The organism is Enterobacter cloacae complex sp. P27C (assembly GCF_014895705.1).
GTDB lineage: Bacteria > Pseudomonadota > Gammaproteobacteria > Enterobacterales > Enterobacteriaceae > Enterobacter > Enterobacter bugandensis.
Map to the genome: position 1 here is coordinate 113,200 of NZ_JADBQB010000005.1, position 115,343 is coordinate 228,542.

The 115,343-nt window shown below is 57.9% G+C and carries 103 protein-coding genes (2 of these 103 only partly in view); 59 read left to right on the plus strand and 44 right to left on the minus strand.

Going from position 1 to position 115,343, the window contains the following annotated elements; all coding sequences use genetic code 11:
• Positions 1-567, plus strand: the 3' portion of a protein-coding gene (locus tag IM291_RS11680) for a DeoR/GlpR family DNA-binding transcription regulator (RefSeq protein WP_192986912.1). The gene continues 189 nt to the left of window position 1, outside the view; the window shows 567 of its 756 coding nt (coding positions 190-756); the start codon falls outside the window, past its left edge; the stop codon is at positions 565-567.
• 57 nt (positions 568-624) lie between these two features.
• On the opposite strand, the gene IM291_RS11685 is transcribed toward IM291_RS11680, so the two are convergent.
• Together IM291_RS11685 and IM291_RS11690 are read right to left on the minus strand one after the other, a co-directional pair.
• The gene (locus IM291_RS11685) at positions 625-996 is read right to left on the minus strand and encodes a VOC family protein (protein WP_028013164.1); all 372 of its coding nucleotides are present in this window, start codon (positions 994-996) and stop codon (positions 625-627) included.
• 99 nt (positions 997-1,095) lie between these two features.
• Positions 1,096-1,539 (minus strand): PACE efflux transporter, encoded by a 444-nt coding sequence (locus IM291_RS11690; RefSeq protein ID WP_059357553.1) that lies wholly within the window; start codon positions 1,537-1,539, stop codon positions 1,096-1,098.
• 384 nt (positions 1,540-1,923) lie between these two features.
• Here IM291_RS11690 and IM291_RS11695 point away from each other — a divergent pair, with 384 nt between their 5' ends.
• A complete protein-coding gene (locus tag IM291_RS11695) occupies positions 1,924-2,961 on the plus strand; it encodes an aldo/keto reductase (protein WP_192971073.1) in 1,038 nt (345 codons plus the stop codon).
• Between the two features lie 141 nt (positions 2,962-3,102).
• Here the strand turns inward: IM291_RS11695 and IM291_RS11700 are convergent, their stop codons facing one another.
• Together IM291_RS11700 and IM291_RS11705 are read right to left on the minus strand one after the other, a co-directional pair.
• Positions 3,103-4,284, minus strand: coding sequence for an aldo/keto reductase (locus IM291_RS11700; protein WP_192971074.1), 1,182 nt, complete (start codon positions 4,282-4,284; stop codon positions 3,103-3,105).
• Between the two features lie 46 nt (positions 4,285-4,330).
• Positions 4,331-5,317, minus strand: coding sequence for an aldo/keto reductase (locus tag IM291_RS11705; RefSeq protein ID WP_192971075.1), 987 nt, complete (start codon positions 5,315-5,317; stop codon positions 4,331-4,333).
• A 212-nt stretch (positions 5,318-5,529) separates the two neighbouring features.
• Between IM291_RS11705 and IM291_RS11710 the strand changes: the two genes are divergently transcribed.
• Entirely contained in the window at positions 5,530-6,438 is a 909-nt protein-coding gene (locus IM291_RS11710; RefSeq protein ID WP_192986913.1) for a LysR family transcriptional regulator, read from the plus strand.
• A gap of 81 nt (positions 6,439-6,519) precedes the next feature.
• Here the strand turns inward: IM291_RS11710 and IM291_RS11715 are convergent, their stop codons facing one another.
• Positions 6,520-7,425, minus strand: a complete 906-nt coding sequence (locus IM291_RS11715) for a LysR family transcriptional regulator (RefSeq protein WP_192986914.1) — start codon at positions 7,423-7,425, stop codon at positions 6,520-6,522.
• A gap of 117 nt (positions 7,426-7,542) precedes the next feature.
• Between IM291_RS11715 and IM291_RS11720 the strand changes: the two genes are divergently transcribed.
• Positions 7,543-8,943 (plus strand): MFS transporter, encoded by a 1,401-nt coding sequence (locus IM291_RS11720; protein WP_192986916.1) that lies wholly within the window; start codon positions 7,543-7,545, stop codon positions 8,941-8,943.
• 39 nt (positions 8,944-8,982) lie between these two features.
• Here the strand turns inward: IM291_RS11720 and IM291_RS11725 are convergent, their stop codons facing one another.
• The 6 genes from IM291_RS11725 to IM291_RS11750 form a co-directional block, all read right to left on the minus strand.
• Positions 8,983-9,468 (minus strand): type VI secretion system tube protein TssD, encoded by a 486-nt coding sequence (locus IM291_RS11725; protein WP_048999579.1) that lies wholly within the window; start codon positions 9,466-9,468, stop codon positions 8,983-8,985.
• A 21-nt stretch (positions 9,469-9,489) separates the two neighbouring features.
• Positions 9,490-9,924: a hypothetical protein gene (locus tag IM291_RS11730; protein ID WP_192986918.1), complete on the minus strand. Its 435-nt coding sequence runs from the start codon at positions 9,922-9,924 to the stop codon at positions 9,490-9,492.
• Positions 9,902-10,294: a polymorphic toxin type 44 domain-containing protein gene (locus tag IM291_RS11735; RefSeq protein WP_032623152.1), complete on the minus strand. Its 393-nt coding sequence runs from the start codon at positions 10,292-10,294 to the stop codon at positions 9,902-9,904. The genes IM291_RS11730 and IM291_RS11735 overlap by 23 nt, the downstream gene beginning before the upstream one ends.
• A gap of 236 nt (positions 10,295-10,530) precedes the next feature.
• Positions 10,531-11,526 carry a DUF2891 domain-containing protein gene (locus IM291_RS11740; RefSeq protein WP_192986920.1) on the minus strand — a complete coding sequence of 332 codons (996 nt, stop codon included), beginning with the start codon at positions 11,524-11,526 and terminating at the stop codon, positions 10,531-10,533.
• 9 nt (positions 11,527-11,535) lie between these two features.
• Entirely contained in the window at positions 11,536-12,522 is a 987-nt protein-coding gene (locus IM291_RS11745; protein ID WP_041909955.1) for a DUF979 domain-containing protein, read from the minus strand.
• A complete protein-coding gene (locus tag IM291_RS11750; protein WP_192986922.1) occupies positions 12,519-13,241 on the minus strand; it encodes a DUF969 domain-containing protein in 723 nt (240 codons plus the stop codon). The genes IM291_RS11745 and IM291_RS11750 overlap by 4 nt, the downstream gene beginning before the upstream one ends.
• Before the next feature lie 199 nt (positions 13,242-13,440).
• On the opposite strand from IM291_RS11750, the gene IM291_RS11755 reads away from it, so the two are divergent.
• Positions 13,441-13,986: a winged helix DNA-binding protein gene (locus IM291_RS11755; protein ID WP_041909953.1), complete on the plus strand. Its 546-nt coding sequence runs from the start codon at positions 13,441-13,443 to the stop codon at positions 13,984-13,986.
• A 1-nt stretch (position 13,987) separates the two neighbouring features.
• On the opposite strand, the gene glgX is transcribed toward IM291_RS11755, so the two are convergent.
• Genes glgX through treZ form a run of 3 tightly spaced genes read right to left on the minus strand, consistent with a single transcriptional unit; the run spans position 13,988 to position 20,331 of the window.
• The gene (gene glgX, locus IM291_RS11760) at positions 13,988-16,063 is read right to left on the minus strand and encodes a glycogen debranching protein GlgX (protein WP_192986924.1); all 2,076 of its coding nucleotides are present in this window, start codon (positions 16,061-16,063) and stop codon (positions 13,988-13,990) included.
• 15 nt (positions 16,064-16,078) lie between these two features.
• The gene (gene treY / locus IM291_RS11765) at positions 16,079-18,547 is read right to left on the minus strand and encodes a malto-oligosyltrehalose synthase (protein ID WP_192986926.1); all 2,469 of its coding nucleotides are present in this window, start codon (positions 18,545-18,547) and stop codon (positions 16,079-16,081) included.
• A complete protein-coding gene (treZ, locus tag IM291_RS11770) occupies positions 18,544-20,331 on the minus strand; it encodes a malto-oligosyltrehalose trehalohydrolase (RefSeq protein WP_192986928.1) in 1,788 nt (595 codons plus the stop codon). The genes treY and treZ overlap by 4 nt, the downstream gene beginning before the upstream one ends.
• 132 nt (positions 20,332-20,463) lie before the next feature.
• Here treZ and IM291_RS11775 point away from each other — a divergent pair, with 132 nt between their 5' ends.
• From IM291_RS11775 to IM291_RS11790, 4 genes are all read left to right on the plus strand, one after another.
• On the plus strand, positions 20,464-20,991 hold the full coding sequence (locus IM291_RS11775) for an N-acetyltransferase (protein ID WP_041909946.1): 528 nt from the start codon (positions 20,464-20,466) through the stop codon (positions 20,989-20,991).
• Positions 20,992-21,077: 86 nt separating this feature from the next.
• Positions 21,078-21,821 carry a 5'-nucleotidase, lipoprotein e(P4) family gene (locus IM291_RS11780; protein WP_180216685.1) on the plus strand — a complete coding sequence of 248 codons (744 nt, stop codon included), beginning with the start codon at positions 21,078-21,080 and terminating at the stop codon, positions 21,819-21,821.
• Between the two features lie 141 nt (positions 21,822-21,962).
• Positions 21,963-22,949 carry an MBL fold metallo-hydrolase gene (locus tag IM291_RS11785; protein ID WP_192986930.1) on the plus strand — a complete coding sequence of 329 codons (987 nt, stop codon included), beginning with the start codon at positions 21,963-21,965 and terminating at the stop codon, positions 22,947-22,949.
• Between the two features lie 4 nt (positions 22,950-22,953).
• Positions 22,954-23,865, plus strand: coding sequence for a LysR family transcriptional regulator (locus IM291_RS11790; RefSeq protein WP_192986932.1), 912 nt, complete (start codon positions 22,954-22,956; stop codon positions 23,863-23,865).
• Here the strand turns inward: IM291_RS11790 and IM291_RS11795 are convergent.
• Positions 23,856-24,740, minus strand: a complete 885-nt coding sequence (locus tag IM291_RS11795; protein ID WP_192986933.1) for a LysR substrate-binding domain-containing protein — start codon at positions 24,738-24,740, stop codon at positions 23,856-23,858. The two genes, IM291_RS11790 and IM291_RS11795, sit on opposite strands and share 10 nt — an antisense overlap.
• A gap of 113 nt (positions 24,741-24,853) precedes the next feature.
• Between IM291_RS11795 and IM291_RS11800 the strand changes: the two genes are divergently transcribed.
• On the plus strand, positions 24,854-26,341 hold the full coding sequence (locus IM291_RS11800; protein WP_192986935.1) for a UbiD family decarboxylase: 1,488 nt from the start codon (positions 24,854-24,856) through the stop codon (positions 26,339-26,341).
• Between the two features lie 24 nt (positions 26,342-26,365).
• Here IM291_RS11800 and IM291_RS11805 read toward each other — a convergent pair whose 3' ends face one another.
• The 5 genes from IM291_RS11805 to opgC are packed head-to-tail and all read right to left on the minus strand — an operon-like array spanning position 26,366 to position 30,472.
• Positions 26,366-26,791, minus strand: coding sequence for an ATP-binding protein (locus IM291_RS11805; RefSeq protein ID WP_048999588.1), 426 nt, complete (start codon positions 26,789-26,791; stop codon positions 26,366-26,368).
• Entirely contained in the window at positions 26,792-27,130 is a 339-nt protein-coding gene (locus tag IM291_RS11810; protein ID WP_028013194.1) for an STAS domain-containing protein, read from the minus strand.
• A complete protein-coding gene (locus IM291_RS11815; RefSeq protein WP_028013195.1) occupies positions 27,120-28,334 on the minus strand; it encodes a PP2C family protein-serine/threonine phosphatase in 1,215 nt (404 codons plus the stop codon). The genes IM291_RS11810 and IM291_RS11815 overlap by 11 nt, the downstream gene beginning before the upstream one ends.
• 9 nt (positions 28,335-28,343) lie before the next feature.
• Positions 28,344-29,243: a hypothetical protein gene (locus IM291_RS11820; RefSeq protein WP_192986937.1), complete on the minus strand. Its 900-nt coding sequence runs from the start codon at positions 29,241-29,243 to the stop codon at positions 28,344-28,346.
• A gap of 11 nt (positions 29,244-29,254) precedes the next feature.
• Positions 29,255-30,472: an OpgC domain-containing protein gene (gene opgC / locus IM291_RS11825; protein ID WP_049137977.1), complete on the minus strand. Its 1,218-nt coding sequence runs from the start codon at positions 30,470-30,472 to the stop codon at positions 29,255-29,257.
• A 280-nt stretch (positions 30,473-30,752) separates the two neighbouring features.
• Between opgC and IM291_RS11830 the strand changes: the two genes are divergently transcribed.
• The 9 genes from IM291_RS11830 to IM291_RS11870 all read left to right on the plus strand — a co-directional run bounded on the left by IM291_RS11830 (position 30,753) and on the right by IM291_RS11870 (position 43,762).
• A complete protein-coding gene (locus tag IM291_RS11830; protein WP_192986939.1) occupies positions 30,753-32,570 on the plus strand; it encodes a glycosyltransferase in 1,818 nt (605 codons plus the stop codon).
• Complete coding sequence (locus IM291_RS11835) at positions 32,567-33,886, plus strand: DUF3131 domain-containing protein (RefSeq protein WP_063154121.1); 1,320 nt, start codon at positions 32,567-32,569, stop codon at positions 33,884-33,886. The genes IM291_RS11830 and IM291_RS11835 overlap by 4 nt, the downstream gene beginning before the upstream one ends.
• Positions 33,883-35,430, plus strand: coding sequence for a DUF3131 domain-containing protein (locus tag IM291_RS11840; protein WP_059357567.1), 1,548 nt, complete (start codon positions 33,883-33,885; stop codon positions 35,428-35,430). Before IM291_RS11835 ends, IM291_RS11840 begins: the two co-directional genes overlap by 4 nt.
• Positions 35,415-36,809 (plus strand): DUF3131 domain-containing protein, encoded by a 1,395-nt coding sequence (locus IM291_RS11845; protein WP_041909922.1) that lies wholly within the window; start codon positions 35,415-35,417, stop codon positions 36,807-36,809. The genes IM291_RS11840 and IM291_RS11845 overlap by 16 nt, the downstream gene beginning before the upstream one ends.
• Positions 36,806-37,231, plus strand: a complete 426-nt coding sequence (locus IM291_RS11850) for a hypothetical protein (RefSeq protein WP_028013202.1) — start codon at positions 36,806-36,808, stop codon at positions 37,229-37,231. The genes IM291_RS11845 and IM291_RS11850 overlap by 4 nt, the downstream gene beginning before the upstream one ends.
• Positions 37,232-37,242: 11 nt before the next feature.
• Positions 37,243-39,909 carry a PAS domain-containing hybrid sensor histidine kinase/response regulator gene (locus IM291_RS11855; RefSeq protein WP_192986941.1) on the plus strand — a complete coding sequence of 889 codons (2,667 nt, stop codon included), beginning with the start codon at positions 37,243-37,245 and terminating at the stop codon, positions 39,907-39,909.
• Positions 39,906-42,080 carry a glycoside hydrolase family 2 TIM barrel-domain containing protein gene (locus IM291_RS11860; protein WP_192986943.1) on the plus strand — a complete coding sequence of 725 codons (2,175 nt, stop codon included), beginning with the start codon at positions 39,906-39,908 and terminating at the stop codon, positions 42,078-42,080. Before IM291_RS11855 ends, IM291_RS11860 begins: the two co-directional genes overlap by 4 nt.
• Before the next feature lie 94 nt (positions 42,081-42,174).
• Positions 42,175-42,462: a VF530 family DNA-binding protein gene (locus tag IM291_RS11865; RefSeq protein ID WP_041909918.1), complete on the plus strand. Its 288-nt coding sequence runs from the start codon at positions 42,175-42,177 to the stop codon at positions 42,460-42,462.
• Between the two features lie 7 nt (positions 42,463-42,469).
• Positions 42,470-43,762 carry a glycoside hydrolase family 10 protein gene (locus tag IM291_RS11870; protein WP_028013206.1) on the plus strand — a complete coding sequence of 431 codons (1,293 nt, stop codon included), beginning with the start codon at positions 42,470-42,472 and terminating at the stop codon, positions 43,760-43,762.
• 40 nt (positions 43,763-43,802) lie between these two features.
• Here the strand turns inward: IM291_RS11870 and dsbG are convergent, their stop codons facing one another.
• The 14 genes from dsbG to IM291_RS11940 all read right to left on the minus strand — a co-directional run bounded on the left by dsbG (position 43,803) and on the right by IM291_RS11940 (position 59,923).
• On the minus strand, positions 43,803-44,561 hold the full coding sequence (gene dsbG, locus IM291_RS11875; protein ID WP_192986945.1) for a thiol:disulfide interchange protein DsbG: 759 nt from the start codon (positions 44,559-44,561) through the stop codon (positions 43,803-43,805).
• Between the two features lie 41 nt (positions 44,562-44,602).
• Positions 44,603-45,214, minus strand: coding sequence for a DsbA family protein (locus IM291_RS11880; RefSeq protein WP_192986947.1), 612 nt, complete (start codon positions 45,212-45,214; stop codon positions 44,603-44,605).
• A 6-nt stretch (positions 45,215-45,220) separates the two neighbouring features.
• Positions 45,221-47,245, minus strand: a complete 2,025-nt coding sequence (locus IM291_RS11885) for a protein-disulfide reductase DsbD (RefSeq protein WP_192986949.1) — start codon at positions 47,243-47,245, stop codon at positions 45,221-45,223.
• A gap of 48 nt (positions 47,246-47,293) precedes the next feature.
• Positions 47,294-47,662: a hypothetical protein gene (locus IM291_RS11890; protein WP_028013210.1), complete on the minus strand. Its 369-nt coding sequence runs from the start codon at positions 47,660-47,662 to the stop codon at positions 47,294-47,296.
• Positions 47,663-47,749: 87 nt separating this feature from the next.
• Positions 47,750-48,310, minus strand: a complete 561-nt coding sequence (locus IM291_RS11895) for an RNA polymerase sigma factor (protein ID WP_060571876.1) — start codon at positions 48,308-48,310, stop codon at positions 47,750-47,752.
• A 5-nt stretch (positions 48,311-48,315) separates the two neighbouring features.
• A complete protein-coding gene (locus tag IM291_RS11900; protein WP_192986951.1) occupies positions 48,316-48,735 on the minus strand; it encodes a hypothetical protein in 420 nt (139 codons plus the stop codon).
• 202 nt (positions 48,736-48,937) lie between these two features.
• Positions 48,938-50,488, minus strand: coding sequence for a methyl-accepting chemotaxis protein (locus tag IM291_RS11905; protein WP_192986953.1), 1,551 nt, complete (start codon positions 50,486-50,488; stop codon positions 48,938-48,940).
• A gap of 89 nt (positions 50,489-50,577) precedes the next feature.
• Positions 50,578-51,594: a LacI family DNA-binding transcriptional regulator gene (locus IM291_RS11910; RefSeq protein ID WP_059357579.1), complete on the minus strand. Its 1,017-nt coding sequence runs from the start codon at positions 51,592-51,594 to the stop codon at positions 50,578-50,580.
• A 28-nt stretch (positions 51,595-51,622) separates the two neighbouring features.
• Positions 51,623-53,029 carry a sucrose-6-phosphate hydrolase gene (locus IM291_RS11915; RefSeq protein ID WP_192986954.1) on the minus strand — a complete coding sequence of 469 codons (1,407 nt, stop codon included), beginning with the start codon at positions 53,027-53,029 and terminating at the stop codon, positions 51,623-51,625.
• Positions 53,029-54,399 (minus strand): sucrose-specific PTS transporter subunit IIBC, encoded by a 1,371-nt coding sequence (locus IM291_RS11920; protein ID WP_192986955.1) that lies wholly within the window; start codon positions 54,397-54,399, stop codon positions 53,029-53,031. Before IM291_RS11920 ends, IM291_RS11915 begins: the two co-directional genes overlap by 1 nt.
• Positions 54,400-54,465: 66 nt before the next feature.
• Positions 54,466-55,983, minus strand: a complete 1,518-nt coding sequence (locus tag IM291_RS11925; protein WP_028013217.1) for a carbohydrate porin — start codon at positions 55,981-55,983, stop codon at positions 54,466-54,468.
• A gap of 172 nt (positions 55,984-56,155) precedes the next feature.
• A complete protein-coding gene (locus tag IM291_RS11930) occupies positions 56,156-57,046 on the minus strand; it encodes an aminoimidazole riboside kinase (protein ID WP_048999615.1) in 891 nt (296 codons plus the stop codon).
• 88 nt (positions 57,047-57,134) lie between these two features.
• Positions 57,135-58,346, minus strand: coding sequence for a diguanylate phosphodiesterase (locus tag IM291_RS11935; RefSeq protein WP_192986956.1), 1,212 nt, complete (start codon positions 58,344-58,346; stop codon positions 57,135-57,137).
• Between the two features lie 95 nt (positions 58,347-58,441).
• Complete coding sequence (locus IM291_RS11940) at positions 58,442-59,923, minus strand: alpha/beta hydrolase (protein WP_192986957.1); 1,482 nt, start codon at positions 59,921-59,923, stop codon at positions 58,442-58,444.
• Positions 59,924-60,189: 266 nt separating this feature from the next.
• On the opposite strand from IM291_RS11940, the gene IM291_RS11945 reads away from it, so the two are divergent.
• Genes IM291_RS11945 through IM291_RS11975 form a run of 7 tightly spaced genes read left to right on the plus strand, consistent with a single transcriptional unit; the run spans position 60,190 to position 67,023 of the window.
• The gene (locus IM291_RS11945; protein WP_126345513.1) at positions 60,190-61,044 is read left to right on the plus strand and encodes a MurR/RpiR family transcriptional regulator; all 855 of its coding nucleotides are present in this window, start codon (positions 60,190-60,192) and stop codon (positions 61,042-61,044) included.
• A gap of 12 nt (positions 61,045-61,056) precedes the next feature.
• Complete coding sequence (gene ddpX / locus IM291_RS11950; protein WP_088205473.1) at positions 61,057-61,632, plus strand: D-alanyl-D-alanine dipeptidase; 576 nt, start codon at positions 61,057-61,059, stop codon at positions 61,630-61,632.
• Positions 61,633-61,646: 14 nt separating this feature from the next.
• The gene (locus tag IM291_RS11955; RefSeq protein WP_192986958.1) at positions 61,647-63,179 is read left to right on the plus strand and encodes an ABC transporter substrate-binding protein; all 1,533 of its coding nucleotides are present in this window, start codon (positions 61,647-61,649) and stop codon (positions 63,177-63,179) included.
• 23 nt (positions 63,180-63,202) lie between these two features.
• Entirely contained in the window at positions 63,203-64,225 is a 1,023-nt protein-coding gene (locus IM291_RS11960) for an ABC transporter permease (protein WP_041909885.1), read from the plus strand.
• Positions 64,222-65,115: a D,D-dipeptide ABC transporter permease gene (gene ddpC, locus IM291_RS11965; RefSeq protein WP_192986959.1), complete on the plus strand. Its 894-nt coding sequence runs from the start codon at positions 64,222-64,224 to the stop codon at positions 65,113-65,115. The genes IM291_RS11960 and ddpC overlap by 4 nt, the downstream gene beginning before the upstream one ends.
• Positions 65,115-66,101: an ABC transporter ATP-binding protein gene (locus tag IM291_RS11970; RefSeq protein WP_041909881.1), complete on the plus strand. Its 987-nt coding sequence runs from the start codon at positions 65,115-65,117 to the stop codon at positions 66,099-66,101. The genes ddpC and IM291_RS11970 overlap by 1 nt, the downstream gene beginning before the upstream one ends.
• Entirely contained in the window at positions 66,094-67,023 is a 930-nt protein-coding gene (locus IM291_RS11975; RefSeq protein WP_192971104.1) for an ABC transporter ATP-binding protein, read from the plus strand. The genes IM291_RS11970 and IM291_RS11975 overlap by 8 nt, the downstream gene beginning before the upstream one ends.
• On the opposite strand, the gene IM291_RS11980 is transcribed toward IM291_RS11975, so the two are convergent.
• The gene (locus tag IM291_RS11980) at positions 67,020-67,769 is read right to left on the minus strand and encodes an SDR family NAD(P)-dependent oxidoreductase (RefSeq protein WP_028013228.1); all 750 of its coding nucleotides are present in this window, start codon (positions 67,767-67,769) and stop codon (positions 67,020-67,022) included. The genes IM291_RS11975 and IM291_RS11980 overlap by 4 nt on opposite strands.
• A 112-nt stretch (positions 67,770-67,881) precedes the next feature.
• Between IM291_RS11980 and IM291_RS11985 the strand changes: the two genes are divergently transcribed.
• On the plus strand, positions 67,882-68,787 hold the full coding sequence (locus tag IM291_RS11985) for a LysR family transcriptional regulator (protein ID WP_047368602.1): 906 nt from the start codon (positions 67,882-67,884) through the stop codon (positions 68,785-68,787).
• Between the two features lie 23 nt (positions 68,788-68,810).
• On the opposite strand, the gene IM291_RS11990 is transcribed toward IM291_RS11985, so the two are convergent.
• Positions 68,811-69,239, minus strand: coding sequence for an OsmC family protein (locus IM291_RS11990; protein ID WP_028013230.1), 429 nt, complete (start codon positions 69,237-69,239; stop codon positions 68,811-68,813).
• 115 nt (positions 69,240-69,354) lie between these two features.
• On the opposite strand from IM291_RS11990, the gene IM291_RS11995 reads away from it, so the two are divergent.
• Entirely contained in the window at positions 69,355-70,314 is a 960-nt protein-coding gene (locus IM291_RS11995; RefSeq protein ID WP_192986961.1) for a hypothetical protein, read from the plus strand.
• A 7-nt stretch (positions 70,315-70,321) separates the two neighbouring features.
• On the opposite strand, the gene IM291_RS12000 is transcribed toward IM291_RS11995, so the two are convergent.
• The gene (locus tag IM291_RS12000; protein WP_047365094.1) at positions 70,322-71,197 is read right to left on the minus strand and encodes a LysR family transcriptional regulator; all 876 of its coding nucleotides are present in this window, start codon (positions 71,195-71,197) and stop codon (positions 70,322-70,324) included.
• 110 nt (positions 71,198-71,307) lie between these two features.
• On the opposite strand from IM291_RS12000, the gene IM291_RS12005 reads away from it, so the two are divergent.
• The 8 genes from IM291_RS12005 to adhP all read left to right on the plus strand — a co-directional run bounded on the left by IM291_RS12005 (position 71,308) and on the right by adhP (position 79,601).
• A complete protein-coding gene (locus IM291_RS12005; protein ID WP_192971107.1) occupies positions 71,308-72,159 on the plus strand; it encodes a Vmh family MBL fold metallo-hydrolase in 852 nt (283 codons plus the stop codon).
• Positions 72,160-72,391: 232 nt separating this feature from the next.
• Positions 72,392-72,607, plus strand: a complete 216-nt coding sequence (gene bdm / locus IM291_RS12010) for a biofilm-dependent modulation protein (RefSeq protein ID WP_028013234.1) — start codon at positions 72,392-72,394, stop codon at positions 72,605-72,607.
• Between the two features lie 95 nt (positions 72,608-72,702).
• The gene (gene sra, locus IM291_RS12015) at positions 72,703-72,840 is read left to right on the plus strand and encodes a stationary-phase-induced ribosome-associated protein (RefSeq protein ID WP_008501714.1); all 138 of its coding nucleotides are present in this window, start codon (positions 72,703-72,705) and stop codon (positions 72,838-72,840) included.
• Between the two features lie 176 nt (positions 72,841-73,016).
• Positions 73,017-74,714: an NAD-dependent malic enzyme gene (locus IM291_RS12020; RefSeq protein WP_028013235.1), complete on the plus strand. Its 1,698-nt coding sequence runs from the start codon at positions 73,017-73,019 to the stop codon at positions 74,712-74,714.
• Positions 74,715-74,961: 247 nt separating this feature from the next.
• Positions 74,962-75,654, plus strand: coding sequence for a hypothetical protein (locus IM291_RS12025; protein WP_192986963.1), 693 nt, complete (start codon positions 74,962-74,964; stop codon positions 75,652-75,654).
• 234 nt (positions 75,655-75,888) lie between these two features.
• Entirely contained in the window at positions 75,889-76,368 is a 480-nt protein-coding gene (locus IM291_RS12030) for a type VI secretion system tube protein TssD (RefSeq protein WP_192986965.1), read from the plus strand.
• Positions 76,369-76,681: 313 nt separating this feature from the next.
• Complete coding sequence (locus IM291_RS12035; RefSeq protein ID WP_192986968.1) at positions 76,682-78,394, plus strand: ABC-F family ATP-binding cassette domain-containing protein; 1,713 nt, start codon at positions 76,682-76,684, stop codon at positions 78,392-78,394.
• 196 nt (positions 78,395-78,590) lie between these two features.
• Positions 78,591-79,601: an alcohol dehydrogenase AdhP gene (gene adhP, locus IM291_RS12040; RefSeq protein WP_041909867.1), complete on the plus strand. Its 1,011-nt coding sequence runs from the start codon at positions 78,591-78,593 to the stop codon at positions 79,599-79,601.
• A 43-nt stretch (positions 79,602-79,644) separates the two neighbouring features.
• On the opposite strand, the gene IM291_RS12045 is transcribed toward adhP, so the two are convergent.
• Positions 79,645-80,151 carry an Rrf2 family transcriptional regulator gene (locus tag IM291_RS12045; RefSeq protein ID WP_028013240.1) on the minus strand — a complete coding sequence of 169 codons (507 nt, stop codon included), beginning with the start codon at positions 80,149-80,151 and terminating at the stop codon, positions 79,645-79,647.
• Positions 80,152-80,281: 130 nt separating this feature from the next.
• Between IM291_RS12045 and IM291_RS12050 the strand changes: the two genes are divergently transcribed.
• The 7 genes from IM291_RS12050 to IM291_RS12080 all read left to right on the plus strand — a co-directional run bounded on the left by IM291_RS12050 (position 80,282) and on the right by IM291_RS12080 (position 88,738).
• Positions 80,282-81,484 carry an NAD(P)/FAD-dependent oxidoreductase gene (locus IM291_RS12050; RefSeq protein ID WP_192986970.1) on the plus strand — a complete coding sequence of 401 codons (1,203 nt, stop codon included), beginning with the start codon at positions 80,282-80,284 and terminating at the stop codon, positions 81,482-81,484.
• Positions 81,485-81,623: 139 nt separating this feature from the next.
• Positions 81,624-83,243: a TIGR04028 family ABC transporter substrate-binding protein gene (locus IM291_RS12055; RefSeq protein WP_048999642.1), complete on the plus strand. Its 1,620-nt coding sequence runs from the start codon at positions 81,624-81,626 to the stop codon at positions 83,241-83,243.
• Between the two features lie 10 nt (positions 83,244-83,253).
• Positions 83,254-84,198, plus strand: a complete 945-nt coding sequence (locus IM291_RS12060; protein WP_126325953.1) for an ABC transporter permease — start codon at positions 83,254-83,256, stop codon at positions 84,196-84,198.
• Positions 84,195-85,046, plus strand: coding sequence for an ABC transporter permease (locus IM291_RS12065; RefSeq protein ID WP_192971113.1), 852 nt, complete (start codon positions 84,195-84,197; stop codon positions 85,044-85,046). Before IM291_RS12060 ends, IM291_RS12065 begins: the two co-directional genes overlap by 4 nt.
• Positions 85,043-86,650 (plus strand): ABC transporter ATP-binding protein, encoded by a 1,608-nt coding sequence (locus IM291_RS12070; protein ID WP_192986972.1) that lies wholly within the window; start codon positions 85,043-85,045, stop codon positions 86,648-86,650. Before IM291_RS12065 ends, IM291_RS12070 begins: the two co-directional genes overlap by 4 nt.
• Entirely contained in the window at positions 86,647-87,636 is a 990-nt protein-coding gene (locus IM291_RS12075) for a putative FMN-dependent luciferase-like monooxygenase (protein ID WP_192986974.1), read from the plus strand. Before IM291_RS12070 ends, IM291_RS12075 begins: the two co-directional genes overlap by 4 nt.
• 10 nt (positions 87,637-87,646) lie before the next feature.
• The gene (locus IM291_RS12080) at positions 87,647-88,738 is read left to right on the plus strand and encodes an alkylhydroperoxidase domain protein (protein ID WP_192986976.1); all 1,092 of its coding nucleotides are present in this window, start codon (positions 87,647-87,649) and stop codon (positions 88,736-88,738) included.
• A 6-nt stretch (positions 88,739-88,744) separates the two neighbouring features.
• On the opposite strand, the gene araJ is transcribed toward IM291_RS12080, so the two are convergent.
• Positions 88,745-89,920, minus strand: coding sequence for an MFS transporter AraJ (gene araJ, locus IM291_RS12085; protein WP_059357596.1), 1,176 nt, complete (start codon positions 89,918-89,920; stop codon positions 88,745-88,747).
• A gap of 164 nt (positions 89,921-90,084) precedes the next feature.
• On the opposite strand from araJ, the gene ppk2 reads away from it, so the two are divergent.
• The 3 genes from ppk2 (at position 90,085) to IM291_RS12100 (ending at position 91,517) form a co-directional block, all read left to right on the plus strand.
• On the plus strand, positions 90,085-90,903 hold the full coding sequence (gene ppk2 / locus IM291_RS12090; RefSeq protein WP_045260589.1) for a polyphosphate kinase 2: 819 nt from the start codon (positions 90,085-90,087) through the stop codon (positions 90,901-90,903).
• Between the two features lie 102 nt (positions 90,904-91,005).
• Positions 91,006-91,194, plus strand: coding sequence for a type II toxin-antitoxin system CcdA family antitoxin (locus tag IM291_RS12095; RefSeq protein ID WP_045260590.1), 189 nt, complete (start codon positions 91,006-91,008; stop codon positions 91,192-91,194).
• The gene (locus IM291_RS12100) at positions 91,194-91,517 is read left to right on the plus strand and encodes a CcdB family protein (protein ID WP_192986978.1); all 324 of its coding nucleotides are present in this window, start codon (positions 91,194-91,196) and stop codon (positions 91,515-91,517) included. The genes IM291_RS12095 and IM291_RS12100 overlap by 1 nt, the downstream gene beginning before the upstream one ends.
• Positions 91,518-91,565: 48 nt before the next feature.
• Here the strand turns inward: IM291_RS12100 and fdnI are convergent, their stop codons facing one another.
• From fdnI to fdnG, 3 genes are read right to left on the minus strand one after another with little or no spacing between them, the layout of a single operon-like run.
• Positions 91,566-92,222, minus strand: a complete 657-nt coding sequence (gene fdnI / locus IM291_RS12105) for a formate dehydrogenase-N subunit gamma (RefSeq protein ID WP_028013252.1) — start codon at positions 92,220-92,222, stop codon at positions 91,566-91,568.
• On the minus strand, positions 92,215-93,099 hold the full coding sequence (fdxH, locus tag IM291_RS12110; RefSeq protein ID WP_045260592.1) for a formate dehydrogenase subunit beta: 885 nt from the start codon (positions 93,097-93,099) through the stop codon (positions 92,215-92,217). The genes fdnI and fdxH overlap by 8 nt, the downstream gene beginning before the upstream one ends.
• Before the next feature lie 11 nt (positions 93,100-93,110).
• Positions 93,111-96,158, minus strand: coding sequence for a formate dehydrogenase-N subunit alpha (gene fdnG, locus IM291_RS12115; protein ID WP_164551975.1), 3,048 nt, complete (start codon positions 96,156-96,158; stop codon positions 93,111-93,113).
• A 221-nt stretch (positions 96,159-96,379) separates the two neighbouring features.
• Here fdnG and yddG point away from each other — a divergent pair, with 221 nt between their 5' ends.
• Together yddG and IM291_RS12125 are read left to right on the plus strand one after the other, a co-directional pair.
• Positions 96,380-97,258 carry an aromatic amino acid DMT transporter YddG gene (yddG, locus tag IM291_RS12120; protein WP_028013255.1) on the plus strand — a complete coding sequence of 293 codons (879 nt, stop codon included), beginning with the start codon at positions 96,380-96,382 and terminating at the stop codon, positions 97,256-97,258.
• A 476-nt stretch (positions 97,259-97,734) separates the two neighbouring features.
• Positions 97,735-98,844, plus strand: coding sequence for a porin OmpC (locus tag IM291_RS12125; RefSeq protein WP_028013256.1), 1,110 nt, complete (start codon positions 97,735-97,737; stop codon positions 98,842-98,844).
• 54 nt (positions 98,845-98,898) lie between these two features.
• On the opposite strand, the gene IM291_RS12130 is transcribed toward IM291_RS12125, so the two are convergent.
• Positions 98,899-99,843: a LysR substrate-binding domain-containing protein gene (locus tag IM291_RS12130; protein ID WP_192986980.1), complete on the minus strand. Its 945-nt coding sequence runs from the start codon at positions 99,841-99,843 to the stop codon at positions 98,899-98,901.
• A gap of 170 nt (positions 99,844-100,013) precedes the next feature.
• On the opposite strand from IM291_RS12130, the gene IM291_RS12135 reads away from it, so the two are divergent.
• The 7 genes from IM291_RS12135 to IM291_RS12165 are packed head-to-tail and all read left to right on the plus strand — an operon-like array spanning position 100,014 to position 106,464.
• On the plus strand, positions 100,014-100,964 hold the full coding sequence (locus IM291_RS12135) for a branched-chain amino acid ABC transporter permease (RefSeq protein ID WP_192986981.1): 951 nt from the start codon (positions 100,014-100,016) through the stop codon (positions 100,962-100,964).
• Positions 100,965-100,972: 8 nt separating this feature from the next.
• The gene (locus IM291_RS12140) at positions 100,973-102,079 is read left to right on the plus strand and encodes a branched-chain amino acid ABC transporter permease (protein ID WP_192986983.1); all 1,107 of its coding nucleotides are present in this window, start codon (positions 100,973-100,975) and stop codon (positions 102,077-102,079) included.
• On the plus strand, positions 102,076-102,843 hold the full coding sequence (locus IM291_RS12145) for an ABC transporter ATP-binding protein (protein WP_063437948.1): 768 nt from the start codon (positions 102,076-102,078) through the stop codon (positions 102,841-102,843). The genes IM291_RS12140 and IM291_RS12145 overlap by 4 nt, the downstream gene beginning before the upstream one ends.
• Positions 102,836-103,555: an ABC transporter ATP-binding protein gene (locus tag IM291_RS12150; protein ID WP_192986984.1), complete on the plus strand. Its 720-nt coding sequence runs from the start codon at positions 102,836-102,838 to the stop codon at positions 103,553-103,555. Before IM291_RS12145 ends, IM291_RS12150 begins: the two co-directional genes overlap by 8 nt.
• A 28-nt stretch (positions 103,556-103,583) precedes the next feature.
• Positions 103,584-104,741, plus strand: a complete 1,158-nt coding sequence (locus IM291_RS12155) for a branched-chain amino acid ABC transporter substrate-binding protein (RefSeq protein ID WP_041909827.1) — start codon at positions 103,584-103,586, stop codon at positions 104,739-104,741.
• Between the two features lie 17 nt (positions 104,742-104,758).
• Positions 104,759-105,241: an L-2-amino-thiazoline-4-carboxylic acid hydrolase gene (locus tag IM291_RS12160; protein ID WP_048999756.1), complete on the plus strand. Its 483-nt coding sequence runs from the start codon at positions 104,759-104,761 to the stop codon at positions 105,239-105,241.
• Positions 105,238-106,464 carry a Zn-dependent hydrolase gene (locus tag IM291_RS12165; RefSeq protein WP_192971123.1) on the plus strand — a complete coding sequence of 409 codons (1,227 nt, stop codon included), beginning with the start codon at positions 105,238-105,240 and terminating at the stop codon, positions 106,462-106,464. The genes IM291_RS12160 and IM291_RS12165 overlap by 4 nt, the downstream gene beginning before the upstream one ends.
• Positions 106,465-106,530: 66 nt before the next feature.
• Here the strand turns inward: IM291_RS12165 and IM291_RS12170 are convergent, their stop codons facing one another.
• Positions 106,531-108,018, minus strand: a complete 1,488-nt coding sequence (locus IM291_RS12170; RefSeq protein ID WP_192986986.1) for an MFS transporter — start codon at positions 108,016-108,018, stop codon at positions 106,531-106,533.
• A gap of 117 nt (positions 108,019-108,135) precedes the next feature.
• On the opposite strand from IM291_RS12170, the gene IM291_RS12175 reads away from it, so the two are divergent.
• From IM291_RS12175 to narH, 4 genes are all read left to right on the plus strand, one after another.
• Positions 108,136-108,711 carry a TetR family transcriptional regulator gene (locus IM291_RS12175; RefSeq protein WP_059357609.1) on the plus strand — a complete coding sequence of 192 codons (576 nt, stop codon included), beginning with the start codon at positions 108,136-108,138 and terminating at the stop codon, positions 108,709-108,711.
• A gap of 209 nt (positions 108,712-108,920) precedes the next feature.
• On the plus strand, positions 108,921-110,306 hold the full coding sequence (locus IM291_RS12180; protein ID WP_192986988.1) for a NarK family nitrate/nitrite MFS transporter: 1,386 nt from the start codon (positions 108,921-108,923) through the stop codon (positions 110,304-110,306).
• 67 nt (positions 110,307-110,373) lie between these two features.
• The gene (locus IM291_RS12185) at positions 110,374-114,114 is read left to right on the plus strand and encodes a nitrate reductase subunit alpha (RefSeq protein WP_192986990.1); all 3,741 of its coding nucleotides are present in this window, start codon (positions 110,374-110,376) and stop codon (positions 114,112-114,114) included.
• Positions 114,111-115,343 carry the 5' portion of a nitrate reductase subunit beta gene (gene narH / locus IM291_RS12190; RefSeq protein ID WP_008501747.1) on the plus strand. The gene runs 312 nt beyond the window's last position, so only the first 1,233 of its 1,545 coding nucleotides appear in the window; it begins with the start codon at positions 114,111-114,113; its stop codon lies off the right edge, out of view. Before IM291_RS12185 ends, narH begins: the two co-directional genes overlap by 4 nt.

Below are 115,343 nucleotides of genomic sequence, written 5' to 3' on the forward strand. Positions count from 1 at the left end.
GTGCCTTTCGCGGAACGACAGTCCGTTAAAATGGATGCCAAAAGAAAGGTGGCGCAGAAGGGGGCGCAGCTGATTTCTTCGGGCCAGGTGGTGATCGTTGACGGCGGAACGACCACCTCAGAACTGATCGCCTTTTTACCGCATGACCTGCGTATTACCGTGGTGACGCACAGTCCGAGCATTGCCCTGGGGCTTGTTAATCATCCTTTTATTGAGGTGATTCTGATCGGCGGCCGTTTATATAAACACTCGATTGTCGCCGTCGGCGCGGCGGCCATCGAAGGTATCGAAAACATTCATGCGGATCTGTTCTTTATGGGCGTGACCGGTATCCATCCGGAAGCAGGGCTGACGACCGGAGATTTCGAAGAGGCGTGCATCAAACGTGCATTTTCCGGCAGAGCCGCCGAGACGGTTGTCCTGGCGTCGCCGGAAAAAATAAATACGGCGTCATCATTTGTTATTGGCGATGTGGCGCTGGCGAATACGATTGTCGTCGAAGGCGATACCGACCGCGACTGGGTCAATGCGGTATCGGAAAAAGGGGTATCGGTCGTATTGGCCTGAGCGTGAGCCAGCCAGAAAACTGGCTGGCGCGGGTACTCGCAAGCGAGTGAAATTAAGTTATCTTTCTTCGGGGGCATGGCATACCGCTTCGATATTATGACCATCAGGCGCAATGACAAATGCGGCATAGTAATTTTTACCGTAGGAGCGTAATCCCGGTGCGCCATTGTCGCGTCCGCCTGCGCGCAGCGCGGCATGGTAAAAGTCATCAACCTGCTGGCGTGTCGTGGCCACAAAGGCCAGATGAAGCGGAGCGGGTTTATCATTCGACTGAAAAAGGCAAAGAGAAACATCGCCGGAACTCATTTCGACGCCATAGTCAGGAGAGCCTTCATCGACGAGTTCGACACCGAGCGGTTGAAGCGACATGAGGAAGAAGGTTTTACTTTTCTCATAATCGCTGACGCCGAATTTTACATGATCAAACATAATGGACTCCTCAAAAGTGATGGTGAAATGAGAAGTATAGAAAGAGAGTGGAGTCCAACACGATCAAGGGGTTGCGAATGTGACCGATATCAATACTCGCTACACAGCAGACCGTTTACTCCCTACGAATGTCCAACGCAGATAATCATAGAGCCAGTTAAAAAGCATCGTGTATGGCAGGAAAAACAGTACAAGGCCAATCTCAACAAAAAATGCCTCCGCGATCGTTAAATTCAGCATGAACATGGCCACAGGGATTAAGGAGATGATAAGGCCCGTTTCAAACCCAACTGCATGGATGGCGCGAACGAGAAACGTTCGTTGAAACTGATGTTTTTTCTGAAGGGCGTCAAAGAACTTATTGAAGACAAAATTCCAGACCGTTGCGGTAAGCGCAGATATCACCGACAACGAACCCGACTGGAGTACCGAAACGTTCATCAGCCACGCAAGAGACAGAGCGATGATAACGTTGGCCGTCACTTCAAAAATGACAGCGTGGAAAATCCTTTCTTTGAAGCTTTTATTGAGTTCGATTTCCATAAGTCTACAGCAGCGGTGGTCAAAGCCAGGAGTATATCAAACGTCTTTTAACATTGGATAAACGTAGAGGTTGGGATTTCACAAGCTATCAATGAACCGGGGCCAATTCACGACCGTAGAAAGGCAGATTTTGACTGGCATTACGTTGGTGCGCATAATGTATATTATGTTAAATAAGAATGTTGCTGTGCCTCGGGAGGTATCCCTCCTCAGTCTTGAGGATTCACCGTTGGCCACGCAGTTTGTATGTAAAACCCACTGACGATTACGCCTATCTGTGAAAAAAACTCACAACACCATTCGATGGCGCATGCTGGTTCCCTTCATGTCAGTGCAATACCCTGTCACATACAGAATTGCTGGCAATAAAAGAAGGAACACAGAATGGAGTATGTGAATCTGGGTCGTAGCGGTTTGAAAGTCTCCCGTCTTTGTCTCGGTTGTATGAGCTATGGTGAACCTGAACGCTTGCCTCAACCCTGGTCCCTGGATGAAAAGGCGTCACGTCCGCTCATTCGTCAGGCGCTTGAAGCGGGCATTAATTTTTTTGATACCGCGAATATCTACTCGGGCGGAAGTTCTGAAGAGATCACTGGAAAAGCGCTGAGAGAAATGGCCAGACGCGATGAGATCGTTGTGGCGACAAAGACCTTCTTTCCGTGGCGCAACTCACCCAATACCGGGTTTCTTTCCCGCAAGGCCATTTTTCATTCTATTGACGATAGCCTGATGCGCTTAGGCATGGATTACGTGGATCTCTTTCAGATTCACCGCTTTGACCACTCCACGCCTGTTGAAGAGACCATGGAGGCTCTGCATGACCTCGTTAAATCAGGAAAAGTACGTTACATCGGCGCATCATCTATGGAAGCCTGGCGCTTTGCAAAAATGCAGCATACGGCAGAGCGTAACGGCTGGACCCGATTTATTACGATGCAACCGCAATACAACCTGCTTTACCGGGAAGAAGAGCGCGAGATGCTGCCCCTGTGTGAAGACCAGGGCGTTGGTGTGATCCCCTGGAGTCCGATGGCACGAGGCAGGCTCACGCGCGACTGGAGTGTCACGTCCCGACGAACGCAAAACGATGCCTTTGCGTTAAAAATGTATGAGAACGCAGCCCTTCTGGATAAGCCCGTTATTGATGTTGTTGCCAGCATTGCTGAAAAGCACCATGTGCCAAGAGCCCATGTTGCAATTGCCTGGTTGCTATCAAAAACGGTCATCACAGCACCGATCATCGGCGCGACGAAACCAGAACATCTTTCCACGGCTATTAGCGCGCTGGACTTTTCACTTAGCGATGCCGAAATCATGGAACTCGAGGCACGCTATCTGCCGCACCCCGTCGACGGGATCATTCCCCCGCTTCCGGATACGCCACCTTCACTCACGCCGCCTTCAGCAATACAGGACTGTTAATGCCCTACCCTGGCCCGGCGTTGGTTCGGGCCCGCTGTTGGTGACAATGAACAACTCGTGATGTCAGGGTCGGATCGCCAAACCGGGAGACTTTACCTACAGTCTCCCTGTGACAGTAAGTATAAAGGTGGCCATCACCGTTTAACTTTTATCAAACTGACTTTCGGTAAACGGATCTGCGCGACCGCCCTGCAATGGGATCCTGGCAAGCGCTGCATCGATTTCGCGTAACTCGCTGTCCGTCAACCGGACTTGCGGTGCACCGCTATTTTCTATCAGGTGCGGATATTGCGTCGTACCCGGGATGGGGACAATCCATGGCCGTTGTGCCATCACCCAGGCCAGCGCGAACTGAACCGGAGTGGTGTTTTTGCGGCGGGCCCACGACTGCGCAAATTCAAGCAGTACCATGTTTTTGGCCAGGGCATCGGGCTGGAAGCGTGGCAGATTATGCCGCCGATCTGTGCTGTCGAACCGCTGATCTGGATTGACTGCCCCGGCAAGGAAACTCCTGGCGGTCGGGCAGTAAGGTACAAAGCCGATACCCAGCTCTTCGAGCGTTGGAAATATCCGCGTCTCCGGTTCACGCCACCACATGGCGTACTCACTCTGTACTGCAGTCACAGGGAGTACCGCATGTGCGCGGCGGATTGTCCTGGCACTCGCTTCCGACAATCCCCAGTGTTTCACTTTACCCTCCTGTATCAACGCCTTCACGGTTTCCGCCACATCCTCGATCGGCACATTCGGATCGGGGCGATGCTGATAAAGAAGATCGATGTGCTCCGTTTTCAGACGCTTTAGCGAGCCCTCTACGGCACGGCGAATATGGTCAGGATGGCTGTTAAGGGAGGTTGGCTTCCCCTCCTCCACGCCGAAACCGAACTTAGTGGCAATCACCACACGATCGCGAACGGGGGCCAGTGCTTCCCCGACAAATTCTTCACTGAGATGGGGACCATACACCTCGGCAGTATCAAAGAACGTAATCCCTTGTTCGAAGGCGGCCCGGATGAGCGACACCATGGCTTTGCGATCGCGCGGACCACCGCCGTAATACCCCACCATAGGCAGACACCCCAGTCCCATGCTGGAAACCTCCAGCGAGCCGAGTTTACGCGTGGTTAAGATCTCCTTCTCGACGGGAACAGCATCCGAAGGGGCGTTCGACGAGTCCTGACCAGCCGGGTTCGCCATCACTGCACCGCTCCTGCCAAGGGTGGTAGCGGCCAACGCCAGACCGGCGCCGGCGATCAGAAAATTGCGACGATCCCGGGAAGCGGGTACGGAAGCAGAATGCTGGTCATGCATCATCTTGCTCATAAACTGGAACTCCCTATAGCGAAGAAAGGATTCATTAATTTGGTCATTACCAGGCATAAGCCTGGGGCGCTTCTCCCCCGGGTCCGGGCCAGATTTCGTCGAGACAGCTCATGGTGTCGTCTGATAGCGTGATTGTCGTTGCGTGAAGCGCCTGCTGGAGTTGTTCGACCGTACGAGGCCCGATAAGTGGAGCAGTAACGACAGGATTCTGCAGGAGCCAGGCAAGCGCCACATCGGAAGGGGTTTCGCCGAGGTCCTCACATAATCCTTCGTAGGCTTCCAGCTGCGGACGATACTGTTCGATTAGACGGGCAAACGCGGGCCTTGCACGGCGCCCGCTTGCCATCTTTTTCAGTACGCCGCCAAGCAACCCTCCGGCAAGTGGACTCCAGGGAATCAGTCCCAGGCCAAAATGACGGCATGCGGGAATGACCTCAAGCTCAACGGTTCGGGCAGTCAGATTGTAGAGACTTTGCTCAGCAACCAGGCCCAGGGAATGACGGGCCGTGGCAACTGACTGCGCCGTCGCAATGTCCCAGCCTGCGAAATTGCTGCTACCGATATAAAGCACTTTTCCCTGCTGAACAAGGAGTTCCATGGCCTGCCAGACCTCTTCCCATGGTGTATAACGATCGATGTGATGCATCTGATAGACGTCAATATGGTCGGTCTTAAGCCGTCGCAAACTGTCCTCGCAGGCCTTGCGAATATGGTAAGCAGAAAGACGGCGATCGTTCGGACCCGGTCCCATAGGCTGATAGGCTTTCGTCGCCAGAACGATACGGTCACGGCGGCCACCCTGCTGGAGCCAGCGACCAATAATCTCTTCAGACAGCCCCGAACCTTGCTGGATATCGGGTGATTGTTCGGTGCCATACACGTCTGCTGTATCAATGAAATTGATACCCGCCTCAAGCGCTTCATCCAGAATGCGGGCGCTGGTTTTCTCGTCGGTGACGTCACCAAAATTCATGGTTCCGAGACAAAGGCGGCTGACTTTCAGGCCGGTGCGGCCAAGATGCGTATAGTTCATACACGGCTCCGTTAGGTGAATGTTCCGCCCTGACCGACGGCCAGAGCGCATAATTTTCAAGAATAACGAAGCACAATATGTTCAGTGAGAGGCGATGGGTGGATGGACTTGTGAAAAAAATTCAGCAACGGATTAGCCGTGGTCGGTCTATGGTGTATATCATTTCCCTATCAACGCATTCGGGCCTTAACGCACAATGAAAACGATTCTGTATGCAAATAAGCAGAGCTGATGTCGCCGATCTCATTTATTTCATGGCTATTGCACGTCATCGCAGTTTCAGCCGTGCGGCGATTGAATTAGGTGTCAGTGCATCAGCGCTTAGTCATGCCCTGAAGGGACTGGAAACCCGGCTCGGGGTTCGCCTGCTTAATCGCACGACCAAGAGCGTTACCCCTACGGCTGCAGGTGAAGAACTGGTTCAGTCTGTCCTTCAGCCTTTCGACAAGATAGAAAGCGCGCTTGAATCGCTTAACCGGTATCGTAATACGCCTACCGGGCGTATCCGCATCAATGCAGCCGTTGAAGCGGCCAATCTTTTGCTTGCACCGGTTATGCCCGCGTTTATGGATCGCTATCCCGATATTGAAATCGATATTGTGGCCAGTAACCGTATGGTTGACGTCACTGATGCGGGCTTCGATGCCGGTATCCGCTATGGTGGCACCGTCCCGGAAGACATGGTTGCCCGGCGTTTATCTGCCGATATTCGCTGGGTTATCGCCGCATCCCCCGACTACCTTGAACGCTACGGAACGCCTGAACATCCTGATGATTTATTACACCATCGCTGTATAAGCAATCGTCTCGGCGACGATCGGATTTATCGCTGGGAGCTTGAGCGAGACGGCGAAACGTACCAAATCACTGTGCCTGGCTCAGTGACGGTCAACCAGGCTGAAACGGGTCTTGTGGCCGTATTAGGCGGGGCCGGCCTGATGTATTTTCCGGAGCCTCTTGTTGCACCCTATGTGAAGGATGGACGGCTCCGCCTGGTGCTTACGGAATGGTCCCCGCTCGAGGAAGGTTTTTATATCTATTATTCAAGCCGCCGGCAACTGCCGACCGGGCTTCGCCTTCTGATTGAGTTCATACAGGAGGCCAGGCCACTGGGGTTGTGAAATAGCGCTTCCATACGGGACAATAGGATGCGGTATCGACGCGCTTCATTCTCTCCGTGCTGAAAAAAGTGGCCTGAGCCGTCAGCGTACAGCGCGGCACACCTCCAGCACCTTTTCCCTGAGCCAGCGATGCGCCGGGTCCTTTTCCATGCGCGGATGCCACATCTGTGACACCGTAATGCTCCGGGTTTTAAACGGCAGTTCAAAGACGTGCACGCGCTCGGTCATCGGCTGATTGAGCAGATAGAGCGCCGGCACCATGGCAACGAGATCGGAGACCAGCGCCACCGATAACGCCGTCGGAAACCCTGGCACCACGCTGGCAATTTTGCGCTTCATCCCGCGTTCCGCCAGCGCCTCATCGACAAATCCGTGTAACGAGCCGTCGGGCGAGGCCACCACGTGCCCCCAGGCGACATAATCCTCCAGGCTGACTGACGACAGCGAGGCCAGCGGATGTCCCTGGCGCACCGCGCCAACAAACCGATCCTGAAAGAGCCGTTGCAGACGAATTTCAGGCCCCATATTGCTCTGCACGCCGATCTCCAGGTCAACCAGCCCCTCACGCAGATAGCGCGACGTTTTCTCAGGTTTCGGCGAAAAGCGAATGCAGACGTCGGGCGCCACCGCCGCCACTGCGGCAATGAGCAGTGGCCCAAACGCCACCACAAAGCCGTCGTTGGCTCGGATAGTGAACAGGCGCTCCATACGCTCAACATTCAGCGTTTCCGTGGAGGGTTGCAGTACCGCCCTTGCCTCATGCACAGCGTTTCTGGCCCGGTCCCGGGTGGCTTCGGCCCAGGGCGTCAGCACCATCTGCCGACCGGCCCGCACCAGGATAGAATCGCCTGTCACCTCCCGCAGTCTGCTCAGGGTGCGGCTCATGGCGGAGGTGCTCAGGTTTAAGCGCCGCGCCGCGCCAGCCACGCTGGCTTCGGCCAGCAGAACGTCGAGCGCAACCAGAAGGTTAAAGTCAGGATCGGACACGATGGCTCCTCAGATAAGGCGTTATATGCAACGATAAAGTGCAAGCGCTGCGTCTTCCGCCCTGTATACCCCATGATTATAGTTTCGTCATTACTATTCTTATGCGGAGTAACGACGATGACGCTCTTTTCAAACCAGCCCGGCGATGAAGGCTTACCCGGTCATGAACGCGCCCGGGTGATGGCCGCCGTCATGACCACCACGCTGATGGGCGTCTTTGACGGCACCATGATCAACATCGCGCTGCCCTCCATGGCAAGGGCGATGCAGGTCCCCGCGAACGTTGCGGTGTGGTTTGCCAACGGTTATCTACTATCGGCGGCAATGACGCTGGCCATCTTCGCGGCGCTGGCGGCGCGCGTGGGCTTTCGACCGGTTTTTCTTGCCGGGCTTGCCACCTTTACGCTCACCTCGCTCGGCTGCGCGCTGGCGAACACGCCCGACATGCTGATCGGGATGCGTATTCTGCAGGGAATCGGCGGCGCGGCTACCCTGAGTATCGCCCCGGCGATCCTGCGTTCCGTTTTTCCGGGGCGACTGCTTGGGCGCATTCTGGGGCTGCACGCCCTGCTTATCGCCGCCAGCACGGCAATTGCCCCCGTGCTGGGCGGGACGATACTGGACGCGCTGAGCTGGCAGTGGCTGTTCGCCATTAACCTTGTTCCGGGCAGTATTGCCCTGTTGCTGGCATGGCGGGCATTGCCGCGCCAGTCGGACGTTGACCGCTCCCCCTTTGATGCGCCGGGCGCCGCGCTCTCCGCCGTGCTGTTAGGTTCTGCAATCATGCTGGCCGACAGCCTTCAGCACATAACGCAAGGCATTAACCCGGCAGCCGCTGGCTGGGGTCTTCTCACGCTGGTCAGCGCTATCGCCTTCGTCTGGCGTATTCGGCGCGCGCGCAGTCCCATACTGCCGCCCGTTATGTTCAGAAACGGACGCTTCACCCTCGCCGCCCTGACCTCGCTGGCCTCGTTTGTCAGCCAGGGCATCACCTTTGTCGCGCTGCCGTTCCTGTTTCAGAGCGTGTATGGCTTCAGCCCGGTGGTTTCGGCGCTGCTGTTCACCCCGTGGCCAATGGGCATCGTGCTGATCGCACCGCATGCGGGGCGCTGGGCAGATACCCTTTCCGCGCCGCTGATCTCGACTATCGGCCTGATGATTTTTGTCGGTGGGCTGGTCCTGCTGGCGACATTGCCGGAAAACCCGTCCGTATGGAATATCTGCCTGCGCAGTCTGGTTTGCGGGATTGGGTTTGGCTGCTTCCAGAGCCCCAATAACCGGGAGATGCTCGCTAACGTGGCGCGGGAATATGCCAGCTATGCCTCAGGGGTGTTGTCTATTGTCAGGACGTTCGGGCAATGTCTGGGGGCCGCCGCGGTGGGGGTGCTACTTGCGACGACCGGATCAGACCACGATCGGGCCGTGCATCTGGCACTGTGGATCGCCGTCATCGCCTCAACAGGATCGGTTTTGTTTAGCCTGAGCAGGCTGCGCCCTGGGGTGCGGGCATCAGCGTAACGCTGTGCAGCGCCTCTCGGCGCTGCTTGTTTATAACAACTACGCTGTAGGACGTTCGTTCCACGCATCAGTGTACTGTATATTTCCGTCCAGAATTTTCCATGTGATTTTTGCATATCGTAAAGATACATTTTCCATGTGACCAGTACCGGGACAATCTCTTGTATCATGCATTATTGGAGTTATTGAAATGACTTTCACGCCTTCCATCAGGATGTTGAAGTATTCCACTTCCTGACCAGCATCATTGATGTGATAGAACTTTAATTCGGCACTTTGAAGCGTCTGACCTGTAGCCACTGCTTTGTATAGATAGGGTGAAGATGAGTCAATTGCCTTTGTTAAACTGAAGGCTGAATGTTGCCTTGTACCTGTAAGTTTACCTGTTGCCTCATCTGTTGGAATGCTCAGGTTATGGATCAGATCTCTAAGCTCTATGCTTCCTTCACGGTTTGCAACATCAGAACCACCACGGATCATTGCTCCGCCATCGTCTTTCAAAAAGAGGTGTACTGGTACAGCCATTTTTAAAACTCCTTATGTTAATTAATTTCTTATTCCATTGGCTATGAGATTAATTACAGGCATGATCGCTACACCATCGGCATAGAACAGTTCAGAATTAGTGAATGAATAAACCTTGCCCGTGATTTTTACATTTACCGTGTTCCCATAAGCTGAAGCTGTGACATTGCTTGTATCGGCTTCCAGGAAGGGTGATCGTTCTTCAAGGGCTTTCATAATGTTCCCGCTGTTGTCTTTATCTAAATAGAAGCGGTAAACATCCGACACCGTAGCGTCTCCATCATCATACTTAGTTATGTACAGTGTGACGGTATCAGAGAGTTTCTGTTTGCTGACAAAGCTATCGTGAGGAGATGCATTAAAATAGTATTGATATGTCAGAAACCCACAAACAACGAGCAACAGAATCGTTGTGAGTAAGCAATGGAGCCGTTTAATAACCGTATTTCTTTGCATATTCTATACCTTGCCTTATCCAAAACTGATCGTGTGGATCATCCCCATAAGGCGGTTTTTGATACCAGTGCCCCCATTTCTTTTTGGAGGTTTTAGCTCTTTCCTGCGCCCATCCAGCACCCATCAATAGCGTTTCTGATGGTATCCCGGCAGCATAGCCAGCCGAACCATAATTGAAGTTCCCAAAATTTGCTAACTCCGGGTGTCCTTGCTTGTAATCCCACGGTCCCTTATTTCTTACTTTTTGATAAAACCAAAGATAGGTTGTAGGGATAGCCATGTTTCTGCTCATACCATGCGCTCTTGCAATCCTCATGTTTGCCAACACAAGAGCGATTCCTTCTTTGGGTAACAAAGGTATAACAGCCATATTAACCACCTATTTCATGTGGGTATATGGCCGCATATCGTACACCTTTGCGATGGTAAAAAAGATATCTGTTTACAGAGAAATGACGGAAAAATATCCGACTAAGGTATTAACCGCATTAAAAATCAAAAAAATTAAGGCGGCGCTACGCTTGCGCGGGCCTACAGGAATTGTGCATTTCACAATGTAGGGCAAATAAGCGCAGCGCCACCCGGCAGGAAAGACGGCGTATTTGTTTATTCCAGCGCCAGTAGCGCAAAGCTCGCCAGCCAGTGCCCGCCGCTGTAGTGGCTGCCCACCACGTGCCCGACGCTTGCCGCCAGGTGTTTTGCCACGGCATCACGCAAGGCCTGCTGGGCCGGGTGGTTTACCGGAAGCGCCCTGGCAATATGCTTCATACACCAGGCGCGGCTGAGGTTTAACCCATCCAGATGGACAATTTTCGGGTCGGTACGGTCGCTCACTTCCGCCGGGTTCATCAGCGCCGCAATGGAGCCGATATCCGGCAGAAACGCGTCAAACCAGGCCGGGAAATTCTCTGCGACCTTGCTCATCAGCAGCGCTTCCGTCAGCGCACCAGAGATGTACTCATCGCCACCCGGCTCGTAATGGGCCGGGTAGCGCGTGTCGGCGAGATAAAACCGCTCCGCCGCCGTCACAATCGCCTGCTCAAGCGCGCTATCTTCCACGGATCGGGCGTAATCCAGCCCCAGCGCGAGGGCAAACGCCGTGTTGTAGTGCGTTCCGACGCGGATCGGATAAGTGAGCTTGCTGAGGTAATCCACCAGCCGGTTGCGAATATCCTGGGTGAGCGGCTCCAGCGTCTGGTACCAGCCTGTGGCCTGCGGCAGCGAAGATTGTTTCAGCTCCTGGGCCAGCGCCAGCAGCCATCCGTAGCCATACGGCCGCTCAAACGAGGCGCGGAACGGCGCGGTGAAATAGGCCAGCTCCTTCGCCACGTTCTCGTCGGTCAGGTGCTCGTCGAAAAGCGCGACGATGTCATTCCGACACGGTAGATCAGGATAGAGGCGCACGCAGCGCAGCAGCAGCCAGTAGCCGTGCACCGCCGAGTGCCAGTCGAAACAGCCGTAGAAAATCGGGTGCAGCTCGCGAGGCGGCAGAACGTCACCGTCATCATTCAGCAGATGCATGATGTGGTTCGGGTATTCCTGGCGCAAATAGGTTAAAGGCATGCGGGCAAACGCGTCAGCCTGATGTTGCGTCAATTCCATAACAGCTCCTTAGCGAAACACGAGGAAATACATGAGGAACACGTTCACCACCAGCAGGGTTAACGCGGTCGGGATCTGGATCTTGATCACCTGATATTTGTCTTTCAGCTCCAGCAGCGCGGCGGGAACGATATTGAAGTTCGCGGCCATTGGCGTCATCAGCGTGCCGCAGTAGCCCGCGTACATGCCGATCGCCAGCAGCGGCGCCGGGTTGCCGTGATGCACGTTGATCAGGAACGGCAAGGCGATCCCCGCGCTCAGCACCGGGAAGGCCGCAAAGGCGTTACCCATGATCATGGTAAACAGCGCCATCCCCACGCAGTAAATGACCACCAGCATGAAGCGGCTGTCCGGGTTCACGAACAGGCTCACCACCTTCTGCACCGAATCACCGGTATTGGCCGCCACGAACACGCCGCCGAGCATGGCCAGCATCTGCGGCAGGATCACCGCCCAGCCGATGGTATCGACAAGACGACGTGACTGGCGAATGGCGTGCAGCGGCGTGCCTTTGGTCAGCCACCAGCCGGTGAGGATCGCCGCGACGCAGGCCACGCACAGCGCCGCCAGAGTGAGCTGTTTCTGGTCGAGAAGGTAAACACCGCCAATCGACACCCCCTTCAGGAACAGCGTCCCGATTACCGTCACTACCGGGATCATCAGCGCGGGCAGGAACAGCCAGTTTTTAAGGCGGTTTGACGAGGCAATGCGCTCCTCGTCGGAGGCCATTTTATAGTGGCCTTTCCCGACCAGGCCAAAACCCGCCAGCAGCGCGATAGCGATAACGCAACCGCCAACGATCCGGTACGCCAGCGATTTGCCCAGCTCCTGAACCATCAGGTCACCGAACAGGAAGATACCGCCGAATAAAAACCAGAACAGCGCGGTGGTAAAACGCTTCGGATTAGCGCGGTCGCGCAGGGTCATGACAACCAGCAGCATCACAACAAAGCCGATCAGGTAATACACGCGGTTAATGGTGATAAGCGTCATCATTCCGCGGCCCCCTGCGTACCCTGCTCTGCACGCCAGGCCATGACGTCGCGGCGGATACTGGCATCCAGGCGCAGCAGGCGCGTCATATGAATAATCAATGCCGCAATGGCGGTGGGAATGGCCCACAGGCCGATATGCAGCGGCTCGATCCCTTCGATCCCGTTTTCCTTCAGAAACGCGTCAATCAGCAGCACCGCACCGAAGGCGATAAAGATATCTTCCCCAAAGAAGACCGCGATGTTGTCGCACGCCGCGGCATGGGCCTTGATTTTGTCGCGAATGTGCTGCGGCAGTTCGCCGTATTCGTTCAGCGCTGCCCCTTCGGCCATCGGGGCCAGCAGCGGGCGTACCGTCTGGGCATGGCCGCCCAGCGACATCAGCCCCAGCGCGGCGGTGCCTTCACGCGCCACGAAGTAGAGCATCAGAATACGCGCCGAGGTGGCGCTGGCGATCTTCGCCACCCAGGCCTGGGCGCGCTCTTTAAGCCCGTAATATTCCAGCAGACCAATTACCGGCAGGATCAGAATGAAGGTCGCCAGCGATCGGCTATTGACGAACTTCTCGCCAAAGGTCTCCAGCAGCATCCCGAAATCCATCCCGACCAGCAGGCCCGTCGCCAGACCCGCCACCACGACGACCAGCAGCGGGTTGAAGCGCAGTGCAAAACCAATGACCACGATCGGTATCCCGATCAGCGGCAACAGCGTAGTACCGTCCATAACGTTTACCCTATCGAAAGTGAGCGTTGCGCGCCGACGGCTATTTTTTTAATTTGCGGCGAGCGATGTTGTGTTTTTCGCCAGGCTTCACAAAACCTGCGCTAAAAAGCTATATCTGAACCTCAAAAACATGTAAACAAATTATCAATAAAATGTTCTTATTTTATCGACGAGTTTACATTTCTGGCTAAGGAACGTTATGACCTCGAAAAAGAGTGCTTCACCCGATTGCAACGATATCAACGATGGCCGGATCGTCTCCTCCCGCCATCTGGTGTCGGAGCGCTGCGCGGAACTGTCAGAGCTGGAGTACGCGCTGATCATGACCGGCAACGCGTTTAACAAGTGGATGGTGCGCTGCATGGCCGCAGCCGGAGAGCCGGATATGGGCGCTTTTGACGTCTCGCTGCTGCATCACGTGAACCACCGCGACCGTAAGAAAAAGCTGGCCGATATCTGCTTTGTTCTCAACGTGGAAGATACGCATGTAGTGACCTATGCCCTGAAAAAGCTGGTTAAAGCGGGCTACGTGACGAGCGAGAAAGCGGGTAAAGAGCTCTTTTTCTCCACCACGGAGGAAGGGAAAGCGTTGTGCATGAAGTACCGGGACGTGCGCGAAGCGTGTCTGATCGCCATTCATGCGGAGAGCGGCATTTCCGGGAAATCCATCGGCGAAACCGCGCAGCTGCTACGCGCGATCTCCTCCCTGTATGACACCGCCGCCCGCGCGGCGGCATCACTCTGAATTACGGACGTCTGAACAGGGTAATGCTGCGTCCGGCCAGTTCGTACTCTACGGTTTCGGTGAACGCTGTTCCGGCGGCAGCGTCATCCGCCGTAGACAGCTCCAGCACCCATCCCCCTTCGCCAAACTGCGGGATCTGGAACGGCACGGTGCCTTCAAACGGATTGAACAGCATCAGCACGTCGTGCCAGATGCCGTCCTCCTGCTGAAGATCCGGCCTGCTGATGGAGACCCCGAGCGTTGAGCCTTCATCCCACTGCTCGGCCTGCTGCGGACCGCCTCCGGCATTGAACCAGCGGATCTCCAGCCCGTCGCGCCAGCTCTCACGACGCAGCAGCGGCTGCTGCGCGCGCAGGGCAATGAGCCGGCGGGTGAACTCGCGCAGCGCCGCGTCGTTTTCGGACAGCCCCTTCCAGTCGATCCATGAGATCTCGCTGTCCTGGCAGTAGCCGTTGTTGTTGCCCTTCTGCGTACGGCCAAACTCGTCCCCCGCCAGCAGCATCGGCGTACCGTGGGAGAAAAGCAGCGTGGTCAGGAAATTACGCTTCTGCCGTTCGCGGGTGGTGATAATGTCCGGGTTCTCCGTCGGCCCTTCTTCGCCATAGTTGTACGACCGGTTATCGTTATGCCCGTCGTTATTGTCCTCGCCGTTGTCGGCGTTGTGCTTCTCGTTGTACGACACCAGGTCATTCAGCGTAAAGCCGTCATGGGCGGTGATAAAGTTGACGCTGGCCCACGGGCGACGCCCGCGCAGGTCGTACAGATCCCCGGAGCCCAGCAGACGCGCGGCAAAATCCGTCGAGACGTTGTCCCCCTTCCAGTACTCGCGCACGGTATCGCGGTATTTGTCGTTCCACTCTCCCCAGCCTGGCGGGAAGCCACCGACCTGATAACCGCCGGGGCCAATATCCCAGGGCTCGCCAATTAGCTTGAGCTTAGAGAGCACCGGATCCTGGGTAACGGCGTCGAAAAAGCCCCCGCGCGGATCGAACCCCTCAGGCTCGCGGCCCAGAATCGTCCCCAGGTCGAAACGAAAACCGTCAATGTGCATGGATTCGGCCCAGTAACGCAAGGAATCCATCACCATCTGCAGCACGCGCGGGTGCGAGGTATTCACCGTGTTCCCCGTCCCGGTGTCGTTGATGTAATACCGGTGCTGGTCCGGCAGCGTGCGGTAGTAGCTGTAGTTATCAATGCCCTTGAATGAAAGCGTTGGCCCCAGCTCGTTACCTTCCGCCGTGTGGTTGTAGACCACGTCCAGAATCACCTCGATGCCCGCGTCATGATAGGCGCGCACCATGTCGCGAAAGCCCTGGATCCCCGCCGGGCCATAGTAGCGCGACGCCGGAGCAAAAAAGCCGAGCGTGTTATAGCCCCAGAAGTTCTTAAGGCCACGGTCGAGCAGATGCTGGTCGTCCGGGAACCAGTGAACGGGCAGCAGCTCCACCGAGGTAATGCCGAGGCTTTTGATGTAGTCGACCGAGGCTTTGTGTCCCATCCCCTCGAACGTCCCGCGCAGCTCGGGCGGGATGGCCGGGTTCATCTGGGTAAAGCCCTTCACGTGGCTCTCATAGACGACGGTATGCGGCCAGGGCACGTTTGGCCGGTTGTTGTCCTGCCAGTCGAAAGCGTTCGGGTCGATAACCTTGCATTTCGGCGTGAACGGCGCGCTGTCCCGCGTATCGAAGCTAAGATCCAGTTCGTCATGCCCCAGCTCATAGCCGAAATGGGCGTCGTTCCAGTCGATATCGCCCACCAGTTCACGGGCATACGGGTCAATAAGCAGCTTATGCGGGTTAAAGCGGTGACCGTTTTCCGGATCGTAGGGGCCGTAGACGCGATAGCCGTACAGCGCACCGGGTTTCAGGTCAGGCACATAGCCGTGCCAGACCTCATGGGTATACTCCGGCAGCTCCAGCCGGGCGATTTCTGTTTTCCCGGTCGGGTCAAACAGACAGAGCTCCACCCGCTCCGCGTGCGCGGAGAACAGCGCGAAGTTAACGCCCTTCCCGTCATAATTCGCACCCAACTGCTGGCCATGACCGGCCCGAATTTCAAACGTAATTTCCTTTGCCATTTTCGTTCTCCACGATTATTCGCAGGTAAGCAGAACCAGTACACATCCCTTTTCTGACGTTAAATCCAGAGTCTCTTGCAGAATGCGGCTTTCACCGTTGAACAGATCCCGATAGCGCTTCCCGGCCAGTTCGTCGGGTATCGCTACCGTGGTATTGACCCACAGCTGATGATTATCGGTGATGCCAAAAACCAGACGCGGCACGGCAACGATCAGCGCCTCCTCGTCTTTAACGCGCGCATAGACAATCAGGTTCTCCTCGCGCTCACCGGAAACCTTGAGCGGCAGCCAGTCGCCGTAGCGGAAAAGCGCGTCGTAATGCGGTCGAAGCCGCAGCAGCGTGGCGGTGACAAACTGCTTTACCCTGCCGTCCCGCCAGCACGCCGGGTGTTCAAACACTGAAGCATCCGCCGCGCTGAGGTTTTGCACCAGCGCGTTGAAGTCCGGCTCCCGCCGGTTATCCGGGTCGACGAGGCTAAAGTTGAGCGCCTCGCTGCCCTGATAGATATCCGGCACGCCGGGCGCCGTCAGCTTGATGACCGTCTGGCTGAGGCTGTTCATCAGCCCGGCGCGAATAAAGGGCTGCATCGCCTCGCTGAAATCGTGCAGGAACGGGGCGTTATCCGTGGAAAGCAGATGCCGCGCATAGCTCAGCACCACGCTCTCATAGCTCTCGTTGCTGTCGATCCAGTCGGTGCGCTGCTTCGCCTCGCGAAGCGCTTTCTCAAGGAAGCCGAGGAAACGCGTCTCCAGCGATGCAAGCCCTTCGGCATCGTCAGGCGACAGCGTGGCGGGCCAGACGCCCGCCAGCGCCTGATAGATCATCCAGGTATCGGCGGCGTTCGGCGCGGTGCCGTCGTTGAGAAAACGCACCTGGGTCTGGTTCATCTGCCGCCAGCGGGCGAGATTTTCTCCCCAGCGTTCCGGCGCCTCCGTCAGGGTGTAGAGCCGCGCCCGGGCGTCTTCTCCGCGCTTGGTATCGTGCGTGGAGGTGCCGAGCAGCGCGTCGGGCTGACGGGCGAGACGAATGCGCATCTCCTGGTGAAAGCGGGATAACGAGAACGCGCGCGGCGTCGGGTCAGCGCCCACTTCATTGAGCGCAAGCTCAAGGTTCAGACGGAAAAACAGCGTATCTTCCACCGACTTCGCCATCAGCGGCCCGGTCAGCTGCTGGAAGCGGGTTCTGAAAAGCGCGGCGCAGTCGCGGCAATCTTCCGGCAGATCGCCGGTAAGAATACGCACAATCAGGCTCAGGGCTGCTTCGGACGTCTCCACGCTGGCGACTACGCGGTTAAGTAGCGCCACGTCAGGCGGGGTTAATCCCTCGCGAGTGCCGTAGGTGCGGTACACCGGAAAGGCGATAAGCAACTCGCGCAGCGCGTGGCGGATCTCCTCGCGCGGCAGCGCAACGTCATTGCGGCGGGCCAGATCGTCCGCAAGGTTTAGCAGCGTGGTGAACTCGCCCTCAAAATTACGATCGGTCATCAGACCCTTGGCATCGCGCAGTTCGGCGTGGCGATCGACCGTGACGCCCAGCGTCTCGTCGTGGATTGTCTCCAGGCGCGAGAGATTATCGTCGTCGACCAGCACCTCTGCCAGCGAGGCGATAAACTCGTAGCCGGTGGTGCCGGAAACCGGCCAGTCGGTGGGGAGCTGCTCTCCCTTCGCGAGAATTTTTTCGACCGTGATGTAACAGTCAGGTCCGGCTGCCTGCCGCAGCTTCTGCAAATAACCCAGCGGATCGGCCAGGCCGTCAATATGGTCAATGCGCAGGCCGTCAACCACGCCCGCGTGAACCAGCTCAAGAATGAGACGGTGCGTATCGTCGAAGACCGCCTCGTCTTCAACCCGTACGCCTACAAGACCGGTGATCTCGAAGAAGCGCCGCCATGAGAGCTGCTTCGGCGCTTCCCGCCAGGACATCAGCCGCCAGCTCTGCGCCTCATGCAGTTCGGCGATGCTTTTATCCTCGCTGTACGTGCCCGGATTAAGCGGGTACGCCGTGTCGTAATAGACCAGAGAGGCTTTATTTGTGACAGGGTCACGTTTTAACGTAATGGCACCCTTCTCCAGCTCCGCCTCAAAGGTGTCGCCGAGAAATGGCAGCGTAAGCGGGCGCGACGCGTCGATATCGAAATAGCGGAAATAGCGGCTCTGCTGGCCGTATTCAATCACGTCCCGCCACCAGGCGTTTTCCAGCGAGGTGGACATATGGTTCGGGACAATATCCAGAATCAGCCCCATGCCAGCCTGCCTGAGCGCCGCGGCCATGCGGTCAAACCCTTCCCGACCGCCAATCGCGGGGTCAATTTCATTCGGGTTGGTCACGTCATAGCCGTGGGTGGAACCCGTTGTAGCGGTAAACACGGGCGAGGCGTAGAGGTGGCTGATGCCGAGGTCTTTCAGATACGGCACCAGCTCGACAGCGCGGTCAAACGTCATGCCGTTGCGGAACTGAATACGGTACGTGGCGGAAGGGATCATAACGATGCGTCTCCATCAGCAAAGCGAACGACAATACTGTTCGGCGGCAAAACCTCGTTTACCTCCGGCCAGGCGAAGCGCGTCTCCCCTGCAAGCGCGGGCACGTCGACAGGCTTATGGCCGATATTGAGCGCCAGAGAGAGCGTCCCGGACGGGAAGCGCCAGCTCACCGCCACCATGCCGGGCGCGGTCTCGATCGCCTTGCCTTCAACGATGCCGCCCTGATGCAGAAGCGGAACGATATAGCGATGGCGCAACGTCAGCAGGTGGCGGGTGAAGCGCAGCCACGTTTTCCCTTCGTCGGTAGCAATCTTATGCCAGTCGAGCTTTGAGCGAACGAAGGTGTTAACGTCGTTCGGGTCCGGGACGGCTTCATCGTGCCCGGCGTGGCCGGTAAACTCTTTCGCGCGCCCTTCCCGCACCGCTTTTGCCAGGTCGCCGTGAAAATCGGTGAAGAACAGGAACGGATGCGTTTCACCGAACTCCTCGCCCATAAACAGCAGCGGGATATGGGGAGAAAGCAGCAGCGCGGCAAGCAGCACCCGCGTCCTGTCGGCCCCCGCGAGGGTGATGAGCCGCTCCCCCTGGGCGCGATTCCCGGTCTGATCGTGGTTCTGAATGAAATCGACGAAGAACTGCGGCGGCTGGGTGCGGCACTCCACCCCGCGAGATTCCCCGGTTTGCAGCGAAATCTCGCCCTGGTAGACAAACCCTTCCGCCAGCGCACGGGCGAACTTTTTCTCCGGCTCACACGCAAAATCCTGGTAGTAGGCGTGCGTTTCGCCGGTGGCAAACACGTGGGCAGCATTGTGGAAGTCATCATTCCACTCGGCGGTGAACAGCGGCGTGTTGCCCTGTTCATCGCGCGGATGCAGGAAAATCACGTTGCGGCTGTCTTCCGTGGTCAGGTGAACGTGACGGTGCGGGATCGCCTCGCGGATCTTCGCGGCAATCTCTTCCAGAATGTGCGTCCCGGAGCTGTCTTTAATCTGGTCGATGGCATCAAAGCGCAGGCCGTCCAGACGGTACTCCGTCAGCCAGTAGAGCGGTGCGTCGGTGATGTACTGCCTCACCGGCTCGCGCTCGTAAGCGATGCCGTTGCCCCACGGCGTCATTCGATCCGCATCAAAAAACGCGGGCGACAGCAGAGGGAGATAATTCCCCTCCGGGCCGAAGTGGTTGAGCACGATATCCAGCACCACGGAAAGCCCGAGCCCGTGCGCGGCGTCGATAAACGCGTGAAACTCCTCCGGCGTGCCGTAGGCAGCGTGCGGGGCATACAGCAGCACGCCGTCGTAGCCCCAGCCGCGGGTTCCTCCAAACTGGGAAACGGGCATCACTTCAAGCTGGGTGATACCGAGCTCCGCCAGATAGGGCAGCTTGTCGATGGCCGCCCGGAAGGTGCCCTCCGGGGTAAAGGTGCCGACGTGCAGCTCATAAATGACCGTCTCTTCCCACGGCCGCCCTGCCCAGTCCCGGTTAACCGGCTGATAGCGTCGGGGATTGATAACAACCGATGGCCCGTTAACGTCGCCCTTTTGCGCGCGCGATGCCGGGTCGGGTACCGTCATGCCGTCCTGCAGGACAAACTGATACTCTGCACCGTGCGTGACGCCAGAAACGTCTGCCTGAAACCAGCCGTTGCCGGTTGCCGTCATCGGCACGTCGGTGGCGGCCAGACGTAGCGTAAGTTCTTTCTGTCCTTCTGCCCAGACGCGAAAACGTACCACGTCATCGGAAATAAACTCAGCACCCCACTGCTTTTGAAATGTCCTGAATTCCATTCATTGTCCTCGAATGACCCACATTTTACGCGGAACGAAGTACAAGCTTAGTTCAGGATCTCAAGTGCGTGAGCTCAGCGGATTTAACCGCGTCGTCTATTCTTTATGAAATAACTCACTATCGGGAATACTATGCAGATTCGAAAAGGATTAAATACGGACCTCGTCCGTCTTGAATGTTGTGACTTTTCTTTCACCATTAGCCACATTGCGCGAGAGCCGTTTATCCATTGTGATTTGCATATCGAAGCCGTCGCCGAGCCCTGGATAAAAACCTACGAACTCGACATCCAAACCCTTGAAAACCATTGCGTTAATCCGGACGCCATATTTCTTGTTGCGGAAACCGATGACGGTGAATTAGCCGGATTTATTACCGCGTCAATCGGCTGGAATAAATTTATTTCAGTGGATTATATTGCCGTTGATCGCACCAGACGCAGAACCGGCGCCGCGCAAAAATTAATGGCTGCCGCGCACGTGTGGGCCCGCAGCGTAAACGCGCCGGGATTACGGCTTGAAACACAAAATGTGAACGTCTCTGCCTGTCTGTTTTACCGTAACTACGGGTTCACCCTGGGCGGGTACGATCGTTATCTCTACAACGCCTTACCGGAAAAAGACGAGGTCGCCCTGTTCTGGTATTACATGCTGGTGTAGCGCCGCAGCCTTCATATTTCTGTCATTGAACTTCATTACGCTTTCGGGATTTTAACCACGGTGTTGAGGAAAGAAGTGTGAATTCAATGGCTAAGGCATTACTGCTGGCATTACCCGTTTTGAGTGCAGCGGCGACGGCCGCTGAGCGCGAGCTGTGTGAACCCAAAGCGTACGAAATGGCGCTGCGCTATCAGCAGAAATCGGCAGAGATTCTGGCCCTTCAGCTGCAGACGTATCGGTTTGCCACCGAGCGTTTCAACGAAAAATTAAAAGATCTGAAAACACCTGAAAATTACGCCGTGGTGATGGACCTGGATGAAACGGTGCTGGATAACACCCCTCTGCTGGTGCGCGACATGGCGCAGTGTCACGACTATACGAAATGGGATACCTGGAGCGACTGGGAAAAACAGGGAAAACCCGGCTTAATTCCGGGAGCGAAGGCGTTTCTTGACCATGTGAATCAAAGCAAGGTCCGCATCTATTATGTTTCGGACCGTATGCAGGAAAACAAAGCCGACACGCTGAAGACGTTAAACGCTCTCGGCCTGCCGCAGGTATCTGACGAAAGCGTGCTGCTGGATACGGTCAGCAAGGAAGAGCGCCGTCAGAGCATCCTCAAAAAGCAGCAGATCGTGATGCTGTTCGGCGACAGCCTGCCGGACTTCGCCGTACAGTTCAAAAACAAAAAACCGAGCGAGCAGCAGCGTGAGCTGGTTGAAGCCAGCGCCGAACACTTCGGCAACGACTGGATTGTGCTGCCTAATGCCGCTTATGGTGCCTGGTCCAGGGCCACGCTGGATAGCTGGAACGCACCGCTAAAAAAATAACGCTTTACGGGCCGGGAAAGGCTTCACCACCACCCGGCTGTTGCGCTGTGCTATTTATCTCGTTTATAGGTCCTATCATTTCTGAGCAGGTTCTTATAATTTTACGGAGCAGTAAGATGAGCACTTTCAAAGGAGACTCGTATGCTTACCGTGAAAAAACTTGCTCTTTCCACGCTGATTTCCAGTTCATTGCTGTTCTACCCTGCACTGCAGGCCTCGGCAGAAACGCCGCAGCACGTCGTTAAACAACCGGCGGGCGGTTACAGCGTGCAGGTCGGTGACGTTCTGGTAACGTCGTTTACGGACGGGACCGTTGCGCAAGATCTGCATAAGCTACTGCGCCGGACAACGCCGCAAAACATTGATGCACTGCTCGCGAAAAACTTTCAGACCAACCCGGCGGAAGTGTCCATCAACGCCTTCCTGATTGCGATGCCCGGACACAAAATCCTGGTGGATACCGGTTCCGGCCAGCTCTTTGGCCCCGGCAACGGCGGACGTCTGATTGAAAGCCTCGCCACCCAGGGAATCAAACCCGAGGACATTACTGAAGTCTTGCTGACCCACGCCCATTCCGACCACGCGGGCGGCCTGGTGAAAGACGGCAAGGTGGTGTTCAGCAACGCGCGCGTTTTCGTTGGCAAACCGGACATCGACTTTTTCTTTAACGACGACAATCAGAAGAAAACCGGCTACGGCAAGAACTACTTCGATGTCGCACAGAAGACCTTAAAACCCTATCTTGACGCGGGTAAAGTGGTGCCGTTTAGCGGCACATCGGAGATTCTTCCGGGGCTGACCGGCACGGTTCATCCCGGACACACGCCGGGTTCAGCCTCCTACACGCTGACAAGTAAAGGCGAGAAGATCACCTTTGTCGGCGACATCATTCACGCAGCGGCGGTCCAGTTCCCGCAGCCTGCGGTGACCATCACCTACGATGAAGATGAGAACAAAGCGGCAAACGTACGCGAGCATGCGTTCGCTGACTTTGTGAAAAATAAAGACCTTATTGCCGCGCCCCATCTGCCTTTCCCGGGCATCGGCTATGTGACGAAAGGTGAGAAAAGCGGCTATGCCTGGGTCCCTGTCACCTATACCAACCGGGACGCCAGCGGCGCGAAGTAGAGTGATGTCGCGTATATCTGACATGGACATCGACCTGCTCCTGGCGCTGGACGCCCTGCTTCAGGACAGGAACATCACTCATGCGGCCGCGCGGCTGGGCATCAGCCAGCCCGCGCTCTCTGCCCGTCTCGCGCGTATGCGCACGCTGTTTGGCGAACCGCTGTTTATTCCCTCCCCACATGGACGTGGGGTGTTACCCACACCGAGAGCGGAGGCGTTGAGGCCACAGGTTGAAAGCGTGCTACGCGGCATCCGCGCGATGTTTGCCCCCACCGCGTTTGAGGCGCAAACCAGCAGCCGGACATTTGTTATCGCGCTGCATGAAAACCCGGCGCTGATGCTCGGCACCGCGCTGCTTAACCAGGTGAGTACCGATGCCCCCGGCATCCGCCTGCGCTTCGCCCTGCCGGAGATGGTAGACCTGCCGCAGCAGCTGGAAAACGGTGATGTGGATATCTACATCGGCGTGAGCGCGGGCGCCCATGACGGATGGGTGAGGCGCAAACTTCTCGACGACGCGTTTGCCACCGCCCAGCGCAAAGCTCATCCGCGTGGAACAGGTTCGTTAGATTTGGAAAGCTACTGCGCGCTTTCCCATCTGGTGGTGTCGTCGGCGGGAGATCCCTTTACCGGATTTGTCGACCAAACCCTCGCCGGGCTGGGCTATCAGCGACACGTTGCCATGTCCACCCAGAGCTACGCTATGGCGCCTGCGCTGGTTGCCGGTACCGACCTGGTATGTACCCTGCCGGAACGGATGCTGAAGCAGTTTGCCAGCACGCTGGATATTTTCCCACCGCCGCTTCCGCTCCAGCCGATTACCATCAACATGTACTGGCACCCGAAAAACAGCCAGGATCCGGCGAACGCCTGGCTGCGCGGGCAGCTGCTGCGGGCCGCCGGACGTCAGGTGTGATCGAGCGTGACCAGAAACTTTTTAAGCACTTCTGAACGAATAATCCGGTGGCAAACCAGGGTGAGTTCGCTCTCCCGCAGCCGGTCGAGGATGTCCACGTAGACGACATTCTCAACGCTCACTGCCTTTGCCGACGCGGGCAGCAGCGCCAGCCCAAATCCGGCCGCAACAAGGCTTATCACCGTGGGCACGTCGGTCGCATTTTGCACCACGTCCGGCTGAAAGCCCGCCCCGCTGCAGGCGTCATAGAAGTACTGCTCCAGCCCCATTCCCTCCGGATCGCGCAGCGAGATCCATTTTTCGTCTTTCACCGACGAAAGCGTCAGCGCGGACGATCCGGCGAGCGGATGCTGACGAGAGAGCGCCAGCACCGTTTTCTCCGAGGTGAACGGCCGGCTTTGCAGATCGTCAGGCAGCGACGGCAGCGGCGCGCGGATGATGGCCACGTCCAGCTGGTTGCTCTGTACGGCGACGTAGAGCGTCTGCACATTTCCCGTCATCAGGGACATGGTAATGGCCGGCCAGCGGCTGTGCATCTGGCGCAGCGCGGCGGGTAGCCTGCCGTCAAACATCGCACTCGACACGCACCCCAGGTTTAACTCCCCCTGCTCGCCCCGTGCCGTTTGTCTGGCATCCAGCACCGCCTGCTCGGTCAACGAGATGGCAAGCCGGGCTTTGACCAGAAACGCTTCGCCCGCGGGCGTCAGGGTTAAGCGGCGGTTCGCCCGGCTGAAAAGCGTGACGCCTAAACGTTCTTCCAGCGCCTTTATCTGCTGGCTCAGCGCCGGTTGGGCGATGTTCAGACGCTCGGCGGCCCGGTGCATGTGGAGCTCTTCGGCTACGACAATGAAGTGGCGCATCTGACGAAACTGCACGAGACGCCTCCCTGTATTGATATAAATTTACTTATCAATTTAACAGAAATGATGAAATTGATGCTATTGGTCTTTGCCATAAAAATGGATGTATTCAACCGAGGGAGGAAAATATGGAAAACCAAGTCAACGATCTCCGCAGCGCCATCGCCTTACTGCGGCGCCACAAAGGCCAGTATATTGAAACCGATCATCCGGTCGATCCCAACGCGGAACTGGCGGGTGTCTACCGCCATATCGGCGCAGGCGGCACGGTAAAACGTCCGACCCGCACGGGTCCGGCCATGATGTTCAATAGCGTTAAGGGCTATCCGGGCTCCCGCATTCTGGTGGGCATGCACGCCAGCCGCGAGCGCGCGGCGCTGCTGTTAGGCTGTGAACCGTCTGAACTGGCAAAACACGTTGGCCATGCGGTGAAAAAGCCGGTCGCACCGGTTGTCGTTCCGGCCTCGCAGGCCCCCTGCCAGGAACAGGTCTTCTACGCTGACGATCCTGACTTCGATCTTCGCAAATTGCTTCCGGCACCGACCAATACGCCAATTGATGCCGGTCCGTTTTTCTGCCTGGGGCTGGTGCTGGCAAGCGATCCGGAAGACAGCTCGCTGACGGATGTCACCATTCACCGCCTCTGCGTGCAGGAGCGCGACGAGCTTTCCATGTTCCTTGCCGCCGGGCGACATATCGAAGTCTTCCGTAAAAAAGCGGAGGATGCCGGAAAACCGCTGCCGGTGACGATCAACATGGGTCTCGACCCCGCCATCTATATCGGCGCATGCTTTGAGGCCCCTACCACGCCGTTTGGCTACAACGAGCTGGGCGTCGCCGGGGCGCTGCGCCAGCAGCCGGTCGAGCTGGTGCAGGGCGTGGCGGTCAAAGAGAAAGCCATCGCACGGGCGGAAATCATCATCGAAGGCGAACTGCTTCCGGGCGTGCGCGTAAGAGAGGATCAGCATACCAACACTGGCCACGCGATGCCGGAGTTCCCGGGCTACTGCGGTGAGGCGAATCCCTCCCTGCCGGTGATCAAAGTGAAAGCCGTGACCATGCGCAACCACGCAATCCTGCAGACGCTGGTGGGACCGGGGGAAGAACATACCACGCTGGCCGGACTGCCGACCGAGGCCAGCATCCGTAATGCCGTTGAAGAGGCAATCCCGGGCTTCCTGCAAAACGTCTATGCCCATACCGCAGGCGGCGGTAAGTTCCTCGGCATATTGCAGGTGAAAAAACGCCAGCCGTCAGACGAAGGACGCCAGGGCCAGGCGGCGCTCATCGCCTTAGCCACCTATTCGGAGCTGAAAAACATTATTCTTGTCGACGAAGATGTGGATATTTTCGACAGCGACGACATCCTGTGGGCGATGACGACGCGCATGCAGGGCGATATGAGCATCACCAATATTCCGGGGATCCGCGGCCACCAGCTGGATCCGTCCCAGTCGCCGGATTACAGCACCTCGATTCGCGGCAACGGCATTTCCTGCAAGACGATCTTCGACTGCACGGTGCCGTGGGCGCTGAAGGACCGCTTCGAGCGCGCGCCGTTTATGGAAGTGGATCCACGTCCGTGGGCGCCGGAGCTGTTTGCCGATAAGAAATAAATTCACGCGCGTATGGCCCGCAGATCATACGCGTATTTTCTTTTCAAGCGTGGCGATATTTTTACCCGCCACGCGTTCAACAGTGAAACGATCGACGCTCAGCAATATGAGCATCAGCCCCCTGCCGCTCTCGAGCAGCGGCGACATTTCGCAGAAACGGTCTCGCCGGGCGATCTCAAGACGCTCCTGCGGGAACGCGTCACCCGCGTCGGTAAAAACAAGGCAGACGTCATTGCCGCGGATGGCGAACTGTACGCTAAAGACGCTCGAATTATCCTCATGAAGCGCGTAGCGGATGATATTCGTTGCCACTTCACAAACGGCGAGATCGAAGGCGAAACGCCACTCGTCATCGACGGGAAGCGCGCTCAGCCTGTCTCTCAGCCAGTCGGACAGCGGCGTCAGGGACGCGATCGCCGCCGGAAATTCAGCATGCTCTGGCCTCTGCATCTACTGCCCCAGCTGTGCAAGCGCGCTATGTTTATCCGGATAGATACGGAAGATGCGATCCATTCGGGTCAGGGTGAACATGTTCATGATCCCGGGGTTCAGAGAGCACAGCGCCATGTCGCCTTTTCCGTTCATCAGCTTAAACAACGACACCAGCATCCCCAGCCCGCTGCTGTCGATGAAATCCACTTTGCTAAAGTCGACGATTAAGGCTTTACGATCGCTGCCGATTTCCTCCGTCACGGACGCTTTAAACGTCGCAGCAACGGAGGCGTCCAGCCGTCGGACCGCGGGCGTGAGAATGTTGGCATGCGGTAATCGTTCGGTGTTAATTATCATTCTGTTCTCCCTGACGCTCAATCACGAGCAGTGACACGTCATCGGTTAAGGCGATCGGTTCATCACGGTTTGCATTGCGCCAGCCGGTCAGGTGGTCACCGAACCGCGGCAGAAGCTGGTCAACGGGGAGCCGGGCATGCTCATGAAGCCAGCGTTCGAGACGTTGCGGGCCAAACTGCTCGCCGCTGACGTTCTCACACTCGGTAATACCGTCACTGAATAAGCATAAGCGATCCCCTGGATGGAGGGTAAACGCGACGTCTTCCCAGCTCAGATCCGGGATTAGCCCGACCGGCGGTCCGCCATCACCCACGGACGTGACGGCGCTGTCCGCATTCACAATGAAGGGAGTAGGATGCCCGGCCTGGCACAGCCACCCTTCACCAGTCTCTGGATCGATCACGCCGTAAATGAGCGTGAAATAACTGGTGATGTCGCTCTCTTCACTGCAAAAGCGGCTGTTCAACATCCTGACAACCTCCGCAGGTGACTGAATCCCCCCCTCTTCGGTAAACAGAAAGCGATCCACCACCCGGCCATGTAAAAACTGGCGAGCCACCGCGAGGGACATCATCGCGGCCCCCACGCCGTGACCCGATACATCAACGCAATAGAATCCCAGATGTGAATCCAGAGGGAAAATATTGAACACATCGCCCGAAACCCAGGCTGACGGCAGGAAAAGCCAGTCGGAGAAGTAGTCGCCATAGCGTAAGCGGCGTGAAGGCAGCACCGAGTGCTGGACGCGCGCAGCCAGTTCCAGATCTTTTTCAATCTGATGCAACGCTTCACTCAGGCGCTTGTTGTGCGCCGCGAGGGTCGCCTCCAGCGTCAGGATACGGACCCCGGCATGAAGCCGCGCCCGCAGTTCAGCCTGCTCAACGGGCTTACTCAAAAAATCATCCGCTCCGGCATCAAACCCCTGCGTCACGTCCCCGGCATTCTCGCGGGCCGTCAACAGGATGATATACACGTAGCGGCCAAACTGACGGTTGCGGATGGTCTGACACAGCGTCAGTCCGTCCATTTCCGGCATTTCCCAGTCGCTTATCACCATGCTGACCGGCTGGCTGGACAAGATTTCCAGCGCGTCGACACCATTTTCCGCCTCGCTCACGATATATCCCCACTGGGTGAGCATTCGGGAGAGTAACCGACGATAAATCAGCGAATCTTCAACGATTAACACGTGCAGCGCCGACATACATCCCTCCTAAAGCGGTAAGAACCAGATGAGGCTCACGGTCCCTTCCCTGAATTTTGCATTCCCGTTGCCGTGCCCCGGATAGCGCGTTCCCGCATAGTTCGCGTACTGGATGGAGAACGAACCCGGCGTATAGCCGGCATAACCGAAGCTGTAGCTGTAATCGCCGTTCCAGGGCTGCTGCTGGCTGCTGTCAGGGAACCAGAATGCCGTCGCGCGAACGAAGAAATGTTGTTTGAAGGTGTAGCCACAGCCGCCGAGCATGACGTTTTTATTTTTGCGGATGTCATCGCTGCTGAGGTCGTAGTAGCGCGGTACCCAGCTGTACCCGACCTGGCAAATGATGGAATCCCCTTTATTAATCAGGAGTGTGTTTTCAACCGGTTTCGGTAGCGAAAACTTATAAGCCAGCGTGAAGGCGCCCTGTTCGAAATAGGTGTGTCGTCGGCTGCCCGATGTCCAGAAATGGTTATCGCCGTAGTTGCTGTAAACCAGACTCACGGTGTTGGCGTGCCAGTCATCGTAGCCGAAGCTGTAGCGAAAATCGGCGGTGTAGCGGCTGGTGTCTCTGACCGGCAGTCGGGACGTAATGTTGGCAAACCAGAAGCTGTAGGGGGAATACTGAAGGCTGAGATTCAGCGTCTGGTTAATCTTTTTCTTTTCCGTGGCGGTGTCTGAACTGTTAGGAATGCTCATCCACTGCTCTTTCAGTCCCGAGCTAAAGCTAAGCGCACCTGAGAATTTCTTGTCGTTACCCGAGAACAGGCGCCCCCAACGGCTGGTAAAAACGCCTGCCTGAACGGGTTCACCGTTCTTATCGCGCAGGGTTTCTTTATCACTGCTTTGCGCCGCCTCCGCGGCGGATATCGCGGCGAGCAGCACGCCCGCCAGAAGCCATTTTTCGCGCATAACCGCCATCCTTAGTTAGGTATCCAGCGTGCGCCGACGTCGTATTTTGCCATCAGCCACAAAATACCCAGTGCCGCCGCATGCACTAACGTGTTCTCTATCCAGGCGTGACGCCATAAATCGAAGGTAATGAACTGACTCACCAGCAGCACCACGTAAACATGCAAAATAAAGGTATAGAGCGAGTGCTGCCCTAGCGGGATGAGGAACCATCCCAGCAGGCGGTTGAGCGGCGTCCAGCAATACGTCAGCACCAGGTAGACGGTGACCATCAGGGCGATATCGTTCAATACCCGCACCGGGCCCAGCCCATTCTTCGCCGCCCAGGTGTGATAAAACGAATTGAAGCTGTCAGGCGGGATGACGTGCATCAGCAGCGCGGGCGGCATAAACGGGTTGGTATGGTTCTGGGCAACAAATCCCAGCACCAGTGACACCATGACCAGCGCCACCACCACCCCTTTGCCCGGGGGCGTCCGGGCGAACGAGAGCAGTTCGGCTTTATACCAGCCGCTGGCCATGCCCAGCACAAAGATGAACTGCCAGGCGAGCAGCGGGAAGGCAAATTCGAATTCCGACGGCGTCAGCCGAAGCGGCCACCGCTGCCACAGGCTGTACACCAGCAGCGACAGCCCTAACAGCCACCAGACTTTTCCTTTCTGCAGCATCCCTAAAAATAGCGGGCTGAGTAGCAGCAAAAAGATATACAGTCCGAGAATTTGCGTCTGGTGGGGGCCGATCTGCAAATAGAGAATAATGTTGAACCAGGTCTCTTTAATTTGCGGCGTCACAGGATAAAGCGACCAGCTTTGACCCGAAAAGCGGTCGGTAAAATGGGTGACCTCGAAAACGTTAATATGTGGGATATAGGCCAGCAGAATAAACGACACTATGATAATGATATTTACGCGATATATTTTCCATGCCCTGAGATAAAGTCCCCAGGAAACCGTAAGCAAAACCACTTTTTGCAGACGCGCGCGATTCAGCATTCCCAGCATAAACCCGGAGAGAATGACAAAGCCTTCTGCACCTGTTGTTAACCCAAAACGCTCCCAAGAGAATATATTAAATATCGACATCACCTCCGTATGCGCCACGACCATCATGACGAGGGCAATGCCGCGCATAAAGTCAATTCTCAGGTCACGGGCACCTGCAACGACATACCTCCATGTCATTGATTTAGCGTCATCTTCTTGCGAAATAGACGGCGCAGCATGGCTCATAGGGTGTCCTTTGCCTGAAAACGAAAATTAAGGTCTAAATAAAGTAGATAGTCTAAAGGAATAGTAACTGCAATTTATCACCGGCAGATGAAACATATTAAGCAGAATTAAATCCAAATTAACCACCACTTCATATTAATAAAAACGACGCTGGACACTTTTATTCGGCGTTCTACACTTATCTTAAATCTTGTTTACTCGCTATTTTCTTTCGCTTTTGGGCAACTGTCTGCGCAGCAGAATGGGTCTGCATTTTCACGGAATCAGGAACGCCGGAACTATGGATTTTTATTTTTCCCGTTTTGAACATCGTCGTCCTCCGGAACCGTTAACAACACCGCGTTGGGTCATGATGACCTGGCAGGTATTAGCGGTCGCGGCACTTATTCTGGGTGCAAATTATATTTACTGGCGCTGGACCGCCTCCCTGAATACTGACGCACTATGGTATGCCATACCGCTGGTCCTCGCCGAAACGCTGGCGTGGATAGGGACCGTGCTGTTTACCATCAATTTATGGAAAGAACAGGATCCCCCCCAGTGTCCGCCCCCCGGCGAAATCAACGAATGCCTGTTTCCGGAAGAGGCCGTAGAACCTCGTCCTGTTAAAGTGGATTTGTTCATTGCCACCTACTCGGAAGACACCGAGCTGGTCAGGCTGTCCATTCGCGACGCCCTGAAGATGGCCTACCCGTACCCGATTGACTACCGGATCCACGTGCTTGATGACGGCCGCCGCCCGGAGATGAAAGCCGTCTGCGACGAGGAAGGCGTTAACTATATCAGCCGCCAGACCAACATCGGCTTTAAGGCCGGCAACCTGCGCAACGGTCTTGAGCAAACCGACGGTGATTTCATAGTTATCTGCGACGCCGATACCCGCGTATTTCCCACCCTTCTCAGCCATACGCTGGGCTATTTTCGCGATCCGGACGTGGCCTGGGTGCAGACGCCGCAGTGGTTCTTCGACCTTCCGGAAGGAGAAAACCTTTCACGCTGGGGCCAGCGAAAAGCCGGAAAAGTGGGCTATGGTCTGGGCTGGCTGATTCAAAAGTGTGTTGGCCCGGTCACCGTAGGCCGCGACCCGTTTTTTAACGATCCGCGCATGTTCTATGACGTGATCCTGCGGCGGCGCAACTGGGCGAACGCGGCTTTCTGCTGCGGCGCGGCCTCCATCCACCGGCGCGAGGCGGTCATGCAGGCCGCGCTGAGAAGCTACGTCTGGTCCGTCGAAGAGGAGATCCATCGCCACACCCGCGACATCCGCGATGAAGATACCCGCGAAGCGCTGCAGGAGGCGATGCGCCCGCACGTGGCGTTTGACACCGAGCTCACCCCCTACAAATTTCACGTCTCCGAAGATATTTACACCTCGGTGCTGCTGCACGGTGACGCCGCGCGACGCTGGCGCTCGGTCATGCATCCGCGGGTGGAGTCGAAGATGCTCTCTCCTCAGGATATGCTGACCTGGATGATCCAGCGCTTTAAATACGCCGCCGGCTCGCTGGATATTTTGTTCCATGACAATATCTTCAGCCGTCGCCGCTTCCGGCTTTCCCTCCCCCAGACGCTGATGTATGCCACCACCTTCTGGTCTTACATGGCCTGCGTGTGGAACACGGTATTTTTAATTTCGCCCATTATCTATCTGTTCACCGGCATTCCGCCGGTATCCGCATGGTCGACGCCGTTCTATCTCCACTTTCTCCCCTTTTTTATCTTCTCTGAACTGGCGTTTATGTTCGGGACATGGGGGATCTCGGCCTGGGACGGCAGGGCCTCTTACCTCTCCTTCTTTTCCATGAACCTGCGCGCGCTCAATACCGTGCTGCGGGGCGAGCAGATCAAATTTCACGTCACGCCAAAAGAGCGGCAGACGGGCCGTTTTCTCTACCTGGTGAAGCCGCAGATTGCCATTGTGGTGCTGACCCTCGCAGGGCTTATCTGGGGCGGTATTCAGGTGGCGCGTGGACAGGTGGACGACCCCTCCGGCTACGTCATCAATATTTTCTGGGGAGGGGTGAACATCGCCGCCATGCTGCCGCTGATTTTCGCGGCCATGTGGACGCCCGCCGAAGAGGATGAGGTCACCCAATGAGGATACGTGATGCCCTGCTGCCCGCGCGCAGCTACCTCACCATTTTGCTCGGGTTCCTGCTCGGCTTTGCCATTGTGGTCTGGGTGGAGAAACAGATGCCCACGCGCGTGGAAAGCAGCGGCGGCATCGCGCTCAGCAAAGACTTCCCGCCGCTGCCTGCGAAACGCGCCCTGACCTATGACGAAGCCATCTGGGCGCGGGTCGCCTGGCAATACTATGTGAATAATACCCAGCCAAACGGGCTGGCGAATGCCAGCGACGGTGAACCCTGGCTGAGCCTCTGGAGCGTGGGAAGCTACCTGTTGGCGACCGCTGCCGCAGAGCAGCTCAACATTATTTCCGCCGATGAGTTCGACGAGAGGATCGGTACGGCCCTGTTCGCGCTGGGGCAGCTGCCGCTCAACGAGCGAGGCCTCCCAGCTGCGTATTACCATGCCGACACCCTGAAAATCCTCGGCAAACCCGACGCCTCGGCAATTGGGCTGAGCCGCCTGCTGACGGCGCTTCAGACCCTCCTGTGGCGCTATCCTCAGCACGCGGCGGCTATCCATGATCTCTTCAGCCTCTGGAACACCGGCGCTCTGATTGAACATAACGTCCAAAGCCAGGCGGCCGTGCCGCTCCATCACTGGACGCTGACCGATGACGAACAGCGGGACAGCTTTGGCTACCGTCTCTATGCCAGCCATACGCTGCGCCTGATTGACAGCACGGCAGGCCTCGCGGTGACCAACCCGCCTGAAGGGCAAAAGATGATCGATCTGGACGGCGTGATGGTGCCGGATGAAGGGCTACGCACGCCCTGGGGCAAGCAAACCTCCCTGATCAGTCTCCCCTACCTGTTAACCGGCCTTGAGCTGGGCTTTGACGCGCAGAGCGCTGAGATTGCGTGGCGGATTATGCAGATCCAGCAGCGACGTCATAGCCTGCGCAGCCCAAAACCCCCTGTCAGCACGGATTACGCCGAACCGGCGCCGGATTACGTCAACGATCTGCCGAACAGGCAGCCGGTACAGGCGCGCAACCTGCGCGACGAGGTGCCGGAGAAAGTGGCGATAACCTCCACCCGCACCGCGTTTGCCTGGTATGCCCTGTTCCGCAACAGCTGGAGCGAAGCGCTGCGCCAGCAGGTTCTGCCGCTTCAGGTACCGGGTAAAGGCTGGCAGCGCGGGTTAAATCTCAACAACAGCGTCAATGCCGTCGTGGACGCCGATACCAATGCCATTGTGCTGGAAAGTCTGTCTTACATCGCGCATGGTCAGATGCTCTGTCTGGCCTGCCTCTACACTTCCCCCTCAGCAGGAGCAACGCCATGAAGCCACGATCCCCGATCCTTTTCCACCTGCTCACGGGAATAACGATCTGCTGGCTGGCGTTATCGACCGTGCGTGCGGACACCGAGCTTCCTGCATCAGGTTACTCCCCGCGCAGCGGCGAGCTGACGGCCCGAGAGATGACCATCGCGAAAAACGCCTGGCAGTATTTCGTCACCAACTATCAGCCCACGACGGGCCTGGTGAATGCGGTCAACAAATTTCCCTCCACCACCATGTGGGACAGCGCCTCCTATCTGGCCGCCCTGACGGCGGCGCGGGAGCTCGGGATCATTGATAAAGCGGAATTTGACCGCCGGATGCTGAAATTTCTCGCCACGTTAAACACCCTGGTACTGTTCCGCAACGAGCTGCCCAACAAGGCCTATAACACCATCAGCGCCCAGAAGGTGGACTACACCAACAAGCCCGGCGAAATTGGCTTCTCGGCGCTGGATATCGGGCGAATGCTGGTCTGGCTGAAAATCGTCAAAGAGCGCTATCCGGAATACGGCAACAGCATTGATAACGTGGTGCTCGGCTGGGATTTCAGCCACGCGATCGACCCCTGCGGCACGCTGTACGGGGCCTATCTCGAGAACGGCCAGCCGAAGTACGTTCAGGAAGGTCGGCTGGGCTATGAAGAGTACGGCGCGGCCGGGTTCCAGCTTTGGGGGTTTAATACCTGTAAAGCCAGCCGTCCGCAGCCTTATGAGCTGGCCGAAATCTACTGCGTGCTGGTCCCGTACGATACGCGCGACCCGCGCAACACGTCGCAGCATAACTACGTGGTGACGGAATCCTACCTGCTCTACGGGCTGGAGTTCGGCTTTGATAAACCGACCGACCGGGATAACGCCCCACGCGACTACTCCCTGACGTGGATGAAAAACTTTGCTGACCGCGTTTATCAGGCTCAGGAGAACCGCTATACCATTACCGGCGTCCTCACCGCGCGCTCCGAGCACCAGCTCGATAAGGCCCCTTACTTCGTCTATGACACCGTCTTCAGCGACGGATACAACTGGAACACCATTACCGATAAAGGCCAGTTCGTCCCCAACGCTGCCGCGATATCGCTGAAGGCGGCGCTGGGCATGTGGGTGCTGTGGAACTCCCCCTATACCGACCGCCTGCTGAATACCATTGAGAATGCCAACGAAGAGGGAAAAGGCTACTACGAAGGGCTGTATGAAAATGGTGACGGCCCGATCAAAGAGTTCACCGCGAACAATAACGGCATCATGCTGGAAGCCCTGCTGTTCAAGAAAGAGGGAAAACTGCTGGCCTTCAACACCGACAACCCAAAGAGCAAGGATTTTGCCCCGTCGCTGTGGGATCGCAAGCTGCTCGATCAGTTTGAAGAGAACAACGCGCTGCGCAGCCGTCCGTTCCTTAGCAGCACACCGGCCGTAAAAAGCTGGTGCGACCGGACCGGCGTCACGCAGCGAACCAAACCCGCCTGTCAGGCCTGTCAGTGCGCGTCATGCAGCGTGGACGAGCCCGTTAAACTGCCTCCGGTGACTGCGCAATGCTTAAAACCTTAGCCAGAGGGCTCGCGGGATTACTCCTTGCAGGCGGGGTCATCTTTGCCCTGTTTGGCCATCAGGGCGCAGGCTGGCGCTGGCTAATCCACGGCGGCTGGCACTCCAGCGCGCGTATCGCCGCCCTGACGCCGGAAGAGCAGACGTGGGCGACGATCGCCTGGCGCTATTTCGTCAATAATACCCAGCCGCAAACGGGCCTGGTCAACGGGAGCGACAAACAGCCTCGCGTCACGCTCTGGCAAATGGGCGATACGCTTATCGCCCTGCTGGCGGCAAAAGAGCTGGGGCTGATTGAGGACGCCGAGTATGACGCTCGCTTAACCCGTCTCATGGGCACCCTTAACCGCCTGATGCTGACCGATGCCCGAACGCCGGGTCGACTCTATTCCAGCCAGACGGCGACGCCAGTCGACTTTAGCGGCAAGCCCAGCAAAAACGGCTGGTCCGCGCGCGACATGGCGCGTCTGATGCTCGCCCTGCGCCTTACCGCAGAGCGGGAGCCGCAGTACAGCGAATACCTGGATAAAATTATCCTGCGCTGGAATTTCTGCCCGGTCATCGATAGCGAAGGCGAGCTATGGTCCTCTTCCCTGCAAAACGGTCAGCCGGTCGTGCGGGAGGAACTGCGGCTGGGCGAAAGTGAATATGCCGCGACGGCGTTTCAGCTGTGGGGATTTTCCCCGGATAAAGCGTTTACGCCCCCGGCGCACCACGTCATCATCGCCCAGCGGCGTCTGGCCGTCGATGCCCGCGATCCGCGCACCACGTGGCAGCCCTCTCTGATTACCACCCTTCCCTATATGCTGCCGGGCCTGGAGTTTGGCTGGGAGCCAGAAGGCGTTGCGGCCGATCTGCAACAGCGTCTGCGCAAGCAGGCCGAAAACGTCTGGCTGAGCCAGAAGACCCGCTGGGAGACCGACAAAATCCTGACGGCCAGGGCAGATTTCACGCTCTCTCAGGCGCCCTGGCATATCCAGGATACCGTCTGGGGAAATGGCTATGCCTGGAACTCTGTCGGAGACGATGGCCGGGACTACACCCGTTTCGCGCAGGTATCGACCAAAGCGGTTTTTGCCCTGTGGGCCCTGTGGGACACCCCGTACACGGACGTGCTGATGACGGTCACCAAACACCTTAACGATCCGCAGAAAGGCTGGTATGAAGGCCGTCAGGAAGCCACGGGCGATACCAACGCTGCCTTAACCCTCTCGACCAACGCCACGGTGCTGGAAGCCCTCTTCTTTAAACACAACGCCGGGCCTCTGTTTGACGTGCGTCGGTCGAAGAAAGAGAGCTACTTCTCACGCCGTCTGGCGGAGCAATACACGCCCATCGGACACTGTCTGCCGGGCGAAAGCACCCTAAGGAGGACGCCGTGAAGTTCTATCGCGATCTGTTTGAATCCAGTCTGAACCGCGTCTTTCCGAATAATGAAAAAACCGCGTTTTTTCAGACGTTCTATGACGCCTTCGTCCATATGTCACCCGAAACCGAGGCGCATTTTTCTCGTCTGCCGGATCGGGAGGGCCAGCAGACCCTGTTTAAAAGCTTCTTCGCCATGCTTGCGGTCGACGGCGCCCTGATCGTCCCTGATTTTCTCGAGCGCCTGGCGCGGGAGCAAAGCGACGACGGCCTCCACCTTCCCCCGCGTTTTTTTGCCCTTTGGCGCGAAGCGATGTTGAACGCGGTGAGCCTGCGCGATCCGCAGTGCGACGATGAGATCCTCACCGCCTGGGCCATGGCGATCGCGCCCGGGCTGGAATACCTTCGCCGACAGGCAGAACTGCACTACCGCGCGTAGGGGGAATCACGATGAGTTCATTCACGTACGATCTTAACGCGCTGCCGGCCGCCGTCATGATTTATGACCGCGAGGAACGCCTGCAGGCCTGGAATCACAACGTTGCCCTTTTTTATCCGGTCATAACCCCGTGGCTAACGGTGGGAACCACTCTTGAAGCGCTGGCGGAACGCTTTATCGACGCCGTTTACAACGTCGATCCCGGCCTGCGCCAGACGCTGCGCGAGTCGATCGTGCGCAACTGTCGGCAGGATAAACACTGCGAGGTGCGCCAGGCGGGCCAGCGGCGGATCTTCGTCCAGCATCAGCGGCTTGCGGACGGCGGTATTGTCAGCCTGCACAGCGATGTTACGGAGCTGGATGAAGCACAGCGCGCGCGCCACCAGCTGCATGACGACTTTCTGCTGACGGCGGAATCCATTCATATCGGGATTTGGGACTGGCAGGTTTCCGGCGACACACTCCAGGTCAACGATACCCTGCTTGCCATGCTGGGCCAGTCGCGCACACAGTGGCGATATCCGGTGCGTTTTCTCCTCAATCAGGTCCACGAGGACGATCGCGCAGCGCTACGCAAGGCGCTGCACGCTTCGAAGCAGGATCATCGTCCGGTCTTTGAATGTGAAATTCGCGTGCATCACCCTACCGAAGGACTGCGCTGGATGCTGCTGTCCGGCCAGGTGGTTACGCTCTCCATTGAGGGAAACGCAGAGCGCGTTATTGGCACGCTGCAGGATATTACGCGGCGCAAAGAGGCTGAAATTCAGGCGTTCGCCTCGGCCATTGAGGCACAAAAAGCCAATGAGGCAAAAAGCGCGTTCCTGGCGAATATGAGCCATGAAATTCGTACCCCTATGAACGGCATTATTGGCATGACCCAGCTGTGCCTGGATACGTCTCTGAGCGCCGATCAGCGCGACTATCTGACCCTGGTGATGAGCTCTGCCCAGTCTCTGCTGCATATCATCAACGATATTCTCGACTTTTCCCGAATTGAAGCCGGCAAAGTGGAGCTGGAGTCGGAACCCGTACCTGTCCGCCCCTTTATTCAGTCGCTCATTCGCCCGCACATGCCGGGGGCGAGCGAAAAAGGCATTGAGCTGCTGGTTGATATTGCGCCCGACGTTCCCGACGTGCTGCTGGTTGACGGCGCGCGGCTGCGCCAAATCCTGACCAATCTGCTGGGCAACGCGCTGAAATTTACCCATCAGGGAGAAGTTATCCTGGTTGTTGAGCCCGGCGATAGCGCGAATCGATGGCGTTTTCGCGTGCGCGACAGCGGCATTGGCATACCGGCAGATAAGCAGAAGGCCATTTTTGAAGCCTTCAGCCAGGCGGATAACTCAACCACCCGCCGCTATGGCGGTACGGGGCTCGGGCTAACCATCTCGGCAAGACTGGTTGCGGCCATGGGGGGCGAATTAACGGTCTCCAGCGAGCCGGGAAAAGGCAGCGAATTTTCGTTCTCGCTGCCCCTGGCGGCGCAGATCCTTGCGCCCGGAGAGCGCCCACATAGCCAGCGCTTTAACGGTGAACCCGTACTGGTGGTTGATGATAACGCGACCAACCTGCGGCTGCTGGCCGCGATGCTCAGCCAGATGGGACTGAAACCCACCTGCGTTAACAACGCCAGCGAGGCCATTGACCGGGTTAGAACGGGAACGGCGTGGCCCCTGATCCTGCTGGACGCGCAGATGCCGGATATGGACGGCGTGTCTCTGGCCCTTGAGCTTTCGGTTCTGCCACAGGTTGCTGAAAGCCATATCATCATGCTGAGCTCCATGAGCCGACATTTTGATATCAATATGCTGAAGCGGATCGGAATCAAGAACTATCTGCATAAGCCTATCGCCCAGGATGAATTACATCAGGCGATTGCCGCCGCGTTTGAACGTTCGCCAGCACCCGTGGGTGAAAGCACGCCCGCGCCTGTCGCCTCGCCTGCAGCCACGGGACTGCGGATCCTGCTGGCTGAAGATAATATGGTCAACCAGAAGGTCGCCGCGCGCCTGCTCGAGCGGCTCGGCCATAGCTGTCAGATCGTCGACAATGGCGTCGCGCTGCTGGAACGCTGGCGCGCGGATGCGTGGGACGTTTTACTGATCGACCTTCAGATGCCAGAGATGGACGGTGAGACCGCCATTCGCCTGCTTCGTGAAGAAGAGCAGTCCCGGCCCGGACCGCCTCAACCCACCGTCGCCATGACCGCACACGCCATGCAGGGGGATAAAGAGCGCTGCCTGAACATGGGGTTCGACGGCTATATTGCCAAACCCATCAGCCAGGAGCGTCTCGCTGAAGAGATTGCCCGCGTGCTCCAGTACCACGAAGACGCCTCCGGTTTTCCGGATGAAGCACGCCTGCTGAAGCAGTGCGCTGACGATCCCCCCCTGGTACAGGAGCTGCTGGCCCTGTTTGGCGAAGGGCTAAATGAAGCAATCAAAACCATTACCCAGGCGATCGACAGCAACGACCGCGAGGCGCTGCGACGCGCGGCCCACAAGCTGCGCGGAGAAGCCGTCACCCTGGACTTCAGCACGCTCGCACAGCAGCTGCAGGTGCTGGAAAGCGACGCGCATACGCTGGATGGGCGCCAGCTTGCGGCCCTGAAAGAAAATCTTCGCCAGGAATCGCTGCGCCTGATGGCGTGGCTCAACGCGCGCGGGGTAAACAAATGAACGCTCGCAACTGCACGCTGCTCGTTGCCCTGTTGACCACCCACGCGGTGGCGAATTCTGCGCCGGTCAGCTGGTCTCTGGCCGGAGAATGGCAGGTTCAGGATGCCAATGACAGCGCACATCCTGCCGCATCAGGCTGGCATCCGCTTCAGGTTCCTGCCAACTGGTACAGCGCCGGGTACGATCATCAGGGTGCGCTGTGGTACAAGCACGCCTTTACCCTGCCCGTGCAGCCCCCCGACGTGATGAGTACCCTGGTGTTTGACGGCGTCGATTACCTGGCAGAGGTGACCCTGAACGGCCAGCCGCTGGGCAAGCATGAGGGCTACTTTCAGCGCTTTTCGCTGGACGCCAGCCCGGCGTTACAACGTCACAATCGGCTCATCGTCAGGGTAGACAGCCCCTACGAAGATCCGCACAAGATCTGGCCGTTGCATAAAACGGTCATGAAGGGGGTTCTGAATCAGCATGACACGCGTCCCGGTGGCGCCTGGTCGCCGGAAGGACAGGACGCTAACTCGGGCGGCATCTGGGCACCGGTCCGGCTGCACCTTAGCCGGGGCGCCACCCTTGATGAGACCATCCTGCGGCCCGACTGGTCACAGGGGCTGACTCGCCCGACGCTAAAAGCGGAGATTCGCTATCGCGCGCTCGATCAGGGCCCGGCGACCGTGCGGCTCACCGCCACGCCCGCCAACTTCAGCGGCAGGCCCTATCAGGCTGACTTTCCGGTTACTCTCGAAAGCGGTGCCCATTCCGTGCAGGTGACGCTGCCCATGCCGAAGGCAAAGCTGTGGTGGCCGATCGGCACGGGGAAACCCCACCTGTATACCGTTCGCGTGGCGTTGCGAGATGCAAACGGCTTAATGGACACGGCGGTAACCCGCACCGGGCTGCGCAAAATAGTCGAGCAGCCCGACAATAAGGGCTGGCTCATAAACGACAGGCGCCTTTTTATTAAGGGCAGCAATTACATCGGTTCCCCCTGGCTCGGCACCATGACGCGGAAAAAATACCGACGCGACCTTCGTCTGGTGGAAGCCATGAACGCCAACGCCATACGCGTGCACGGACACGTTGCCGGACGTGCGTTGTATGACGTGGCCGATGAGATGGGCATGATGATCTGGCAGGATGTTCCGCTGCAGTGGGGCTACAACAACAGTGCGGCTTTCACGGAAAATGCGGTTCGACAGACGCGGGAGATGATCGAACAGTTTGGCAATTCCCCCGCCATCATCGTCTGGGGCGGGCATAACGAACCGCCGTGGAACTCGCCGTGGATGGAAAAACGCTTCCCGGACTGGAATAAAGATCTGAATCGCGAGCTCACGCAAAAGGTGGCGGATACGCTTGCCGAAGATACCTCCCGCATCGTGCACCGCTTCTCCGCCGTTGAGGAGCATTACTGGGCGGGCTGGTACTTCGGCACCGTGCGCGACCTGCTTGCCCCAGCCAAAACGGGGATCATTACCGAGTTCGGCGCGCAGGCGCTTCCCCGCCTGTCAACGCTAAAAACCATCATCCCGGCGGCGTCGCTCTGGCCAAAAACGACTGCCGCCGACGATCCCGGCTGGACCGTCTGGAAATACCATAATTTTCAGCCCTTCCAGACCTTTAAGTTCGCCGGTATTTCGCGCGGGAAGAATATTCAGGCGATGATACGCAATACCCAGGCGTACCAGTCTCAGCTGGTGGCCACGGCGGCCGAAAGCTATCGCCGACAGCGATACCAGCCGGTGACGGCCCTGTTCCACTTTATGTTTGTGGAAACCTGGCCCTCCATCAACTGGGGCGTAGTGGACTACCTTCGTAAACCTAAAGCCGGGTTTTACGCGCTCAAGCGCGCGTATCAGCCTGTTTTGCCGTCTATCGAACCGGTCACCGCGCAGTGGCAATCCGGCGCGGCGGCGACCGTGCGCCTCTGGGCCATCAACGACACCTGGAAACCGTGCAGCGAATGCCGCCTGACCTGGCGTATCACGCAGCGCGACAAGGTGCTGGCTAAAGGCACAACGACGATGACGATCGCAGCAGACTCGGGAACGATGGTCAAAACGCTGACGGCTACGCCCGTGGGCCAGGACGACGTGTCGATTCGGTTTACGATTGAAAACAGCGCGGGAAAAATTGTCGGTGAAAATCAGCGCACGGAGTCCGTCATAAAGTGAGCGAGGGGAAAAGGAAAATTGCCGCTTCCCCTGCTTTCTTGTACCCTTTCAGCGTTTACCCCAATCCCCAAAAAATCGAGACATCCGGACGCCTATGACTGCACATATTTCCAAAGATCCTTTACATGGCGTAACGCTGGAGATGATGGTCAACGCCCTGGTGGCGAAGTATGGCTGGAGCGAATTGGGCGACCGCATCAAAATTAACTGTTTCAGAAAAGATCCCAGCGTTAAATCGAGCCTGAAATTCCTGCGCCGCACCCCGTGGGCGCGCGCGGAAGTTGAAGCCCTGTATCTGGACTCCCTCAACGATGAGGAAAGCGCAGAACAGGCGGCGCCCGCCTTTAATCCCTGGGCTAACAGTCGGATTATCAAGAGCTAATACGCAAATGACGCGACACGTAAAACGGATCGGTGCGCTGGCTGCCTGCGCGCTTTTACTTGTAAGCTGCTCCTCAAAACCACCTAAATCACTGGTTACCCCTCTTCCCACCGCCAGCAAACCGACGCAGCAGGCAAACGAGCCGATGCGCGGGGTCTGGCTGGCGACCGTCTCTCGTCTCGACTGGCCGCCGGTGGCCTCGGTGAACGGCCGCAGCGCCGACCAGCGCATCACCATGCAAAAGCAGGCGCTGATCGGCAAGCTCGACAACCTTAAGCGCCTCGGGATTAACACCGTATTTTTCCAGGTGAAGCCGGACAGCACCGCGCTCTGGTCATCAAAAATTCTACCGTGGTCAGATATGCTGACGGGCAACATCGGCGAATATCCGGGTTACGACCCGCTGCAGTTTATGCTGGATGAAGCGCACAAGCGCGGCATGAAGGTTCATGCCTGGTTCAACCCTTACCGCGTGTCGACCAATACTAAGCCCTCAACCATCGCCGCCCTGAACCGGACTTCATATCTGACCCCGTCCAGCGTTTATGTTCAGCACCCGGAATGGGTACGCGTCTCCGGCGATCGTTTTGTTCTCGACCCGGGCATTCCCGAAGTGCGCGACTGGATAACCAAAGTGGTGACCGAAGTGGTGGCGAACTACCCGGTAGACGGCGTGCAGTTTGATGATTACTTTTACGCTGAATCGCCGGGATCCGCGCTCAACGACGCGCAAACCTGGCGGCAGTACGGCCAGGGATTTGCCTCAAAAGCCGACTGGCGCAGACACAACACACAGCAGCTGATCGTGCAGGTGTCCCGCGCGATCAAGCAGACCAGGCCCAACGTGGAGTTTGGCGTCAGCCCGGCGGGCGTGTGGCGGAACCGCTCCTTTGACCCGGCGGGTTCGGACACGCGCGGCGCCGCGGCCTACGATGAATCCTACGCCGATACGCGTCAGTGGGTGCAGCAGGGCCTGCTGGACTACATTGCCCCGCAGATATACTGGCCCTTCTCCCGGGACGCCGCGCGCTACGACGTGCTGACCAAATGGTGGGCCGACGTCGTCAAGCCGACCCACACCCGCCTGTATATCGGCATTGCGTTCTACAAGGTGGGCGAACCGTCGAAGAATGAGCCGGACTGGACGGTACAGGGCGGCGTGCCGGAGCTGAAAAAACAGCTCGACCTTAACGATTCGCTGCCCAACGTGAACGGCACCATCCTGTTCCGGGAAGATTACCTGAACCAGCCGCAGACCCAGCAGGCGGTGAACTACCTCAAAGGACGCTGGGGTAGCTAAGTGACTATCAGGCAGAAACACCCCGTTTCTGCCTGATTTCTTAAGGCTTCGGCCCGAACATTGCCTCAAGCTGCTGCGCGTCCGGCATGCCGACCACCTGCTGCAGTTCGTTTTCCGCATTCAGATAGTAAATGGCCGGCGTGGCGTTTGCGCCCAGGCTGTCCATCAGCGCCTGATGTTTTTGCAGGATCGCTACCGTTTCGCGGGAAGCCTCGCCTTCAGGCTTGGGTAATTTTTTACCGCCGGAGAGCTCATACTCGCGCCAGGCCGAAACCGGATCTTTCGCATTCAGGATCGCAGAGGCGTTGCGCCCGCTGTTGGGGTTAAGAAACGCCACCAGCAGCGTGTTGAGCTGAACCTTGCCCGCCTTCACCCACGGCTGCGCTTCAGCCCAGAACTGCTTGCAGTACGGGCAGAACGGATCGGCGAAGACGAAGACCTTACGCGGGGCGTTATCTGCCCCTTCCTTCAGGGGATGCGCCGCGTTGAGGTTCTTCCACATCTCGCGCCCCATCGGAGCGTAGATCTCTTTCTGAAAATAGCCTTCGCTGAGGTTTTTTCCTTTTTCATCGTACAGATAGCCCGAGATGACGTGCTTGCCGTCCGGCGTTAAAAACAGCGTCACGCCCATGTCCTGATATTGCCCCAGCCAGGCCGGTGCGCCGCCGGGGGCATCCAGTTTCTTAATGATTTTGATCTGCTGCTGCTCGCTGAACTGCTTCACCACATCCGGTATGGCATCAGCGGCCTGGGTCAGCCCTGAGGTCGCCAGCGCCGAAAGTAACAGTAATTTTTTCATTTCCCTCTCCGGTTTGTCGGGGGCATTCCGCCCCCTTCAGGTTAGCGGTTTTTCAGTGCGTCACTGACCATTTCGTCGAACTGTTCAAAAGGAACCCAGCCGGGCAGTAGCCCTTCGCCGATAAGCGTGGCGGGCGTGCCCTGAATTCCCATTTTTTCCGCGACGATCAGGCTGCGTTTGATCGACACCATGCTCTCATCATCCGGCGCGGTGACGCTCACCCCCGCCCGCTTTTGCGCCTCCTGAATGGTGGCGTCATCGTGATATCCCTTTTTTGCCATCAGGGTATGGTTAAATTTCATAAACTGCTCGGGATGCGCGCGCCAGACGGTTAACGCATCGCGCGCGGCGGTCAGCGAACTTTCCGAGCGGAAAGGTAAAAACTTAAAGACCACCGCCACATCAGGGTGTTTTTCGACGATCTTCTCCAGGTAAGGATCGAATTTCTTACAGTACGGGCAGTTATAGTCGGTAAACACCACCAGGGTAAGCTTTGGGTTTTTCGCGCCAATACGCGGCGAATCCGGATCGTTAAACAGGAAATCAGCGATCATCTTCTGCGCGCGCTGTTCCTGGTCCGGCGTCAGCGGCTGGGCTGCCATGACCTGAGCCGAGGCCAGCAGGAGCATAAGCGTAATAAGGAATTTTTTCATAATGCATCAGCCTTTTGCGTTGTTCAGGGTGGTGACCAGGGTGCGCTTGTCCAGCAGCGGCGAGAGGATCTCTCCGTCAGGCGTGCTGGGGCCATAGACCTCATTAAAGGGAATGGCGTAGCGGTTTCGCTTCGCGAGAAACTCCGCGATAAGCGCGGAGGGCTGGCTCCAGTCTCCGCGCAGGGCCACCACGTCCGGCTGGCTCAGCGCGGCAATAACGTCCGGCTGACGCAGTACCCGGTGCTCGTTAACTTTGCAGGTCACGCACCAGTCCGCCGAGATATCCACAAACACCCGTTTCCCCTGCGCCAGCGCCTGCTCAATGGCCTCCTCGCTGAGCGGCTGCCACGGGATGGTCTGTGCGACGCTTTGCGTGGTGGCGTCAGACGGTGAGTTGAGCAACCCGCGCAGCTGATACCCGCCGAACACCGACAGCGCGATGACCACGACCCAGAATAACGGCGAGGAGGTTTGCCCCTTCTTCGCAAACAGCGCCAGCGCGATAACGATCAGCACCAGCATCACGACCTGGCTGACCGCCTCGCCCAGATGCAGGCTCAGCAGCGTAACCAGCCAGAGGCTGGAGGCCAGCATCATCAGGCCCAGGATCGTTTTGAGCGTGTTCATCCAGCGGCCGGGTTTTGGCAGCAGCATGGCCGTTTTCGGCACCAGGGCGACAAACAGCCACGGCAGGCTCATGCCCACGCCCAGCATCAGGAAGATAAGCCACAGGGCGTGCAGCGGCGCGCCAAGGGCAAAGGCAACCGCCGTGCCGAGGAACGGCGCGGAGCACGGCGTGGCAAGCAGCGTGGCGAACATCCCTTCGCAGAAGCTGCCGCCAAGCCCTGTGCCCCCTGCCATTGCCAGCCGCCCGGCGGCAGCAGAAGGGAGCAGCATCTCAAACGCCCCAAACAGGTTCAGCGCAAAGAGGAAGGTGACGGCGACCATCAGGCCGATAAACCACGGGTTCTGGAACTGAATGCCCCACCCCAGCGACGCTCCGGTCAGCTTAAGCGCGGTCACCATCGCGGCCAGCAGCGCAAAGGAGGTGAGGATCCCGGCGCTGGTGGCCAGGAAGCGCAGCCTGATGGCGCGCCTGTCCGATCCCGCCTGCAGGATGCTGTTAAGCTTCATGCCCATTACCGGCATCACGCAGGGCATCAGGTTCAGGATCAATCCGCCCAGCAGGGCAAAAAGCACCATTTTACCCGTTCCTTCAGGCGCGGAAGGCTCTGCGGGCGTTGCCCCAACGGTCATGGTGGTTTGCTGCGCGTAACCGCCATTGGTCAGCACAAACGACAGCCTCTTGCCTTCCAGCGAGGCGGGTTTATCGCCCCATTCGTCGGTCACGGGTACCGTCACACGAAGCGAGTTGCCGTCGTGCTTAATGGCCGGCTCGCCGGGCAGAATGTTCCCCTCCAGCGGGTCAAAGTAGATCCCCGGATTGTCCCACTTCCCGTCCGTGGTGCCGGTAATCACCAGCTTGTCGCCGGATAGCCATGCGGAAAGATCCGTGGATACGCCAGACGTGCCCGGAACGGCGCGCATCGCTTGCTCGAAGGCGGCCTGGAAGCTCTCATCCACCGGCTGGGTAAAATCGAGATGCAGCGGGTAGTCCGTCAGCAGGCAGACGTTGCTGCAGGTGGAGAGCGTGAGCGTTCCATTGAGCGCGTCGCTCTTCACCACGTCGAGAACGATCGGAATCGTGACCTTATCGTGATACCCCTGCGTGGTCATGCCGGAGATATCGAAGCGCGAAGGAACCGGCCAGGACCAGCTGTCCGTTACGCCTTCCGGCCAGCTGATTTTTGGCGCGACGCCACCCTCGCCCGGCGATCGCCAGTAGGTTTTCCAGCCGGGCTTTAGCTCAACGGTGAGCAGGCCTTTAACGTGCGTTTGTTCCCTTTCCGCCTGAAAGCGGATGCGGGCGTGATCGTTTTGTGGGGAGACCAGCCAGCCGGTGTCTGCCGCATGGGCAATGCCGATGCAGGACAGCCACAGGAGGACGAATCCCCTGAAGAGATTAACCATGTATTACTCCGTGAACAGTGAAAAATTATCGTGTGGTGACGATGATTTTCATTCACGGAAAACGCAGTTTTTAAGGTGTATTCGGGGAGGCGGTGCCTGAACCGGCTGTTCCGCGGGAGCGAATGCCCGCCCTTGCGTCAGCAGCTGTAACAGCGCGAAGAAGATAATGATAGCCGGCAGCGCGCCGTCGAAGAACAGCGGCTGGGCACAAAGAAGCGACTGGGCGCCCAGCTGGCAGGGCGATGGCCCGGACTGCTCGGTGCTGCTTTGGGTTGGGGCATCTGCACTCAGTGAAATCTGCGGATCCAGTCCCTGTAAAAAATGGTTGAGCATCACCGCACGCTGCACGAGGCAAATCGCCATCGCGAGACAGGTGATGATCAGAAGCCATTTTCCGAGGAGCTGACGGTTGCGCATAATATTCCAGAGTAACAAGATGCCCCGATCATAAACGATAGTGATGAATCTACAAGTGCCGGAAGTGTAAGGTTTTGTCTGTCGCCGCTATTCACCCGTCAGCGCGTCGTAGATATCCCGCAGCCGCGTGCGCAGAAACAGCACCGCCTTGTGCTTGCGGGATAGAAGCGCCTGCTCGCTGGCCCCCGTCTCCTCTGCCAGCATTTTAATGCTGTAGCCGTGCAGCTCGGTCTTTTCAAACACTTCGCGCTGCGGTGGCGACAGTTCAGACAGCGCCTGCCCCAGCTCTTCCCACAGCAGCGTTTTGAGATACTCCTCCTCCGGCGTTTGCGGTACGCCGAACAGGGTTTCGGCCAGCTCGTCCTCGGGAAAACCCTCTTCGTCTTCGCCCGTAAAATAGCCGGAGAGCGGCACCTCGCGCTTTTTACGCGCCCGGTCTGTCATCTCGTTACGCGCCGCGCGGAACAGCCAGGCCGCGACGTTTTCGACCGGCTGCTCCACTTTCATCAGCTGATACGTCACTTCCTGCAAAATGTCGTCGGCATCATCGCGAACGGACGTCCGTCCGCGAATGAAGGCTTTCAGCCGGGCGCGGCAGGCATTGAGCGCCGACATCAGCATGGATCCGCCCGCCTCCCCGGCTTTCATTTCGCTCACTCGGCTTCCGGGGTTTTGGGCGCGGCGTCATCGCGCTTATCGTCACGATGGCCGTGCCAGCCGCAGTGACCGCGACCGTGACGACCAAAGCCTTCGCGACGCTGCTGAATAAACGCCTCGCGCTGCTCGGGCGTCATGTTCATCCAGCGCTCGTGCATCCGCCGGTGCGCGCCAAACATCCCCGGGCGGAAACCTAATCCGCCAAACAGAATGCGGCTCAGCACCAGAATGCCCAGCGCCTGCCAGAATCCGATGGCCTTCACGCCCAGGATCGCCGGGAGCAAGGCGTTCCACAGGGACATCACCAGCAGGCCGAGCACGATGAAAATCACCGCGCCGATGATTAAGCCCTTACCCATACGGTGGCGACCGAATCCGCGCCCGTGACCTCTGCCGTGCATTTCAAAACCTCTCATGGTGTTTACCTCGTTTACAGTAACTGATTATGGCTTGTGATGAGGTAGACGGATGAGGGAGGGAAATATTGCTGGGGTGAATGAAATAATTACTCTGGCCGCACATTCGCGGTTAGTGCCCGGCGGCGCGCTGACGCTTGCACGGGCCTACAGGTTTCGTAGGCCGGGTAAGCGTCAGCGCCACCCGGCACGTGTCAAAGACTTACGCCTGCGCCGGCAACCTAAAACTCGAAATACTCCGCGAAAGCTGCTGCGCCTGCTCTTCCAGCGAGGCCGCTGCCGCCGCGGACTGCTGCACCAGCGCGGCATTCTGCTGGGTCACACCATCCATCTCGGTTACCGCCTGCCCGACCTGGCCGATCCCGCGGCTCTGCTCTTCGGAGGCGACGGAGATCTGCTCCATCAGCGTATTCACCTTATTCACCGACGAAATAATCGAATCAATCACCTCGCCCGAGCGGCTCACCAGCTCCGCACCGTTTTTCACGCTGGAAACCGACTGCGCGATCAGGCTTTCGATATCTTTAGCCGCCACCGCGCTTTTCTGCGCAAGAGTGCGCACTTCGCTGGCCACCACTGCAAAACCGCGGCCCTGCGTACCGGCGCGCGCCGCTTCAACCGCCGCGTTAAGTGCCAGAATGTTGGTCTGGAAGGCGATGCTGTTGATCACGCTGGTAATGTCTTCGATGCGCTTCGAGTTCGCCGCGATGGTGTTCATCGTGTCGATGACTTCGCGGGTCACCGCTTCCCCGGTGTGGGCATTGTTCACCGCGTCCTGCACCAGTTTTCCGGCCTGATAGACATTATCGGTATTGTTCGCCACCGTCGCGCTCAGCTCCTCCATGCTCGCCGCCGTCTGGGTCAACGCGGAAGCCTGCTGCTCGGTACGCGAAGCCAGATCGATATTCCCGGCGGCAATCTCCTGCGCCGCGTGCGTCACGGTATGGCTCGCATCGCGCACCTGGGCGATGGTCGCCAGCAGTGCCTGACGCATCTGCTCCATCGAGCCCATCAGGTGGTCGATTTCGTTGCTTGAACTCCCCTTCACTGGCACCGGAATGTCCAGCTTGCCCGCCGCAATCTGGCTGCAGTGCTCGCGCGCCAGGTTGACCGGGGCAAAGACAAAGCGCTTCATGAAGATGCTGACTGCAACGATCACCACCACAAACAGGCAGGCAATAACAGCAATCATCACCAGACCGGAGACGAAATTGCTGCTCGCATCCTCGTTCAGGCTTTTAGCGTATTTCTGGTGGACCGAAAGCACCTGGTCGAGCACGATTTCGTACTGACGATCGAGACGGGAAACTTCTGGGATCAGCGCGTCAAATTTGGCGACATCGTGCGCCGCAGCGGCATCGATCAGCGGCGCCAGTCCCTGGTTGCGATAGTTTTGCCAGGCGTCCTGATAGGCACTCACCATCGGTGCTTCATCCGTCAGACGCGGCGAAGCCATAAACGCCGCAAAGGCATTGTCCGCTTTGGTCAGCGCCTCTTTCACTGCGGCAAGCTTTGCAGACTCGTCCGCCGCGTTGCCCGCTTCCACCATCTTCACGTACTCCATCACCCGCACGCGCAGCGTACGGCTGTGGTTGATGGGGTCAATAATCGACAGTACCACCTGGATCTCTTTGTTGACGTTATCCAGCGAGTTATTACTTTTAATGATGAGGCCAACGCTCGTCACGGTGCTGACGATAAAGAACAAAAGCAGCGAGAACAGGACAATCAGGGACGACTTTTTCAACGACATAAACCAATACCTCAAGGAGAATTATTCCTTATGGTTATCGGCGCTTCCAAAACTTAAATTAATTAAAGTTATTGATGTATCGAACGACGCTATACCCCTGACTTATAGCGCCGCTGCAGGGTGGCATCCAGCTTGCGCTGCAATGGCTGCGGCGTCTCCCCTTCGATCAATTTGCCAATCAGATCAAAGCAGTGCCACGCCAGCTGGCGGTTGTCCTGCCGAATGGTATCCACCGGGATCGTCAGTGAATCGTAGAGATAGTGATCGTCAAAGCTGGCTAATCTGATATCGCTTTGCAACAGGTTATGCTGGCCCATATAGCGCAGCACCCCTTCCAGCAGCCCGCAGGCGGCGGTGAAAAGCGCTTTTGGCGGACGCCCCAGGCGGGCGCAGAGTTCGGCAAACATCTCGTACCCGGAGCTCGGGTGATAGTTACCGTGAATGATCCACTCGGGGCGCAGCTCCACGCCGGCCTCTCGCAGACCTTGCTTAAAACCGTCCAGACGGTCGCGCGTCGGAGACAGGCGCGGCTGGCCGCCGAGGAAGTAGAATTCATTCGGATGCTGGCGCGCAATGTCTGCTACCAGCGCCGCTGTCGGGGAAATGGAGTCGGTGATCACCAGCGGCAGCGCGCTGTCGTTCATGTGCCGGTCAAAAAGCACCACGGGCAGCTGCTCGCTGAGCTTCAGGTAGTCCGCATCGTTCAGCATGCTGGAGGCCACAATCAGCCCGTCCACCTGACGCGCTACCATATTGTTCACCACCACCGTCTCCTGCCCCGGATTTTCATCGCTGCAGGAGATAAGCAGCTGAACGCCGGCCTCGCGGCACAGCGTCTCCAGCTCGTGAGAAAAGACGGCGAAACCGTAGTTGGTGATCTCAGGAACGACAAGACCAATGGTGTGGCTGCGGTTATCGCGCAGCGAGCGAGCGTGAATGCTGGGCTGATAGTGGTGCTCTTTTGCAATCGCCAGCACGCGCTCGCGCGTCTCTTCCGCCACGCGAAGCTCTTTGCTGCGCCCGTTCAGGACGAGGCTGGCGGTGGCTTTTGACACACCCGCCAGCTCCGCGATGTCTTTTATGGTGACGCGTTTTGTTTTTCTCACAACGACTTAGATCCGGCTGCCAAAACCCTCATTCTATCATGCAGGCGCGCAGCGACCAGTAGCGTAATGTGATGTCGGACGCACCTTCGAATCGCACCCGGGCCGGATGGTCAGGAAAATAGCGGCTGCTCATCACCCCTTCACCGTGGTTGATGAAAATTTCAACGCTGGAGCGGTCGCACAGAACGCGTAAATGACGAACCTCTCCCTGCCAGTAGCGGGTCAATGTTTCACCGGTTTTCAGGCTCGCGCGTTCAAGGCGTAAACCCTGCTCATCGACCGTGAGGCGCAGCGCGCCTGCGAAATCGCCATTCACCTGCGATGCGCCCAGCTCAAACTCCAGGCGCGTCGCGTCCAGTTCCGGCGCCTCGCTGGCGCGCCCCTGCCAGCGCTGCTCATCTTCACGCAGCGCCGCCAGCTCGCGCGCCGGAGTCTGCCAGAGCCTGCCGTCGCGGAAGCGGAGTTCACGCGGGCAGGTCATCTGGTGCATCCAGCCGTGCGTCCGCGTCGGCTGAAGCATCTCTTCCCCGTCCGGTACGCCCATCCAGCCGATCAGAATACGTCGCCCGTCCTCCGCCAGCGTCGTTTGCGGGGCGTAGAATTCAAAGCCCGCGTCCAGCTCGTGAAGCTCGCCGTGATCGAATGCGGCGCTGGCATAGTCAAACGCCCCGCTCATCCAGGTGGCCGGATAGGTATTGAGGTAGCGATGCGGCTCGCGCGCCAGCCCCTGCGGGCAGCAGATCAGGACGTGCGTTCCGTCGAGGGCGAACAGGTCCGGGCACTCCCACATATACCCCGCTTCCGTCAGGCCGTTGACGCCGTGACCAGCGATCTCCCCGCAGGCCGTCCAGGCGTGCAAATCGGCTGATTTAAACAGCAGCACCTTCCCGCGCTTTTGCACATCCTGCGCGCCGAGAACCATGTACCACTCCCCGTCGTGCTGCCACACCTTCGGGTCACGCACGTGGCCGGTGTAGCCTTCCGGCAGCGCCAGCACCGGCCCCAGCTTCGTAAAGGTTCCGTCTGGCTGCTCCACGGCGAGGCACTGCCAGGCGGTGCGGCTGCCGTCATCAAACTTAACGTTGCCGGTGTAGCACAGCGTGAGAACGCCGTGGTTGTCCACGGCGCTACCGGAGTAGCAGCCGTTGCGGTCATACTCTTCGTCGGGCATCAGCGCCAGCGGCTCATGCTGCCAGTGCACCAGGTCCGCAGAGCTCCAGTGCCCCCAGCATTTAAAGCGATGCTCGCAGTCCAGCGGGTTCCACTGATAAAACAGGTGGTAGCGTCCGGCAAACCAAATAAACCCGTTCGGGTCGTTCATCAGACCCGTCACCGGCGCGGGGTGCCACTGCGGGTAGTGGCTATCAGCCTGCGCGCGAGGCTGCCCTTTCATAACGGCCTGCAGGATCGCAGGCCAGCGGGAAAGTTGCGTCATTATTCAGAGTCCGTTTTATATTTCAGCAGCAGCGAGACGGTAAACGCCACGCCGAAGGCAATCACCATGCCGATAATATAGTTAAGGAGCGAGCTGGCCTGCACGATAGCCATGCCCGGAATAGCGGTCAGCCCGACGGCGGTCATGTAGACATGCACGGAGACCACCCAGGCCCCGCCCGCCGCGCCGCCGATCAGCGCCGCGATAAACGGCTTCACGAAGCGCAGGTTGATACCAAAAATGGCCGCTTCGGTAATGCCCAGCAGCGCAGAAAACGCCGACGGTAAGGTAATAGCTTTGATTTTCACGTCTTTGGTTTTGAACCACACCGCCAGACAGGCGCCGCCCTGCGCCACGTTCGCCATGGCCCAGATCGGCAGCAGGAAGTTCACGCCAATGGACGGGTTACCCAGTAGCCCGGCTTCAATCGCGTGGAAGCTGTGGTGAATACCGGTGATCACAATCACCGAGTACAGTCCACCAAACAGCAGCCCGGCCAGCCAGCCCGCGTGTTCAATCAGCGTGCTCAGAATAAAGGAGATGCCGTCGCCCAGCGCGCGCCCTGCCGGGCCGATAATCAGCAAGGCGATGAAGCCAGAGATAACGACGGTGAGGAACGGCGTCAAAATAAGATCCAGCGCGTCCGGGATAGCGCGGCGCAGGTTTTTCTCGACGATGCTCATAAACCAGACGGCCAGCAGCACCGGGAATACCGTGCCCTGGTAGCCAATCATCGCGATCTCAAGGCCGAAGAAGTTCATGGTGTGGAAGCCGGAGGCCACGCCCCAGGCGTTGGTCAGCGCCGGGTGGGTCAGAATGCCGCCCAGTGTCGCGCCCAGATACGGGTTCCCGCCAAATTCCCGCGCCGCGGTAAAGCCGATCAGGATTGGCAGAATGATAAACGCCGCCGAGCTGCACATGTCCAGCATGATGTAGAGGGCGTTATCCGCATTGACCCAGCCGTAGGTTTTCACCATGCCGAGCAGGCCCATCAGCAGGCCGGACGCCACAATGGCGGGAATGATCGGGACAAAGATATTGGAAAGCAAACGCGCAATGCGCTGGAACGGGTTCAGCTTGCGCGCCGCGATATCCGCCGCTTCAGACTTGCTGGACTCGCTAATCCCCGCCGCCTGAATAAACGCGGCGTAGACCTTATTCACCACGCCCGTGCCGAAAATGACCTGCATCTGCCCGGCGTTATGAAAACAGCCCTTCACGCCCTCGACCTTGCCAATCGCCTGCCGATCGGCAAGCGCGTCGTCGACCAGCACCAGACGAAGACGCGTAGCGCAGTGCGCAGCGCTGGCGATATTTTCCTTGCCGCCCAGCAGCGGAATAAGCTCGCGGGCGATTTGATTAACATCCATAGATACCTCTGCCTGACTTCTTTTTATGATGTGCGAAACGCCCTCGCCGGGCGGGAGCGTGATGGGTTAAAACCAGGTTTCCATCTGGACCCCAAAGTTCCATTCCCCGCCAGCGTTGAAGCCGCTGCTGCCAAAGGCATCATCGCTGGCGTAATTATCCAGTTTGCTGCTCCAGTCCATCCAGGTGGCAAACAGGCGCAGCTCCGGGCGGCTGAAGAAATCGCCGATTTTGCTCGCTTTTAAGGTTGGCGCAAAGGTCAGCTTGTAGAAACTGCCGTTCACGGCGTTACGGTCCTTATAGCCTTCCGGATGTAAATCCATGTACTGATAGCTTCCCTCAAACGCCAGCGCGAAGTTCTGGGTCACCTCTTTAATCAGGCGGGTGTTGAGCGTCACCCACTCATAGCTGTCGCCCTTGACGTAGCGATCTTTGCTGCTCTGCGCCAGCACGGCAGGCGCGATACTCCAGCCACCGCCAACAGGCGTGACACCGTAACTTGCGAAGCGCCAGGTATCGGCATCAGACAGCAGCGCCCCGTCGGAACCGATGCTCTTAACTTCTGCGCCCAGGCCGTGACCGTACAGCAGCGCCGTTTTGGCACTCCCTTCCCGCAGGCCGTAGAAACTCTCGTTGTGCAACCCCACCAGGGCATGAACGCCGTTATTGGCCGCGTCGGTTTTGATGAGATCGCCGTTAGCGTCTTTACGGTCGTCGTTATCCTTCGCCCGCAGGCCGCTCACCATCACCTGCAGCGGGCCGGCGAAGTGGTTCATGCTGAGGATGTAGTTCTGAACGTTATTGTCGGTCTGCTCCACGCTGCCGAAGTTGCGGCCGTAGATCGAGAAGTTGCTGCGCAGCGAGTCGTTCCACTTCACGTCGTAGACACCGCCGCCGGTACCGGCCAGGAATACCACGTCGGAATCCAGCCAGTGAATATCAAAGTTGTCGCGGTCGAAGCGTTTACCCGCCCAAAACGTGCTGCCCTTCAGCGCGCCGGTAAAATCAGGCAGGTTACCCAGCTCCGCAAAGGCCTGGCGAATATTGAGATCGCTGGTATCGGCTGACCAGTCGTTATAGGTTCGCTGACCGTCGGCCAGCATCGCCTTGAAGCGCGTGGTCGCCCCGTTATCCAGGGTTTGCTTGTGCTCCAGGTTCAGCTCGACGTAGGTGTCGGCTTCGTTACCCAGACGCCCTACCGCACCGCCGGTTTCCCCGGCTGGCGTCAGGTACGGGCCGCTTTTGCTGCTGGAGGCCGCGTCGTTCATCAGCAGGCCGGAACGTGCGTAGCCGTGGAACTCAAATCCGCTGCTCTGATCCGCTTTTTTCTCCAGCGCGGCGGTACGCTGCGCCACCGCCTGGGTTGTGGTTTGCGTCTGCTGCTGGGCGGCGACCAGCTGCTGCGTTTTTTGTTCGGCTTCGGTGGCGCGTTTTTCGGCGACCTGCGCACGCGCTTCAGCAGCCTGAAGGCGCTGCTCCATCGCGGCAAGGCGCGCTTCGATACTTGTCATATCCGTCTGGGCAAAAACAGAGGTACTGCCGGCCAGCATGCCTATCATCACGGCAAGTCTGCGTTTTTTATACATTTTGTCGCATCCCTAAAAGTATTAATCGAACGTGCTAAATTGCTAAACCGGTTTAGGCTGCTGATACTAAACCCCGGAATTTTGGATCGGCAATCTTTTTTGCTAAACCGATTTAGTAAGTGTGATCGAGGCGACAATTCAGGCCGCCGGACGGCGGCCAGTGAAGGAAGGATTACAGGTCGTGCTGCCAGGGCAACGCGGTCATCGCCCCCTTTGCCGTGGTGGCTAACGCGCCACAGCGCTGGGCTAAGGCGATTGCCGGGACCAGATCCTGACCAGCGGCCAGCCCGTAGAGCAGCCCGGCGACGAAGGCATCGCCCGCGCCAGTGGTATCGACACATTGCACAGGGGTAGCCGGATAGTGTTTCACCGCGCCCTGATCCCAGGCGATAACGCCGTCTTTTCCCTGGGTGACCAGCACCAGGCGCGCCGGGCAGCGCTGCATCAGCGTGTTCAGACCTTCTCGTACATCCGCATCGCCGGTTAAAAATGCCAGTTCCTCAACGGAGAGCTTGACCACGTCGGCGCTTTGCAGGGCCTGTTCCAGGCAGCGACGCAGCGCGTTCTCATCCGGCCAGAGATCCGGGCGAATATTGGGGTCGAAGCTCACGTTACCGCCCGCCTTCCGGATGGCGTCCATCGCCTGAAAGGTCGCCGAGCGGCTCGGCTCTGCGCTTAGCGCGATGGAACAGACGTGCAGCCACTCGCCCGCGCTGAAGGTCGGGAGGTCGGCGGGTTCAAGAAACAGATCGGCGCTCGGGCGCACCATAAAGGTAAACGAGCGCTCGCCGAGGTCGTCGAGATCGACCACTACCGTAGAGGTGCGGTGGGCCGGGTCAAGGCGCATATGCTTCACGTCGACCCGCTCGTCAGCGAGCGTTTTCGCCATAAAGCGCCCGAAAGGATCGTCGCCAACCCTGCCGATAAAGGCGCTCTGGCCGCCCAGTCGGGCAATGCCGACCGCGACGTTCGCCGGCGCACCGCCGGGACACTGCAGTAATCGACCTTCTCCATCGGGCAGTAAATCCACTACCGCGTCGCCAAGTACCCAGATTTTTTTCATGTGATCCTCAAAGCTAAACAATATTAAACCGATTTAGCTATTTAAGCACAGGCCGGACAAAGGGGAAATAACGGGAGGGAAAATTGGCTTAACGCACCAGATGCGGCCAGTGGATATCGCCGACGCCATTGAGCTGCGGACGGGCAAACAGGAATCCCTGAAAGCGGCGGATCCCGGCGGATTCGAGCCAGCACCACTCCTCTATTTTCTCGATCCCTTCGGCCACCAGGGTAATTTCAAGATCGGAGCAGCAGCTGATGATGGAGCGCACAATCGCCTGCTTCGGGCCGCTGAGGTGGATATCGCTGATGATTTCGCGATCGATTTTGATTTTATCCGGCTGGAAGCGGGTCAGCAGCGAAAGACCGGCATAGCCCGAGCCAAAATCATCGATCGCCAGGCCTACCCCCTCACCGCGAAGCCGCTTGATGGCGCTGTTAAACTGGTTGAACCCGGAGATCATCTCGTTTTCAGTAACTTCAATGACCACCTGCTCCGGCTGAAGGCCATGCTTTTTAATCTCATCGACCAGAAATTCCACCGCGCCAGGGACATTCACCAGCGACATGGGCAGCAGGTTTACCGCGATTTTATGGCTTCCAATGCCCAGCTTTTCCGCCAGCGCGAAGGCATAGGCTTTCGTCTGGAGATCGACTTCATAGATTTTCGCCGGGTCCAGGGAGCTGAAGAAATGTTCCGGGCTGCCGCCGTCATTGCTACGGATAAGCGCCTCAAGGGAGCTGATTTTCCCTTCCGAGGGCTCGACAATTGGCTGCAGCGCAAACTGGCAGGTTTGCCCGGCAATCAGGCCCAGATGTTCGCCAAAGGGTAGCGCTTCGGTCGAGAGCGTCCATTTGTCCGAGGTGTAACGCGTCCCCGACGGGGCCGGACGTTTACCGGTTATAAAGGTCTGAATAAATTTGAACACCCGATCGTCGGAGGTCAAATAGCTGTCCAGCTTGCTGTAGCGCAGCACCGACTGCAGCACCTCTTTCGGCGACTGCGTCTGCAGATCGAACAGCAGCATCCCGACGTTTTCGAAGCGTCTGCGCGGACCGTAATCCCGCATCAGTTCCACCACCCCACTGTGCCGCTTGTCCTCACGGATGGTGTGGAACAGTTTGACCACACTCTCTTCCGACCCTTCGAGGATCTGCAGAACGTCATTCCCTTTTGCCAGGAGGACGCCGGTAATATCCAGTTTTGTGTTGCGGCCTCTGGCGCGCTCCACCAGCTCCCGCAGTTCTGTGGACGGGCGGGATAAATTCAACTGGCTTCGGTAGATCAGCGTCGTCAGCACAAAAAGGGGTTCCAATGATGATGAGAGGTGCCTTGAAACTACTATGTAACATACTTAATCAATGCGACCTAACATATTCACGCCACAAGGGAACATTACTTTTCCCCATCGCCAATCCTGCTGTCGATCCTCTCCTGCATATAGTCGTAAAACGGGTTCGAGGTGACCCGCATCAGCGCCTCTTTTCCGACGCTCAACACGGACGTTTCTCCCCACAGCGCAATTGTCCCCAGGCTTATCCCGTAGCGGTTTTTCACCCCAGGCTCACGGCCATAGAGATCGTCATCCGGCGGGAACGGCACGGCGATATGCGACAAGGAATAGACATCCTGCGGCCAGGTCTGCACAAGCGGCACAACCGTCTCCCGCGTGCTGCCTGCTAGCGTTGTTTTCGCCACCGTCGAGAAACTGTGTGCGTCCGCATTGGTAATAATCGTGACACCGTAACGTCTCTGCGCAACCGGCAGCAGCGCCGAGGTTGCCGTCCAAGACGACGGCTTGAACAGCGGACGGAAGCTGGCCGCCTGGTTGATATCAAACACCACCAGCTCGCTGCCGTTTGCCGGAAGCTGGTCAAACAGGCCGGTCACCACCGCGCGGGTGCTGACCGTAGAATCCATGACCGACTGGAATGCAAGTACCGGGGGCAAATTCACCAGCCTGTTCTCCCGCGCCTCACGGCCAATCTGCTCCTGCAGGGCCTTCGTCAGCAGCCACGACTGGCGGGCGGCGTTCACCGGGAACGAGTTGTATTTATACGGATTATATTCCGGGGAGATATTCAGCCACGCCGCTTTGGCAAACGCCGGCAGCAGCGCTGGTAGCCCCGCAAAACCGGCAAACCGCGCAAAGGCCGTCACGCCGATCATTGGTGAGAGCAGGATTACCTGCTGTGGTCGACGAAGCGCAGAGGAATACAGCGCATCGAGAGCATATTTCATCGCCAGCGCCCCGCCGTTGGAGTACCCCACCAGATGCAGCGGCACGTTATTCCCCGTCAGGCGCGTGGCTTCCCGCACGGCAAGACGCGTCGCCGCGAGCCACATCTCCCAGTCAACGTCGGTTAGCGCGCCGGGCGCGGTGCCGTGTCCGGGCAGGCGCGGAACCACGGCCACGAAACCATGCTGTTGATAATTTTCGGCAAGGTGCCTGACGCTGTAAGGCGAGTCAGTCAGTCCGTGCAGCAATACCACCGCGCCACGGGGTTTTCCTGCTGGCATCAGCACAAACGAACGGTTGGCATCGGGCGTGAACTGTCCCGGCCAAACCAGGCTCTGGCGATAATAGCGGTTTAGCGGCGTTTGTTCCTCGCCCGCTGTTTTCGCCGTCACCGCCCTATCAAGCTCGGCGAAAATGGCGTTTTCCCGGGCAACATACCCGGCAAAGTTGGTGTTATCGAGTTCACGCACGGACATCTCGTCCGCCCGCCAGGTGTGCCAGAGGTGCAGGTCCGGCCCCTGCTGCGAGAGATAGACCCGCACCGCCAACAGGACGACCAGGACGATCCCCACGACCATCCCTGTTTTCTTTGCAAGCGCCGCCAGGCGCACGCTGATTCGCCAGGGCAAATTCGCCATGCCGGGATCCCTTTTATGTTCACTGTCCTTTTATCTTATCAAAAATGTGAACGGACTGACGTATTCATCAAATTCATACCTGCCGCGTCAGCCGCTGCACCAAAAGTGAACTACGCTGCACAAATGTTGATCATTGGTTAACTAAATATTGCGTGAAATTAACAGCACGGCGGGTTTTTACCTCACCGTGAACATGGCACGCGTCGTGCATTGTTAACCCGGTAACACAAATCCAGCTTTTGACAGCCAGTTAACAGCGAGGCGGTATGACGACGAAACCCGAGATGTTGAGCCGTATCGAAGCGACGTTCAGCCAGCTCACTCCCAGCGAAAAGCGGGTCGGGAGCTGGCTGCTGGCGCACGCCGCACAAATCCCGTTTGAAACCGCGGAGAGCGTCGGTCTGGCGAGCGGGACCAGCGGGATCACCGTCGGACGCTTCCTGCGCAAGCTGGGGTATCGCAACCTGGAAGATGTCAAAAAGAGCCTGCGCGATCCGTATCAGCCCTGGGGCATGAACGAGCGGCTGGACTCCTGGCAGCAGCAGCGTCCCCTGCCCAACCGCCTTCAGCATGCCCTGTCGCTGGAGGTGGACGCCATTACGCAGGTGTATCAGCTGGCGCAAACGGACGCCTTCCGTCAGGTGGTGCACAACCTGGCCCACGCCGACGCGGTGTTTGTGCTGGGGATCCAGTCCACGCGCGGGATCGCCAACGCCTTCTTCAGCCATCTCGAGTACCTTCGCCCGCGCGTGAGCTATTCCGAAGGCGCGTCCGGCAGTTGGGTGGAATCCCTCAACTCCGGGTTTTCGCACCCTTACGTTGTGCTGACCGATACGCGCACCTACTCCACGATGGCCCGCCAGTACTGCCGCGTGGCGAGCGAAAAAGGGATCCCGCTGGCCTTAATCACCGACATCTGGTGCCCGTGGGCACGAGATTACCCGATGGATTTACTGCAGGTGAAAACCGATACCGGTCATTTCTGGGATTCGCTTGCCCCCGTGAGCTGTCTGTTCAACCTGCTGCTGTCGGGCGTGGTGGAAGTGCTGGGTGATACGCTCCCGGCGCGTCTGGCGGTAAACCGACAATTACAACAAGAGTTTGGTCAATTCGAACGCTAAAGGAGCGGAGCTATGCCCGATGAGAGTGAACTGATTAACGTGGCGAAGACGTTTCCCTCGCTGCATATCGATCTGAAGTACGCCACCGCCGACAACATCACCGGCAGGCCGATCTATCAGGAGGCGCTGTGCCTGCTGCATACCGACGCCGCCACCGCGCTGGCAAAAGCCATCAGCATTGCCGCCCTGGCCGGGCTGAAGCTGGTGGTGTATGACGCCTACCGGCCGCAGCAGGCGCAGGCCCAGCTGTGGGACGCCTGCCCGAACCCGGAGTATGTGGTCGATGTGGCAATTGGCTCCAATCACAGCCGCGGTACGGCCATCGACGTCACCCTGATGGACGAGCATAACAGCGTGCTGGATATGGGCGCCGGCTTTGACGAAATGCATGACCGTTCGCATCCCTATCACCCTTCCGTACCCCCGCACGCCCAGCGCAACCGTCTGCTGCTGAATGCCATCATGTTCGGCGGCGGTTTTGTGGGGATTAGCAGCGAATGGTGGCACTTCGAACTGCCGAACGCCGCCAGCTACCCGCTGCTTGAAGACCGTTTTGCCTGTTTTCCCCTGACGCACACCTCTCTTTAACCTGGAGCACTGCCATGAAAACATCGCTTCTCACGACTCTGATTGCCGCCACGCTGGCGTTGAGCGCCCCGCTGGCGCTGGCCGCCGTCCCGAAAGACATGCTGGCGATCGGTAAAGCCGCCGACCCGCAAACGCTCGACCCTGCCATCACCATCGATAACAACGACTGGACCGTCACCTATCCGTCCTACCAGCGACTGGTCAAGTACAAGCCCGGCTCTACCGAGGTGGAGGGCGATCTGTCGACGGGCTGGAAGGCGTCCGACGACCAGAAAGAGTGGACCTTTACCCTGGCGGATAACGCCAAATTCTCCGACGGCACGCCGGTCACCGCCGAAGCGGTCAAACTCTCCTTTGAGCGCCTGCTCAAGCTCGGCCAGGGGCCGTCTGAAGCCTTTCCGAAAGATCTGAAAATTGATGCCGTCGATGACCACACGGTGAAATTCACCCTCAGCCAGCCGTTCGCGCCTTTCCTCTACACGCTGGCAAACGACGGGGCGTCCATCATTAACCCGGCGGTGCTGAAGGCCAATGCCGCGGACGACGCGCGCGGTTTTCTGGCGCAAAACACCGCCGGTTCCGGGCCGTTTATGCTGAAGAGCTGGCAGAAAGGCCAGCAGTTGATCCTGGTGCCGAACCCTCACTGGTCGGGCGACAAGCCGCACTTTAAGCGCGTCTCGGTTAAAATTATCGGTGAAAGCGCCTCGCGCCGACTGCAGCTTTCCCGCGGCGATCTGGACATTGCCGACTCCCTGCCGGTCGATCAGCTTGCGGCCCTGAAGCAGGAAGGCAAAGTCGCCGTCGCGGAATATCCCTCCCTGCGCGTGACCTATCTCTATCTCAACAACAGCAAAGCGCCGCTCAATCAGGTGGATTTACGCCGGGCCATCTCCTGGGCGACGGACTATCAGGGAATGGTAAAAGGTATTCTGAGCGGCAACGGCAAGCAGATGCGCGGCCCGATCCCGGAAGGCATGTGGGGCTTTGACGCCGCGGCAATGCAGTACAGCTTCGACGAGGCCAAAGCCAAAGCGGCGCTGGAGAAGGTCAAAGACAAACCCGCCAGCCTGACCTTCCTTTACTCGGACAACGATCCGAACTGGGAGCCTATCGCCCTCTCCACTCAGGCGAGCCTTGGCAAGATCGGCATTAACGTCAAGCTGGAGAAACTGGCCAATGCCACCATGCGCGACCGCGTCGGAAAAGGCGATTACGACATTGCCATCGGCAACTGGAGCCCGGACTTTGCCGACCCATACATGTTCATGAACTACTGGTTCGAATCGGACAAAAAAGGGCTGCCGGGCAACCGATCGTTCTATGAGAACAAAGAGGTGGATTCGCTGCTGCAGGCCGCGCTGAAAACCACCGACCAGGCGGAACGCACCAAAGATTACCAGCAGGCGCAAAAGGTGGTGATTGACGAAGCGGCCTACGTCTATCTGTTCCAGAAGAACTACCAGTTGGCGATGAACAAAGAGGTCAAAGGCTTCACCTTTAATCCGATGCTCGAGCAGGTGTTCAACATCGCCACCATGAGTAAATAACGGTTCTCGCCGGGGGAAAACGTATGACGTTCTGGAGCATCGTGCGCCAGCGCTGCTGGGGGTTACTCCTGGTGGTGGCCGGTGTCTGTATTATTACCTTTATTATTTCACACATGATCCCCGGCGACCCGGCGCGTCTGCTGGCGGGCGATCGCGCCAGCGACGAAATCGTGCAGAACATTCGCCAGCAGCTGGGGCTGGATCGGCCGCTGTATGTGCAGTTTGGCCGCTACGTGGATGCCCTGGCCCACGGTGATTTAGGCACATCCATCCGTACCGGACGCCCGGTTGCGGAAGATCTGAAGGCCTTTTTCCCCGCCACGCTGGAGCTGGCCTTTTGTTCTTTGCTGCTGGCGCTGGTTATCGGCGTGCCGCTGGGGATTTTGTCGGCGGTGTACCGCAACCGCTGGCTGGATCACCTGGTGCGTTTAATGGCGATGACCGGGATTTCCACGCCTGCATTCTGGCTTGGGCTGGGCGTGATTGTCCTGTTTTACGGGCATCTGCAGATTCTGCCGGGCGGCGGCAGGCTGGACGACTGGCTCGATCCGCCGACGCACGTCACCGGGTTTTATCTGCTGGACGCCCTGCTGGAAGGCAACGGTGAAGTCTTTTTCAACGCGCTGCAGCACCTGATTTTACCCTCGCTGACGCTGGCGTTTGTTCATCTGGGCATCGTGGCGCGCCAGGTGCGCTCGGCGATGCTGGAGCAGCTTAGCGAGGACTACATCCGCACCGCACGCGCCAGCGGGCTGCCCGGCTGGTACATCGTCCTGCGCTACGCCCTGCCGAATGCGATGATCCCGTCCATTACCGTGCTCGGGCTGGCGCTGGGCGACCTGCTTTACGGCGCCGTCCTGACCGAAACCGTCTTTGCCTGGCCGGGTATGGGCGCCTGGGTGGTGACGTCCATTCAGGCGCTGGACTTCCCGGCGGTGATGGGCTTTGCCGTCGTCGTTTCGCTGGCCTACGTGCTGGTTAATCTGGTGGTCGATCTGCTTTACCTGTGGATTGACCCGCGAATCGGGCGCGGAGGTGCCGAATGATGTTAACGCAGGAAACGCCCGTCCCGGTGAAAACCGACAGACAACGCATCAACTGGGCAAAGCTGTTCTGGATGCTGCGCCAAAGCCCGCTCACGATTGTCGGCGGCGTCATTATGGTCGCGATGCTTTTGCTGATGGTGACCTCGCCGTGGATAGTGCCGCATGACCCGAACGCGCTGGATCTCACCGCCCGCCTGCAGGCACCTTCTGCGCAACACTGGTTTGGCACCGATGAGGTGGGACGCGACCTGTTCAGCCGCGTGCTGACGGGCAGCCAGCAGTCGATTACCGCCGGGCTGGCGGTGGTGGTGATTGCGGGCGGCATTGGCTCGCTCCTGGGCTGTTTGTCCGGCGTCCTGGGCGGGCGCGGTGACGCCGTCATCATGCGGGTGATGGACATTATGCTCTCCATTCCTTCTCTGGTGCTGACCATGGCGCTGGCCGCCGCGCTCGGTCCGAGCCTGTTTAACGCCATGCTGGCGATTGCGATTGTCCGCATACCGTTCTACGTGCGGCTGGCGCGCGGGCAAACCCTGGTGGTGCGTCAGTTCACCTACGTTCAGGCCGCCCGCACGTTTGGCGCGTCCCGCTGGCATTTGATCCGCTGGCACATCCTGCGCAACGCCCTGCCGCCGCTGATTGTGCAGGCGTCGCTGGATATCGGCAGCGCCATTCTGATGGCCGCCACGCTGGGGTTTATTGGCCTGGGCGCGCAGCAGCCCACCGCCGAATGGGGCGCGATGGTGGCCGTGGGCCGTAACTACGTCCTGGACCAGTGGTGGTACTGCGCCTTTCCCGGTGCGGCGATTTTGATTACCGCCGTGGGCTTTAATCTGTTTGGCGACGGTATCCGCGATCTGCTGGATCCGAAGTCAGGAGGCAAACAGTAATGACCGAACCGGTACTCAATATTGAAGACCTGCACCTGAGCTTCCCGGTTTTTCGCGGGGAGGTCCACGCCCTGAACCACGTTTCGCTGGAGATCGGCAGGGGCGAAATTGTCGGCGTGGTGGGCGAATCAGGGTCGGGCAAATCCGTTACCGCCATGCTCGCCATGCGCCTGCTGCCGGAGGGCAGCTACCGTATTCATCACGGTCAGGTGAGATTACTCGGTGAAAACGTCCTGACGGCGTCCGAGAAACAGCTTCGCCAGTGGCGCGGCGCTAAAGTGGCGATGATTTTTCAGGAGCCCATGACCGCCCTCAACCCGACGCGGCGGATTGGCAAACAGATGGTGGAGGTGATCCGCCAGCATCAGCCGCTTTCCCGGCGCGAGGCGCAGCAGAAGGCGATCGCCCTGCTGGAAGAGATGCAAATTCCGGACGCGAAGGAGGTCATGGCGCGTTATCCGTTTGAACTCTCCGGCGGCATGCGCCAGCGGGTGATGATCGCCCTTGCCTTCTCCTGCGAGCCGGAGCTGATCATCGCCGACGAACCGACCACCGCGCTGGACGTGACCGTCCAGCTCCAGGTGCTGCGGTTGCTGAAGCATAAGGCGAAGGCCAGCGGCACCTCGGTGCTGTTTATCAGCCATGATATGGCCGTAGTGTCCCAGCTCTGCGACAGAATGTACGTAATGTATGCGGGCAGCGTGATAGAGAGCGGCGCCACGCAAACGCTGATCCACCGCCCTGTGCATCCCTATTCTATCGGCCTGCTGCGGTGCGCGCCGGAAAACGGCCAGCCGCGCGACCTGCTGCCCGCCATTCCCGGAACGGTGCCCAACCTGAGCCAGCTTCCGCAGGGGTGCGCTTTCCGCGAGCGCTGCTTTGCCGCGGGGGCAAAATGCAGCGAAACGCCGCGCCTGCAGCCGCATGGCGCAGAGGGCCAACTGGCTGCCTGCTGGTATCCACAACGGGAGAAACACCATGTCTGATGTACTGCTGGAACTGGATAGCGTGCACGTGAACTTTGCGGCGCGCAAAAACTGGCTGGGCCGCGTGACGGAACGGGTCCATGCGCTCAACGGGCTGGATCTCCAGATCCGTCGGGGCGAAACGCTGGGCGTTGTCGGAGAATCCGGCTGTGGGAAAAGCACGCTGGCGCAGCTGCTGATGGGGATGCTTAAACCCAGCACCGGCGCATGCCAGCGTGCCCACCACGCCGGTGGCATGCAGATGGTGTTTCAGGATCCGCTCTCCTCGCTCGACCCGCGATTGCCGGTCTGGCGCATCATTACCGAGCCGGTGTGGGTGCAAAAACGCAGCAGCGAGCGCGAGCGCCGCCAGCTGGCGGCAGATCTGGCGCTGCAGGTGGGCATTCGCCCGGAATATCTCGACCGCCTTCCACACGCCTTCTCCGGCGGGCAGCGCCAGCGCATTGCCATCGCCCGGGCGCTTTCGTCCGCTCCGGATATCATCGTGCTCGATGAACCCACCAGCGCGCTGGATATCTCCGTGCAGGCGCAAATCCTCAACCTGCTGGTGACGCTACAGCAGCAGCGTAATCTGACTTACGTACTGATCTCGCATAACGTCTCGGTGGTCAGACACATGAGCGACCGCGTGGCGGTGATGTATCTCGGACAGATTGTGGAGCTGGGCAGCGCCGCGAAGGTACTTGGCGAACCGCGCCACCCCTATACCCGCCTGCTGCTCGATTCGGTTCCCCGCACCGGAGAGCCGCTGGATGAAACGCTGGCGTTACGCAAAACGGAGCTTCCCGGCAACCGTCACCTGCCAGAAGGCTGTTTTTTCCGCGACCGCTGCCCGATGGCCGCGCAGGGGTGCGAACATCCTCAGCCGCTACAGCCCTCTCGCGAGGGCCGTCACGTTCGCTGCTGGCGCAGCCTGGGTTAAATTTGCGCCATCCCGCCGTCCACAAACAGCTCGGTGGCGTTGATAAAGCTGGCCGCGTCGGAGGCCAGAAACGCCACCGCTTTACCCACCTCGCCCGGCGCGCCTAAACGTCCGAGCGGCACCTGCGCGGCCAGCGCGTCGTACAGCCCCTGGCGATGTTCTTCCGGCACCAGATCCCCTAAACCTGGCGTTTTGATCGGGCCCGGGCTTACGACATTGACGCGGATCCCACGGCCCTGCAAATCCAGCGCCCAGGAGCGGGCAAAGTTACGCACCGCGGCCTTACTGGCGCTGTAGACGCTGAAATTGGCCGTCCCCTTAATCGACACCGTCGAGCCGGTCAGAATGATCGACGAGCCGGTTGATAACAGCGGCAGCGCCTTCTGCACCGTGAACAGCACCCCGCGAACGTTGGTGCCAAAAATCCGGTCAAACTGTTCTTCGGTGATCGCGCCCAGCGGCAGCATATCGCCGCCACCCGCATTGGCGAACAGAATATCGAGACGGCCTTCTTCTTTTGCTATCCGGGCATAAACCGCATCTAGATCGGCAAGCTTAGAGACGTCCGCGCGAATGCCCACTGCGTCAGAAGCAATCTCTTCTACCGCGGCGTCAAGTTCGGCCTGACGACGCCCGGTGATGTACACCTTCGCGCCCTGTGCCGCCAGCTCCTGCGCCGTGGCAAGACCAATACCGGTGCTGCCGCCGGTGACCAGTGCAATTTTTCCTGAGAGAGTCGTGTTCATGTCATTTACCTTTTTGTGTTTGCGTTGGACAGACTTTATCCCTTGCGACATTTATGAAAAATGGGCAAAAATGAAAATGACTATTCACCTATGGAAATAATCAGAGGTCATCATGGATCAGCTAATGGCGATGCGCGCCTTCACGCGGGTGGTGGAATCCGGCAGTTTTACTCGCGCGGCGGACTCGCTGAATATGCCGATCGCCACGCTGAGCAAACTGGTTAAATCCCTTGAGGCGCACCTGGCGATACGTCTCCTTCACCGGACGACTCGTCGGGTGGTCACGACGCCTGAAGGGCTGGAATACTATGAAAAAGCGCGCCGGGTGCTGATTGATATCGAAGATATCGACACCTCGTTTCGCGTTTCCCGCGCGACGCCCAAGGGACATTTGCGGGTTGACGTGGGCGGTTCCACCGCACGGGACGTGCTCATCCCCCTGCTGCCGGATTTTATGCAGCGCTACCCGGATATCCGTATCGATCTTGGCGTGGCCGATCGTCCGGTCGATCTTATCAGCGGTAACGTAGACTGCGTGATCCGCGGCGGCCCGCTGAACGATTCAACGCTTATCGCACGTCATCTCGGTGACGCTCAGATGGTCACCTGCGCGACGCCGGGTTACCTTAAAAACCACGGCGTTCCGGCCTATCCGCAGGAGCTGCGCAACGGCCACAAGCTTGTTAGTTATCTCTCTCCCGTCACCGGGCGGCCGTTTCCGTTTCGCTTCCGGCAGAACGGCGAGGCGCTGGAAATCACTCTTCCGCACTATCTCGGCGTCAATGAAAGTAACGCTCATCTGGCGGCTGCCGCGGCGGGTCTGGGGATCGTTCAAACTTTTGAGTATTCAGCAAAGACCTATTTGCAGACGGGAGCGCTGGTGGCGATTCTGGGTGACTGGCAGCCTGCCGCGTACCCGTTTCACGTGGTCTACCCGCAGAACCGGCATTTGACCCACAGACTGAAGGTGTTTATCGCCTGGCTGGCGGAGGTGTTCCCCGCCGCGCTGAAGGGATAGCCGGGCGCAAACCCGGCGGGAAGTTAATTTAGCTTATAGTCCAGGGTGATCTCGGCTTTCAGAAGCTGTGAAACCGGACAGCCCGCTTTGGCTTTCTGAATAATGCCGTCAAACTGCTGTGGCGCAATGCCCGGTACGGTGACCTTACTTTGCAGCGCAACCTTAGTGATGGCAAATCCGCCGTCGGTTTTATCCAGAGAGACGTCCGCGGTGGTATCAATAGAGTCAGCGGTATAGCCCGCTTCGCCCAGCATCAGCGACAGGGCCATGGAAAAACAAGCCGCATGTGCCGCACCGATGAGCTCTTCCGGGTTGGTCCCCTTTTCACCCTCAAAGCGGGTGTTAAAGCCGTAAGGCTGTTGGTTGAGAACGCCGCTCTCGGTGGAAACCGTTCCTTTCCCGCGCTTAATGTCGCCAGACCAGTGTGCCGAACCGTGCTTATGAATCGTCATTCTTGCTCTCCTTTTGGCTTACAAAGGGTTAAGTATAGACTATGCATCTGACACGCCCTGGAACACAGACGATTCCGTGCCTTTCACCTGCTGTACCGACCACAAGGATAATGATATGACGCTAAAAATCAGGATGGCCGTCGCGGTAGCCACGCTGGCTCTCTCTCTTTCTTCACTGGCTAAAACGCCGGAAAACTTTATCTATACCAGCTCAGGCGACCTCGACGCGGCGCTCCCGCTGGTTGCGCGTGGCGACATCGGCGGCGTGCAGATCGTGTACAACTGGCGCCTGCTTGAACCCGAGAAGGACAGCTATGACTTCTCGCGGATTGAGCAGGATCTGGCGCGTCTTAAGGCCGCCCGGAAAAAACTCTTTATTCAGATCCAGGATCGTTTCTTTGAGCCGGATGCTCGCTACGTTCCGGACTATCTGATGCACGATAAGCAATACAGCGGCGGGATTGCGCCGCAGTTTGATAACCCCGGCGAGGGCAAGCCTGTTGGCGCAGGATGGGTTGCGCGTCAGTGGGACCCAACGGTGCGCCAGCGCTACCAGGCACTGCTGGCAGCGCTCGCAAAACGCTTTGATGGCAAGGTATATGGCGTAAACCTGCCTGAAACCGCGATTGATATTGACGAGAAAAATCCGCCAGCGGGCTTCACCTGCGACAGCTATTTCGCGGGTGAGATGGAAAATCTGGCCTTTGCGCGCAAGGTTTTTCAGAAATCACATGTGGTGCAGTACGTGAACTTCTGGCCGTGCGAGTGGGATAACGACCACAACTATATGGGACGTCTTTTTGCGTATGCCAGCGCCAACAATATCGGCCTGGGCGGGCCGGACATTGTGCCCAACCGCAAGGCGCACATGAAGAATGCCTATCCCTTCTTCCATAAAAATAAACAGGCGCTGCCGCTCATCGCCATGGCGGTTCAGGAGCCGACTCTGACCTATAAGGATCCTCAGACCGGAAAACCGTTCACCAAAGCCGAGTTTGTCCGCTTCGGCGAAAATTATCTCGGGGCCGATATTATTTTCTGGAGCACGGCCTCTCCCTGGCTAAAGGCAAAATAATCGCCCCTCAGGCAAGGTGGCGGGACAGTTCGTCAAGAAACACGCGCAGCGCGGCAGGCTGGTATTCCCGTGACTGATAAATGCCGTGGATGGCAAGCGGTTTCGGCTCCAGCGACGCCAGTACCGGCACCAGTAATCCCTGCTCAAGCGCGGCGCGCGCTTCGCGCTCCGGCAGCATGGCGATGCCGCAGTGCTCGATCGCCGCGTTCATGAGCAGTGAAGAGATACTGGCGCTCAGGTTGCCGCTGACGGCCACGCTCAGGCTTTCGCCTTCCGGGGTCAGGAAGTGCCAGGACTGCCCGGCGAAAAAGCTGTAGTGCAGGCAGTTATGCTGCGCCAGTTCTTCGGGGCTGACGGGCGTGCCGTGCTGTGCCAGATACGCCGGCGAGGCGCAGAGCACCGATCGACATTCCCCCAGCCGGCGGGCGATCATGCCGGGCTCCGGGTTATCGGTAATGCGCACGGCGACGTCAATGCGCTCTCCCACCAGGCTGACCGGATGGTTGTTCACGTCCAGCTCAATGCGCAGCTGCGGGTAGCGCGAGAGCAGGCCGGGCAGGACCGGCGCAATCAGGTGCATGGCGGTAAAGTGCGCGCAGGCTACCCGCAGCGTGCCGGACGGCAGATCTTTTTCCGACTGACCTTCGATTTCCTGCGAGATCTGCGAGAGAGTCCGCGTTTTTTGCAGCACCTTTTCCCCTGCCGCCGTCAGCGTCAACTTGCGCGTGGAGCGGTTTACCAGCCGCGTCCCCGCCCACTTCTCCATTTGTTCAAGGTAACGGCTCACCATCGGCCGGGAAATGCCCAGCGCGCGGGCCGCCGCGCTCAGGCTTCCCAGCTCGCATATCCGGTTATAGACCTGAGCGGCAATAACGCGATCCATATAAGCTCCATCTGCTCGATTTATGAAACTAAGCATGTCTTGTTTCAGGAATTCTGGCAAATGAGAATATCCGTACAATAGAAACATTACTGAACAACAGAGACAACAGCATGAAACTCACTCATATTGCCCTGCTTTCCACCCTTTTCGCTCCGGCCGTTTTTGCCGCGCCGTTGACGATTGATACCTATAACCCGCAGGAAAAAGGCATTTTCGCGGTCTCCTCCACGCTCGTTTCCGGCCCGAAAGAGGCGGTGCTGTTTGACGCGCAGTTCAGCGTGAAGGATGGCGAAGCGCTGGTAGAGAAAATTCGCCGCAGCGGTAAAACGCTGAATAAGATTGTGATCACCTCCGGCGATCCGGATTTCTATTTTGGCCTGCAGCCGCTGGTGAAGGCCTTCCCGAATGCCAAAGTGGTGGCCACGCAGCAGGTGGTTGACCATATTAAGGCCACCAAAGACGCCAAGCTCGCCTTCTGGGGCCCGCAGATGAAAGACGGCGCGCCAACTGAACTGGTGGTGCCGCAGGTGCTCGCCTCTACCACCTTTATGATTGACGGGGAAAAGGTCGATATCGAGCAGCCGGACAGCTACGCGGCCTACGTGTGGATCCCGTCCGTGAAAACCATCCTCGGCGGCACCGGGGTCTCCTGGGGGATTCACGTCTGGACGGCTGATACCCAGACGCCGGCTCGCCGTCAGCAGTGGCAGCAGACCCTGGACAACATGGCCGCGCACAAGCCGGAACGCGTGATCCCAGGCCACTATCTGGGCACACCACCGTCCGGAACCGGGGCTATTGATTTTACCCGTGGCTATCTGCAGCATTTTGAACAGGCGTTATCGGCACATAAAAACTCTGCGGGCGTCATCGGTGCAGTGAAAAAACAGTATCCGGATCTGGCAGAAGAGAGCTCTCTGGAATTAAGCGCAAAAGTGAATACCGGCGAAATGAAGTGGTAATTTAAAAACGGCTCCTGCTATATTCCCGCGATAGCAGGAGCACCGCCATAATATCCGCACTGCCTCACGCCAATATATCCCTACGTTTTAAAAACGCATAAAAGCATGCACTTATGTCATTTTTATTTCTAAGATGAATCTGAGACACAACCGGGGAAATATTTGCCATTCTGTTTATGAATTAAATTTTTTGCGAGCCGTACCATTAAACAGACAACGACACGGAGGCAGCATGTTTACTTATTACCCGGCTAATACCACAGCAGCACAACCTGAACTCGTTAACGCGATTGCGCAGGGTCTTCACGCTGAGCACGGTGCTGTGACTGAAGATGACATTTTAATGGAACTGACCAAGTGGGTGGAATCCACGGATAATGACATCCTCAGTGACATCTACCAGCAGACCATTAACTACGTCGTCAGCGGGCAAAGCGCACCTTTGTAAAAACCTGCTAAGCTGGATCTGCAACCTAAGGGGTTACATTTCGTTTGCGAAAGCAAACTGGTCCTTAAAACTATCAACAGGATTGAGGAGTTAACATGAAATCGAACCGTCAGGCACGCCACATTCTGGGACTGAACTACAAGCTTTCTAATCAGCGTAAAGTGGTGATTGAAGGCGACCACGAAACGCAAGTCACTCACGCCACCGGCAGAAAACGCCACGCGGGCAAGTAAGTTCCCGACTGAGATCCAGAACACCATCGGCAAAACCGATGGTGTTTTTGTTTATGTGTTGCGGTAATTAATATTTAGCTCCTTTATAATACCGCCCGACCGCACCCCGTAGCACAGGCCAGAAAGATGACAAACAGCAGTGTCAGGGACGGATCTTCAAAAAAAGAGTGAGTGACATGGACAACAAACTGAAAAAACATCGTTCCTTATACATCCCATACGCCGGCCCGGTTTTACTCGAATTCCCCCTGCTCAACAAAGGCAGCGCCTTCAGCATGGAAGAGCGCAGCAGCTTTAACCTGCTTGGCCTGCTGCCGGAAGTGGTTGAAACCATTGAAGAACAGGCGGAGCGCGCGTGGATCCAGTATCAGGGCTTCAAAACCGAGATCGACAAACACATCTACCTGCGCAACATCCAGGACACCAACGAAACCCTCTTCTATCGCCTGGTGCAAAACCATCTCGAAGAGATGATGCCGGTGATCTACACCCCAACGGTGGGTGCGGCGTGCGAACGCTTCTCTGAGATCTACCGTCGCTCACGTGGCGTCTTTATCTCTTATCAGAATCGTCACAACATGGACGACATTCTGCAGAACGTGCCGAACCACAATATTAAAGTGATTGTGGTGACGGACGGGGAACGTATTCTCGGCCTCGGCGACCAGGGCATTGGCGGGATGGGGATCCCAATCGGTAAACTCTCTCTCTACACCGCCTGCGGCGGCATCAGCCCGGCGTACACCCTGCCGGTGGTGCTGGATGTCGGCACCAACAACCAGCAACTGTTGAACGATCCGCTGTACATGGGCTGGCGTCATCCGCGCATTACCGACGACGAGTACTATCAGTTTGTCGACGATTTCATTCAGGCCGTGAAGCACCGCTGGCCGGACGTTCTGCTGCAGTTTGAAGACTTTGCGCAGAAAAACGCGATGCCGCTGCTGAACCGCTATCGCGATGAGATCTGCTCCTTTAACGACGACATCCAGGGCACCGCAGCGGTGACCGTGGGCACGCTTATCGCCGCCAGCCGCGCGGCCGGTAGCCAGCTGAGCTACCAGAAAATCGTCTTCCTGGGCGCAGGCTCTGCGGGCTGCGGCATCGCCGAGCAGATTATTGCCCAGACGCAGCGCGAAGGCTTAAGCGAAGAGCTGGCCCGCTCCCGCGTCTTTATGGTTGACCGTTTCGGCCTGCTGACCGACGGTATGCCGAACCTGCTGCCGTTCCAGACCAAGCTGGTGCAGAAGCGCGAGAACCTGAAGAACTGGGACACCGACAACGAAGTGCTCTCCCTGCTGGACGTGGTGCGCAACGTGAAGCCAGATATTCTGATCGGCGTTTCCGGGCAAACCGGTCTCTTCACCGAAGAGATTATTCGCGAGATGCACAAGCACTGCGAGCGCCCTATCGTGATGCCGCTTTCTAACCCGACCTCCCGCGTGGAAGCGACGCCGCAGGACATCATCGCCTGGACCGAAGGTAACGCGCTGGTTGCCACCGGCAGCCCGTTCGATCCGGTGGTATGGAAGGATAAAACCTATCCGATCGCCCAGTGCAACAACTCCTATATCTTCCCGGGCATTGGTCTGGGCGTGATCGCCTCCGGCGCGTCCCGCATTACCGATGAGATGCTGATGTCAGCGAGCGAAACCCTTGCGGGCTATTCGCCGCTGGTCAACAACGGCGAAGGGCTGGTGCTGCCGGAACTGAAGGACATTCACAAGGTGTCGCGCGCTATCGCGTTTGCGGTGGGTAAAATGGCGCAGCAGCAGGGCGTGGCGGTGAAAACCTCTGCCGACGCACTGCAGCAGGCTATTGATGATAACTTCTGGATGCCTGAATACCGCAGCTATCGCCGTACCTCGATTTAATTAGCTCCGACCCTTCCCTCTCCTCAAAAGGGAGAGGGAACGTGAACACCCTCCTCCCTTTATTTTCTTTGCCGCTTCTACGGCATTCCTCTTCCCCTTATTAAAAAAATAAATATTTCAACAACTATTCATACCCCATTGAAATATAAAAATTTCGCATAACACTTTTTGTCTAACAAACGTATTTTTTTAAGAGTTTAGTAACGTTTTGCATTACTAATAATTGCGAGGAAAGTAAGGAGCGGTTATGTACTATAAAAATGAAGTGATAAGTTATTTGCAGGCGAATAACATCCTTGCGTTAAAACTCGAGCATGCATTAACGGGTGTAGGAAAAGCCGTATCAAATCAGATTGAAACGATCGGCGCAGGTGCAACGCGCGCGCTGTATTATACCTCCTGCTTTACTGATGAATATCAAGACGTATGCCAGAAACAAAAGTCCGAAGACATCCGATTTGCTAAAGGTGTTTATCATATTATATGGCATAGAGATGTTGTATGTGAAATGCTCAACATCTACTTTGAAGAAGTATTCCGACACAAAACCTCCGATCAGCTAGAGCACATCAAACAATTGCTGATGACAGTAAATATTCATATCGCCGCAAGTTCACTTACAAACGCCGGATTTGCTTTAGCAACAGCATCATATGTTGCTGCATGTATGAATCTAAGCCTTGAACTTAGTGCACTGGCTGGGCGAAGAGCGGGACAGATTGTTGGAGGTATTGGCCTGTACGGCATTGTTCAGAAAGCAGCAGATAGTTCGCATCGCCTTCATATTACTTATCCAGCGTACTACTCAGCGCTATACGCTAAAGAGCTGGAAATGTTGTACTTCTTGATAGAGCCATTGTTTAAACGGGCTGAAACTTTTAAAGCACAATGGGTATCGGATAGTGAGATTGCAGATATCATAACAAAGATGGTTCAGTAATCATGATGCATCTTATTAAAAGATTTTTCAGGCGGATATTCTTTTCATTGATATCGATGTACGGCCCTTCGCTATTGACACTTTTATTTGCAATTGTCTTTTTCCAACTTTGCCCTGACGGGCCAATATGGCCTGTTCCTATATTCTTCATTTTTGTGATGGTTATTTTATCGCTATATGAAATTGTAAATCTCAAACGTTAGCTTTATCGTAATTTATCTATAAGGAAATAGTATGTCTACACCAGCACACTTATGGCTTGAAGATGAGAACGGTTCTCCGGTAATCGGTAGCTGCATGATGCCACTTCGCCTGGGGTCTATCGAGTTAAAATCCTTTTCTCACGGTGTCACTATCCCGGTAGATCCAAGCTGGGGAAAACTAACAGGAACGCGAGTCCATCGCCCTATCACGATAGTAAAGGAGTTTGACCAAACAACACCACTTTTGTACCGCGCTGTCTGTGAAGGCCGAACCATGAAGAAAGCCACAATTAAAATGTACCGTATTCTGGAATCAGGTATTGAGGCCGAGTATTTCAATATCATTCTGGAAAACGTCAAGTTTACAACTGTTGCACCCTACCTGTCTCCTAACGGTATAAGCAGCACACATCTTGAAACGCTCGAATTACGTTATGAAGCGATTACCTGGAAGTATACGGAGGGTAATATTATCTATCGTGATTCATGGAACGATCGTTGTTGTGAATGATGACGAAGGCGGCATTTGCACTGGCTGCAATGCTGCCCCTCTGTTTGGTATATGCAGGAAAACGTTGTATAGTGATAGTCACCTACAAACTCATAACATATAAGGAGGCCAATTATGCTGTACTGTGAAATTTTCAATGTTTCACATACATTTGGTGATCGCACCAGCTCAAGCGTTATCGGTATCGTGCTGCGATAACTTCTGCTTGAGCGAAGACACCAACCCCTGAAATCCCTTCTCTCGGGCTTACTGAGTTATCGTCAGCGATGTTTGACGAGGCATAAACATGCCTGTAACTCTTGGGTAAGCAACAATGAGCACTTTACTCACTGCACAATCTTTACGCGTTGATACGGCGTTTGGCACGCTCTTCGACTCACTCTCCTTTACGCTGAAAAAAGGCGACCGCATCGGCCTGCTGGGCGACAACGGCTGCGGCAAAAGTACGCTTTTGAAGGTGCTGGACGGAACAGATATCCCAGCCGCCGGAACGGTAGCGCTGGCCGGGCACTGCCTGATGGCGCGCGTGGAGCAACATCTCCCGGACGCCATTTTCCCGCTGACCATGCTGGATGCCGTACTCGCGCAACTGCCTTTAGCTGAGCACGACAGCCTGCGCTGGAAAGCTGAAACGCTGCTGGCGAGCATGGGCTTCACGCCGCAGGATATGACGCTGCAATCCGCCACCCTGAGTGGCGGACAGCACACCCGCCTGCTGCTGGCGCGGGCGTTGATTCACGAGCCGGATCTGCTCCTGCTGGATGAACCCAGCAACCACCTGGATCTGCCGACCATGCTCTGGCTGGAACACTTTTTACAGAACTGGTCAGGCAGCTTCGTGCTGGTTTCGCACGACAGACAGCTGCTGGATGCCGTCACAAACGGCAGCTGGATCCTGCGTGATAAGACGCTGCACTACTTTGCCCTTCCCTGTACGGCCGCCCGTAAAGCGCTTGCAGCAAAAGACGAAAGCGATGCGCAGCGCCACAAGGCGGAGCAAAAGGAGATCGACCGCGTGACCGCCAGCGCAAAGCGGCTGGCGACCTGGGGTAAGGTTTACGACAACGAAGACCTGGCCCGCAAAGCCAAACAGATGGAAAAACAGGTCGAACGACTCAAAGAGAGCCAGACCGCGCTCACGGCGGGCAGTCCATGGACGTTAACCCTGCGCGGCGACGCGCTGCGGGCGGACCGTCTGCTGGAGATGGAAAACCTCAGCGTCCCGCCTGCGCCCGGGCTACCGCCGCTGTTTAACATCGAAACGGCGCGGCTGAAAAGCGGCGATCGCGTGGCAATTGTCGGTCGTAACGGCTGCGGTAAATCGTCGCTGATGAAGCTTATCTGGCGACATTTTGTGGATGAACCGACGGACAGCGGGCTGAAAATCCATCCGCGCGTCTCGCCGGGCTACTACGACCAGACGCTGCATCAGCTGCCTGATGACGCCACGCTGCTCGACGCGCTGGAACCTTTCGCCCCCGATCCGCAGCACAGGAAGATGGCGCTCATCAGCGCCGGGTTCCCGTGGGCGCGCCACGGGCAGAAAGTCAGCACGCTCAGCGGTGGCGAACGCTCGCGCCTGCTATTCGTGGGCCTGACGCTTGCCCGCTACAGCCTGCTGATGCTGGATGAACCCACCAACCATCTCGACATGGAAGGCAAAGAGGCACTGGCGGAAACGCTGCAACAGTTCGAAGGCGGCGTGCTGCTGGTCAGCCACGATCGCCAGTTAATTAGCCAAAGCTGTAACCGTTTCTGGCTGATTGAGGACGGCTGGCTGAGCGAGTGGCACGATGCTGAAGCCGTGTTTGAGCGGCTGCGTGAAAGCGCGGGGCTGGGGACATCCGCCGCGCCTGTCGTCACCGCTGGCGAGGTTCAACCCTCGCCGTACGACGATCTGCTGGAGCGGCTGATCGCGCTGGAAACGCTGCTGGAAGACGATCTGGCGCGTAAGCCGAAACATCAGAAGCCGCAGCTGCAGGCGCAATGGCGAAGAGAAATTGAGGAGATTGAAGCCCAGCTGTAAATCTGCGCCCGGCGAGCGCCTCGCCGGGCCAGCATTTTCCCCCTTAATTATTAGAGGATCGCCGTATTCTTAATCTGAAATCGAATCAAATGATGACATTATGTTGCCGCAGCCTTGCATTACCAGGCTAATGTATTAATCCTTAAGGGGTACTACACCTGCTATGCAGATTCTTATCATGAACAAGGAGATACACATGAAGGCTGCTGTTGTTACTCAGGATCATCAGGTCAATGTCACTGAAAAAACCTTACGCCCGCTTAAGCATGGGGAAGCCCTGCTGAAAATGGAGTGCTGTGGTGTATGCCATACCGACCTCCACGTGAAGAACGGTGATTTTGGCGATAAAACCGGGGTAATCCTGGGCCATGAAGGTATTGGTATCGTGAAAGAAGTCGGCCCTGGCGTGACGTCGCTGAAAGTCGGCGACCGCGCAAGCGTGGCCTGGTTCTTTGAAGGATGCGGTCACTGCGAATACTGTAATACCGGTAACGAAACCCTGTGCCGTGACGTGAAAAACGCCGGTTACTCCGTTGACGGCGGCATGGCGGAAGAGTGCATCGTCACCGCGGATTACGCGGTAAAAGTGCCGGATGGTCTGGATTCGGCGGCGGCCAGCAGCATCACCTGCGCCGGTGTCACCACCTACAAAGCGGTGAAAATCTCCGGCATAAAACCGGGCCAGTGGATCGCGATTTACGGTCTGGGCGGGCTGGGCAACCTTGCGCTGCAGTACGCCAAAAACGTGTTTAATGCCAAAGTCATCGCTCTGGACGTTAACGATGAACAGCTGAAGCTGGCCGCGAGCATGGGTGCGGATTTAACCATCAACTCACGCAGCGAAGATGCCGCTAAGATTGTGCAGGAAAAAACCGGCGGCGCGCATGCCGCAGTCGTCACCGCCGTCGCAAAAGCGGCCTTCAACTCGGCGGTAGATGCCGTGCGTGCCGGTGGCCGCGTGGTCGCCGTTGGCCTGCCGCCGGAAGCGATGAGCCTGGACATTCCGCGCCTGGTGCTGGACGGTATTCAGGTGGTAGGTTCGCTGGTTGGCACCCGTCAGGATCTGCAGGAGGCCTTCCAGTTTGCGGCCGAGGGCAAAGTAGTACCGAAAGTGACGATGCGTCCTATCGAGGACATCAACGCCATTTTTAAAGAGATGGAACAGGGCCAGATCCGTGGCCGTATGGTGATCGACTTACGCTCGTAAACACCTTTTGCCGGGTAGTGGCTACGCCTTACCCGGCTCATTGCTACGACGAACGACGAACTGAAATCCACTCCTGAACCTCAATCTGGAAGGTGTCCGGCGCTTTTCGGTACATTTTACGCGCCAGGTCGAGAATAGTATGACGCGCCAGCTCCTCTTCCATCCGCTGCTGCGCGCTATCCATGACTGAACGTACTCCGCACGGGCCGTCGCAGACCCAGGCAGGCGGTGCTTCATCAAACACGGCCAGCCGCTGGCGCACTTCACGACATTCGAACATGTTTTTCTCGCCGTCAATGGCATGCGCCACATCCAGCACGCTGATCAGCTCCGCCGGACGCGCCAGCTTAAAGCCCCCGCCCTTGCCTTCCGTACTGATGACCAGCCCGGCACGTGACAGGCGTGTGAAGATTTTGCCGAGGTAGTCATACGGCACGCCCTGCAAAGCAGCCATCTCACGGACGCTCATCTCACGCTCGTTGCCCTTCGCATCCACCATACACATCAGGCTGTGAATGCCGTATTCCACACCGGAACTGTAAAACGCCATGGTTAACTCCGAATTAGTGTTCGGAGCATTATAACGATTTTTAACTCAGAAAGAAGTTGTCGGAGTTAACTCCGACAAGTATAGTGGCAGTTATGTCAGGCATGAAGCCTGGCGGGAGAAAGGATAGAATATGAAAAAGCAGATTTTAATCGTAGGCAGTGGTTTTGCGGGTATGTGGGCAGCCGTGAGCGCGGCACGTCTCTCTGAGAAGCAGGGTAATAACAGTCTGGAGATTGCGGTTCTGGCCCCCTTACCCGAACTCCGCGTTCGGCCACGCTTCTATGAGGAGAAGGTGTCAACGCTGGTCGCCCCGTTGACTGACCTGTTTGCCGAGCTTGATATCACATTCATTGCCGGACACGCGGAACAAATTGATACCACGGAGAAAACCGTTTTATACCGGATGTCCAATGGCGCGCATGCTACGGCTTCCTACGATAGGCTGATCCTCGCTACGGGCAGCCAGACCAAACGCCCACCGATTGCCGGCCTGGCTGACTACGCCTTTGACATCGACCAGCTGGAATCCGCACAGGTATTTGAGCGTCACCTTGATTCACTGGCGTTACGTCCCTCCACGCCCGAGCGTAACACCGTGGTAGTCTGCGGAGGCGGCTTTACCGGCATCGAGCTGGCAACGGAGCTACCTGCCCGACTGCGTGCCCGTTTTGGCGACAATACGGAGATTAAAATAGTCGTAGTTGAGAGAGGACCAGTCATTGGCGGCCGTTATAGCGACGCATTGCGTAAAACAATTGCAGAGGCGAGTGAGGCGCTGGGCGTTGAATGGCGGCTGAAGAGTGAAGTTGAAGCCATTGATGCTCACGGCGTAACGCTGAAAAACGGTGAACGTATTGCTGCTGCGACCGTCGTCTGGACCGCAGGCGTCGAGGCAAATCCTCTCAGCCTGCAGATAGGCGGTGAACGCGATAGCCAGGGCCGCCTGGTTGTGACAGAGACGTTGCAGGTCCCCGCATATCCTGACGTCTATGCCACCGGCGATATGGCTCACGCCAAAACAGACGATGCGGGCAACACGGCGCTGATGACCTGCCAGCACGCGATCCAGCTAGGGAAATTTGCCGGTCATAACGCTGCCGCCAGCCTGCTGAACGTTGCTCCTTACCCTTATCGTCAGGTGAACTATGTTACCTGCCTGGATTTAGGCGCGTGGGGTGCGGTTTATACCGAGGGCTGGGAACAGGCCGTCAAATCCGTTCGCGACGAGGCGAAGAAGATCAAAATCGCCATCACTAACGAGCTGATCTACCCTCCAGCAGCGGATAAAGCAGTCGCCTTTGCCGCCGCCGACCCGCTGGCGAAATTCGTTTAGGCCCCGCCATCGCCCCGCTAACGGGGCGTTTTTATTTTCAGTTTCCGGCAATCCTTATCTCAATTCCTTCGTTCCCTTGTTTTCCCCCGCGCCCGATGATGAATCCGACGCTAACAAGAAGATAACAAAGGAATTCACCATGCAAACCCCATTTCGTCTGCCGCTGCTGACGGCGCTGATTCTGACGACAACCGCAGCCTGGTCCGCCGATGCGCCGGTCAAAGGCGGCACGCTGATTTATCTGGAACAACAGGCGCACACCAACCTCTATCCGCCTGCCGGCGGCTTCTACCCGAACGGCGGCATTCTGAACCAGATCACCGACAAACTGACGTGGCAAAATCCAAAGACGCTGCAGGTCGAACCGTGGGTGGCCGAAAGCTGGACCACCAACGCCGATAAAACCGAATACACCTTCAAAATTCGCCCGGGGATCACTTTCTCCGACGGCACGCCGCTGGACGCCAACGCCGTAGCAAAAAACTTTGACACCTACGGTTTGGGCAACAAGGCGCAGCGCCTGCCGGTGTCAGAAGTGATCAATAACTACGATCGCAGCGAAGTGGTCGACCCGCTGACCGTGAAGTTTTACTTCAAAAAACCGTCGCCGGGGTTCCTGCAGGGCACCGCCACGATTGGCTCGGGCCTGGTCTCGCTCAGCACGCTGAAGCGCAACTTTGAAGAGCTGGGAGACGCCCGGCATATCATCGGCTCCGGCCCGTTTGCGGTGAAGGACGAGAAGCTCGGCCGCGAAGTGACGCTCGAGGCCCGTAAGGACTACCAGTGGGGACCCAAAAATCTGGCGCAACAGGGTCCAGCCAATCTGGACGGCATCAAGTTTATCGTCACCCAGGAGGACAGCGTGCGCGTCGGTGCCCTGCTGGCCGGTCAGGCCGACTTTATTCGCCAGGTGCAGGCGTATGACGAAAAGCAGGCGACAGACCATGGCTATAAAATCTACGCCGCCCCAACGCGCGGGGTGAACGACAGTATCAGCTTCCGCCCGGATAATCCGCTGGTCTCCGATATTCGCGTGCGCCAGGCGCTGCTGCATGCCACGAATGCAAAGCAGGTGGTCGAGACCCTCTTCTCGGCCAACTATCCGCAGGCGAAGTCGGTGATTGCCGATTCCGCCGCGGGCTTTGTCGATCTCAGCGACAAATTGACCTTTGACCCGGCAAAAGCCAACCGGCTGCTGGACGAGGCGGGCTGGAAAGCGGGCAGCGACGGGATCCGCGCCAAAGACGGCCAGCGGCTGGCGCTGACGGTATATGAATCCCTGCCGCAGCCGCAAAACAAAGAGGTGCTGCAGCTGGTTGCCCAGCAGTGGCGTCAGGTGGGCGTAGTGCTGAACGTAAAAGCCGGTGACGCTGGCAGCCGCACGCTGGATAACCTTGATCCACAGAAAACCCCGTTAACCGTCTCCGAAGTGGGCCGCGCCGATCCGGACGTGGTAAAAAGCATGTTCTACCCCGCTAACCGCGACGCGCTGCTGCAAAAAGGCGGCTCCAGCGACAAGGTCAAAAGCTTCCGTGACGACAAGCTGAATGCGCTGCTGGTAAATATCTCCTCAGAGATCGATCCGCAAAAACGCCTGCAACTGACCGGCGATGCCCAGCGCTACCTGCTGGATAACGCCTACGTCATTCCGATTTTCGAGGAGCCGCAGGTCTTTGCCGGTGCGCCGTGGCTAAAAGGCGTCAATTTTGAAGCGGTCGGCCGCCCGTCGTTCTACGGCGCGTGGATTGAGAAACACTGAGGAGATGACGATGCGCCACGCACTTCTTCAACGTCTTGGTCACGGGCTGCTGGTGCTGTGGGCCGCCTTTACCCTCTCGTTCGTGTTGCTCCAGGTACTGCCTGGCGACGCGGTGCTGATTAAATTTCAGAACCCGGACCTGGGCCTAAGCCCGGCGCAAATCGAGGAGATGCGCGTGGCCTACGGCGCGGACAGCCCGCTGTGGCAGCAATACGGCCACACGCTGCTGGCGATGCTGCGCGGAGATTTCGGCTACTCGTTACAGGCCGGGGTGCCGGTCAGCGAGCTGATTGCCAGCAATCTGCCGGATACCCTGAGCCTCGCCCTGCCCGCGTTTGTACTCGCGGTCCTGCTGGCGTTTGCGCTGGCCTTTGCATCGCGTCTGCCGGGTCTGCGCTGGCTGAGTAATACCCTCCAGTCTCTGCCGGTCCTGTTTATCTCCTTACCCACGTTCTGGCTGGGGATTGCCCTTATCCAGCTCTTTTCTTTCCAGCTGCGGCTGATCCCGGTGATTAACCCGACGCCGCTGCAGGGGCTGATCCTGCCGATCGTCACCGTCGCGATCCCGATCTCCGCCCCGCTGGCGCAAATTCTGATGCGCAGCCTGGACCAGGTGGCGATGCAGCCGTTTGTCGCCGTCGCCCGCGCCAAAGGGCTGAGTGAAACCGCCGTCCTGTGGCGCCACGTCACCGGCAACGCGCTGCTGCCGGTACTCAATATTGCCGGGCTACTGCTGGGCGAACTGATTGCCGGAGCGCTGATCACCGAAACCGTATTTGGCCGCAGCGGGCTCGGGCAGCTGACCCAGCAGGCGGTGAACAACCAGGACATCGCCGTGCTTCAGGCGGTGGTCATGATTTCCGCTCTCGGCTTTGTCCTGATCAATCTGCTGGTGGACCTGCTGATGCCGCTGCTGGATCCCCGTCTGCAAACCGTTACCGGAGGTGCATCATGAGCCTGGTCGATTACGCTGCCGCCGCGCGAAAACGCGTTCCCGGCTGGCAGGGCGTCGCGTGGCAGCCGGGACTGTGGCTGGCGTGGGCGGTGATTATTCTCGCGATTTTTGCTGCCGTAGCCCCCGGCCTGTTAACCCACTACAGCCCGATTGAGGGCATCGCCGGAGCGCAACGTCTGGCACCGCAGGCGGGCCACTGGCTCGGCACCGATCAGCTTGGCCGCGATGTTTACACCCGCATTGTGTATGGTGCGTCCCACTCCCTGAGCGCAGCGCTCGCTGCCGTCACGATGGGACTGGTGGTAGGCACCGGTCTGGGGGTTGTCGCCGGGGCGTTCGCGGGACGCGTCGAGTCTTTCCTGATGCGTTTTGTCGACGTGCTGCTGTCCATTCCGTCTCTGCTGCTCTCGCTGACGGTCATTATTCTGCTCGGGTTTGGCACCGTTAACGCCGCCATTGCCGTCGGCGTGGCCTCCATCGCCAGCTTCGCCCGCCTCGCGCGCGGTGAAGTGGTGCGCATCCGCCATACGGATTATGTCGAGGCGGCGTTTGGCAGCGGCGGGACGTTCCTGGCGGTCCTGTGGCGACATATCCTGCCCAACGCCTTAACCGCCGTCCTCGCCTTTGCCACGCTGCAGTTTGGTCAGGCCATTCTGGCGCTTTCCACGCTGAGCTTTCTCGGCTACGGCACCCCGCCGCCCGTTCCGGAATGGGGCTTATTGATTGCCGAAGGTCGTAACTATCTCTCTACCGCCTGGTGGTTAACTACCTTCCCCGGCGTGGTCGTCATCGCCGTCGTGCTTGCCACCAACCGTATCAGCCAGCAGTTCAGCGGAGGCCTGAAATGACCGTACTCTCGGTAGAAAACCTGACCATCAGCTACCGTACCGCGCGCCAGTGGCGCGAGGTGGTGCATAACGTCAGCTTCACCCTCCGACGGGGGGAAATGCTGGCCTTTGTCGGTGAATCCGGCTCCGGCAAAACAACCACGGCACAGGCGATCATCGGTCTGCTGGCGGATAACGCCCGACGCGATACCGGGAAAATCGTGCTCAACGGCGAGGAGATTAGCCGGTGGTCAGCGAAGCGTCTCGATACCCTGCGCGGCGCGCGAATCAGCCTGGTTCCGCAGGATCCGGGTAATTCACTCAACCCGGTAAAGACGATCGGCGTACAGGTCGGGGAAATTATTCAGCAGCACCAAAAGGTAACGGCACTCCAGCGCGACGAGCAGGTGCTCGCCCTGCTGACAAAGGTCGGCCTGAGCCATCCCGAACAGCGCATGAAGCAGTATCCGCATCAGCTCTCCGGCGGGATGAAACAGCGCGTGCTGATTGCCATCGCCATTGCGCTGCGCCCGGACGTGATCGTTGCCGATGAGCCCACCAGCGCGCTGGACGTGACGGTGCAAAAACGCATTCTCGATCTGCTGGATATCCTGCGCCGGGAATCGGGTACTGCGGTTCTGTTTGTCACTCACGATCTGGCGCTGGCTGCCCAGCGCGCGGACAGGCTGCTGGTGTTTCGCAACGGTGAGGTTCAGGAGCACGGCGACACCGCCGACATTGTCCGCACGCCGCAACACGCCTACACCCGCCAGCTGTTGAGCGATCTCCAGGGCCAGCGCCTGACCATCGCCCCGGTAGCTGGCCTTCCGCTGGCGTCACCGGCCATTCGCGCCCGCGCCATCAGCAAACGGTTCTCGCTGGGCAAAGGTCATCACCTTCAGGCGCTGGATCGGGTGACGTTTGACGTCAGGCGCGGCAGCACGCATGCGCTGGTCGGTGAATCCGGCTCCGGGAAAACCACCCTCGCCCGTATTTTGCTGGGTTTTGAACAGGCGGACAGCGGACAGGTCATTATTGATGATATTGATGCCACCGACCTGAGCCGCGAGGCCCGACGCCAGCTGCGCCAGAAGATCCAGTTTGTCTACCAGAACCCGTTCGCCTCTCTCGACCCGCGTCAGACGCTGTTCGAGATCGTCGAAGAGCCCCTGAAGAATTTTTCTCGCCTGAGCAAAGCGGAGCGAAAGGTCCGGGTGGAGACCGTGGCGCAGCGGGTTGCCCTGCCCGTCGAACTCCTGAGCCGTACCGCCCGGGAGCTTTCAGGCGGGCAGCGCCAGCGCGTAGCCATTGCCCGGGCGCTGATTCTGGAGCCGACTATTCTGGTGCTGGACGAAGCCACCTCCGCGCTGGACGTCACCGTACAGGCGCAGATTCTGGCACTGCTTCAGCAGCTGCAGCAGCAGCTGGGATTGACCTACCTGTTCATCACGCACGATCTCTCTACCGTTCGCCGGATCGCCCACAGCGTCACGGTGCTGCGCAGCGGTCAGGTGGTCGAACACGGTGACGTCGAGACCTTATTCACGTCGCCACAGAACGACTATACCCGCGAGCTGATTGCCGCCATTCCCCATTTTTCACCCGCTACGGAGGAGTTCGCATGACGCGAAAACGACTGGGATTTTTCACCCGCCTGCTTGACGACGCCACGCCAAAGGAGCGCTATCGTCTGGCAACCGAACAGATCCGCCACGCCGAACGCCACGGTTTTGACAGCGCCTGGATTGCCCAGCACCACTTCCACGAAAGTGAAGGCGGCCTGCCGTCGCCGCTGCTGTTCCTGGCCCACGTTGCGGCGCATACCGAAACCATCCGCCTGGGGACGGCCATCATTACCCTGCCGATGGAAAACCCGCTGCGCGTGGCGGAAGATGCGGCGGTGCTGGATTTACTCGCCGATGGGCGTCTCGAAGTCGGTTTTGGTTCGGGCGGCACGCCGACCTCTTTCCTGCCGTTCGGACTAACGTTTGAACAGCGCGGCGCGGCCTTTGCTGACCATTTGCATGTGATCCAGAGCGCCTGGCGCGGGGATTCGCTCACCCATCCGGATAACCACCTTTATCCGCCAGCGCCACAGCTGGCTGAACGGATCTGGATTGCCACCTTTTCCGTCGACGGTGCCGTTCGCGCCGCGCGGGCCGGCCACGGTTTGATGCTCTCCCGCACGCAGCCGCGCCCGGCAGACCAGTTGGATTTAACGCTCGACGCGATCCAGAATCCGATTGTGGATGCCTACCTTGAGGCACTGCCCGCCGGTATCGCACCGCGCATTCTGGCCTCCCGTACGGCATTCGTCGCCGACAGCGATGACTACGCGCTGAAGGTCGCCACGCCGGGTCTCACCAGGCAGGCCCAGCAGCATCGCGCTGCCGGACACGCGGTCAAAGGTGACACTGTCACAGATTTTCGTCGCCAGTTCGACGCCCATATCGGTTCGCCAGAAACGGTGCTGCATTCGCTGCAGGCTGATTCCGTTCTCCGGCGCGCCACGGACATCTCATTCCAGGTCCATTCGGTTGAGCCCACCCATCGCGACACGCTGCGCTCCATCGAACTGATCGCCGAACATATTGCCCCCTATTTACGTTGAGGAGAGACCTATGGCATTAAGTCACGACATTCTCGCCGAGCTGGCGGAAATTAAACCCGGTTCCCCTCTGGCAGAGGCGCGCGCCACGCGGGACGCCGCCACGCGCCACGCACAGGGCAGCTACGAAATCTTATTTACCCAGCAGGATAGCGATTTTGCGCTGGACGAGCGGTTCGCCGTCGCGGCAAAAGTCGCCCGGTGGCACAACGCGGAAGCGCTGGCGGCACACTATGCGGGGTTTGGCCTGGCGGACCCGACCTCAGGCCGTCTGACTCCGGCGCTGAATTTTGCGCGCCTGCTGACGTTCTCTCCCGTCGAAGCCACGCCGTCCGCGTTGACGGCGCTGACCCGGGCGGGCTGGAGCAAGGAAGGCATTGTTACCCTGGCGCAGCTTGTTGCGTTTATCAGCTTTCAGAGCCGACTCGTCGCCGGGCTGCGGCTGCTAAATGACAAGCCGGTGGTGGCAAGCGATGTGCCGGTGGCGGCAGGCATCTGGCATACAACCGCAACCACGGTCTCCGGGAAGACGGCTCCCGTCGCGTTCACCCAGCAGGAGCTGGGCTGGGAGCCGTGGATCGACGCCAAACCGCTGGCGGACTTCCATGATGACGAGGTTGCCGTTCTGGCGAAATTTGGCCATACCGATTCCGACTACTTCCGCCTGCTGGGGCGCAACCTGCCGGTGCTTGAACAGCGCACGTTGACCGATAAAGGGATTTTTTATACGCCGGGGGGGTTGCCGCGCGCCGAGCGCGAGCTGGCCGCAACGGTAGCCAGTAAAATCAACGGCTGCATCTACTGCGCCTCTGTCCATGCGCGCAAAGCCAGCCAGCTGTCAAAGGATGACGCGGCGGTAGAGGCCCTGCTGGCCGTGCGTCCGGGACAGTCCCTGAGCGAGGGGCAATCTGCGCGCTGGCAAGCGGAAATTAATTTTGCGGCAGCGCTGTCGGTTACCCCGCCTGCCGCCACGCCGCTGCACCTCGCCGCTCTGGAAAAAGAGGGGCTGGACACCTTAGCCCAGCTGGACCTGGTGCAGTCCGCTGCGTTCTTCGCCTGGGCCAACCGCCTGATGCTGACGCTGGGTGAGCCCTGGCTTGCCTGAATGCAATCAGGCTAGCGCGCGAGCGTTAGCCTGAGCCTGTCTGGCCCGCAGGTAACCGTAGATCAACAGCGCGCTCATGGCCGAGAACGAGAGGAACGCCGCAGGCAGCGTGACGTAGCGCCAGCTAAAGCCGAGGGTAATCATCATCCCACCAAAGTACGCCCCGATCGCGCTGCCGAGATTAAACGCCATCTGCCCTCCGGCCGCCCCCAGCATCTCACCGCCCTTCGCATTTTGCAGAAGCAAAATTTGCAGCGGTGCAGAGAGCGCAAACAGCCCGGCACAGCAGATAAAGCCCATCACCAGCGAGGCCGTTTTCAGTTCGCCCAGGGCGAAAAGCAGCAGCAGCGAGGCGACAATCACCATATCGGTGATGGCCGCAATGCGCAGCGGGCTAAAGCGCCCCGAGAGTTTGCCGCTCAGCAGATTGCCCAACACCATGCCAAGGCCCATCAGCATCATGATGGCCGTCATCATCCCTTCGGAAAAGCCAGAAACGTTGACCATAAACGGCTTAACGAAGCTGAACCACGCGAACACGCCAGCATTACCAAACATGGTGGCGGCAAAAATCAGCCAGGGTTCCGGTTTCTTCAGGAACTGAAACTGCTCGGACAATTTGATTTCTGATTTGTCATGGATGTCCGGCACCCAGAGCAGAACCGAGAGGATAACCAGCGCGTCGAACGCAGCAATCAGGAAAAAGGTGTAACGCCAGCTGAACTGGTGCCCCAGCCAGGTGCCGAGCGGGACGCCCACCAGGTTGGCCACGGTCATCCCGGCGATCATCCCGGCCACCGCGACCGTCACCTTCCCGGGTGGCGCAATTTTAGAGAGGATAATCGCCCCGACGCCAAAAATGGCCCCGTGCGGAAAACCGGAGATCAAACGCCCCAGCGCCAGCCAGAAATACGACGTAGAAAACGTAAACAGGGCATTTCCGACTGCGCACATGGCAACCAGAAACAGCAGCGTCGTTTTTAACGAGAACTTGCCGGAGAACAGCGCTACAATCGGCGCGCCAATCACCACACCGAAGGCATAAAACGAGATCATATTCCCGGCGGAGGGAATCGAAATACCGGTGTCATGCGCCAGCTCGGTTAACACCCCCATAATGCCAAATTCAGCCATACCCAGGCCAAATGTGCCAAGCGCCAACGAAAATATTGTCTTTTTCATGCCTCAACCACCGGTTAATCATTCGCGAGGGCATTATTAAATAATCTTGTATGGTGAGCCAGTTCAAATCAGCTGGCTGACACGTTAATCCATTAATTCAGGTGGATTACACTTCATAGTGCGGCCTCGCTTTTTCCACGCCGGACAACCTGAGGATGACAATCATGGGAAGCAAAAAGAAAACCCCTGTCGCTGTTGATGTCGCATCGAATGCCCCCCTTAAGACCAAAGAGTATGAAAAAGAGCTCCGCCGCCTGCACGTCGAACTGGTTAAGCTCCAGCAGTGGGTCGTCGCCAAAGGATTGAAGGTGTGCATTGTTTTTGAGGGACGCGACGGCGCCGGCAAAGGCGGCACCATTAAAGCGATCACCGAGCGCGTCAGCCCACGCGTGTTTCGCGTTGTTGCGCTTCCTGCCCCAACGGATAAAGAGAAAAGCCAGCTCTACTTCCAGCGCTATGTGCCTCACCTGCCCTCGGCGGGTGAAATCGTGATCTTCGATCGCAGCTGGTATAACCGCGCGGGCGTGGAGCGGGTGATGGGGTTCTGCACGGAGGAACAGGCGGAGAAATTTTTGGACGGCGCGCCGGTTATGGAAAAAGCGATGGTCGATGCCGGGATTATCCTGCTGAAGTACTGGCTGGAGGTGACGCCGAAAGAGCAGGAGCGCCGCCTGCGCGACCGCATTAACGATGGGCGTAAGATCTGGAAGCTGTCGCCGATGGATATTAAATCCTTTAACCTCTGGGACGAGTACACCCGCGCGCGCGACGCCATGTTTGAAGCCACTGACACCGCCTGGGCACCGTGGTTTGTCGCGCGTTCTGAAGATAAAAAACGCGTGCGTCTGAATATTATTTCGCATCTGCTTTCGCAGATCCCGTATAAAGAAATTCACCTCGACAAGGTGGATTTACCTAAGCGCAAAATCGGCAAAGTTAAACCCACGAAATACCCGTTCCGGTATGTAGAGGAGCGATTCTGATATAATTGGAAGGCGGCTCGCAGAATATAGATTACCAGGGGATACAGTATTGTTTTTTGTTGGCGGCGGTTGATAATGACCGCACCAACAAAGGAGATAACGATGAAACATACCACAGAAGCAGAGCTGGGCCAGAACATCACATCGCGTAAGCCCTTGTGTCATGCAGAACAAAACTCAACCAGGCGGCGGCAGCCATCAGAAGAGGATCGTGCATTTATACGGGCAATGAATGATTTTGTGGAGAAACACGGAACCATCACTGATGATGAGTTTTTCAGGGTGCTTTAATGCTGAGACAATTTAATGTTTACCGTAATACATCTGCGGCTACACGGGACAAACTTCCCTATTATATGCTCATTCAGGATGATTGTTATGATGATCTTGCCACACGCGTAATTGTGCCACTCGCGAGAAATAATAAGTTGCCGTTATGGAAGAGCCATCTGGCTCCGGGCGTAAATATCGACTTTGAAACGTTTCTGATTTATTCACCGATGATAACCAACCTTAACAACAACAAAATCAATCCTAAAGACTATGTTTGTAATTTACGTAACGCACGTCATGACGTTATAGCGGCAATTGATCGTTTATTGACTAACACATGAAGGCCCGCGCAAGCGCAGCGCCGCCGGGCAGAGCCGACGGCGCAGGTCTTACTTCATCCCTTCCGTACTTTCCTGTTTCGCCTCCAGCCGTTCCACATCACGATACCAGCGCGGGTGATGTTTCTGCGCCCAGCGGCGACTCACCTTCCCTTCAATCATCCCTTTGATCGACCCTTTAACCCAGAACGCCATATACATATGGATCAGGATGGCATGAATCAGGATGATGGCCGACGTCGCGTGAATTAGCAGCGCGTAACGCACTACCTGGATCGGGAAGTACTGTGCAAAATAAGGACGCCAGATCATCACCCCGGTCACCAGCAGCACAAAAATCATGCTCATGATGGTCCAGAACATCATCTTCTGTCCGGCATTGTATTTCCCCACCTTCGCGACTTTATGCTCGTTACCCTTCAGGACTTCGACAATCCCTTTCACCCACGGGATGTCCTGCTTGTCCGGAATATTGTGATGGACAAAGCGCACGAACATAAACATCAGCACCACGAAAATCAGCACGCCGAAGAACGGGTGCAGAATGCGCCCCATCTGCGGCGTACCGAAGGTTTCGGTCAGCCACTGCAGCGTCGGGAAGAAGAACGAAATACCGGATACCGCCACCAGGAAGAAGCAAATGACCACCGTCCAGTGACAGGCGCGATCGACAAATTTGGTGCGCACTATCATTTTCGACTTACTCATGATGCTCCTCCTCGTCGTCATCCACCTCTTTATTCGGGCCGATACCGATGTAGTGATAGATCAGCCCCGCAAAGGTGGCGATAAAGCCCGCCGCAGAGAGCGGTTTAAGCGCCCCTTTCCACAGGTTGATGGAGGTATCGATCGCCGGATCTTTCGGCAGGTTGTGATACAGCTCCGGCTGGTCGTTGTGATGCAGCACGTACATCACGTGCGTGCCGCCCACGCCCTGCGGGTTGTAAATGCCTGCCTTGTCGTAGCCGCGCGCTTTCAGCTTGTCCACGCGCTCTTGCGCCACGTCGAGCATCTCTTTTTTGGTGCCGAAGTGGATCGCACCGGTCGGACAGGTCTTCACGCAGGCAGGCTCCTGCCCAACGCTGACGCGGTCCACGCACAGGGTGCATTTGTATACCCGGTTATCCTCTTTATTGAGGCGCGGGATATTAAACGGACAGCCCGCGATGCAGTAGCCGCAGCCAATGCAATTATCCTGCTGGAAGTCGACGATGCCGTTGGCGTACTGAATAATGGCGCCAGCAGACGGGCACGCCTTCAGGCAGCCGGGATCTTCACAGTGCATACAGCCGTCCTTGCGGATCAGCCACTCCAGCCTGCCGTTCTGGTCGGTTTCGCTAAAGCGCATCACCGTCCAGGATTTGGCGCTCAGATCCGCCGGGTTATCGTAAACCCCGACGCAGTGCCCCACCTCGTCGCGGATATCGTTCCACTCCGAACAGGCCACCTGGCAGGCCTTACAGCCCACGCAGGAGGAGACGTCGATAAGCTTGGCGACCTCTGCCTTATAGTCCCGCGCGCGGGGCGCGGGGGTGATCGGGTTGGTCGCGGAGCGTTTAATAATGTCTTGTGTTTCCATCGCCATTTAATCGCTCCTTACGCTTTCTCGATGTTGACCAGAAACGCTTTGTACTCCGGCGTTTGCGAGTTGGAATCGCCGACGTTTGGCGTCAGGGTGTTGGCGATATAGCCTTTCTGCGCCACCCCTTCAAAGCCCCAGTGCAGCGGAATACCGACGGTTTCCACCTGCTGGCCGTGCACGTTCAGACTTTGCAAACGACGGGTCACCACCGCCACGGCGCGAATAAAGCCGCGCTTGCTGCTCACCTTGACGCGATCGCCGTTGGCAATGCCTTTCGCCTTCGCCAGCGTTTCGCTTATCTCCACAAACTGTTCCGGCTGCGCGATGGCGTTAAGCCGCGCGTGCTTGGTCCAGGTGTGGAAATGCTCGGTCAGGCGGTAGGTCGTCCCCACGTACGGGAATTTGTCCTTTTTGCCTAAGCGCAGCACGTCCTCTTCGTAAATGCGCACCACCGGGCTTGAGACCACGTTCGGGTGCAGCGGGTTGGTCCCCAGCGGCGTTTCCATCGGCTCGTAGTGTTCCGGGAACGGCCCTTCTGCCAGCTTGTTGAGGGCGAACAGGCGCCCCAGCCCTTCCGGCTGCATGATAAACGGCCCGGTGTTGCTGCCCGGCGCGGCGGTGCTGTAGTCCGGAATGTCGTTCCCCGTCCACTTCGCCCCGTTCCACTGGATCAGCATGCGCTTCGGATCCCACGGCTTGCCGTTCACGTCGGCGGACGCGCGGTTGTACAGCACGCGACGGTTCAGCGGCCACGCCCATGCCCAGCCCAGGGTGTTGCCCAGGCCTGACGGGTCAGCGTTATCGCGGTTGGCCATCTGGTTACCCTGCTCCGTCCAGCTGCCGGTGTAGATCCAGCAGGACGATGCCGTTGTCCCGTCATCGCGCAGCAGCGCAAAGCTGTTCAGCAGCTGGCCTTTTTTCGCGACCAGGTTGCCGCTCGCGTCATACAGATCCGCCAGCGCCACGCCGTTGTTCTCTTTCGCGACTTCCTCAGACTCAGGACGATCCGGCTGCTTGTAGTGCCAGCTCATCTTCAGCAGCGGCTCAGCGCCTTTGCCGCCTTCGGTGCGGTACATTTCGCGCAGACGATGATAAATGCCGGCCAGGATTTCGCCGTCGTTACGCGCTTCGCCCGGTGCATCCTGCCCTTTCCAGTGCCATTGCAGCCAGCGGCCGGAGTTGGCAATAGAGCCGTCCTCTTCCGCAAAGCAGGTGGACGGCAGGCGGAACACTTCGGTCTGAATCGACGCCGGATCGACATCGTTGGATTCCCCGTGGTTCTGCCAGAAGGTGGAGGTCTCGGTCACCAGCGGATCGATAACCACCATGTACTTCAGCTTGCTCAGGCTGCGCACGACTTTGTTTTTATCCGGGAATGACGCCACCGGGTTAAAGCCCTGGCAGATATAACCGGTGACGTCGCCCTTATCCATCATGTTGAAATACTTGATGACGTCGTAAGCCTGATCCCACTTGGGCAGCCACTCAAAGCCCCAGTCATTCTCCTTCTGCGCCGCGTCGCCGTAGAAGGATTTCATCAGGCTGACGTAGAACTTCGGATAGTTGCTCCAGTAGTTCACCTGGTCCGGCAGCGTTGCTTTTGGCGTATTAGCTTCAAGATACGCTTGCAGACTGGCCTGCTTTTCCGACGGCAGCGTCAGGTAGCCCGGCAGGCTGGTGGAGAGCAGGCCGAGATCGGTTAAGCCCTGAATGTTAGAGTGTCCGCGAAGGGCGTTCACGCCGCCACCGGCCATCCCCATGTTGCCGAGCAGAAGCTGGATCATCGCCATGGTACGGATGTTCTGCGCGCCCACGGTGTGCTGCGTCCAGCCCAGCGCATACAGGAACGTGGTGGTTCTGTCAGCGGCGCTGGTGGACGCCAGCACCTCGCACACCTTCAGGAAGTCCGCTTTCGGCGTGCCGCAGATGTTCTCCACCACGTCCGGCGTATAGCGGGAAACGTGCTGCTTCAGCAGGTTCCACACGCAGCGCGGATGCGTCAGCGTTTCATCCCGCATCGCATAGCCGTTTTCATCGAACTGATAGTTCCAGGACGTCTTGTCGTACTGACGTTTTTCAGCGTCATAGCCGCTGAACAGTCCGTCATCGAAGGCAAAATCATCCCGCACCAGCAGGTTCGCATTGGTGTAATGCTTAACGTAGTCCGCGTTAATTTTGTTGTTTTCGATCAGGTACAGCAGCACGCCGGAGAGGAACGTAATGTCCGTACCGGAGCGGATCGGCGCATAGATATCCGCCACCGATGCCGTACGCGTAAAGCGTGGATCGACGACGATAAGCGTCGCATCGTTGTTGTTTTTCGCTTCCATCGCCCAGCGGAATCCCACCGGATGGGCTTCAGCGGCGTTACCGCCCATCACCACCACGACGTTGGCGTTTTTAATATCAACCCAGTGGTTGGTCATCGCACCGCGACCAAATGTTGGAGCAAGACTTGCTACCGTTGGTCCGTGTCAGACGCGCGCCTGGTTGTCTACCGCCAGCATGCCGAGAGAGCGCACAAATTTTTGCGTCAGCATGCCGGTTTCATTGCTTGCCGCAGATGCGCACAGCATCCCGGTAGAGAGCCAGCGGTTGACCGTCACGCCCTGCTCGTTCTTTTCAATAAAGTTGGCGTCACGGTCGGCTTTCATCAGTTTTGCAATACGGGAGAACGCCTCATCCCAGGAGATGCGCTGCCATTTGTCGGAGCCCGGCGCGCGGTATTCCGGGTAGCGGAGGCGGTTTTCGCTGTGGACATAGTCCAGCAGTCCCGCCCCTTTCGGGCACAGCGCCCCACGGCTCACCGGATGATCCGGATCCCCTTCAATATGGTAAATCGCTTCTCTGGCGTTTTTCGCGCCATCGCCCAGGCTATACATCAATAGCCCACAACCCACGGAGCAGTATGTGCAGGTGTTACGAATCTCTTTCGCACGCAGCAGCTTATAGTTGCGTGCCTGAGCCAGCGCCATTTTGGGAGCAAATCCCAGCATTGCGGCTGTGGTTCCGGCCATACCGCCCGCGCAGATTTTGAAAAATTGTCTGCGGCTGACGTCCATTGTTGTCCTCGTTATCTGATAAGACTTCGCGCCGCAAACTAACATTAAAGCCCCTGTTTTTTTTGCGTCAAATCAAGGTCGCCTGACGTCGCCCCCTTAATAGTCACCGCTGCCGCGTTTGAATACCCCTTAAGGGTTAAACACGTAAGAGAATAATTCGCGACAGGGTCAGAATTAATGCTATACATTTTCCCTTTGATTTTATTAACGATGAAAACGTAATGGACAGAAAGAGAGCAACGCTCACGGGGCTGGCGGCGATACTGCTATGGAGCACAATGGTGGGCCTGATTCGCAGCGTAAGCGAGGGGCTGGGGCCCGTCGGCGGCGCGGCGATGATTTACACCCTCAGTGGGTTATTGTGCCTGGTAACGGTAGGATTTCCTGATATTAAACGTTTTTCACCCGGGTATCTTATTGCAGGCAGCGTACTGTTTGTCAGTTATGAAATTTGTCTGGCGCTGTCGTTAGGCTATGCCGCCACGCGAGCGCAGGCCATAGAAGTCGGTATGGTTAATTATCTCTGGCCGAGCCTGACGATCGTCTTTGCTATTTTATTCAACGGACAGAAATCAACGCTGTGGGTCGTCCCCGGTTTAGCTATCGCTCTGCTCGGAGTGTGTTGGGTATTAGGAGGTGAGCAAGGATTACACATTGATGAAATAATCCGCAATGTCGTCTCTAATCCCCTTAGCTATACGCTTGCTTTTGCCGGAGCATTTATCTGGGCCGCCTACTGCACCGTAACCGCCAAATTTGCCAAAGGGCAAAACGGTATTACCCTCTTTGTTTTGCTCACTGCGCTGAGCCTGTGGGTGAAATATACCATTAGCGATCAGCCAGAAATGGTGTTCAGCTTTCCGGTTATCGTGAAGCTCGTTATGTGCGGCATTGCGCTTGGGTTTGGCTATGCAGCATGGAATATTGGTATTCTGCACGGTAACGTCACGGTGCTGGCTGCCGTATCCTATTTTACTCCCGTGCTCTCCGCCGCGCTTGCAGCCGTGCTGCTAAGCTCCCCCCTCTCTTTTTCGTTCTGGCAGGGCGCGCTGATGGTCTGCGCCGGGTCATTGCTCTGCTGGTACGCTACACGAAAATAGGGTTCAGATTTATGCCGGGTTCGATTAAATCCGGCAGAAAAATTAACATAAATTTAATATGTGATCACATCGTAATATATTAATCAGAACATTAGTGCATTTGTTGATGTTCTGTTTATATTATCTTCCTTCGTCAATTACCCCGACATCAAATTGACATAACCTGACACCGCTGCGTAACTACTTCCCTGCGAATATTACCGCTATTAATAACACGAAATGCAATAATATTCGCCATCATGGTTGCCAAAAAAATCAACTCATTCTGATTAAATAATCGCCGCAACATTTTATTCAGCCGTCATTAACCCGATCTCGATCACACTAAATGAAATTATTACTCATATTTTGAAACTTATTATTGAAAGACAACTACAAGATTTTTAAAAATAGCACGCCGTTGACGAACAGCCTCGTTAAGAAATCGCTCGCGATGGTTCAGGAAATACTGAAAAAAATTATAAGGAATATTTAAGATGAAACTTAAATTAGTTGCAGTGGCAGTCACTTCCATGTTGGCAGCAGGCGTTGTAAACGCAGCTGAGATTTATAACAAAGACGGTAACAAGCTGGATCTGTACGGTAAAGTGACAGGTCTGCACTATTTCTCTGATGACGCAGGCGCAGACGGTGATAAAACCTACATGCGTATCGGCTTCAAGGGTGAAACCCAGGTTAACGACCAGCTGTCCGGTTACGGCCAGTGGGAATACCAGATTCAGGGTAACAAGGACGAAGGCGACAACCAGTCCTGGACCCGTGTGGCCTTCGCAGGTCTGAAGTTCGCTGAAGCCGGTTCATTCGATTACGGTCGTAACTACGGCGTGATTTACGACGTGACCTCCTGGACCGACGTTCTGCCAGAATTCGGCGGTGACACCTACGGTGCCGACAACTTCCTGCAGTCTCGTGCAAACGGCGTGGCAACTTACCGTAACCAGGACTTCTTCGGTCTGGTTGACGGCCTGAACTTTGCCCTGCAGTACCAGGGTAAAAATGGCAGCGTAAGCGGTGAAAACACTAACGGCCGCAGCCTGCTGAACCAGAACGGCGACGGCTACGGCGCGTCTCTGACTTACGATCTGGGTGAAGGCTTCAGCGTCGGTGGTGCAATGTCCTCTTCCCGTCGTACCGCTGACCAGAATGCAGCTGGCGTATACGGTGAAGGCGACCGCGCTGAAGTGTACAGCGGCGGCGTGAAGTACGACGCGAACAACGTTTACCTCGCGGCGCAGTACTCTCAGACCTATAACGCAACCCGTTTCGGCACATCTAACGGTAACCGCAGCGACATCTACGGCTTTGCAAACAAGGCGCAAAACTTCGAAGTTGTGGCTCAGTATCAGTTCGACTTTGGCCTGCGTCCATCCATCGCTTACCTGCAGTCTAAAGGCAAAGACATCGAGAACTTCGGCGACCAGGATCTGGTTAAATACATCGATGTTGGCACGACCTATTATTTTAACAAAAACATGTCCACCTACGTGGATTACAAAATCAACCTGCTCGACGACAACCAGTTCACTCGCCAGGCAGGTATCGGTACCGACAACATCGTGGCGCTGGGTCTGACCTACCAGTTCTAAGATTTGTCAGTACAAAAGCCAGCGTAACACGCTGGCTTTTTTTATCTTCCGCTTTTACCCGACAGACAACTCCCCGCCTGCCGCCCGACGCAGCCAGGTTTGCAGCAGCTTGCCGTCTTCGGTCATCTCTGAATCTGAACGCACGCAGAGGTAATAATCGCGCCCGTCATCAATCGGTAAGTCAAATATCTTGACCAGCTCGCCGCTCTCAAGATATGGCGCAATCAGCGGCTCACGCATGAGCGCACATCCCAGCCCTGCCTGAACGCCCGCCAGCGTCAATAGCCCGTCTTCAAACAGCGGGCCGCTGCGCCGGAGTGGACGTTTTACCCCCTGCAACAAAAACCACTGCGTCCAGCTCGTACGCTCTTCATCGTGCAGCAGCGGCATTTGCAGCAGCTGTTCAGGCGTGTCGATATGGCCATGAACGCGCAAAAACGCGCGGCTGCATACCGGCACCATCTGGCCGGAAATCAGCTTTTCACTCTGATACCCCGCCCACTGCCCGTTACCAAAACGAATCGACATATCCGACGCGTCGCTCAGATAGTTACGGTGGTTGGCATACACCACGTTGATCTCGGTTTGGGGATTGGCGCGCATGAACGCAGGCAAGCGCGGGATAAACCACCCCATACCAAACAGCGGAATCAGGCTGATGGTGACCTGACGCGTTTGCGCCTGCTCCGCCAGGTGCTCCGTCGCCTGGCGCAACACGTTAAAGGCCGCTCGGATCGAGCGGTAATATTCCCGCCCGTGCTGGCTCAGCACCAGCCTGCGTCCCTGACGTTCCGTGAGCGGCATTTGCAGGTATCCTTCGAGCACCTTGAGCTGATGGCTGACGGCCGACGGAGAGATATCCAGCTCCTGCGCGGCCAGCGTGACGCTCCCCAGCCTGGCGATGGCCTCGAATGCACGTACGGCCCGAAGCGGCGGATCGTTTGCCAGGCGGCTCTCTGCAAACGCCGTCAGGCTCGCCAATTGTTCTGTATTATTCATATGTTGATTTCTTTAGGCTTTTCACCAAAAAGCAGGCATTAACTATTTTCATTTAAATCATAAACATAAGACAATATTTATTTATCATAAGAAATAATAGATGCGTATTTTACAATTTAATTCATTTATTGGATGGTAGCCGCAGAACGAGCACTTTGCGGGTACAGACGTTGGATACACTCATACAACAACTGATCAACGGTGTGATGCTGGGAAGCATCTACGCGCTGATCGCGCTGGGCTATACCATGGTGTATGGCATTTTGCGCATTATTAACTTTGCCCACGGCGATATTCTGATGGTCGGCGCGCTCACCACGCTCTCCGCCATTAACGCCCTGAATAGCACCTTCCCGCATATGCCGCTGCTCTTGCAGCTCGGCGTTGCCCTGATGAGTGCCATGGCCGTTTGCGCCCTGCTGGCCATGGCCGTGGAGCGCTTTGCCTACCGTCGACTGCGCAATGCTCCGCGCCTGGCGCCGCTGATCTCGGGTATCGGCGTCTCCGTCCTGCTGCAAACCGTAGCGATGATTATCTGGACGCGCAACCCGCTGATGTTTCCGCAGATCCTGCCCATGGATCCGATTACCGTGACGTCAGGAAGTGAAATGCACCCTCCCGCCATCGTGACCGTTACCGGTATTGTCACCGTGGCGCTGGCGCTGGCGGTGATGACCGGGCTGTGGCTGCTGGTGGAATACACCCGTCTGGGGCGCGGCATGCGCGCCGTGGCGGAAAATCCGCGCGTGGCCACGCTGATGGGGGTTAACCCAAACGCCATTATCACCCTGACGTTTGCGATTGGCGGGGCGTTTGCCGCGCTGGCAGGCGTAATGATGGCAAGCAACTACGGTAACGCCAGCTTCTCGATGGGCTTTTTACCCGGGATCAAGGCCTTTACCGCCGCAGTGCTTGGGGGCATTGGTAACATTCGGGGTGCCATGATTGGCGGCATCCTGCTCGGCATTATCGAAGCGCTGGGCGCAGGCTACCTGGGTGAACTGACCCACGGTGTATTTGGCAGCAACTATCAGGATGTCTTTGCCTTTATGGTGCTGATCCTGGTGCTGGTCTTCCGTCCGGCTGGCCTGCTGGGCGAGCGCGTAGCGCACAGGGCGTAAGGAATACCATGACAACACTTCAACTCCAGGCCCCGGCGGCGACGCGCAAATTCTGGTCAGGTATGAGCCTGTTCTGCCTCGCGCTGCTGATAGCGCCCGTGGTGGCCACGCAGCTCGGCGGCAACTACTGGGTGCGCGTTATCGACTTCGCCCTGCTCTACATCATGCTGGCGCTCGGGCTTAACATTGTGGTCGGCTATACCGGCCTGCTGGACATGGGCTTTATCGCCTTTTACGCCGTCGGCGCCTACCTCGCGGCACTGATGGCCTCCCCACACCTGCTGGAGGTGTTTCCGATCCTCAGCGTCTGGTTCCCGGACGGGCTGCACACCTCGTATCTGCTTATTATTCCGCTGGCGGCCCTCGTGGCGGCAGTCTGCGGGATTTTACTCGGTGCGCCTACGCTGAAGCTGCGCGGGGACTACCTGGCGATAGTGACCCTCGGCTTTGGCGAAATTATCCGCATCCTGATGCGCAACCTCGACCGTCCGGTAAACATCACCAACGGCGCAAAGGGCATTACCGGGGTGGATACGCTGAACCTGTTCGGCCTGAAGTTTAGCGGCGTCTACCACTGGTTTGGTTTCAAAGTGCCCGCCCTGTGGCTGTGGTACTACCTGCTGATGCTGGTGATTGTAGCGATTATTTTTGTCTGCCTGCGCCTGCAGCATTCCCGTATTGGCCGCGCCTGGCACGCCATCCGCGAGGATGAAGACGTGGCCCGCGCGATGGGCATCAACGTGCGAAACTATAAGCTGCTCGCCTTTGCGATGGGCGCCTCCTTTGGCGGCATAGCAGGTGCGCTGTTCGGCGCGTTTCAGGGCTTTGTCTCCCCGGAATCCTTCACCTTACAGGAATCGATTGCCGTACTGGCGATGGTGGTGCTGGGCGGTATGGGGCACATACCGGGCGTGATCCTGGGCGCGGTACTGCTTACCGCCCTGCCGGAACTGCTGCGCAGCCAGGCAGCGCCGGTTCAGCAGGCGCTGTTCGGTACGGTACTGATTGACCCGGAAGTGCTGCGCCAGCTGTTTTACGGTCTGGCACTGGTGCTGGTCATGCTGCTGCGCCCGTCAGGCCTCTGGCCGGTACGCCACAAGGGGGTGAAGGCATGAGCCTGTTAACCGTACGCAACATGTCAAAACGCTTCGGCGGGCTGACTGCCGTAGATGACGTTTCGATTACCGTGAACAGAGGGGAAATCTACGGGCTGATTGGCCCCAACGGCGCGGGAAAAACCACCTGCTTTAACCTGATCACCGGGCTTTATCCGGCGGACAGCGGTGAGTTTTCGATTGCCGATAAGCCCTACTTCCCAAAGCACATAGAGAAAGTCACCGCCGCCGGGATTGCCCGCACCTTCCAGAACGTGCGCCTCTTCAACGAGATGTCGGTGCTGGAAAACGTGATGGTGGGCCGCCACGTGCGCACCCGTAACGGCCTGTGGGCCGCGCTGAGCCGCCATAAACGCGCCCGCGACGAAGAGAAGCAGACCCGCGAGCTGGCCTGGCACTGGCTGGACTATACCGGCATTGCACAGTTCGCCCACTATCGCGCCTGCGATTTGGCCTATGGTCATCAGCGTCGCCTCGAAATCGCCCGCGCGCTGGCGACGGATCCGCTGCTGCTGGCGCTGGACGAGCCCGCCGCCGGAATGAACGCGGCGGAAAAAGTGGCGCTCGGCGAGCTGCTCATCCGCATCCGCGATGACGGCAAAACCCTGCTGATGATTGAACATGACGTCAAGCTGGTGATGGGCATCTGCGATCGCCTGACGGTGCTTGATTACGGTAAAACGCTCGCCAGCGGTACGCCGGAAAGCGTGCGGCGCGACCCGGCAGTGATCGCCGCCTGGCTTGGAGGTAACGCCCATGTCTGAATTACTGAAGGTAGAACGTCTGGACGTGCATTACGGCGGCATTCAGGCCGTACGCGATGTCTCCTTTACCCTGCACGAGGGCGAACAGGCTACGCTGATCGGCGCTAACGGCGCGGGGAAAAGCTCCACCGTGCGCGCCATTACCGGGCTGGAAAGCTTTAGCGGCAGTATTGAATTCAACGGTAAGCCGGTCCGCAAACAGAGCCCGGAGACCCTGCTTCGCGACGGACTGGTCATGGTCCCGGAGGGCCGCGGGATCTTCTCCCGCATGACGGTACTGGAAAACCTGCAGATGGGCGCCTGGCTAAGACGTGACGCTGTCACCATTAAGCGCGAGATGAACGAGATTTTCGAACGCTTCCCGCGTCTGGGCGAGCGCCAGCACCAGCTTGCCGGGCTGCTGTCCGGCGGCGAGCAACAGCTGCTGGCCCTTAACCGCGCCCTCCTCAGCCGCCCGCGCCTGCTGATCCTCGACGAGCCGTCGATGGGCCTTGCCCCGAAGATGGTCGAGAACATATTTGCCGTTATTGCCGGGCTGCGCGAGCGCGGCGTCGCCCTGCTGCTTATCGAACAAAACGCCCGGCTCGCGCTGGAAGTGACCGACAGCGCATGGGTGATGGACAGCGGCAGCATTGTTCATCATGGCGAATCGACAGCGCTGCTTAACGACGACCAGATTGCACACATTTATTTGGGCGAAATGCCCGTTTAACCACACCAGCCAACATCAGGGAAATACAATGAAAACAGTAAAAATCAGTGCGCTCAGCGCCGCTATTCTGCTCGGCGGTCTTGCCTCAACGTCCTCGTGGGCCGCCGACGGCGAAACCGTGGTGATCGGTCTGGCAGGCCCGCTCACCGGCCCGTCCGCCCGTATCGGGAAAGATCTGGAGAACGGCGCGCAGCTGGCTATTGACGACATTAACAAGCAGCATCCGACCATCGGCGGCAAAGCGGTCACCTTCAAACTGCAGTCCGAAGACGATCAGTCTGACCCGCGCACTGCCGTAGCCGTCGCGCAGCGTCTGGTGGACAGCGATGTGGCGGGCGTGGTCGGCCACTGGAACACCGGCACCAGCATTCCAGCGGCCCGCGTTTATCACGATGCGGGCATCGCCCAGGTGGCACCGGTCGCGACCGGTCACGCCTATACGCAACAAGGTTTTGATACCAGCTTCCGCGTGATGGGACACGACGATGACGGCGGCCAGCTCGCCGGTCAGTACGCGGTTAACACCCTGAAAGCCAAACGCATTGCGGTAATCGACGACCGTACCGCCTTCGGTCAGGGGCTTGCAGACCAGTTTATTAAATCGCTGGAAGCCCAGGGCGTGAAAATTGTCGACCGTCAGTATGTGGATGACAAAACGGTCGATTTCAGCGCCGTGCTGACCGCCATCCGCAGTAAAAACGCCGATCTGATCTTCTTCGGCGGCGTCGACAGCCAGGCCGCACCGCTGGCTCGCCGCATTAAACAGTTGGGCATGAATGCCACGCTGATGGGCGCAGGCGGATTCGTCAGCCAGACGTTCCTGAAGCTGGCGCAGAAAGAAGGCGAAGGCGTTGTGGCGCTGGAGCCGGGCCTGCCCGTTGACCAGATGCCGGGTGGAAAGGCATTCGAACAGGCCTACCAGGCCCGCTACCACACCCATATCGAACTGCACGCCCCGTTCGCCTATGACGCCACCCGCGTGCTGGTTGCGGCGATGGAAAAAGCAGACTCCGTTGAGCCATCAGACTATCTACCCGCCCTGCGCGCCATCAGCTATTCCGGCGTTACCGGACAGATCGCGTTTGATAAAGAGGGCAACCTGAAATCGCCGTCGTTCACGGTCTATAAGGTTGTCGACGGCAAATGGCAGCCGCAGACCGTGCTGGGCGGCGCAAAAGCGAAGTAACGCAGTGAGGCAATGTGATGAGTGATAATAATGAGCTGGGCATTCTCGCCCGCCGCAAAATTGAAGCTGAAATTATTAAGCCAATTTATGAAATCCTGGTGCGCGAGATAGGGAAAGCCCGCGCCCAGGCGGTGATTGGCGAGGCCATTGAGCAGGCCGCGATTGACGCTGGTAAAGGGTTTGCCAGCAAAGAACCCAACGGCGCGAACATCAAGAGCTTTATCGCCCTGCAGTATCTGTGGGAGAAAGATAACGCCCTGGACGTGAAGGTGATCGACGCTGACGACCAGCAGTACAACTACAACGTGACCCGCTGTCGCTACGCGGAGATGTACCACGAGATGGGGCTGGGCGAGATTGGTCACCTGCTCTCCTGCGCGCGCGATGAAAAATTCATCGTTGGCTATGCGCCGGACGTAGAGCTAACCCGCACCACGACCATTATGCAGGGCGGTGCGTGCTGTGATTTCCGCTACCGCAGCGGTAAGGACAAGTCATGATCCGCGTCAACGCCGAACGGCTGTGGTCAACGCTTGAGATGATGGCGCAGATCGGCGGCACGCCCGCCGGTGGCGTCACCCGTCTGGCACTGAGCGAGGAAGATCGTATTGCGCGTAACCTGCTGCGCGACTGGGCGCTGGACGCCGGTTTTACCTGCGACGTCGACAGCATGGGCAATATGTTCATCCGCCGCGCGGGGAAAAACCCGCAGCTTGCGCCGGTCCTGACCGGTTCGCACGTGGATACCCAGCCGCTGGGAGGGAACTACGACGGGGTTTACGGCGTGCTGGCCGGGCTGGAGCTGCTGCGCACCCTCAATGACCATCACCTTGAGACGGAGCGTGACATCGTGCTGGTCAACTGGACCAACGAAGAAGGCGCGCGCTTTGCGCCAGCCATGCTCGCTTCAGGGGTCTGGACGGGGCAATTTAGCGAAGCGTACGCCCATGCCCGCGCGGATAGCGACGGTATCAGCGTGGGTGAAGCGCTGGAAAGCATCGGCTACCGGGGTGAAGCCCCTGCCCGTGCGTTTCCGGTTCACGCCTGCTACGAGCTGCACATCGAACAGGGCCCGATTCTGGAAGACGAAGCCCTGGATATCGGGTTAGTCCGCGCGGCAATGGGCCAGCGCTGGTTTACCCTGACGCTGGACGGGTTTGCCGCCCACGCGGGCACCACGCCGATGCACAGCCGACGCGATGCGCTGACCGCGTTCTCGGAGCTGGCGCTGAAGGTGGAGGAGATTGGCTATCGGCACGCGCCGGACGGACGTGCGACCATCGGTATGGCGCAGGTTACGCCAAACTCGCGCAACGTCGTGCCGTCTCGGGTGGTCTGCAGCGTGGAGTTTCGCCATCCGGCGCTGACGGCATTGGAAGCCATGGAGGCGGCGCTGCATAAGGTGGCTGAAAGCCTGAGCCTGCGCGGCGTGGCGGCTGTCGTTGAGCGCATTTTTGACTACGCGCCCATCGCGTTTGATGCCGAATGTCTGGCCCGCACGGAGAAGGCCGTGGCGGAACTGGGCTACTCGGCGAAACCGATGGTCTCCGGCGCGGGACACGACACCTGCTATGTGAGTAAAATTGCCCCTGCCAGCATGATTTTTATCCCCTGCGTGAAGGGCATCAGCCATAACGAAGCGGAAAGGATCCTGCCAGAGTGGTCGGAGAAAGGGGCGAACGTGCTGTTGCACAGCGTCCTGTCCGCGGCCCAGGAAAAATAAACCGGGTGGCGCGGCTCGGACAACCGCGCCCGTAGGCCCGGTAAGCGCAGCGCCACCGGGCGTGTTTTACGGCTTCGGCACCTTCGCCAGGCTGAACCAGATCCCCACAGCCAGCAAAAGCAGCATTCCGCCCGCACTCCCCAGCGCCACGCTGTGGGAGGTAATAAACGCACTTTTCGCCGCCTCAATCACCGGCTCCGCGAGGGACGGCGTCAGCTCCTGCGCCACCTTCATCGCTTCACCAATGGATGACGAGGCTTTATCGACGAGCGAGGCATTCAGCCCCTGCGGCAGGTCAATGGACGCCGAGAAGCTGCGGGTCAACAGCAGACCAAAAATAGCGATCCCCAGCCCGGCGCCCAGTTCATAGGACATGGTTTCAATCGCCCCTGCGGCAGCGGCTTTCTCCTTCGGCGCGGCAGCCATAATGGCGGAGGTCGAGGCCAGCAGCGCGCTGGCGGCACTGAAGCCGAGCAGCACCATCAGCCCCCACGCCTGCCACTGCTGCGTACTGAAGTCGAGCATCGACAGGCCGATGAAGCTGACGGCGCTGAGCCCCATGCCGCCAGCCGCGACGATGCGTAGCCCTAATCGCCCAACCAGCACGCCCGCGATCGGCCCGCTGAACCCGCTGGCGACCATCAGAGGCAGCATAAACATACCCGCTTCAAACGGCGTAAAGCCGTGGACAAACTGTAGCTCCTGCGCCATCAGCAGCTCAAACCCGACCAGGGCAATCATGGCGGTCATCGCCATTACCACGCCGCTCAGAATGATGCGATGGCAGAACAGGCGCATATCGATCATCGGCACGCGGGCGCGCAGCTGAATACGCACGAAGATAAACAGCAGCACCGAGCCGGTCACCAGCGCGGAGGCAACCAGCCACGGCGACAGGACGCCTTTGAGCGCGGTTTTGGCACTGTAGACCAGCAGCAAAATCGCCACAATCAGCATGATGGCATGACTGATATTCAGCGGCTGCTCCGGTCGGCCCTGCTGACGGGGCACAAAACGCGCGGCCAGCGACACCACTACCAGCACAATCGGCACGTTGATTAAAAACACCGATCCCCAGTAAAAATGCTCGAGCAGCATACCGCCAATCAGCGGACCAAACGCCGCCCCGCCGGAACCCACTGCCGCCCAGACGCCGAGCGCGATGTTGCGATCTTTCGCGTCGGTAAACAGCGTGCGGATCCCCGCAAGCGTAGCCGGAATGATCATTGCCGCACCGATCGCCAGCGAGGCGCGCGCCGCTATCAGCCACCCTGCCGACGGTGCAAACGCGGCCGCCAGGGACGACAGGCCAAACAGCGTGCTGCCGATCATCAGCAAGCGTTTAAAGCCAATGCGGTCACCCAGGGCACCCATCGGCAGCACCATCCCCGCCATCACCAGCGAGTAAATATCAATGATCCACAACAATTCGTTTCCGCTGGCACCCAGCGTCATGCTCAATGTCGGCGCCGCCACGTGCAGCACCGTCGCGTCAATCGCCACCGGGATGTACACCAGCACGATAATTACTAACGCTAACCACTGACGAAACATAAATTTCCTTTTCATTTTAAACATGGACACATGTCCAGAATCCGATCCTACGTAAAGTTGAACAACTGTCCAGCTTTTTGTTACACTCGTTTCGGTCTTATTGAGAGTTGAGAAAAAATGCGCTATTTGAGCAAGGAAGAGCGGCGGGAAGCGATCTTACAGGCTGCGATGCGCGTGGCGCTGGCCGAGGGGCTGGCAGCCATGACGGTACGGCGCATTGCCGCAGAAGCGGGCGTCGCGACCGGGCAGGTCCACCACCACTTTGCCTCCGGCGGCGAGTTAAAATCGCTGGCGTTTGTGCGCGTGATCCGCGAGCTGCTGGATGCCGACGTGGTGGGTGAAAACGCCGGCTGGCGGGAACGGTTGCACAGCATGCTCGGCAGTGACGACGGTGGGCTTGAACCTTACATTCGTCTTTGGCGGGAAGCCCAAATTCTTGCCAGCCGTGATCCCGAGATCAAAGCGGCTTATGTCCTCACCATGGAGATGTGGCATCAGGAAACCGTGGCGATTATCCGCGCCGGGGCTGATGCCCACGCGTTCACGCTTACCGATCGGGCGGAAAATATCGCCTGGCGTTTAATAGGGCTGGTTTGTGGCCTGGATGGGATCACCGTATTAAATATGCCTGAAATGGACGATGCGGCATTTAATAAACATCTCGACAAACTTATCACGCTGGAATTGTTTTAATACTCCTTCCGGAGTATAAATTACGCAAAATGTTACAATTAGTAACACATTAAGCGAGCCCTTATTTTCATTCTAATCTCGGGGGTTCGCTTTTTTATCTATCCTTTCAGATGTATCCCAAAGCATCCCAAAAAACCAATAACACTTCTTTAATCATCTTTTTGTTTTTACTTCATTTTTCTCTCAAACATGGTAAGCAAGAGGGCGATATGTCGCAACAAAGTGATAAAAGTAATCCCCATCTGTTGAGTAACTGGAAACCTGAAAACGCGCAATTTTGGGAGAATAAAGGAAAACATATTGCACGAAGAAACCTATGGATTTCTGTAGCTTGCCTGCTATTAGCGTTTTGCGTGTGGATGTTATTTAGCGCCGTTGCGGTCAATCTGAATAAAGTCGGATTTAATTTCACCACCGATCAGCTTTTTATGCTAACGGCATTACCTTCACTCTCTGGCGCGATATTGCGCGTCCCCTACTCGTTTATGGTGCCAATATTTGGCGGACGCTACTGGACGGTATTGAGCACCGTTATCCTGATTATCCCCTGCGTCTGGCTGGGGATAGCCATTCAGAACACCGCGACACCTTACTGGGTCTTTATCGTGATTGCCCTGCTCTGCGGTTTTGCCGGGGCCAACTTTGCCTCCAGCATGGGTAACATCAGCTTCTTCTTCCCAAAGGCCAGACAGGGCAGCGCGCTGGGCATCAACGGCGGGCTGGGAAATCTGGGCGTCAGCGTGATGCAGCTGTTTGCTCCGCTGGTGATTTTCCTGCCAATGTTTACCTTCCTCGGCGTGCACGGCGTACCGCAGGAAGACGGCTCAACGATGTGGCTGGCCAATGCGGCCTGGGTCTGGGCGCCGCTGCTGCTGCTGGCAACCCTTGCGGCGTTTTTTGGCATGAACGATATCGCCAGCTCTAAAGCCTCTATCGCCAGCCAGCTGCCGGTACTGAAGCGCTTTCACCTCTGGCTGCTGAGCCTGCTCTATCTGGCGACCTTCGGCTCGTTTATCGGCTTCTCGGCGGGCTTTGCCATGCTGTCGAAAACCCAGTTTCCGGACGTGAACATCCTGCACCTCGCTTTCTTTGGCCCCCTGATCGGCGCGCTGGCGCGTTCGGCGGGCGGGATGGTCTCTGACAGGCTGGGCGGCGTGCGCGTCACGCTGATTAACTTCGTCTTTATGGCTATCTTCAGCGCCCTGATCTTCCTGACGCTCCCCGGCTCTGGCTCCGGCAGCTTTATCGCCTTCTACCTGGTCTTTATGGGCCTGTTCCTCACCGCCGGGCTGGGCAGCGGTTCGACCTTCCAGATGATCGCGATTATCTTTCGCCAAATCACCCTTGACCGCGTCAAAAAGCAGGGCGGCACGGATGATCAGGCGCAGCATGAAGCGGTGACGGAGACCGCCGCCGCGCTGGGCTTTATCTCCGCCATCGGTGCCGTTGGCGGGTTCTTTATCCCTAAGGCGTTCGGCACATCGCTGGCAATGACCGGTTCGCCGGTTGGGGCTATGAAGGTCTTCCTCGTGTTTTACATCGTCTGCGTGTTGGTCACCTGGCTGGTGTATGGCCGTAAATCCTCAAAAAAATAAAAACTACATCTTCGCCGGAGCGTGATGCATCGCACTCCGGCCATGCTATCGAAGCAGGAGAAATGTCATGAGCAAACTGCTGGACCGCTTCCGTTACTTCAAAACAAAAGGCGACAGTTTCGCCGATGGGCACGGGCAGGTGTATCACACCAACCGCGACTGGGAGGACAGCTACCGCCAGCGCTGGCAGTTCGACAAGATTGTGCGATCCACCCACGGGGTAAACTGTACCGGCTCCTGTAGCTGGAAGATTTATGTCAAAAACGGCCTGGTGACCTGGGAAACCCAGCAGACCGACTACCCCCGCACCCGCCCTGACCTGCCCAATCACGAGCCGCGCGGCTGCCCGCGAGGCGCAAGCTACTCCTGGTACCTCTACAGCGCCAACCGCCTTAAGTACCCGCTGGTGCGCCGCAGGCTGATTGAACTCTGGCGCGAGGCGCTGGCGCAGCATACCGATCCGGTTCTGGCCTGGGATGCCATCCAGAACGATCCGCAAAAGGCGCAAAGCTACAGGAAGGCGCGTGGTAAAGGCGGGTTTATCCGCTCAAACTGGAAAGAGCTGAACCAGCTGATCGCCGCCGCTAACGTCTGGACCATCAAAAACTACGGCCCGGACCGCGTGGCCGGTTTTTCGCCTATTCCGGCGATGTCGATGGTCTCCTACGCCGCCGGAACGCGCTATCTCTCCCTGCTGGGTGGCACCTGCCTGAGCTTCTACGACTGGTACTGCGACCTGCCGCCGGCGTCGCCGATGACCTGGGGAGAGCAGACCGACGTGCCGGAGTCCGCCGACTGGTACAACTCCAGCTATATCATTGCCTGGGGCTCGAACGTGCCGCAGACGCGTACTCCGGACGCCCACTTCTTTACCGAGGTGCGCTACAAAGGCACCAAGACCGTTGCGATTACGCCGGACTTCTCGGAGGTCGCCAAGCTCAGCGACCAGTGGCTGGCCCCCAAACAGGGCACCGACAGCGCTCTCGCCATGGCGATGGGCCACGTCATCCTCAAAGAGTTCCACCTCGATAACCCGAGCGATTACTTCCTTAACTACTGCCGCCGCTACACCGACATGCCGATGCTCGTACTGCTGGACGAGCAGGTTGACGGTCGCGTGGTGCCTGGGCGTATGCTGCGCGCCTCGGACCTTGTCGACGGGCTGGGGGAAGCCAATAACCCAGAGTGGAAGACCGTCGCCTTCGATATTGCCGGTAACCTGGTGGTGCCAAACGGCTCGATCGGCTTCCGCTGGGGGGAAAAAGGCAAATGGAACCTGGAGCCTCAGGCTGCGGGCCATGAAACAGAACTCACACTCTCTCTGCTGATTACCCACGACAGCGTGGCGGACGTCGCCTTCCCCTACTTTGGCGGCAACGAAAACCCGCATTTTCGCAGCGTGAAGCAGGAGCCGGTGCTGACGCGCCGCGTGCCGAGCAAAACCCTGACGCTCGCCGACGGCAGCCAGAAACGAGTGGTCAGCGTTTACGATCTGGTGCTGGCTAACTACGGTCTCGATCGCGGCCTGGAGGACAGTAACGCCGCAGACAGCTATGACCAGATCAAAGCCTACACGCCCGCCTGGGGCGAGCAGATCACCGGCGTGCCCGCGTACCTGATCGAAAAAATTGCCCGCGAGTTCGCCGACACGGCGCACAAAACGCACGGTCGCTCGATGATCATTCTGGGTGCCGGGGTGAACCACTGGTACCACATGGACATGAACTACCGCGGGATGATCAATATGCTGGTCCTCTGCGGCTGCATCGGGCAGAGCGGCGGCGGCTGGTCCCACTATGTCGGTCAGGAGAAGCTGCGCCCGCAAACCGGCTGGCTGCCGCTGGCCTTCGCGCTGGACTGGAACCGCCCGCCGCGCCAGATGAACAGCACCTCGTTCTTCTACAACCACGCCAGCCAGTGGCGCTACGAGAAGCTCACCGCGCAGGAGCTGCTCTCCCCGCTGGCGGACGCGTCGAAGTTCACCGGACATCTGATCGACTTTAACGTTCGCGCCGAGCGCATGGGCTGGCTGCCGTCGGCCCCGCAGCTCAACCTCAACCCGCTGCATGTCAAGGCGCGTGCGGACGCGGCCGGCATGACGCCGCAGGAGTACACCGTTCAGGCGTTGAAATCGGGCGATATCCGCTTCGCCTGCGAACAGCCGGACAACGGCAAGAACCACCCGCGCAACCTGTTCGTCTGGCGCTCTAACCTGCTCGGCTCGTCCGGGAAAGGCCACGAGTACATGCTGAAATACCTGCTCGGCACCGAGAGCGGCATTCAGGGGGAAGATTTAGGCTCAACGGACGACGTGAAGCCTGAAGAGGTGGAGTGGCAAACCGCCGCCATCGAGGGCAAACTCGACCTGCTGGTGACGCTTGATTTCCGCATGTCCAGCACCTGCCTGTTCTCCGATATCGTCCTGCCGACCGCCACCTGGTATGAAAAGGACGACATGAATACCTCGGACATGCACCCGTTTATTCATCCGCTTTCCGCCGCCGTTGACCCGGCGTGGGAATCGCGCAGCGACTGGGAGATCTACAAAGGCATCGCCAAAGTCTTCTCCGAGGTGTGCGTTGGCCATCTGGGCACAGAAACCGACGTGGTGCTCCAGCCGCTGCAGCATGACTCCCCGGCGGAGCTGTCGCAGCCGTTTGATATTCAGGACTGGCGCAAAGGGGAATGTGACCTGATCCCCGGTAAAACGGCGCCGAACATTGCCGTGGTGGAGCGTAACTACCCGGAAACTTACGAACGCTTCACCGCGCTCGGCCCGCTGATGGACAAGCTCGGCAACGGCGGGAAAGGCATTTCGTGGAATACGCAGAACGAGGTCGATTTCCTCGGCAAGCTGAACTACGTCAAGCTCGACGGCCCGGCGAAAGGCCGCCCGCGCATTGAAACCGCCATTGACGCCTCGGAGGTGATCCTCGCCCTCGCCCCGGAAACCAACGGACAGGTGGCGGTGAAGGCCTGGGAAGCGCTCGGGGAACTGACCGGGCGCGACCACACCCATCTGGCGCTGAACAAGGAAGACGAGAAAATCCGCTTCCGCGACATTCAGGCGCAGCCGCGCAAAATCATCTCCAGCCCGACGTGGTCCGGCCTTGAGAGCGAGCACGTCTCCTATAACGCGGGCTATACCAACGTCCACGAGCTGATCCCGTGGCGCACCCTTTCGGGCCGCCAGCAGCTGTATCAGGATCATCCATGGATGCGCGCCTTCGGGGAGAGCCTGGTGGCCTATCGCCCACCGATTGATACCCGCAGCGTGACCCACATGCGCGAGATCCCGCCGAACGGCTTCCCGGAAAAAGCGCTGAACTTCCTGACGCCGCACCAGAAATGGGGCATCCACTCCACCTACAGCGAAAACCTGCTGATGCAGACCCTGTCGCGCGGTGGGCCCATCGTCTGGATCAGCGAAACCGACGCGCGCGAGCTGGGCATAGAGGACAACGACTGGATCGAAGCCTTCAACGCCAACGGCGCCCTCACCGCCCGCGCGGTGGTCAGCCAGCGCGTGCCGCCAGGCATGACCATGATGTACCACGCCCAGGAGCGCATCCTGAACATTCCGGGGTCAGAAGTGACCGGACGGCGCGGCGGGATCCACAACTCGGTCACCCGCGTCTGCCCAAAACCGACACACATGATCGGCGGCTATGCCCAGCTGGCGTACAGCTTCAACTATTACGGCACCGTCGGCTCGAACCGCGACGAGTTCATCATGATCCGCAAAATGAAAAACATTAACTGGCTGGATGGCGAAGGTCGGGATCAGGTACAGGAGGCGAAAAAATGAAAATACGCTCACAGGTTGGCATGGTTCTGAATCTCGATAAATGCATCGGCTGCCACACCTGCTCGGTCACCTGCAAGAACGTCTGGACCGGGCGCGAAGGGATGGAGTATGCGTGGTTTAACAATGTGGAGACCAAACCGGGAATTGGCTACCCGAAAAACTGGGAAGATCAGGAGGAGTGGCAAGGCGGCTGGATCCGCGGCATACATGGCAAGCTGACGCCGCGCCTCGGCGGCAAAATGGGCGTGCTGTCGAAGATTTTCGCCAACCCCGTCCTGCCACAGATTGACGATTATTACGAACCCTTCACCTTTGACTATCAGGATCTGCACCGCGCGCCGGAGGGGGATCACCTCCCTACCGCGCGCCCCCGCTCGCTGATCGACGGTAAGCGGATGGACAAAATCGTCTGGGGGCCAAACTGGGAAGAGCTGCTGGGCGGCGAGTTCGAAAAGCGCGCCCGCGACCGCAACTTCCAGAAGATCCAGAAGGAGATGTACGGCCAGTTTGAAAACACCTTCATGATGTATCTGCCGCGCCTGTGCGAGCACTGCCTGAACCCGAGCTGCGTGGCCACCTGCCCGAGCGGCGCGATTTACAAGCGCGAAGAGGACGGCATTGTGCTGATCGACCAGGATAAATGTCGCGGCTGGCGCCTGTGCATCAGCGGCTGTCCATACAAGAAAATCTACTTCAACTGGAAAAGCGGCAAGTCAGAAAAATGCATCTTCTGCTACCCGCGCATTGAGTCCGGCCAGCCGACTGTCTGCTCGGAAACCTGCGTCGGGCGCATCCGTTATCTCGGCGTGCTGCTGTACGACGCGGACCGTATTGAAGAGGCCGCCAGCACCGAGCATGAAACCGATCTGTACGAGCGCCAGTGCGACGTGTTCCTCAACCCGAACGATCCGGCGGTGATTGAGGAAGCGCTGAAGCAGGGCATCCCGCAGAACGTCATCGACGCCGCGCAACGTTCGCCGGTCTACAAGATGGCGATGGACTGGAAGCTGGCCCTGCCGCTGCATCCGGAATACCGCACCCTGCCGATGGTCTGGTACGTGCCGCCGCTGTCGCCGATTCAGTCCTACGCGGATGCGGGCGGCCTGCCGCAGAGTGACGGCGTCCTGCCTGCCGTGGAAAGCCTGCGCATTCCAGTGCAGTACCTGGCAAACATGCTCAGCGCGGGCGATACCGGCCCGGTGCTGCGCGCCCTGAAGCGCATGATGGCG

Bases quoted from the DNA above. Each gene is read 5' to 3' on its own strand.
- IM291_RS11755 (WP_041909953.1), top strand. From the start codon at position 13,441: ATGACCTCGAAAAAGAGTGCTTCACCCGATTGCAACGATATCAACGAT.
- bdm (WP_028013234.1), top strand. From the start codon at position 72,392: ATGTTTACTTATTACCCGGCTAATACCACAGCAGCACAACCTGAACTC.
- IM291_RS11745 (WP_041909955.1), bottom strand. From the start codon at position 12,522: ATGATGACGCTTATCACCATTAACCGCGTGTATTACCTGATCGGCTTT.
- araJ (WP_059357596.1), bottom strand. From the start codon at position 89,920: ATGAAAAAGACAATATTTTCGTTGGCGCTTGGCACATTTGGCCTGGGT.
- IM291_RS11815 (WP_028013195.1), bottom strand. From the start codon at position 28,334: ATGTCGGCGCTGCACGTGTTAATCGTTGAAGATTCGCTGATTTATCGT.
- IM291_RS11735 (WP_032623152.1), bottom strand. From the start codon at position 10,294: ATGGCTGTTATACCTTTGTTACCCAAAGAAGGAATCGCTCTTGTGTTG.
- IM291_RS11890 (WP_028013210.1), bottom strand. From the start codon at position 47,662: ATGCGCAACCGTCAGCTCCTCGGAAAATGGCTTCTGATCATCACCTGT.
- IM291_RS11830 (WP_192986939.1), top strand. From the start codon at position 30,753: ATGGATTTTTATTTTTCCCGTTTTGAACATCGTCGTCCTCCGGAACCG.
- IM291_RS12180 (WP_192986988.1), top strand. From the start codon at position 108,921: ATGTCGCAACAAAGTGATAAAAGTAATCCCCATCTGTTGAGTAACTGG.
- IM291_RS11845 (WP_041909922.1), top strand. From the start codon at position 35,415: ATGCTTAAAACCTTAGCCAGAGGGCTCGCGGGATTACTCCTTGCAGGC.
- IM291_RS12185 (WP_192986990.1), top strand. From the start codon at position 110,374: ATGAGCAAACTGCTGGACCGCTTCCGTTACTTCAAAACAAAAGGCGAC.
- IM291_RS11985 (WP_047368602.1), top strand. From the start codon at position 67,882: ATGGATCAGCTAATGGCGATGCGCGCCTTCACGCGGGTGGTGGAATCC.
- IM291_RS11865 (WP_041909918.1), top strand. From the start codon at position 42,175: ATGACTGCACATATTTCCAAAGATCCTTTACATGGCGTAACGCTGGAG.
- dsbG (WP_192986945.1), bottom strand. From the start codon at position 44,561: ATGAAAAAATTACTGTTACTTTCGGCGCTGGCGACCTCAGGGCTGACC.
- IM291_RS12030 (WP_192986965.1), top strand. From the start codon at position 75,889: ATGTCTACACCAGCACACTTATGGCTTGAAGATGAGAACGGTTCTCCG.
- IM291_RS12080 (WP_192986976.1), top strand. From the start codon at position 87,647: ATGGCATTAAGTCACGACATTCTCGCCGAGCTGGCGGAAATTAAACCC.
- IM291_RS12175 (WP_059357609.1), top strand. From the start codon at position 108,136: ATGCGCTATTTGAGCAAGGAAGAGCGGCGGGAAGCGATCTTACAGGCT.
- IM291_RS11790 (WP_192986932.1), top strand. From the start codon at position 22,954: ATGTCGCGTATATCTGACATGGACATCGACCTGCTCCTGGCGCTGGAC.
- treZ (WP_192986928.1), bottom strand. From the start codon at position 20,331: ATGGAATTCAGGACATTTCAAAAGCAGTGGGGTGCTGAGTTTATTTCC.
- IM291_RS11855 (WP_192986941.1), top strand. From the start codon at position 37,243: ATGAGTTCATTCACGTACGATCTTAACGCGCTGCCGGCCGCCGTCATG.
- IM291_RS11975 (WP_192971104.1), top strand. From the start codon at position 66,094: ATGTCTGATGTACTGCTGGAACTGGATAGCGTGCACGTGAACTTTGCG.
- IM291_RS11695 (WP_192971073.1), top strand. From the start codon at position 1,924: ATGGAGTATGTGAATCTGGGTCGTAGCGGTTTGAAAGTCTCCCGTCTT.
- opgC (WP_049137977.1), bottom strand. From the start codon at position 30,472: ATGAGCCATGCTGCGCCGTCTATTTCGCAAGAAGATGACGCTAAATCA.
- glgX (WP_192986924.1), bottom strand. From the start codon at position 16,063: ATGGCAAAGGAAATTACGTTTGAAATTCGGGCCGGTCATGGCCAGCAG.
- IM291_RS11900 (WP_192986951.1), bottom strand. From the start codon at position 48,735: ATGAGAGGTTTTGAAATGCACGGCAGAGGTCACGGGCGCGGATTCGGT.
- IM291_RS11945 (WP_126345513.1), top strand. From the start codon at position 60,190: ATGACGACGAAACCCGAGATGTTGAGCCGTATCGAAGCGACGTTCAGC.
- IM291_RS12060 (WP_126325953.1), top strand. From the start codon at position 83,254: ATGCGCCACGCACTTCTTCAACGTCTTGGTCACGGGCTGCTGGTGCTG.
- ddpX (WP_088205473.1), top strand. From the start codon at position 61,057: ATGCCCGATGAGAGTGAACTGATTAACGTGGCGAAGACGTTTCCCTCG.
- IM291_RS11930 (WP_048999615.1), bottom strand. From the start codon at position 57,046: ATGAAAAAAATCTGGGTACTTGGCGACGCGGTAGTGGATTTACTGCCC.
- adhP (WP_041909867.1), top strand. From the start codon at position 78,591: ATGAAGGCTGCTGTTGTTACTCAGGATCATCAGGTCAATGTCACTGAA.
- IM291_RS11740 (WP_192986920.1), bottom strand. From the start codon at position 11,526: ATGGAATTGACGCAACATCAGGCTGACGCGTTTGCCCGCATGCCTTTA.
- IM291_RS12095 (WP_045260590.1), top strand. From the start codon at position 91,006: ATGAAACATACCACAGAAGCAGAGCTGGGCCAGAACATCACATCGCGT.
- IM291_RS11925 (WP_028013217.1), bottom strand. From the start codon at position 55,983: ATGTATAAAAAACGCAGACTTGCCGTGATGATAGGCATGCTGGCCGGC.
- IM291_RS12100 (WP_192986978.1), top strand. From the start codon at position 91,194: ATGCTGAGACAATTTAATGTTTACCGTAATACATCTGCGGCTACACGG.
- IM291_RS11785 (WP_192986930.1), top strand. From the start codon at position 21,963: ATGCTTACCGTGAAAAAACTTGCTCTTTCCACGCTGATTTCCAGTTCA.
- ddpC (WP_192986959.1), top strand. From the start codon at position 64,222: ATGATGTTAACGCAGGAAACGCCCGTCCCGGTGAAAACCGACAGACAA.
- IM291_RS12050 (WP_192986970.1), top strand. From the start codon at position 80,282: ATGAAAAAGCAGATTTTAATCGTAGGCAGTGGTTTTGCGGGTATGTGG.
- IM291_RS12125 (WP_028013256.1), top strand. From the start codon at position 97,735: ATGAAACTTAAATTAGTTGCAGTGGCAGTCACTTCCATGTTGGCAGCA.
- IM291_RS11860 (WP_192986943.1), top strand. From the start codon at position 39,906: ATGAACGCTCGCAACTGCACGCTGCTCGTTGCCCTGTTGACCACCCAC.
- IM291_RS12150 (WP_192986984.1), top strand. From the start codon at position 102,836: ATGTCTGAATTACTGAAGGTAGAACGTCTGGACGTGCATTACGGCGGC.
- fdxH (WP_045260592.1), bottom strand. From the start codon at position 93,099: ATGGCGATGGAAACACAAGACATTATTAAACGCTCCGCGACCAACCCG.
- IM291_RS11775 (WP_041909946.1), top strand. From the start codon at position 20,464: ATGCAGATTCGAAAAGGATTAAATACGGACCTCGTCCGTCTTGAATGT.
- IM291_RS11685 (WP_028013164.1), bottom strand. From the start codon at position 996: ATGTTTGATCATGTAAAATTCGGCGTCAGCGATTATGAGAAAAGTAAA.
- IM291_RS12065 (WP_192971113.1), top strand. From the start codon at position 84,195: ATGAGCCTGGTCGATTACGCTGCCGCCGCGCGAAAACGCGTTCCCGGC.
- IM291_RS12145 (WP_063437948.1), top strand. From the start codon at position 102,076: ATGAGCCTGTTAACCGTACGCAACATGTCAAAACGCTTCGGCGGGCTG.
- ppk2 (WP_045260589.1), top strand. From the start codon at position 90,085: ATGGGAAGCAAAAAGAAAACCCCTGTCGCTGTTGATGTCGCATCGAAT.
- yddG (WP_028013255.1), top strand. From the start codon at position 96,380: ATGGACAGAAAGAGAGCAACGCTCACGGGGCTGGCGGCGATACTGCTA.
- IM291_RS11960 (WP_041909885.1), top strand. From the start codon at position 63,203: ATGACGTTCTGGAGCATCGTGCGCCAGCGCTGCTGGGGGTTACTCCTG.
- IM291_RS11720 (WP_192986916.1), top strand. From the start codon at position 7,543: ATGACGCTCTTTTCAAACCAGCCCGGCGATGAAGGCTTACCCGGTCAT.
- IM291_RS11805 (WP_048999588.1), bottom strand. From the start codon at position 26,791: ATGCAGAGGCCAGAGCATGCTGAATTTCCGGCGGCGATCGCGTCCCTG.
- IM291_RS11835 (WP_063154121.1), top strand. From the start codon at position 32,567: ATGAGGATACGTGATGCCCTGCTGCCCGCGCGCAGCTACCTCACCATT.
- IM291_RS11995 (WP_192986961.1), top strand. From the start codon at position 69,355: ATGACGCTAAAAATCAGGATGGCCGTCGCGGTAGCCACGCTGGCTCTC.
- IM291_RS11915 (WP_192986954.1), bottom strand. From the start codon at position 53,029: ATGACGCAACTTTCCCGCTGGCCTGCGATCCTGCAGGCCGTTATGAAA.
- IM291_RS11970 (WP_041909881.1), top strand. From the start codon at position 65,115: ATGACCGAACCGGTACTCAATATTGAAGACCTGCACCTGAGCTTCCCG.
- IM291_RS12170 (WP_192986986.1), bottom strand. From the start codon at position 108,018: ATGTTTCGTCAGTGGTTAGCGTTAGTAATTATCGTGCTGGTGTACATC.
- IM291_RS12005 (WP_192971107.1), top strand. From the start codon at position 71,308: ATGAAACTCACTCATATTGCCCTGCTTTCCACCCTTTTCGCTCCGGCC.
- IM291_RS11700 (WP_192971074.1), bottom strand. From the start codon at position 4,284: ATGAGCAAGATGATGCATGACCAGCATTCTGCTTCCGTACCCGCTTCC.
- IM291_RS11955 (WP_192986958.1), top strand. From the start codon at position 61,647: ATGAAAACATCGCTTCTCACGACTCTGATTGCCGCCACGCTGGCGTTG.
- IM291_RS11920 (WP_192986955.1), bottom strand. From the start codon at position 54,399: ATGGATGTTAATCAAATCGCCCGCGAGCTTATTCCGCTGCTGGGCGGC.
- IM291_RS12140 (WP_192986983.1), top strand. From the start codon at position 100,973: ATGACAACACTTCAACTCCAGGCCCCGGCGGCGACGCGCAAATTCTGG.
- IM291_RS11980 (WP_028013228.1), bottom strand. From the start codon at position 67,769: ATGAACACGACTCTCTCAGGAAAAATTGCACTGGTCACCGGCGGCAGC.
- IM291_RS11840 (WP_059357567.1), top strand. From the start codon at position 33,883: ATGAAGCCACGATCCCCGATCCTTTTCCACCTGCTCACGGGAATAACG.
- IM291_RS12165 (WP_192971123.1), top strand. From the start codon at position 105,238: ATGATCCGCGTCAACGCCGAACGGCTGTGGTCAACGCTTGAGATGATG.
- IM291_RS11710 (WP_192986913.1), top strand. From the start codon at position 5,530: ATGCAAATAAGCAGAGCTGATGTCGCCGATCTCATTTATTTCATGGCT.
- IM291_RS11705 (WP_192971075.1), bottom strand. From the start codon at position 5,317: ATGAACTATACGCATCTTGGCCGCACCGGCCTGAAAGTCAGCCGCCTT.
- IM291_RS12025 (WP_192986963.1), top strand. From the start codon at position 74,962: ATGTACTATAAAAATGAAGTGATAAGTTATTTGCAGGCGAATAACATC.
- IM291_RS11810 (WP_028013194.1), bottom strand. From the start codon at position 27,130: ATGATAATTAACACCGAACGATTACCGCATGCCAACATTCTCACGCCC.
- IM291_RS12075 (WP_192986974.1), top strand. From the start codon at position 86,647: ATGACGCGAAAACGACTGGGATTTTTCACCCGCCTGCTTGACGACGCC.
- IM291_RS11690 (WP_059357553.1), bottom strand. From the start codon at position 1,539: ATGGAAATCGAACTCAATAAAAGCTTCAAAGAAAGGATTTTCCACGCT.
- IM291_RS11895 (WP_060571876.1), bottom strand. From the start codon at position 48,310: ATGAAAGCCGGGGAGGCGGGCGGATCCATGCTGATGTCGGCGCTCAAT.
- IM291_RS11780 (WP_180216685.1), top strand. From the start codon at position 21,078: ATGGCTAAGGCATTACTGCTGGCATTACCCGTTTTGAGTGCAGCGGCG.
- sra (WP_008501714.1), top strand. From the start codon at position 72,703: ATGAAATCGAACCGTCAGGCACGCCACATTCTGGGACTGAACTACAAG.
- IM291_RS12055 (WP_048999642.1), top strand. From the start codon at position 81,624: ATGCAAACCCCATTTCGTCTGCCGCTGCTGACGGCGCTGATTCTGACG.
- IM291_RS11730 (WP_192986918.1), bottom strand. From the start codon at position 9,924: ATGCAAAGAAATACGGTTATTAAACGGCTCCATTGCTTACTCACAACG.
- treY (WP_192986926.1), bottom strand. From the start codon at position 18,547: ATGATCCCTTCCGCCACGTACCGTATTCAGTTCCGCAACGGCATGACG.
- IM291_RS11905 (WP_192986953.1), bottom strand. From the start codon at position 50,488: ATGTCGTTGAAAAAGTCGTCCCTGATTGTCCTGTTCTCGCTGCTTTTG.
- fdnI (WP_028013252.1), bottom strand. From the start codon at position 92,222: ATGAGTAAGTCGAAAATGATAGTGCGCACCAAATTTGTCGATCGCGCC.
- IM291_RS12070 (WP_192986972.1), top strand. From the start codon at position 85,043: ATGACCGTACTCTCGGTAGAAAACCTGACCATCAGCTACCGTACCGCG.
- IM291_RS11990 (WP_028013230.1), bottom strand. From the start codon at position 69,239: ATGACGATTCATAAGCACGGTTCGGCACACTGGTCTGGCGACATTAAG.
- IM291_RS12130 (WP_192986980.1), bottom strand. From the start codon at position 99,843: ATGAATAATACAGAACAATTGGCGAGCCTGACGGCGTTTGCAGAGAGC.
- IM291_RS12000 (WP_047365094.1), bottom strand. From the start codon at position 71,197: ATGGATCGCGTTATTGCCGCTCAGGTCTATAACCGGATATGCGAGCTG.
- IM291_RS11725 (WP_048999579.1), bottom strand. From the start codon at position 9,468: ATGGCTGTACCAGTACACCTCTTTTTGAAAGACGATGGCGGAGCAATG.
- IM291_RS11880 (WP_192986947.1), bottom strand. From the start codon at position 45,214: ATGAAAAAATTCCTTATTACGCTTATGCTCCTGCTGGCCTCGGCTCAG.
- IM291_RS11870 (WP_028013206.1), top strand. From the start codon at position 42,470: ATGACGCGACACGTAAAACGGATCGGTGCGCTGGCTGCCTGCGCGCTT.
- IM291_RS12035 (WP_192986968.1), top strand. From the start codon at position 76,682: ATGAGCACTTTACTCACTGCACAATCTTTACGCGTTGATACGGCGTTT.
- IM291_RS11750 (WP_192986922.1), bottom strand. From the start codon at position 13,241: ATGGACGGTACTACGCTGTTGCCGCTGATCGGGATACCGATCGTGGTC.
- IM291_RS11885 (WP_192986949.1), bottom strand. From the start codon at position 47,245: ATGGTTAATCTCTTCAGGGGATTCGTCCTCCTGTGGCTGTCCTGCATC.
- IM291_RS12160 (WP_048999756.1), top strand. From the start codon at position 104,759: ATGAGTGATAATAATGAGCTGGGCATTCTCGCCCGCCGCAAAATTGAA.
- IM291_RS12020 (WP_028013235.1), top strand. From the start codon at position 73,017: ATGGACAACAAACTGAAAAAACATCGTTCCTTATACATCCCATACGCC.
- IM291_RS11940 (WP_192986957.1), bottom strand. From the start codon at position 59,923: ATGGCGAATTTGCCCTGGCGAATCAGCGTGCGCCTGGCGGCGCTTGCA.
- IM291_RS11820 (WP_192986937.1), bottom strand. From the start codon at position 29,243: ATGCGCGAAAAATGGCTTCTGGCGGGCGTGCTGCTCGCCGCGATATCC.
- IM291_RS12155 (WP_041909827.1), top strand. From the start codon at position 103,584: ATGAAAACAGTAAAAATCAGTGCGCTCAGCGCCGCTATTCTGCTCGGC.
- IM291_RS11800 (WP_192986935.1), top strand. From the start codon at position 24,854: ATGGAAAACCAAGTCAACGATCTCCGCAGCGCCATCGCCTTACTGCGG.
- IM291_RS12045 (WP_028013240.1), bottom strand. From the start codon at position 80,151: ATGGCGTTTTACAGTTCCGGTGTGGAATACGGCATTCACAGCCTGATG.